This is a genomic window from Plantibacter sp. MPB07, assembly GCF_046619465.1.
Taxonomy (GTDB): Bacteria; Actinomycetota; Actinomycetes; order Actinomycetales; family Microbacteriaceae; genus Plantibacter; species Plantibacter auratus.
Genome location: NZ_CP177043.1, coordinates 285,559 through 397,789 on the forward strand (window position 1 = coordinate 285,559; position 112,231 = coordinate 397,789).

Genomic DNA, 112,231 nt, shown 5'->3' on the forward strand with positions numbered 1-112,231 from the left:
GTCGGCCACGGTCTCCGTCCAGAGCGGGGCCTCGACGCCGAGGATGTCCGGCTCACCGACGCCTTCGACGATCTCGGTCGGCTCCCAGACGGCGGAGCGTTCGACACTCGTGGGCCCGTCCGCCCACGTGAGGCCGGCCGTCGCGACGTCGGGGTACTGCATGTCGAGGTAGGCGGAGTCCGCCGGAGACATGATGACCTGCCCGCCCTGATCCACGAACGAGCGCAGCTTGTCGGCGTGACCGTCCTCGGGGGAGACATAGTTCCAGTACTGGCCGATGGTGCCGGGGGCGAGGTCGCGTGACGCGCCGAACTCGTGCCAGGCGATGGCGGTCTTCCCGGTCGCGGCGACCAACTCGGACACCCGACGGGCGAAGTAGAGGAAGTCCGCCTCAGTGGTGGCGAGCGCTTCATCGCCGCCCAGGTGGAGATAGGGGCCCGGGGTCATCGTGGCGAGCTGGGTGAACACGTCCTCGAGGAACGTGTAGGTGGATTCGGCATGGATGTCGAGGCTCGAGAAGCCGACCTCGGTGCCGGTGTAGGGCTCGCGGGCGACGCCGTCCGGGTTGAGCTCCGGATACGCCGCGAGGACCGCGTTCGTGTGTCCGGGGACGTCGATCTCGGGGACGATCGTGACGCGGCGATCGGCGGCGTACTCGATGATCGCCCGGTAGTCGTCGGCGCTGTACGAGCCGCCCGTGCCACCACCGACCGCGGTCGCCGCACCGATCCCGGTGAGCTCCGGCCACCCGACGATCTCGAGGCGCCACCCCTGGTCGTCGGTGAGATGCAGATGCAGGTGGTTGAGCTTGAGTGCGGCGATCTGGTCGATGAACCGCTGCACCTGTGTGACCGTGAAGAAGTGCCTCGCGACGTCGAGCATCGCTCCGCGGTAGGCGAAGCGCGGAGCGTCGTCGATGACGGTCGCGGAGACGATCCAGTCCTGTGCGACGGCCGTCGGTGCCCAGTTGGTCGGCGGGAGGAGCTGCCTGAACGTCTGCGTGCCGTGGTGGACCCCGTCGGCGTCCCTGCCGACGATCTCGACGCCGGAGGCCGCGGCGGTCAATCGGTAGGCCCCGGTCGTCGTCGACAGGCGGGGGTCGATCGACAGCGTGATGTCCGTGCCCGCGGAGTCCACGGTCTGCTCCATGCCGGTGGTCTCGACCGGGAGGGCGAACCCCGTCGAGGTGCGCAGGGCGTCGGCGAGGATCCGAGCCGAGGTCGCCACCGACGGGTCGGTACGGATCACCGACTCCGTCGTCAACCGGAACGGGGGAGCGGAGGTGTCCGTGGTCTGCGAGACGGGGCGGGGCAGCAGGCTCATGCGCGGTTCCTTCGGCGTCGGCGACGCGGGATCGTGGGGGCTGGAACGGGTTTGTTCGGAGGGTGAACAAGCGTCGGGCCATCCTGACACACCGGCCCCCACCGCTGCCCGACCTCTCCACAGGACGGTGCGCGTCAGGCGTCCCGTTGCTATGCTGCTAGCAGTCGCAACTGGCGTATAGACGGAGTTCCGCTCCGCCTCAGATGGTTCACCATCGGGGAGCGACCCTGCACCTTGAAGACAAGGGCGGATTCGGCCGCACGCCTGGGCCGAAACGGCACATCACCGACATCCGTTCTGTCACAAAAGGGAGCCAGTCTTGTCCGACACCTTCAACGCGCCACTCTCCGAGGTCGATCCCGAGATCGCAGCGGTCCTCGAGCAGGAGCTCGGTCGCCAGCGCAACACCCTCGAGATGATCGCGAGCGAGAACTTCGTGCCCGTCTCCGTCCTGCAGTCGCAGGGCAGTGTCCTCACCAACAAGTACGCCGAGGGCTACCCGGGTCGTCGCTACTACGGCGGCTGCGAGTTCGTCGACATCGCCGAGTCCCTCGCGATCGAGCGGGCCAAGAGCCTCTTCGGTGCCGAGTACGCGAACGTCCAGCCGCACTCGGGCGCCACGGCCAACGCCGCGGTCCTCTCGGCGATCGCCACCCCCGGCGACACCATCCTCGGTCTCGAGCTCGCCCACGGTGGTCACCTCACCCACGGCATGAAGCTCAACTTCTCCGGCAAGCTCTACAACGCCGTCTCCTACGGCGTCGACCCCGAGACCTTCCTCGTCGACATGGACGTCGTCCGCGACAAGGCGCTCGAGCACAAGCCGCAGGTCATCATCGCCGGTTGGTCCGCCTACCCGCGCCAGCTCGACTTCGCCGCGTTCCGCGCGATCGCCGACGAGGTCGGCGCGAAGCTCTGGGTCGACATGGCGCACTTCGCCGGCCTGGTCGCCGCAGGTGTCCACCCGTCGCCCGTGCCGTTCGCCGACGTCGTGTCCTCCACCGTGCACAAGACGATCGGCGGCCCGCGCTCCGGCTTCATCGTGAGCCGCGACATGGAACTCGCCAAGAAGCTCAACTCGAACGTGTTCCCCGGCCAGCAGGGCGGGCCGCTCATGCACGTCATCGCAGCCAAGGCGACGGCGTTCAAGCTCGCAGCCACGGCGGAGTTCAAGGACCGCCAGGAGCGCACGCTCCGCGGTGCCAAGCTCCTCGCCGAGGCGCTCACCTCCGAGGCGTCGAAGGCCGCCGGCATCGACGTCCTCACCGGCGGCACCGACGTGCACCTCGTGCTCGCCGACCTCCGCACCTCCGAGCTCGACGGCCAGCAGGCCGAAGACCTCCTCCACGAGGTCGGCATCACGGTCAACCGCAACTCGGTGCCGTTCGACCCGCGCCCGCCGATGGTCACCTCCGGTCTGCGGATCGGTACGCCGGCACTCGCGACGCGTGGCTTCGGCGACACCGAGTTCGCCGAGGTCGCCGACATCATCGCTCTCGCGCTGCGCAACGGTGCCGAGGCCGGAGCCCTCCGAGAGCGCGTCACGGCGCTCGCCGAGCGCTTCCCGCTCTACCCCGGCCTCCAGCAGTAGGACGCGGGCGCATGACCGCACAGATCCTCGACGGTAAGGCCACGGCCGCCGCCATCAAGTCCGAACTCGCGATCGAGGTGGCCGCGCTCAAGGAGCGCGGCATCTCGGTCGGGCTGGGCACCGTCCTCGTCGGGTCCGACCCGGGTTCGCAGTGGTACGTCGCCGGGAAGCACCGCGACTGTGCCGAGGTCGGCATGGAGTCGATCCGACGCGACCTGCCCGAGACGGTCTCGCAGGAGGAGCTCGAGGCCGTCCTCGACGAGCTCAACGCCGACGAGAGCTGCACCGGCTACATCGTGCAGCTGCCGCTGCCGAAGCACATCGACACCGACGCGATCCTCGAGCGCATCGATCCCGAGAAGGACGCCGACGGGCTCCACCCGACCAACCTCGGTCGTCTCGTGCTCAACGTGAACCGTCCGATCCACACGCCGCTGCCGTGCACGCCGAAGGGCGTCATCGAGCTGGTGGAACGTCACGGGATCAGCTGGGCGGGCAAGCACGTCGTCGTCGTGGGCCGCGGGGTCACCGTCGGTCGCGCGATCGGCCCGCTGCTCACCCGTCGCGAATACAACGCGACGGTCACGCTGACGCACACCGGGACGGTCGGACTCGACGACATCCTCCGCACCGCCGACGTGATCGTCGCCGCGGCAGGCGTCCCCGGGATCGTCACGCGCGATGCCGTGAAGCCGGGCGTCATCGTCCTCGACGTCGGTGTGAGCCGCGAGACCGACCCCGAGACCGGCAAGTCCCGGGTCGTCGGCGACGTCGCCCCTGACGTGGCCGAGGTCGCCTCGTGGATCAGTCCGAACCCCGGTGGTGTCGGCCCCATGACCCGCGTCGGTCTCCTCGCCAACGTCGTCCGCATGGCCACCCCCTAACCCAGCCCGCGAACTGTCACTCGACGCTAGTCCGAGCGGCCGGCACTAGCCGGAAGTGACAGTTCGCGAGCCAGGGCGGTGAGGATGGGCGACGGGTCCGTCAGGTGTGAGCGGTTCACCCGGATGACCCGCCAGCCCGCTGCCATGACTCGGTCGAGGCGATCGATGTCGTGGAAGATCTGCCGTTCATCCGTGAAGTGGGTGCCGCCGTCGTATTCGACGAGGACCCGCTGTTCGGGATACACCAGGTCGCCCAAGGCCAGAAACCGTCCGTGGGCGTCTGAGATGACCTCGTTGACGAGCGGTTCCGGAAGGCCCGCGCGGACGATCAGCAAGCGCAAGGCGGTCTCCATCGGCGAATCCGTCCGAGGCCGCATCATCGAGAACGCGAGCCGCAGCCGTTTCGCGCCGCGACGGCCGTTCATCCGTGCCAGCCCGCGGACGATCTGCTGCTCCGAGGCCAGTGGTCGCTTGCGGCGGAGCAGCACGTCGCCGGCGATCACCAGGTCGTCCAAGGGGAGCCGGGTTCCGAGCTGACACCAGGCGTCGACGGCGGTCAGTACCGGCAGTCCTTCGACGGCGACGACCTCCCAGTGGTCCCCGTCGAGTTGATGCCCGCGCACGCCCGCTCCTCGAGGCGCGCGTGCCGGCGCGATGGAGGCGACATCGAGTGGTGCCTCGTGTTCCCAGGTGGGCACGGGGAGGCCGTGCAGGGCCGCCGCGCTCACGTGGCTGAAGAACTGCCCGTCGTGCAGGAGCGGGGCATAGGCGTGACAGCGTCCGGCGATGTCCGTGGGCTGGTCGAGCGGTGCCCGGACGCCTCGGTGCGGCGTGGCGAGGTCGCCCGCTCGTAGCCGCGATCGAGGCACGCCGAGTTCGTCGGCGTCGGCCATGGAGAACGGCTGCTTGCTGAGTTCGAGGGGGAGGGGACGTCGGCGGACCATCCCACCACGGTGCCGACTGCGGCGCTTCGGCGTCGGAAGTTCTCCACACCCTGCCCGCGAACTGTCACTCGACGCTAGTCCGAGCGGCCGGGACTAGCCGGAAGTGACAGTTCGCGGGCAGGGGAGGGGAAGGTCAGGATTCTCGGGTGGCGCCGGCGGCCGGGCGGACGGGGAAGATGGTCGGGGCGGTGAAGGACGCCTCGGCGAAGGCCGCCGTGACCGCCTCGGCCACGGACGATGCCAGGGCGACGGGGACCAGGGCGATCGCCGCACCCCCGAAGCCACCACCGGTCATGCGCGAACCGATCGCACCCGCGGCCATCGACGTCTCGACGGCCAGGTCGAGTTCCGGAACCGAGATCTCGAAATCGTCCCGCATCGACGCGTGGGAGGCCACGAGCAGCTCGCCGATCGACGTCGGCCCGTGCTCGCGCAGGGTCCGGACGGTGTCGAGGACACGCTGGTTCTCCGTCACGACGTGACGGACGCGGCGGAAGGTCTCGTCGTCGAGCAGCTCACGAGCGCGCTCGAGGTCGCCGACCGTGACGTCGCGGAGCGAGTCGGCGCCGAGCGCTGCGGCACCCGCCTCGCAGGACGCCCGACGTGCGGCGTACCCGCCGGAGACGTGGGCGTGCTCGACGCGCGTGTCGATGACGAGCAGCTCGAGGTCGTGCTCCTCGAAGCCGAGCGGGATGACGTCGGTCTCGAGCGAGCGGCAGTCGAGGAAGACGCCGCAGTCACGTTGGCCGAGGAGCGACGCCGACTGGTCCATGATGCCGGTCGGCGCACCGACCGCTCGGTTCTCGGCGAGCTGGCAGATCTTCGCGAGCGTCCGGCGGTCGTGGTCGAGGTGCCAGATCTCGGTGAGTGCGACGGCGACCGAGGCTTCGATGGCCGCTGAGGAGGAGAGGCCTGCCCCGACCGGGACGTCGGAGTGGATGTAGATGTCGACCCCGGGCACCTCCTGCAAGGGTGCCCCGAACTGGCCGAGCGCCCACGCGACGCCGAGCGGGTAGGCGGACCAGCCGTGCAAGGCGTCGGGATCGAGCGCGCGCACTGAGACCTCGACGATCTCGGGTGAGAAGCTGCTCGACACGCGGATGCGGTCGTCGTCGCGACGCCGGACGGCTGCGACGGTGCGGCGGTCGATCGCCATCGGGAACACGAAGCCGTCGTTGTAGTCGGTGTGCTCGCCGATGATGTTCACGCGGCCCGGCGCGGTCCAGAGGCCGTGCGGCTCGCTGCCGAAGGCGTTCTCGAATCCGCTCGTGGCGGTGCGCTGCAGGTCGGTCATACGGGGTTCTCCTCGTCGGCTGCGGCGATCGCGGCGCGCAGGGCGGTGGCGGTGGTCTCCGGTGGGACGTCGCCGATCCAGGCGCCCATGGCGGCCTCGGAGCCGGCCAGGTACTTCAGTCGATCGGCTCCACGACGCGGGGAGGTGAGCTGCAGGTGGAGTCGGAGCTCGTCGCGGTGGACTCGGGTCGGGGCCTGGTGCCAGGCGGCGATGTACGGGGTCGGGGTGTCGTACAGGGCGTCGACGCCGCGCAGCAGCCGCAGGTAGAGGAGGGCGAGTTCGTCCCGTTCCTCGAGCGAGGTCGCGGCGAAGTCGGGCACGTGGCGGTGGGGGAGCAGGTGCACCTCGATTGGCCAGCGCGCCGCGAACGGGACGAACGCCGTCCAGTGCTCGCCGGCGAGGACGACGCGCTCGTCCGCCTGCTCCGCGGCGAGGATGTCGGCGAAGAGCCCGGGACCGTAGGCCTCGTTCGCGGCGATGAGCCGCTGCGTGCGCGGGGTCACGTAGGGGTAGGAGTAGATCTGTCCGTGCGGGTGGTGGAGCGTGACGCCGATCTGCTCCCCGCGGTTCTCGAAGGGGAACACCTGCTGGATCGAGTCGATCTGCGACAGCGCGTGCGTCCGGCGGGCCCACGCCTCGATCACCGTACGCGCCCGGGTGCGGGACAGCGAACCGAAGGAGCCGGTGCTCGACGGGCTGAAGCTCACGACCTCGCAGCGGCCGACCGAAGTGCGCGTCCGGCCGATCCCGATCGTCTCGAGGTCGGCGAGATCGACCGGTGCGTTCTCGTCTTCCAGGAGCGGCCCGAAGGACGGCGACTTGTTCTCGAAGACCGCGACGTCGTACTGGTCGGGGATCTCGGAGGGGTTCGAGGGACTCGCGGGTGCGAGCGGGTCGAGGTTCGCCGGGGGCAGCATCACCCGGTTCTGGCGTGCGGCGGCGATCGAGATCCACTCACCCGTCAGCGGGTCCTGGCGCATGGACGCGGTCGGCGGTCGTGGGGCGAGTTCGCGTGCGTCGGGCAGTCGCTCCGCGGGCAACGTCGAGTCGACGTCATCGAAGTAGATGAGTTCGCGACCGTCGGCGAGGCGCTGGGTCGAGCTCGCGATCGCCGGGTCGATGACGAAAGTGTCGTCGAGTGGGGGCATGGGGATCCTCAGAACGGGTTGTCGAAAGGAAACGTACAACGTTTCGCCTTGAAAAGTATAGGCAAGTCAGCGAAGATTCAAGCATGTCCGACGACGAGCCGATGCTGTTGCCCGCCCCGCTGCGACGCGACCGCATCCGCGAGCTCCTCGATGAGCGCGGCTTCGTGCGCGTGGCCGACATCTCCGACGACTTCGGCGTCTCCCGGGTGACCGCCCGGACGGACCTCGACACCCTCGTCGACCAGGGCGACGCCGTCCGCGTGCACGGAGGTGCGATGCCCGTGCAGGGACGCGGCGCCGTGGAGTCGCCGATCGAACTCGCGACCGCGACCTCGGCGCACGCGAAGCAGCGGATCGGTGAGGCCGCGGCCGCGATGGTGCGCTCCGGTCAGAGCGTGATCGTCGACGTCGGCAGCACCGGCCTCGCCCTCGCCCGCGCGCTCAAGGCTCGCCGCGACCTCGCCGACGTGGTGGTCGTCACGAACGGCTTGACCATCGCGCTCGAACTCGAGTCGGAGATCCCGAGGTTCTCGGTGATCGTCACGGGTGGGTCGCTTCGACCACTCCAGCATTCGCTCGTCGATCCGCTCGCCGGGTCGCTGCTCAGCCAGGTCCATGCCGATCTCGCGTTCATCGGGTGCAACGGTGTCGACGCCGGCCATGGCGTGACCAACGTCAACCTGCCCGAGGCCGAGGTGAAGGCCAGGATGGTTCGCGCCGCCGAGCGGGTGGTCGTGGTCGCCGACGCCTCGAAGCTCGGGGTGCGGCAGCTCGGCCGGATCGCCGGGCTGGAGGCCTTCGACGCCCTCCTGACCGACGACGGGGCCGCGCCCGAGACCATCGCGCTCCTCCGAGAAGCGGGACTTGCGGTGACGCTCGTCCCACTCGGCGACTGACCTCGCGCCGCGTCCTGCCGTCCCGCGCGGCGTCCCGGCACTCGCGCGCCGACGGCCCGATGCGGCAGCATGGTCGCATGAGTGATCGAGCGCATCCTGCCGTGTCAATCGTCGAGCAGACGCTGCGTGATCGTGGGGCTCAGGGCGAGGTCACCTGGCTCGACGATGCTGCTCGAACGGCAGCGCTCGCAGCGGAGGCCTTGGGGATCGAGGTCGGGGCGATCGCGAACTCCCTCGTGTTCACGCTCGACGGCGAGCCGACGCTGATCCTCACGAGCGGCGCCCACCGTGTCGACACCGCCTGGGTCGGCGAGCGGCTCGGTGGACGGCTGAAGCGTGCTGACGCCGAGGTCGTCAAGGCGGCGACGGGACAGGTGATCGGTGGCGTCGCGCCCGTCGGTCACCCGGAACCGATCCGCACCTACGTGGACGAGGCGCTCGCCGCCTACCCTGAGGTCTGGGCCGCAGCCGGCCATGCGCACACGGTGTTCCCGACGACCTTCGAGGAGCTCGTGCGGGTGACCGGCGGGCAGGTCATCGCGGTGGAGCCGCCGAAGGATCCTGCGGGGTCGTCGGCAGCTGCGTCGGTGTAGCCACCGGAGCAGCCATGGCGGCCGGCGGCATCCCCTGCTGCTTCGTCACCCGGCTCGGCGGCAGCGGAGCCGTCGCGGTCACGCTATTCTTGCGCCCCCACCAGGTGCTCACGACGGCTGCGGCCACGCAGAGCGCCATCGGGATGAGCATGAACGGTCCGCCGGCGCCCTCGCCTCGCTCGAAGACCTGGTCGGTCTGCGACATCAGGGCCGTGGGCACGAGGAGCAGGACGTTGTTCGTCGCATGGATGAGCACCGGAGCCTCGAGGCCACCGGTCCCGCGTGCGGCGAAGGACATCGAGGCGCCGAACACGAAGTAGTAGGCGATGAGCCAGGGATCGCCGGCGAAGTGCACCGAGGCGAAGACCGCGCCGGAGACCACCGTGCCGACGAGGAACGCCGTCATCGGTCGACTGAACCAGGATCCGACGGAACGCTGGATGAGGCCGCGCGCACCGTACTCCTCGCCGGCCGACTGCAGCGGCGTCGTGAGGATCACGACGGCGAGCATCGCGATCATGGTGCCGTCGACCACGATGGGATCGAGCGGGGAGAGCAGGACGGAGGCGCCGACGTACACGATCCACACCGGGACGATGATGAGCGCGAGACGCCCGAACCAGCGCCAGCGGAAGCGACCCTCCACCGAGGACAGCCACCGCGGCCGGACGCCGAAGAGCGCCCACTGGATGAGCATCGACACCGGGATGAGCGCGGCGAGCGACAGGTTGTTCGCGAGCATCGTCACCGGCGTCAGCGTCATGAGGCCGTTCGCGACGTCGTCGAGTGTGTAGGCCCCGGTGGCCACGTCCACGATGAGCGCGATGCCGCCGAGAACGATCGAGAGGATCAGGAACCCGACGACGAGGAGGAGGAGTGCGAGGGCGCCGCGCCACCAGGCCGGTGCGGCGCGGAGGGCGTGGTCGTAGGTCGCGAGCTGCCGCTGGGGCACGGCTGGATCGACGGGCGTCGAGGCTGGCGTCGAGGGTGATGGCGATGGCGAAGGCGTCTGCGGGTGCTGTCCAGGATTCGTCATGCTGCCAGGGTAGGCAACCGTCGCGACAGGACGCGTCCCCCGAGCGATGGACGACGAGCGACGGATAGCCCGCGATCGTCCTGGTCCCGAACGCTCGACGGTGGGAGACTGGCCGGTATGGCCGGACACCGCATCTTCACGACGAGCTTCGCCAGCGTGTACCCGCTCTACGTCGCGAAGGCGGAGCGGAAGGGCCACACGAAGGACGAGGTGGACCAGGTCATCACCTGGCTCACGGGCTACGACGACGCCGCGATCGAACGGGTGCTCGCCGACGATACCGACTTCGAGACCTTCTTCGCCGAAGCGCCGGCGATGCACCCCAACGCGTCGCTCATCACGGGGCTCATCTGCGGCATCCGCGTCGAGGAGATCGAGGATCCCCTGATGCAGCGCATCCGTCAGCTCGACAAGCTCGTGGACGAGGTCGCGAAGGGGAAGAAGATGACGTCGATCCTCCGCACCTCCGCCTGACGGCCGAACGCGAGCCCCTCCGATGACGCAGACGGCCGCCGCGCGAGTGCGCGACGGCCGTGTGCTCGGGACCCGCTTGGATCAGTGCGCGAGCACCGGTTCCGCGGACGCCTCCGGGGCGTGGTGCAGGGCGAGCCCCTGGTTGCGTCGGCGGAACAGCAGTGCCGCCGTCACGGCGCCGACCGCGAAGAACCCGGCGCCCCAGAAATAGGCGGTCTGGTAGCTCTGGATCGCAGCCTGCGCCAGCACCTCGGGGGTGGGCGGCGCGTTGTCGGTCACGTAGGCCGTGGCGGCGCTCGCCGCGAGGGTGTTGAGCAGCGCCACACCGATCGACCCGCCGACTTGCTGGCTCGTGTTGACCGTCGCCGACGCGACCCCGGCGAACGCCCGGTCGACACCGAGCGTCGCGGTCTGCATCGAGGCGGGCATGATCGATCCCATCGCGAAGCCGAGCACCATGAGCGCGGGCATGACGTTGCCGACATAGGAGCTGTCGAGGTCGAGTCGGGTGAGGAGGAGCATGCCGATCGCACCGAGCGTCATGCCGAACGGCACCATGACCTTCGGCCCGAAGCGGGGGACGAGGAGGTTGGTCCCCAGCTGCGCGGCGAGCACGAGCATCGCGATCATCGGGAGGAAGGCGAAGCCCGTCTGCTGTGGTGAGTACCCGAGCGAGGCCTGCAGGTAGTAGGTGACGAAGAGGAAGATGCCGAACATCCCGGCTCCGGCGATCATGACCGAGATGAACGCGGCACCGCGGTTGCGGTCGAGGATGATCGACAACGGGAGGAGCGGGTGCGCGGCCCGGCGCTGCCAGAGGACGAACACGACGAGGAGCACGGCTGCGGCGGTGAGGAAGGCCCAGCTGAGCGGCGAGTCCCACCCGTCGGTTTCGGCATTGGCGAAGCCGTAGACGAGGCTGAACAACGCACCCGAGACGAGGACGGTGCCCGGAACGTCGAGCTTGGGGCGGGGGCCGGTCGTCTTCGGGGTGGTGATGAAGAGGACCGCCCCGACGATGGCGATCACGGCGATCACGACGTTGATGTACAGGTTCCAGCGCCAGTCGAACTGCTCGGTGAGGAATCCGCCGAGGAGGAGACCGACCGCGCCACCTGCGCCGGCGATCGCACCGAAGACGCCGAACGCGCGGGCGCGCTCCTTCGGGATCGTGAAGGTGGTCGTGAGCATCGCGAGCGCGGTCGGTGCGAGGAGGGCGGCGAAGACGCCCTGGAGTGCCCGCGCGGCGACGAGGGTGCCGAACGAGTCCGCTGCGCCTCCGAGGGCCGAGGCGATCGCGAACCCGACGAGCCCGATGATGAAGGCCCGCTTCCGGCCCATGAGGTCGGACAGGCGTCCGCCGAGCAGCAGCAGGCTGCCGAAGGCGAGGGAGTAGGCGGTGACGATCCACTGGCGATCGCCGTCGGAGAACCCGAGGTCGGCCTGTGCGGCGGGCATCGCGATGTTCACGACGGTGGCGTCGAGCACGACCATGAGTTGCGCGAGGCCGACGGTGACGAGCGTCCACCAGCGGCGTGAGGAGACTGCCGGGGTTCCGGCGGCGAGATTCGAAGTCATGCTGAGGACTCTATACGGAACTGAGCAGTTTCGGAACCGAATAGTTCCAGAACGTTCGAGTTCCTGAACTATGCTGTTCCCGGAGACGAAAGGGAGGTGAGCCGCGATGACGCAGCTCGAGACCCCACCCGCAGCGCCGAAGCTCGGCCGGAAGCGCGACCACACGCGGGACGCTGAGATTCTCGACGCCGCGCTCGACGTCCTCGCCGACACGGGCTACGCCGGGATGACGGTCGACATGGTCGCCGCGCGGGCGAAGGCCGGCAAGGCGACGCTCTACCGCCGATGGGCGTCGAAGTCCGAACTCGTGATCGACGCGGTCGCCTGCATGAAGCAGATCGATCCCGACTTCTCGAAGCTGCCCGACACCGGCTCACTCCGCGGCGACCTCGTCGCGATGATCAAGGCGCCATCCATCGCCGAGGGCGAGCGCAAGATGCGCGTGTTCGCCGGCGTGATGTCGATGATCTCGGATGCGCCCGAGCTCACCGAGTCCATCCACGCGGCGATCGTGGAGCCGCGCATGGCGGTCAACCGCTTCCTGTTGCAGCGCGCGATCGACCGCGGTGAGATCCGCGCGGACGCCGATGTGGAGACCCTTGCGCTGATCAGCCAGGCGATGGTGAGCTATCGCGTGCTCATGCTGCGGGAGCCGGTGACGCGTGACTTCCTCGTGTCGGTGATCGACGGCGTCATCATCCCGGCCGTCCGGAAGTAGCTCGATGACCGACGGATCCGCCCGATCTCGAACCGGGCTGCTCGATCACGCGGCGCCGGCCCACCTCGGGACGCCCGACGCCGCACTGCGCTTCTCCGGCTTCCGTGAGCCGGGCGGACGCCACCTCATCGTCGATGGCGCGCAGGCGTTCGAGTTGAGCTTCCCGTGCGGAAGCTGCGCGCTGCTGTTCCGTCGTCTGGACGAGGGTGCTCGGGCGCTCGCCGCAGACGCACTGCACGATCATCTGGACGAGGGCGTGCCCGCGATCGACGATCCTTCGTTGCTCGACCTCGTGTCGACGTTCCTGCCCGAGGGGACCTACCTGCCGCTCCTGCTGTCCATCGAGCCCGTCCTCGTCGCGCCGGGTGACGATCACGACTACTTCTCGCGGGAGCAGGTCGCGCACCGCGGGATCGACCCCACGCTCGGGGCGCCGGAGGACCCGGCGACCGGCTATTACCGCGGCCCGACCCGGACGACCGGCGAGCACGAGACCCTCTTCGAGTTCCTGGTGCCGATGGTGCCGCCCGGTTGGAACGACCGCGAGCGCGTGGCCTCGTATGAGGAGCGGCTTCGCACCGGGGGAGCGGCGACCGTGCTCGCGGTCTCCGTGCTGGACCGGACACAGCCGTTCGACAGCGCCGACGCCCACGCGGGTCTCGTGCACTTCGTGCTCGACGGCCACCACAAGCTCGAAGCAGCCGCGCGTCTCGGGGTCGCGATCACGGTCCTGTCGTTCGTCTCGATCGACGCGAGCCTCGCGGACGAGGCGACGGTGACCGGCTTCCCGGAGCTGCTCGCGCGCTGATCACTTCGGGCGTGTGACCGGGTGGATCACGCAGCGCTGGATCCCCCGATCCCTGCGTGACCCACCGGTCGAGGCGGTGAGCGTCGCAAACCCCCGTCGCGACGACACAGTCCACTGAGGCGTGGACTGCGGCGGCATCACCTCCATCAGTGTGTCACGAATAAGTCGTTCGTACCAGTTATTGAAAAAAGGTCTGCTGTGCGAGCTCCGAGCCCTAGGCTGAGGCCCCGACCGGCCACGGTCGACGGATACGGCGCCGGTAGATCGGAGTCGGAACACAGGCTGCGCGAGGAGGTCAGGATGCCGGGGACGCGACGAACGCCCACCCAGGAGCGCGGACAGGTGACGCAGGACGCGATCGTCGAGGGTGCCGCGACCGTCTTCGACCGCATCGGCTACGGGAACGCCAGTCTGTCGATGATCGCGCAGGCGTCCGGGATCTCGCAGGGCTCCATGTACTTCCACTTCAAATCGAAGGAACAGATCGCCCTCGCGGTCATCCACGAGCAGCACGACCGGTCGATGCCGCTCATGGCACGGGTGTCGGAGCAGTACGACGGGGTCCTCGAACGGCTCATCCGGGTTTCGCGCGCCATCGTCGACCAACTCGAGAACGACCCGGTGGTCCGGGCCGGGATCAGACTGACGCTCGATGAGGGTTCGCTGAGCCAACCGGCCGGTGCGTTCTACGAGGATTGGATCTCGGGGACGGCCGCTCAGCTCGATGTGGCGCTGCAAGCCGGGGACCTGGTGAGTTCGATGTCGGCGCCGGACCTCGCCCGCACGTTGATCGGGTTCTTCACCGGTGTCCAGCTCACCGCCCAGGCGACGGTCGGGCGCTCGGACATCGCAGCGTCGGTGGACCGCATGTGGCGTCTCGCGATCGACGCCATCGTCCCCGAGCCGCGGCGGTCAGCGGCGACGCGGGTCCGGGAGGACGCCTTCGGCGCTGCGGGCGATATGCGCCCGACACGACCTGCCGCGTCGATGTAGCAATCCACGCTGGGCGATGGGCGCGCGACGACGGTGCATCCCGACGTGACGCGTTCGCTACCGCGTCTGTGGTGGGCCCGGTGGGGCTCGAACCCACGACCCGCGGATTAAAAGTCCGATGCTCTGCCAACTGAGCTACAGGCCCATACGGGCTCTACTCTACGAGATTTCGACGGCACCCGTTGACGCGCGGGTCGGGGCCACAGGGGAGGATCGCCCGCCGGGGCGAGTACCGTTGTCGGGTGCGCGAAGCGCGTCGCAGGGAGGAGCAGGCATGACCGAGGGATTCCATCGTCCGACGAAGCTTCCGCCGTCGATGCTCGAAGCGATCCAGGGCGGTCTCGACCCGGAAGCCGTCTCGAGGATCACCCATGAGACGGCCGTCGCACTCCTCACCCGGGTGCGGGCGGATCCGGATCCTGCCGTGGTCGATCGCCTCGTGACGTACACGGACGAGCACGGGATCGACGCGATCGCTGAACTCTGGTCGCACGCCAGCCCGCGGAGTCTCCCAGGGGCGCTCTGGCGGATCTACCTACTGCGCCTGCTCATCAGGCAGGACCCGGTGGGCACGAGCTTCAGCTTCCAGCGGGGCACCGAGCTCATCACCACCGTCGACCCCGTGATCGCCGGCGCGGCCGAGCCGACCGGGCCGGAGGAGATCATCGTCCTCGCCGACCAGATCCTCCGTGGGCTGTACACCGGCGACTTCGCGATCGCCCTCGAGCGGGCGGCGTCCTTCTGCCGGATCAACGCGGTCGGCTGCACCTCCCTCGCGAACGACCGGGACGCGCTCGACCCCGCAGACGCCGCGAGACTCACCACGAAGGCCGCACGGTTCAGCACCATCGCCGAGGAGCTCGCCGGCTGCGCCCGACTGTGGCGCACCGACTCCCTGGACTGATCCAGGCGCCTTGGTCAAGGCCTTCGGCCTGGGAATGCCCACAGGTGATCCCTTGCTACACTGTTCTAGCCGGGCCGCAGTAACCCCGGGCTCCAAAAATCGCCGCTTCGAGCGGCCTTGCGCCGAGAGGCGTTCCTGCGGCCTGGCACTTACTTTGTGCGGAGGTCTTCAGCCGCCTGCCGCCCGTTCCGTGATGACACCGGAACTGGGGTGTCGAATCGCGTCGATTCCTCCAATCGGATCCCGGGTCGGCACCGAACTCCGTGTATGACCGCCGCACTGTACACGCAGACCCGACCTCGGGTGGGCGTCGCGCAAACGGCCGGTGTCCGTGAGAAGCTAAGACTTGTGACCACGGGACCGGAAGCCGACGCTGCACCGCAGGTGTCTTTGGCGAACGTGCTCGACGCGCTGCTCATCCGCGTGGCTGGCGGCGACCAGGTCGCGTTCAGCGAGCTGTACGACCACATCGCGCCGCGGGTCCTCGGACTCGTCAAGCGTGTGCTCGTCGACCACGCGCAGTCCGAAGAGGTCACCCAGGAGGTGTTCCTCGAGGTCTGGCAGAACGCCCAGAAGTTCGAGGCGGGCAAGGGCACGGCCACGACCTGGGTGCTCACCATGGCCCACCGTCGTGCGATCGACCGCGTGCGCGCCTCACAGGCCGGACGCGACCGCGATCTCAAGATCGGCATCCGCGACTTCGATGAGCGTGTCGACAACGTGCAGGAGACGGTCGAGATCCGGATCGAGCACGAGCGCGTCAAGCGGGCCTTCGTCCGGTTGAGCGAGCTGCAACGCGAAGCTGTTTCTCTCGCCTACTACGGCGGCTACAGTCACAGCGAGATCTCGAACCTGCTCGGCGTGCCGATCGGTACGGTGAAGACCAGGTTGCGAGACGGAATGATCAGACTTCGAGACGAGTTGGGGGTGCGTACATGACCGAGCGAGACGATGCAACAGACCTGGCAGCCGGAAACGCGCTGCACACCCTGACCCCGCGCGAGCAGGAGCGGTTCGACCGCCTGCGCGCCGAACACGAGTCCGTCCGCGAGGAAGCGGCGGAATTCGAGGAGACCGTCGCCATGCTCGACCTCGCAGCACCTCCCGTGCAGCCGTCGGCAGCGCTCAAGAACTCGCTCATGGCTGCGATCCAGAACCTGCCGCAGCTGCCCGCTGACGCCCCCGTCGAGGCTCCTGTCGCCGAGGTGCGGGCGCTTCCGACCGCGGTCCCAGAGGTCGACGAGACGCCGGTGTCGACACCGACCGCCACGCCGGTCCCCGCAGCAGCGACCACCCCGGTGGCCGGTGCGGCTGAGCGCAAGGCCGCCTCACGGTGGCGTCGCAGCGCCGTCGGCATGGTGGTCGGCGCCGCAGCAGCGGTCGGCCTCATCTTCGGTGGTGTCGGACTCGCGAACACCTTCGGTGGCGGATCCCTCACGCAGACGGTCGCGCTCGCGGAGATCAACGCGGCGTCCGACGTCCAGCGCGCGAAGGTGTCCATGGACGATGCGACGGCGACCCTCGTCTGGTCGGGCGAGCTCGGCAAGTCAGCTCTGCTCGTCGACGGACTCGGCTCCCTGCCGTCAGACAAGGTCTACGAACTCTGGTACATCGGCGAGGGAGGCCCGGTCTCGGCCGGCACCTTCTCCGCAGCGAACGGCACCACCTGGCGGGTCCTCGACGGCGCCATGAGCGCGGGCGACAAGGTCGGCGTGACGGTTGAGCCGCAGGGTGGCTCCAAGCAGCCCACCACCGACCCGATCATGGTCATCGAGACGGCGTAGTCCGTTCCCTCCGGCCCGAGAGGGTGTGTCGGCAGGCCCTTCGCCTCGACAGACTCGCGGAGCCGCTGCAGACGACGACAGCCCCGCCCGGGATTCCCGGGCGGGGCTGTCGTGATGCCGGCGTCAGATCAACCGAAGCGACCAGAGACGTAGTCCTCGGTCGCCTGGACGGACGGCTTCGAGAACATCGTCGTGGTGTCGTCGTACTCGATGAGCTTGCCCGGCTTGCCGGTTCCCGCGATGTTGAAGAACGCGGTCTTGTCGCTGACGCGGCTCGCCTGCTGCATGTTGTGCGTCACGATCACGATCGTGTACTCCTGCTTGAGTTCCTCGATGAGGTCTTCGATGGCGAGCGTGGAGATCGGGTCGAGGGCCGAGCACGGCTCGTCCATCAGCACGACGTCGGGGGAGACGGCGATGGCGCGGGCGATGCAGAGACGCTGCTGCTGACCACCGGAGAGACCGGAGCCCGGCTTGTCGAGGCGGTCCTTCACCTCGTTCCAGAGGTTGGCGCCCTGAAGCGAGCGCTCGACGAGCGCGTCCTGGTCGGACTTCGACATCTTGCGGTTGTTGAGCTTGACGCCCGCGAGGACGTTCTCCTTGATGCTCATCGTCGGGAACGGGTTCGGGCGCTGGAAGACCATGCCGACCTGACGACGGACGAGGACCGGGTCGACACCCGGGCCGTAGAGGTTGTTGCCGTCGATCAGGACCTCGCCCTCGACTCGTGCGCCGGGGATGACCTCGTGCATGCGGTTCAGGGTGCGGAGGAAGGTGGACTTGCCGCAGCCGGAGGGGCCGATGAAGGCGGTGACCGTGCGGGGCTGGATCTGGAGGGAGACGCCCTCGACAGCCATGAAGCTGCCGTAGAAGACGTTGAGGTCGTTGACTTCGATGCTCTTGGACACGGGGTTCCTTTGCTCGCGGCCTAGCGGCCGAACTTGGGGGCGAAGATCTTGGCGATGAGTCGGGCGATGAGGTTCAGCGCCATGACGATGAGGATGAGGACGAGTGCGCCGGTCCAGGCGCGGTCCACGTAGGCGGCCCCGTCGGTGCCCTGGTTCGCGTACTGGGTGTACACGAAGACGGGGAGGGTCATCATCGGGCCGTCGAACAGGTTGTAGTTCATGCTCTGGGTGAAGCCGGCGATGATCAGGAGGGGCGCGGTCTCACCGATGACGCGGGCGACGGCGAGCGTCACGCCGGTGATGATGCCGGCGATCGAGGTGGGGAGGACGATCTTCAGGATGGTCAGCCACTTCGGCACACCGAGCGCGTAGGAGGCCTCACGCAGCTCGTTCGGCACGAGCTTCAGCATCTCCTCGCTGGAGCGGACCACGACGGGGATCATGAGCAGCGACAGCGCGATGGCGCCGCCGATGCCGAGCCGGACGCCCGGGCCGAAGAAGATCGCCAGCAGGGCGAAGGCGAACAGTCCGGCGACGATGGACGGGATACCGGTCATCACGTCGACGAGGAAGGTGATGCCCTGGGAGAGCTTGCCGCGACCGTACTCGACGAGGTAGATCGCCGTCAGGATCCCGATCGGGATGGAGATGACCGACGTGGCCAGCGTGATGAGCAGCGTGCCGGTGATGGCGTGCAGTGCTCCACCGCCCTCACCGACGACGTTCCGCATCGACAGGGAGAAGAACTCGATGTCGAAGCGGGCGGCGCCGGCCGAGATCACCGTGATGGCGACCGAGACGAGCGGCAGGAGGGCGACGACGAAGGCCGCGGTCACCAGGGTGGTGAGCAGACGGTCCTTGGCCTTCCGGCGTCCCTCCACCATGAGTGACGAGACGTACACCGTCACCGCGTAGAGCGCGGCGCCGAGCACGACGGCTCCGGGGACGTTGTAGCTCTTGTCGGCCGTCGACTGCTGCAACAGCAGGAAGATGACACCGCTGACGATGAGGCTGCCCGCGAGGATCGTGAGCGGCGCGAACTTCGGCAGCTTGCCCGCGGTGAGCGAGTTGGAGAACGGCGTGGCGATGGACGCCTGGCGGCGGTCGGTCGTGGCGGTCATCAGTTCGCTCCCGAGAATTCTTTACGACGGTTGACGATGAGTCTGGCGATGAAGTTCACCACGAAGGTGATGATGAACAGGATCAGGCCGGTGGCGATGAGCTTGTTCACGTCGATGCCGAAGGACTCGGGGAAGTTCAGGGCGATGTTCGCCGCGATGGTGTTCGGGTTGCTCGAGGTGAGCAGGAAGAACGAGTAGACGGCGGCGGGGGAGAGCACGAGCGCGACGGCCATCGTCTCACCGAGGGCGCGTCCGAGGCCGAGCATGGAGGCGGACACGATGCCTGGGCGTCCGAACGGCAGGACCGCCATCTGGATCATCTCCCAGCGCGTGGCGCCGAGCGCGAGTGCGGCCTCCTCGTGGAGCTTCGGGGTCTGGAGGAAGATCTCCCGGGAGATGGCCGTGATGATCGGGATGATCATGACCGCGAGCACGAGGGCGACGGTGAGGATCGTGCGACCGGTGCCGGACACCGTGCCGCCGAAGAGCGGGATCCAGCCGAGGTTCTCGGACAGCCAGGCGAAGAAGGGCTGGACGAACGGCGCGAGGACGAGCGCACCCCAGAGGCCGTAGACGACCGACGGCACGGCGGCCAGGAGGTCGATGACGTAGCCGAGGGCGACCGCGAGTCGGCGCGGCGCGTAGTGGGTGATGAAGAGGGCGATCCCGAGCGAGAGCGGCACGGCGATCGCGAGGGCGAGGATGGCCGCCCAGATGGTGCCGAAGACGAACGGGCCGACGTAGGCCCAGAAGCTCGTCGGAGCACCGGTGAACGACGAGGAGTCGGCCGTGAGGGCCGGGAACGCCTGGACGATGAGGAAGATCGCGACCGCCGCCAGGATGACGAGGATGAGTGATCCGGAGACGACGGAGAGCGTCGAGAAGACGCGGTCGCCGACTCGTTGCTTGGCTTTGGGTCTCGCAGCTAGGGCCTCGACAGCCATGGGTTCCCGTTCTCTCGATGCGATGGTGGTGCCCCTCGACAGACTCGGGGAGCGGGTACTGCGGGTGCTGGTGACGCAGGTCGAGCGTGCCGGGCAGGACCCGGCACGCTCGACCGTTGGATTACTTGATGGACGCGATCGCGTCCTGGACCTTCTTGGCGAGGTCTGCGGAGAGCGGCGCAGCACCGGCCGACTTCGCCGCCTCTTCCTGGCCGGCGTCGCTGGCGATGTAGCCGGCGTAGGCCTTGACGAGGTCGGCGACCTTCGGGTCGGCGTACTCCTGGCAGGCGATGAGGTAGCTCACGAGGACGATCGGGTAGTGGGTCGCGTCCGTGGTCTCGCGGTCGAGCTTGATCGCGATGTCGTTCGCCTCGCGGCCTTCGACGAGCGGCGAGCCCTCGACGACGGCGGCAGCACCCTCGGCGCTGTACTCGACGAACTCCTCGCCGACCTTGATCTTCGCGACACCGAGATCGCCGGCCTTCGACGCGTCGGCGTAGCCGATGGTGCCGGTGCCACCCTTGACGGTGTCGACGACGCCGGAGGTGCCCTTGGCACCCTCACCCGACTGGAACGGGAAGGTGTCGGCCGGCTCAGCGGTCCAGACGTCCGGAGCGTTCTTGTTCAGGTAGTCGGCGAAGTTCTTCGTCGTTCCCGAGTCGTCCGAGCGGTGGACGGCGGTGATGGGGGTCGAGGGGAGCTTGGCCTCGGGGTTCAGCGCGACGATCGCCGGGTCGTCCCAGCTGGTGATCTGACCGGCGAAGATCTTCGCGATGGTCGCTGCGTCGAGGTTGAGCTCGTCGACGCCCTCGACGTTGAAGATGACCGCGATCGGGGAGATGTAGACCGGGAGGTCGATCGCCTTGGTGTCGGCTGCACATGCGGCGAAGGTGCTCGAGAGCTCTTCGTCGGAGAGGGCCGAGTCCGAACCGGCGAACTGCACGCCGCCGGCGATGAACGCCTTGCGGCCGGCGCCGGAGCCGTCGGGGGAGTAGTTGATGGTGACGTCCGGGTTCGACGTCTGGAAGGCGGCGACCCAGGCTTCCTGGGCGCTGCCCTGCGACGATGCGCCGCTACCGGCCAGGCTGCCCTTGAGGTCGCTGGCGGCTGCGCTCGTGGCGGTGGCGCCGCCTTCGTTGGCCGCACAGGAGGTCAGTGCGACGGCTGCGACTGCTGCTACGACCGCGACGCGGCCGAAACGTGAGAACTTCACAGGGATGTCCATTCATTGGTGTGGGTGCGAGCCGGTGCTGGCTCGTCAGTGACGCTAACCACGTGGCATGACGAGCATCCCCCGTGATGGTAAACAACGGGTGAACGGATATCGACGGCTTCATGGCGGCCGACGTGGCGATGCCGCGAATGCGCGACGAACGCCCCCTGTTCAGGGGGTTCGCGCGGATGAGTCAGACGCGGGGTTCGTGCGTCTCGATGGCGATGATGCCGGAGCTCGGGTTGGTCCGGGAGAGGTGCACGATGGAGAACGCCCCGGTCTCGAGTGCGGCGGCGCTCCCGAGGTAGGAGCCTCGGGTGGACCCGGTGGCGAGCGCGATCTCGTGCAGGATCTCGGGGAGGACCGGTCCGTGGCTGCAGAGGATGGCCGTCTTGAGCGCCCTGACGCGGCGGCCGACGACCCGGCGGACATCCGATTCGCCCCGCTCGTAGGCGTCCTGGCTGATGAGCTCGGAGCGTTTCGGCTCGATGCCCGCGGCCGCGGCGATCGGGCTGACGGTGCTGACGCAGCGCACGGCCGTGCTCGTCACGATCTTGCGAGGACCGAAGGCGAGCAGGGTCGGGACGTTCCCCGCGGCCTGCTTGACACCGCGTGGCGCGAGCGGCCTGGTCGCGTCCTCGCCAGGCCATTCTGAGGGCGACGTGGCCTTCCCGTGACGCATCGCGATGAGGGCGAAGGTCGCTGTGACGCCTTCGTCGACCAGCGCGGCGAAGGCGTCGAGGATCTCCACGTCGCGCTCGTAGCTGAGGTAGCTCCGTGCCCGCTTGATGGTGACCCACTCCAGGGCGGCGACCTCGCCGTTCGGGATGAACGTGCTCTCGCGGACGGCCTGGTCGGTGACCTCGGCCGACCAGTAGTGGACGATCTTCTCGCGTCCGCTCGACAAGGGGTACGTGGAGACACCGAGCGGCACACCGAGGTGGACGCTCAGGCCGGTCTCCTCCTTGATCTCCCGCACGGCCGTCTGTGCGAGGGTCTCTCCGGGATCGACCTTGCCCTTGGGGATGGTGACGTCGCCGTAGACCGTCCGGTGGATGACGAGGAGGTGGACCTTGCCGTCGATGAGACGCCAGCACACGGCACCGGCTGCATAGATTGCCGTCGTCGTCATAGTCACTGCCTCGTCGTGTCGTGGTGCTCGGGTGGGTCGCGGTGCGAAGTCGTCAGCGACGGTTCCTCGGCCGGCGGCGCGCCGCGGTCTCGAGCATGAGGGAGTCTTGCAGATCCGTGAGCGGTCGTCCGTCAGCGTCGACCGCGTGGCGCGTCCAGACGCCGTCGGCGTCGAGCCACCAGGACGACGTCTGCTCGTCGAGAGCCTGCTCGAACATCGCGGCGGTCGCCTCGAGGTGCTTCGGGTCGGTGAGCCTGACGAGCGCCTCGACGCGGCGGTCGAGGTTGCGGTGCATCATGTCGGCGCTGCCGATGAACACGTGCGGGTCGCCGTCGTTGTGGAACGAGAAGATGCGCGAGTGCTCGAGGTACCGCCCGAGAATGGAGCGCACGCGGATCGTCTCGCTCATCCCCGGCTGGCCTGGCTTCAGCGCGCAGATCCCGCGAACCCACAGGTCGACCGGGACCCCCGCCTGGCTGGCCCGGTAGAGCGCGTCGATGATCGACTCGTCCACCATCGAGTTGACCTTGATGCGGATCCCGGAGGGCTTGCCCTCCTCGGCGTTCGTGCGCTCCTGCTCGATGTGCTTGAGGAGGCCCTTGCGCAGGTGGCGCGGCGCGACCAGGAGTCGCTTGAACTTCTTCTCGATCGCGTACCCGGACAGCTCGTTGAAGAGGCGGGTGAGGTCTTTGCCGACCTGGTCGTCGGCCGTGAACAGACCGAGGTCCTCGTAGATGCGGCTCGTCTTCGGGTTGTAGTTACCCGTGCCGATGTGGCTGTAGTGGCGCAGCACGCCGCGCTCCTGTCGGACGACGAGCGCGAGCTTGCAGTGCGTCTTCAGTCCGACGAGCCCGTAGACGACGTGGACGCCGGCCTTCTCGAGCTTCCTGGCCCAGGAGATGTTGTTCTGCTCGTCGAACCGGGCCTTGATCTCGACCAGCGCGAGGACCTGCTTGCCGGCCTCGGCCGCGTCGATGAGTGCTTCGACGATGGGGCTGTCGCCCGAGGTCCGGTAGAGGGTCTGCTTGATCGCGAGCACGTGCGGGTCGGCGGCGGCCTGCTCGATGAACGCCTGAACGCTCGTGGCGAAGGACTCGTAGGGGTGGTGGACAAGGACGTCCTCACGGGCGATCGACCGGAAGAGGTCGGGCTTGCCGTTGGGCTCGTCGGGCTGGAACTGAAGCGCCGTGGTCGGGACGCGTTTCGGGTACTGGAGATCCGGGCGGTCGATGCCGGCGAGGCTGAAGAGGCCACCGAGGTCGAGCGGCGAGGGTAGGCGGTAGACCTCCTGCTCGGTGATGTCGAGTTCGCGGACGAGGAGTCCGAGGGTGACATCGTCCATGTCGTCGGTGATCTCGAGCCGGATGGGCGGCCCGAACCGGCGGCGCAGCAGCTCCTTCTCGAGGGCCTGGATGAGGTTCTCGGTCTCGTCCTCCTCGATCACCATGTCCTCGTTGCGCGTGACGCGGAAGACGTGGTGGTCGACGATCTCCATGCCGGGGAAGAGGTGGCCGAGGTGGTTGGCGATGACCTCCTCGAGGGCGATGTAGCGCACGCTGGGAGCGGTGTCCAGTGACGCGGAACGGCGCTCCGCCGGACCGACGCGGACGAAGCGCGGCATCATCTGCGGGACCTTGAGCCGGGCGAACTCCTCGCGCCCGGTGCGGGTGTTCCGCACTCGGACCGCGAGGTTCAACGAGAGGCCGGAGATGTAGGGGAACGGGTGGGCCGGGTCGACTGCGAGCGGCATGAGCACCGGGAAGACCTGGTTGCTGAAGTACTCGCTGAGGTACTCGCGGTCGGCTGCGTCGAGTGAGCCCCAGGTGACGACCGTGACGCCGCGTTCGGCGAGGTCGGGACGGACGAGGTCGTGCCAGGCGCGGGCGTGCCGTTCCTGCAGGACGTGCGCCTGCTGGGAGATCTCGGACAGGACGTCGGCCGGAGCGTTGCCGACGTTCGTCGGGACAGCCAGGCCAGTGAGGATGCGGCGCTTCAGGCCGGCGACCCGCACCATGAAGAACTCGTCGAGGTTCGAGGCGAAGATCGCGAGGAAGTTGGCGCGTTCGAGGACGGGCAGCGCCGGGTCTTCGGCGAGCTCGAGGACACGCTGGTTGAAGGCGAGCCAGCTGAGTTCGCGGTCGAGGTAACGGTGTTCGGGCAGCGCGGGATCGTTCCGCTCGAAGGCGGGGTCGAAGTCCTCTTCGTCTCCATCGAGGCCGACATCGAGCACGGTTGGGTCTGCTGGCATGTCTTCATCATGACACCGTGGCGGGGGTGGTCGCGACGACTGCGGTGAACACTGTGTAAATGCCGCAGCGCCGCGCCGCTGTGGAGGGGATCAGGCGTCGGTTCTCGCGTACTGCACGTCGATCGTGTGGTCGGTGAATCCGAGCGAGCGGTACAGCGACACCGCAGGGAGGTTGTCGGCTTCGACGTAGAGCGTGACCGCCTCGACGCGTCGATCCCGCAGGCGGGCGAGGCCGGCCTCCATCAGGAGTCGCCCGAGCCCTCGGCCACTTGCCGCAGGGTGCACGCCGACCGCGTAGACCTCGCCGACCGTGTCCTCGACCTTCAACCAGATGAATCCGAGGAGGTCGCCGTCGGAGCCTCGTGCGAGCAGGAAGTCGTCGGCGTCGAACCAGGACTCGGCTTCCCGGGCGCGGAGATCGTCGAGGGTCATGCGTCCCTGCTCGGGGTGGTCGGCGAAGGCGAGCGCGTTGACCTCGAGCCACTCCTCCTCGTCGACTCCCGGCCGGAACGTGCCGACCGTGACATCCGCGTGCCCAGTGGTGGCCGGTCGTGCGCGGCTCGGCGGCGCCTTGGTCAGGCGGAGCTGCAGCAGCGTCCTGACCGGCGAGAAGCCGAACTCCTGTGCGAGCACCCGGGAGGCGGGGTGGTCGCCGTGTGCCCAGATGCGCACCTGCGGAGGACAGTTGGCGAGGACGCCGCGCAGTGCGGCGCGACCGTAGCCGTGACCCCGCCACTCGGGCTCGACGACGAACTCGAGTTCGCCATGGCCGAGGATGGCCGCGCCCACGACGGCGAAGTCGTCGGGGTCGACCGGCGGGTCCTGTGGTTCGACGGCGAGGATCAGTGTTCGGGCGCCGGACGCGGCGTCGATGAGCGACTGGTCGCTGAACGGCGGCTGGCCGTCGACGAGCGACGCCGTGCGCACGACGCGCTCGAGCGCACCCCTGGTGCGGGCGTCGTCGACGTTACGAACCGACAGCGTCAGCCGGGGCATGATCGTCCTCGTAGACGTTGAAGCGGTAGCCGACGTTGCGCACGGTGCCGATGAGCTGCTCGAGGTCGCCGAGCTTGGCGCGCAACCGGCGGACGTGGACGTCGACGGTTCGCGTGCCACCGAAGTAGTCGTAGCCCCACACCTCGCTCAGCAGCTGCTCGCGCGTGAACACGCGGGAGGGGTGGGTCGCGAAGAAGCGGAGCAGCTCGAACTCCTTGAAGGTGAGGTCCAGCGGCTTGCCGTGGACCTTCGCGGAGTAACTGGCCTCGTCGATGACGACGCCCGACGCCTGGATCTTGCTCGCCGAGTGCTCCTGGGAGGCGCGGCCGATCGCGAGCCGGATCCGAGCGTCGACCTCGGCCGGTCCGGCGGATTCGAGGATGACGTCGTTCACGCCCCAGTCGGCGCTGACGGCGGTGAGGCCACCCTCGGTCAGGATGAGGAGGAGTGGGACCGACAGCCCGGACGCACCGAGGATCTTGCAGAGCGACTTGGCGCTCGCGAGGTCCTGGCGGGCGTCGACGAGCACGAGGTCCGAACTCGGAGCGTTCACGAGTTGTGCGGGGTCGGCTGGGATCTGCCGGGTGCGGTGGCTCAGGAGCCCGAGGGATGGGAGGACCTCGGTGCCGACCATGGAGGTCAAGACCAAAATTTGCGCCACGCGCATCCTCCCGACTGAGTTTGGAACCATATTAGGCGAACGACCGCACCCCACGCCGCACCGGGCGCCCGCTGGTGGTCCGATGGCGTCCGCTCTGTGACAATGGGTCCGTGAGCGAAACCACTCTCTCCCCCCGGCTGCGCTGGATCAGTGTCGTCTCCATCTGGGCGCTCGCGCTCGTCGGCGTCGTCGTGTCCGGCTTGCTCTGGAGCCCGGGGGAGACCTTCTTCGGGCTGTCGGCCACGCTCGGCCTCTGCACCCTGGCCGCGTTCTCGGCACAGCTGTTGACGCGACAGAAGGTGGGATTCGTCGATCGGATGTCGACGAGCGTCACCGGCGCCGTCCTCATCCTCGCCATCGGCGGTGCCGTGTATGGCCTCATCGCCCTGGCCTCGGGGTAGACTCTCCCCATGCTGCTCGCTCTCGAAATCTTCTTCATCGGCTTGCTCGTCCTCGCCAGCCTCGCCATCGCGTTCACCGCGGTGGTCGTGCTGAAGAACCTGTACCGCGGTCAGCGCTAGTCCGGGTCCCTCGATGATCGAGATCCCGAGCGGCCTGCCGAGCGAACTGGTCCCGCTGTCGTGGCTCATCGGCGTCTGGGAGGGCACCGGCGTCATCGACTACCAGGTCGGCGACGAGACCGTGACCCGCGAGTTCGGCCAGCGCGTGAGCTTCAGCCACGACGGCCTGCCGTACTTGAACTACAACTCCTACACCTGGCTCCTGCCCGAGCAGCCCCCGCGCGACGCCGAGGGGGCCTCGTCCACGGACGAGGACGCCCTGTCGGACGACACCGCTGCGGGCGTCGCGCCTGAGGGAGCCTCGGCGGACGAGTCCGGTGTGCCCGAGCCGCTCGTCACCGAGACGGGCTACTGGCGCCTCGAACGCCCGCTGATCGAGGGCGACCCAGGCCCGGGCATGCTCCCAGGGCAGGGCCCCCGCCCGTTCGGCACCGCACAAGCGGTCGAGACCCTGCGCACGTCGACCGGCGCCTTCCCCCTGCAGGTCTCGATCGTCCACCCGAACGGTGTGAGCGAGCTCTACCTCGGCCAGATCGACGGCCCGCGGATCGACCTCGCGACCGATGCCGTCGTCCGGACCGCGGGAGCCAAGGAGTACGCCGCCGCGACCCGCCTCTACGGCCTCGTCGAGAACCACCTGCTCTGGGCCTGGGACATCGCCGCCCTGGGTCAGGACCTCCGGACGCACGCCTCGGCGCGCCTGGCCAAAGCCGACTGACGTGACCATTCCCAACGGAGCGGTCACACCGGACCCGATTCCGGGTTCGCCCTTCCTCACGCTGCCGGGTGCGGTCGAACAGGCGGATGCCGTCGACCACGGCGTCCCCTCCCATTACGGCAGCCCGAACATCGAACAGCGCCTCATCGCCAACGGTAAGGCGATCGTCGACCTGTCGAACCGTGGCATCGTGACGGTCACCGGCCCCGATCGGCTGAGCTGGCTCAACTCCATCACGAGCCAGGAGCTGCGCTCGCTGTCGGCCGGCGCTTCGACGGAGACACTCTTCCTCGACCAGAGCGGCCGGATCGAGCACGCGGTCAAGCTGCTCGACGACGGCACGACCACGTGGCTCGTCACCGAAGCCGACGATGCTGCGCCACTCCACGCCTGGCTCGACCGGATGCGGTTCATGCTGCGCGTCGAGGTGGCCGTCGCGACCGAGCAGTACGCCGTGATCGGTGCGGCGGCGGGTCTCGCGGTCGACGCTGCAGAGCCGAACGGCATGCCGCTCGTCTGGCACGATCCGTGGTCCGAGGTCGCGGTCGGCGGGCATCAGTACGCGACGGGCGAGCACCCGGGTGCAGCGTGGACATGGACCGAGACGATCGTCGCGCGCGAGCAGCTCGAGTCGCTCGTGCAGCAGGTCCGTGCGGGGACGTTCTCCGCCGCGGGTTCGCTGGCCGCCGAGGCCCTGCGGATCGCCGCCTGGCGCCCGCGGTTGCAGTCCGAGGTCGACGAGCGGAGCATCCCGCACGAGCTCGACTGGCTGCGCTCGGCCGTCCACTTGAACAAGGGCTGCTATCGCGGTCAGGAGACGGTCGCCAAGGTGCACAACCTCGGGCATCCGCCGCGTCGCCTCGTCATGCTCCTCCTCGACGGCTCCGATGCGGTCCTGCCGCCGGCCGGTTCGAACGTGGTGCTCGTCGGCGTCGGCGACGACGCGACCCGGAAACCCGTCGGACGCATCACCTCGAGCGGGATCCATCACGAGTTGGGCCCGGTGGCCTTGGCGATCGTCAAGCGCTCCGCGGATCCGGCGGCCGTGCTGACGGTGGAAGCCGACGGCATCGATGTCGCGGCATCGCAGGAGATCGTCGTGCCGGCGGATGCCGGGGCCACGGCGAACGTGCCGCGGCTGCCGCGACTCGGCGCCGTCCGGCGCTGACCTCGGTGGGGAAGGACGACGCCTCGGACCCGGGCGTACGGGTCGACCGATGGACCGCTGCGGTGCGTCGCCGCATCGCGCTCGGCGACGCCTGGCATCGTCTCGTCGGATCCGTGCCGGCGGTGCTGCAGGTCAGCGCCACGGCGATCGGCGCGTACGCGTTCGCCCACTACGTGCTCGGGCACGCCGTGCCACTCCTCGCCTTGACGGTGACGATCTCGAGTCTCGGGTTCGTTCGCGACGCCCGTCCGATCCGGGTCCTCGAGACGGCCGTGGGGATGAGCGTCGGGATCGCGCTGGCCGAGATCCTGCTCCTCGGCTTCGGGCAGGGGACGTGGCAGCTCGCGGTCGCGCTCGTGCTCACGCTGCTCGTCGCCCGGTTCCTGTCGCCGGCGGCATCGTTCGCGATCGCGGCGGCGGTGCAGTCCGTCCTCGTCATGCTCCTGCCCGTGCCCGACGGCGGCCCGTTCGTGCGCACCCTCGACGGTCTGATCGGCGGGGTCTTCGCCTTGCTCGCGACCGCGCTCATCCCGCGCGACCCACGCCGGAGCGCTCGCCGGGACGGCCAGCGGCTCATCGACGAACACGTCCGGACCCTCGCCTCGCTCGTCGCCGCCCTCCGTCTCGGCGACCTCGAGGAGGCTGACCGCGCGCTCGCACGGGCGAGGGCCACCCAGCCGGCCCTGGACGCGTGGCGCGGAACCCTCGACTCAGGGCTCGCCATCGCGCGCATCTCGCCGTTCCTCCGCAAGGCGGTGTTCGACCTCGAACGGCAGCGGACCATGCTCGACGGCATGGACCTCGCGACCCGCAACCTCCGGGTGATCGCCCGGCGCATCGACTACGTGTCGCGCGACGCCACGAGCCGCCCCGAGCTCGCGGACCTGCTCGCGCGCACCTCCGTCGCGCTCGGCATCCTGTCGCAGTCGATCGGCGACATCGCCCAGCAGCCGGTCGCGAGGCAGTCTCTGCTGGAGATCGCGAAGCACCTCGAGCCGGTCGCCGTCCTCCCCGACGCCTCGGTCTCCGAGCAGGCGCTCGTGCTCGTGCTCCGGCCGTACCTCGTCGACCTGCTCACGGCGACGGGGCTGCCGACGCAGGCGGCGCAGGCGGCGCTACCCTCGCTCTGACGGCAGCCTTCCCCGACACTCAGTCCGTCGAGGAGGGATTCGGGGCGACAGCCGACCACGGCAGTGTCAGCTCACCGAGGCGCCAGCGGCTGCGGCCGGCCAGCACCGGCCACCCGCTGTCCCGGAGCGTCCGGACGGTCGCCAACCAGCGCTGGACCGGGCTGTAGACCGCCAGGGGCGCATGCATCCGCCAGGCGCGGTCGAGGTCCGTCATGAGCGCATGGACACGCTCGCCCGGCACGTTGTGATGGATCAGCGCCTTCGGCAGCCGTTCGGCCACGATGGACGGCAGCTCGAGGTCGGCGAGCCGCAGACTGACGGAGAACGACTCAGCACGCCCCTGGTCGTCGACCGCGATCCAGCTGGACACCCGTCCGATCTCGTCGCACGTCCCCTCGACGAGCACACCGCCGGGTTGCAGCCGCGACGCCATGAGACGCCAGGCCGCCGTGACCTCGGCTTCGTCGTACTGCCGGAGCACGTTGAACGCCCGGATCACCGTGGGACGGTCGTCGCCGGTCGGCACCTCGAACCCTCCGCGTGCGAAGGAGACCGCAGCCGTCGGCGTGAACCGGGTCGTGCCCGCGCGCACCTGCTGCAGCTGCGCGTCGGCGGTGCGGACGCGCCCCGGCTCGATCTCGAATCCGATGACCCGTACGTCGGGCCGGACGGCGAGTAGTCGGTCGTGCAGTTCCAACGCCGTGACGCCGCTCGCGCCGTAGCCGAGGTCCACCACCAGCGGGTTCGTCGTCCGTCTGAGTGAGGGGTGGGTCGCGATCCAGCGGTCCACCCGCCGGAGCCGGTTCGTACCCGTCGTCCCGCGGGTGATCGATCCGACGGGCATGGACCCATTCTCCCGCACGGAGCGGGGTCATCGTCCACCTTGCGGTCATGCGCCGTCGGTATGCTGGGGACATGCCTGAGACTTACACCCTCGTCCTGCTGCGCCACGGCAACAGCGACTGGAATCAGAAGAACCTGTTCACCGGTTGGGTCGACGTCCGACTCAGCGAACTCGGCGTCACGGAGGCCAAGCGTGCGGGCGAGCTGCTCGCCGACTCCGGCATCACCCCGGACGTGCTGTACACCTCGGTGCTCTCCCGCGCGATCCAGACGGCGAACCTCGCCCTCGAGACCGCCGACCGCATGTGGATCCCGGTCAAGCGCAGCTGGCGCCTCAACGAGCGTCACTACGGCGCGCTGCAGGGCAAGGACAAGGCGCAGACGCTCGCCGAGTACGGCCCGGAGCAGTTCCAGACCTGGCGTCGTTCCTTCGACGTGCCGCCGCCGCCGATCGACGACGACAACGAGTGGTCGCAGGCCGATGACCCCCGGTATGTCGGGATCGACGGAGAACTGCCCCGCACCGAGTGCCTGAAGGACGTCATCGACCGGATGTTGCCCTACTGGGAGTCCGACATCACGGTCGACCTGGCCGCCGGCAAGACCGTCCTCGTGACGGCGCACGGCAACTCGCTCCGCGCACTCGTGAAGCACCTCGACGACATCTCGGATGACGAGATCGCCGAGCTGAACATCCCCACCGGCATCCCGCTCGTCTACGAGCTCGACGCGGACTTCCGTCCGGTCGCCCCGGCCCGGTACCTCGATCCCGAGGCCGCAGCAGCAGGCGCCGCCGCCGTCGCGGCGCAGGGGAAGAAGTAGCGGAAACCCCACCAAACCACCACCCCGGTCGGGAGCGCGGCGTGGCGACATCGTCGCCGAAAGTGCTCCTGGCCGGGGTTTTCCATATCGAAAAAAAGGGGTTGAACCGCTTCGGGGTTGGGCGTACAGTGACTGCACTGTAACCCGATTGGGGGGATACGCATGGAGCAGTCGACCGACGGCACCCGTTTCCCCCTGTGGCGCGCTCTGACGCTCGGTGGCTTCGCCGCCGCGGCGTTCACGGCGGTGGCCCTCTTCGGGTCCCCGTCCTCCGCGCATGCCGACGACGGCGCCACCGATCCGTCGCTCCTGGGCGCGGTGACCGAGGTCGTCGGCTCGCTCGAACAGCCCGTCAATGCTGTCGCCGACGTCGTCGACGTCGTCGACACCACCGTGCTCGAACCGGTGGTCGACGTCGTCGACGAGACCGTCGCGGCGGTACCGGTGGTGAACGACGTGGTCGAGGAGACCGTCGGCGCGGCACCGGTCGCCGCGATCGTCGATCCGGTCGTGCAAACGGTCGACCAGACGTTGACCGGCGTCGCCGATGTCGTCGCCGCGGTCCCGGTCCCCAGTACGCCGATCATCGATCCGGTCGTCCCAGCGCTCCCGCAGGGCCCGGCAGCGGACGTGTCGGCCACTGACTCGACCGCCGGCGGCGCGATCCTTCCGACCACGGTCCTCGGACCGCCGTCCGTCCAGCAGGGCGACCGGACGACCGTGTCGGGCGGCCAGGATCGCGAAGACACGTCGTCCACCGCGGCCGAGCCCGCCGTCGTCGTCGGATCGTCCAGCCTCCCCGCCACCCCTGCGAACCTTCCGCTGCTGCCGGACGCCGACGGCCGCTGGGCCGTCACGCCGAGCGGCTCCGGGTCCTCCGGCTCGGGTGGTGCCGTCGGTGGCGCCGCGGCGGCCGAACAGTCGATCTCCGTCATCCTCCCTGCGCCCGGCGACGACCGGCGCGGACCTGCGCGAGACGAAGACCTCCCGGCGTCACCCACGTTCCCCTCCGATACCTCTCCTGACTGACCCCGGACCGCTCTGCCGTTCGCGGCGGAGACCCGCCCCCTGGGCGGTTCAACGGTCCGAAGCCTCCCGACCACGGGAGCACATCAGTCACTCTGCAAGGAGCAGGAATCATGAATTCGTATGTCAAGAAAGGCCTCTACTGTGGCCTGTTCGTCGCGGGACTCACGTTCCTCGGCGCTACGGCGGCCAACGCCGACACGTCTGGGGACGACAGCATCCTCGGCGGAACCCTCGTCGACGTGGTCCTCGAGGCCCCCGTCGAGATCGTCGACACCGCGGTGAGCGTCGTCGGCGATTCAACGGCGACGTCCGCACCCGAGGCGGTACCGGCGCCTGAGCCGGCACCAGCACCGGAGCCGGCACCAGCACCGGAGCCGGCACCTGCGCCGGAGCCCGCACCGGTACCCGAGCCCGCGCCGGCCGCCACCACCGGTGGTGACGACAGTGTCGCGGGTGGGAATCAGATCCAGTTGCCCGTCTCCATCCCGGTGACGGTCGAGGACAACGCGATCTCGATCATCGGCGATGCCGAGCAGTCGGGTTCGACGTCCGGACCGGTGGCGGGGGAGTCCGCCTCGCCGGTCACCGACGAGGCGACGACGTCCGGTGACGACAGTGTCGCCGGTGGCAACCAGGTGTCACCGGTCGTGACCGTTCCGGTCACGGTCGGTGGGAACGCCATCTCGCTGTTCGGTGATTCGAGCAGCGAGCAGGCGGGTGCGCCTGCCACGTCGGGTGGTGCGGCTGTCCCGGTGGCGCCGTCGACGACGACCGGTGACGACAGTGTCGCCGGTGGCAACCAGGTGTCGCCGGTGGTGACCGTTCCGGTCACGGTCGGAGGGAACGCCATCTCGCTGTTCGGCGATTCGAGTAGCGAGGAGGCGGGTGCGCCTGCCACGTCGGGTGGTGCGGCTGTTCCGGCGGCGCCGTCGACCACGACCGGTGACGACAGTGTCGCCGGTGGCAACCAGGTCCTCGGCGACGTCGGGCTCCCGATCTCGGTGGTGGGCAACGCCGTCAGCGTGATCGGCGACTCCGAGTCGACGGGCACCTCGGCCTCCGCTCCGGCATCGTCCGGCGGCGCCACGTCGACCACGGATGGTGACGACAGCCTCGGCGGTGGGAACCAGATCGACCTCGGCCTGAAGCTGCCGGTCACGATCGGCGGCAACGCGATCTCCGTGATCGGGGACAGCGAGACCGGTGGTCCCGGGACGACCGATCCCACCACCCCGGTCGACCCGACGGACCCCACGGACCCGACCGACCCGACGGACCCCACCACCCCGGTGACCCCCGTCGTGCCGACGGTCCCCGCCACGGTGATCACCACCGCGACGGCGGCGTCCTCGACCGGCTCGAACACGACGGCCTCGGCCGCGCGTTCAGCTGAGCCGACGCTCGCCGACACCGGCAGCGCCGCGGGTCAGCTCCTGCCGCTCGCCGGTCTCGCCACGGTCCTCGGCCTCCTGCTCCTGGCAGGCGGCGCGATCACCCGTCGTCGGATGAGCTAGTCCCACGAACAGACGAGCGGTGCCGACCCGGTCTCGGGTCGACACCGCTCGTCGGGGTGTCCGGGATCAGCTGGTCAGTGGTGCACCGGCGTGGTCGCCTCGGGGATCCAGTCGCCCGTCGCGAGGTACTGGACCTTCTTGGCGATGGAGACGGCGTGGTCGGCGAAGCGCTCGTGGTACCGCGAGGCCAGGGTGGCGTCGACGGTCGCGACGGGCTCACCCTTCCAGGTGTCGCCGAGGACCTTCTCGAAGACGCTGGCGTGCAGCTCGTCGACGTCGTCGTCGTCGTTGCGGATCTCGTCGGCGATGCGCGGGTCCTGGGTGCGCAGCAGCTCCGTCAGCTTGCGAGCGATCGAGACGTCGAGTCGCCCCATCTCGGCGAAGGTGGTCCGCAGGCCCTTGGGCACGGCCTTGTCGGGGAAGCGGTACCGCGACAGCTGGGCGATGTGCTCGGCCATGTCACCCATCCGCTCGAGCGACGCGCTGATGCGCAGCGCGCTCACGACGATGCGGAGGTCGCGCGCGACCGGCTGCTGGCGGGCGAGGATGTCGATGGCGAGCTCGTCGAGTTCGATCGCGAGCTGGTCGATGCGGTTGTCGTTGGCGATGACCTCTTCAGCGACCGCGACGTCCGAGTTGCCGAAGGACTGCGTCGCCTTCTCGATGGAGATCGTGACGAGTTCGGCGATCTCGACCAGGCGATCCTGGACCTCTCGCAGTGACTGCTGGAATACCTCGCGCATGGCTCTGGGTGCCGTCCTTCCGTGACCTGGCGGTGGGCAGGCAGATGCCCGCTCCGCCGATGATGCCGAACCAAGGTTAACAGTTGGGGCACCAAGCGTGAACAGTCGTCGAAGTGGCGGGGTATTCGCGAGTTCGGCGTTCGGCGGACTGAGTAACGTAGTACCCATGGACACCATGTGGTTGGTGCTGATCGCCCTGGCACTCGGCCTCATCGTCGGGGGCGGTTTCGTCGCCCTCATCACCCTCGCCCTCAGACGGGGCGAGCGCGCTGCGACGGTCGTCAACCCGGTCGTGCCCGACGGGGTCGACCAGGTGCTCGAGGCCCTCGACAGCGCGGGCATCGTCGTCGATCCGTCCAACAACGTGCTGAAGGCCTCTCCTGGGGCCTTTGCGCTCGGGCTGGTGCGCGACCGCGTGCTCGACAACCAGGAGTTCATCGACCTCGCGCTCGAGGTCCGCCGCACCGGCGAGGCCGTCACGAGCGACCTGGAACTCGCACTCGGGCGCTTCGGTGAGGCAACCCGGCACCTGCGCGTGCGGGCGGCGCCGCTCGGGTCGCGGTTCATCCTGCTGCTCGCCGAGGACCACACGGAGGCGCGTCGACTCGACGAGGTCCGCCGGGACTTCATCGCGAACATCAGCCACGAGTTGAAGACGCCGATCGGCGCCATCGGGCTCCTCTCGGAAGCACTCGACACGGCGGCGGACGACCCGGAACGGGTGAAGCGGTTCGCCAGCCGGCTCTCGACCGAGTCGCAGCGACTCACCCGGATGACGGCGGAGATCATCGACCTCTCGCGGTTGCAGGCGGCCGACGCCCTCCATCAGCCGGAACTCGTCCGCCTCGATCGGGTCATCGCCGCGGCGGTGGACCAGAACCGCGTGCCGGCCGAGGCGACCGGGGTGGGGCTCTCCCTCAAAGGCGGCAAGAACCTCGAGGTGTACGGTGACGAGGCCATGCTCGTCGTCGCCGTGCACAACCTCATCTCGAACGCCATCCACTACTCGCCCACCGGCGCACACGTGGGTGTCGGCGTCCGGGCGGTCGACGACGTCGTCGAGATCGCCGTCACCGATCAGGGCGTCGGGATCGCCGAAGAGGACCGCGACCGGGTCTTCGAACGGTTCTTCCGCGTCGACCAGGCGCGTTCCCGCCACACGGGCGGCACCGGCCTCGGCCTCAGCATCGTCAAGCACACCGTCCAGAACCACGGCGGCGAAGTGAAGGTCTGGTCGCAGCTGGGCCGTGGCTCGACGTTCACCATCCGCCTTCCCAGAGCAACGACCCCGCCGGAGGACCTCTCCACCGGCACGGCAAGGAGTACCCCGTGACCCGCATCCTGCTCGTCGAAGACGAAGCGTCCCTGAGCGAACCATTGAGCTACCTGCTCGAACGGGAGGGGTACGAGGTCGAGGTGGCGGAGGACGGCCCCTCGGCGGTCCAGGCCTTCACGGCTCGCGGCGCGGACCTCGTGTTGCTCGACCTCATGCTCCCCGGCATCCCCGGGACGGAGGTCTGCCGTCAGATCAGCGCGGTCTCGAACACGCCGATCATCATGCTGACCGCGAAGGACTCCGAGGTCGACATCGTCGTCGGGCTCGAGCTGGGCGCCGACGACTACGTCACGAAGCCCTACTCGACCCGCGAGCTGCTCGCGCGGATCAGGGCGGTGCTGCGACGCCGTGTCGAGGCGGACCAGGCGCAGGAGGAGGTGCTGCTCGAGGCCGGCACGGTCCGGATGGACACCGAACGTCATGTCGTCGAGGTCAACGGGGCGCCGATCCCGATGCCGCTCAAGGAGTACGAGCTGCTCGAGCTGCTCCTGCGGAACGCCGGACGGGTCCTCACCCGTGGTCAGCTGATCGACCGGGTGTGGGGGAGCGACTACTACGGCGACACCAAGACGCTCGACGTCCACATCAAGCGCATCCGTTCCCGGATCGAGGCGAACCCCTCCGAACCCGTGATGCTCGTCACCGTGCGTGGGCTCGGCTACCGCTTCGAGGCCTGACGCAGGTCCAATACGGACACGAACGCCCCGCAACTCTGAAGAGGTGCGGGGCATTCGGTCGTGTTGGGCGACGGAGCGTTATTCGGTCGGCTCCGTGGTGGGCGTCGCGAGCGGCGTCGGCGTCTCGGTGGGCTCATCCGTCGGCAGCGGCGTCGGGACGAGCGTGGAGTACTCGAGCAGCTGGCCGGTGAGGACCGGCACGCTCGCCGTGGCGCCCGTCTCGTCGCCGTACTGGAAGAAGACGTCCAGGACGGCTCCGGGCTGCGTGCCGAGGGACTCGATGCGCAGCGGGTCGTTGGCTCCCGAGCCGTCGAACGTCGTCAGGCCGGGCTCCGCGAGGACCTGGAACTGCTCGTCCTTGCCCTCGATCTCGATCAGCACCGTGTGGGCGCGGTCGTCGCGGTTCGCGACGCTGAAGACGAGGTTGCCGGTCTCGCCGTCGTCGGACACGACGATGGCGTTGCGGACGGCCACCGAGCCGACGGTGACACCGACGCCGTCCGAGGCGTCGTACTGCTTCAGGGTCGCCTGCGGCGCGATGAGGTTGCAACCGCTCATGCCGAGTGCGACAGCACCCGCGACGACGATGGAAGCGATGAGACGCGCCTTCACAGAACCCTCCAAGATGTGGTGGCCCCGGGCGCAGACGAGTGACAGGTGTCCCGGGATCCGGATTCGAGTCTAGCCCACGGCTGCGAAGGGGTGTGGCCGGGTCGTCGACCCGTGATCGGCCGGTGCGCCACCCGGTCCGCGGGGCACCCGGTACCCGGCTCTGACCAGGGGTCCCGTGGTATTCTGGGAGACGCTGAAGGGACCGAGACCCATGATCTTCGAAGTTGGCGAGACCGTCGTCTACCCGCACCATGGCGCCGCGACCATCACCGAGGTGAAGACCCGGATCATCAAGGGCGAGGAGAAGCTCTACCTCAAGCTCCGCGTCACCCAGGGCGACCTCATGATCGAGGTCCCGGCCGAGAACGTCGACCTGGTCGGGGTGCGCGACGTCATCGGACGCGAGGGTGTCGACCGCGTGTTCGACGTGCTCCGTGCGCCGTTCACCGAGGAGCCGACGAACTGGTCCCGCCGCTACAAGGCGAACCTCGAGAAGCTGGCCTCGGGCGATGTCATCAAGGTCTCCGAGGTGGTCCGCGACCTGTGGCGTCGCGACCAGGACCGAGGCCTCTCAGCGGGAGAGAAGCGGATGCTCGCGAAGGCCCGCCAGATCCTGGTCTCCGAACTGGCGTTGGCGGAGCAGACCGACGAGGAGCAGGCGTCGTCCGTCCTCGACGAGGTCCTCGCCTCCTGAGCCGACCGTCCGTTCGGGCGGGGCGCCCGAGAAGTAGGCTCGTGGCATGACTGCGATCGACGAACCGGGTGCCGTTGCCGACCCATCCCTGGACGGCCCGGCTGTCGGCGTGATCGTCGTGGCGGCGGGCAGTGGGACGCGCCTCGGTGCCGGCATCCCGAAGGCGTTCGTGTCGCTCGCCGGCAGCACCGTGCTCGAACACGCGCTCGCCCCGGTCTTCCGCCTGCGGGACGCGGTCCAGGTCGTCGTCGTGGTCCCAGCGGATCGCGTCGGTGAGGCGGAGACGATCGGTCGTCGTGCGGCGGGGAAGGCGGCCGACCACCTCCGCGTCGTCGTCGGAGGCGACACGAGACAGTCCTCCGTCCTCGCCGGACTCGCCGCCCTGTGGCCGGGAGTCCGCACGGTGCTCGTCCACGACGCCGCACGAGCACTCACCCCGACCGAACAGTTCGAACGGGTGATCGACGCCGCCGCGCGAACGGGGTGGGGGGTCGTGCCGGGGCTCCCGGTGACCGACACGATCAAGCGCGTCGACGCGAGCGACCTCGTCGAGCAGAACGTTGATCGGGCCGCCCTCAGAGCCGTCCAGACACCGCAGGCGTTCCCGTGTGATGCCCTCATCGCGGCCTTCCGCGTCGCCGAGGACCGCCTCGCGGCGGCCACCGACGATGCGGCGCTCTACGCGGACGCCGGACATCCCGTCCTCACGGTCGCGGGATCGGAGGCGGCGTTCAAGATCACGACCCCGTGGGACGCCCAGCGTGCTGAGCGACTCCTGGCGGACCGAGGCCGAGAGCGCGAGGTGGGCGCACGGCCGACCTCCTCGATCAGGACCGGCATCGGCGTCGACGTCCACGCCTTCGCCGACGACGGCGAGCTGAGCCTCGCGGGCCTCAGCTGGCCGGGGGAACGGCCGCTGGCCGGACACAGCGACGGGGATGCGGTCGCCCATGCCATCGTCGACGCCCTGCTGTCCGCTGCCGGCCTCGGCGACATCGGCTCCATGTTCGGCACCGATGACCCCCGCTTCGCCGGGGCGAGCGGCGAGGTCTTCCTGCGGGCAGCTGTCGAACGGCTGCACGCCGCGGGCTTCGTCGTCGTCAACGTCGCGGTTCAGCTCGTCGGCAACCGCCCGCGGTTCGCGCCACGTCGGACGGAGGCGGAGGGCGTGTTGAGCGCGCTCGTCCACGGGCCGGTCAGCATCGCGGCGACGACCACGGATGCGCTCGGGTTCACCGGCCGTGGCGAGGGTGTCACAGCCATCGCCACCGCCCTCATCGAGCGCCGCTGACGGGTCGACCCTCAGGCGGCGGACGTGCCCTCGTCGACCGACGCACTGAGCCCGAGGAACCGGCCGTATTCGCCAGCGGCTCGTCGGAACCCCGCCTGCACCCGCTGCGACAGTGGTTGGAACGGCGTCGGGGTGACGACGACGCCGGTCGCGCTCGTCCGTCGGCGCCAGGTGCCGACGACGCGTCCGTCGACGGCGATCATCGGGAGGAAGATGCCGTTCGCGCCGGGCACGATGCGGTCTGCGAACGCCGCCGGGAGCGTCAACTCGCGGTCGCGGTAGCCGAGGAGCAGCTCGTCGAATCCGGGAAGCGCGAGTACCCGCGGTGGTCGTGGAGCAGCTGACGGCTCGATGCTCTCGGCCGTCGACCAGCGGGTGACCCCGTCGCTCGAATCGGAGACCAGCCGTCCGGCGGCCACGTCGACGCCGCGTTTCGCCTGTGCGACGGTGAGCTTCGACCACCAGGTGAGGTCGGCGATCGTCGACGGGCCGTGGCCGGTGAGATACCGGACGACGAACTCGCCGAGCGCCTCGTCCGCCTCGAGCACCCGCGGTGCACGGATCCACTCCTCAGTCAGGACGAGTGCCTGCTGTCTTCCTGCTGGAGGTCCCCAGCAGACCACGCCCGACATCGCGAGTTCCATGATGAGGTGGGAGCCCCGTTGTCCGTCGATCGGGATCCCGGCATCGGTGTGGGCCGTCAACAGCTCATCCCTCGTCACGCGCCGATGCCCGCTGAGCAGTCCCTCGGTGAGCGCACGGGAGCGCGAGAAGGTCTCGGCGTCGAGCTCGAGCTGACGGTGTCTGGCCGCGATCGTCGAGCGGACTCGCGGGACACCGAGTCCGAGCAGCCACCCGAGGTCCTCGGCGGCGACGAGATGCAGGGTGCCGCGCATCGGCCAGGACCGGACGATCGACCCGTCCTCGAGCGCTGCGAGCACCTCGTCCATCGTCGTCCCGCTCGACCTCACGCCGACCGCCCACAGCGACGAAGCGAGGTCTTGGGCCTGGACCGCGAGCAGCCGCGAGACGACACCCGTGGGGGAGCGGTGATCGGCTCCGGCGAGGAGCTGTGCCGCGAGTCGCGCGCGGAGAACCTGCTGGTCGTCGCGTCCCGTGGTCATGGGACCATCATGCCCGGACGACGGCGGCTAGTCTGGTCTCGTGGCCCTCCGACTCTACGATTCGAAAACGCAGTCCCTCCGGGACTTCGTGCCGCTCCGCGAAGCCGAGGCGGGGCTGTACGTCTGCGGACCGACCGTGCAGTCCTCCCCGCACATCGGACACCTCCGCAGCGCGCTCGTCTACGACCAGTTGCGACGCTGGCTGACGGCGTCCGGGGTCCGCGTCACGCTCGTCCGCAACGTCACCGACATCGACGACAAGATCCTCGCGAACGCCGCCTCCGGCGTCGAGGGCGGGTTCGCCCAGCCCGGTGAGGAGTGGTGGGCGCTCGCCTACCGGTACGAACTCGAGTTCACGGCCGCCTACCGTGCCCTGGGCATCCTGCCCCCGAGCTACGAACCACGCGCGACGGCGAGCATCCCGGAGATGCAGGAGCTCATCGAGCGGCTCATCGACGCCGGGCACGCGTACCCGGCTCCCGACGACTCCGGTGACGTCTACTTCGACACCGCCTCATGGAGCCGCTACGGCGAGCTCACCCGGCAGACCGCCGAGCACATGGAGGCCGCGACCGACGCCGACCCTCGCGGCAAACGCGATCCCCGCGACTTCGCGCTCTGGAAGGGCACCAAGCCTGGGGAGCCGCGCTCGGCAAGTTGGATGTCTCCGTGGGGCGAGGGACGGCCCGGCTGGCACATCGAGTGCTCGGCGATGTCGACCAAGTACCTCGGCGAGGAGTTCGACATCCACGGCGGCGGACTCGACCTCCGCTTCCCCCACCACGAGAACGAGCTCGCCCAATCGAGCGCAGCCGGCGACCCCTTCGCCCGGTACTGGTTGCACAACGGGCTGGTCGCCGTCACGGGCGGGCAGAAGATGTCGAAGTCCCTCGGCAACTCCGTCTACGCAGCCGACCTCCTGGCAGCAGCCCGGCCGCTCGTGGTCCGGTACTACCTCGGTGCAGCGCAGTACCGATCGACGCTCGAGTTCCATCCGGGCGCACTCGCCGAGGCCGAAGCCGCACTCGGACGCATCGAGGGCTTCCTCGATCGTGCCGCCCGCGCCGACCTGCTCACCGAGACGACCACGGCCGCCAGTCGAGCGACGCTCCCGGCCGCCTTCGTCGAGGCGATGGACGACGACCTGAACATCCCTCGCGCGCTCGCCGTGTTGCATGACGCCGTGCGCGTCGGCAACGCCGCCCTCGATGGCGGCGACGACCTGGCGACAGCCCGCGAGCGTGCGGTCGCCGTCCTCGACATGACCCGGGTGCTCGGCATCGACCCGACCGACCCTTCGTGGTCGTCGGGCACCGACCCCGTCACTCACCGATCCCTGTCCGCACTCGTCGAGCGTCTGCTCGTCGATCGCGCGGACGCCAGGGTCGCCAAGGACTTCGCAGCGGCCGACCGGATCCGCGACGAACTCACAGCGGCTGGGATCACCATCGAAGACACCCCGTCCGGAGCACATTGGAGTATCAGTGGCAAGTAAGCCTTCCCGCCCGACCGGGCCGAAGAAAGCGAAGAAGGGTCCCACCAAGGGCACCGGCGGCCTCGGCCGCAAGGCGCTCGAGGGTCGTGGACCGACCCCCAAGGCCGAGGACCGCGCCTGGCACCCGGCCGGCAAGCGGAAGGCCGCGCAGGAGCGCTACGCGGCCTCCGGCGGCACCGGCAAGCCAAGGCAGGCGGCCGGCCAGAACGGACGCCCGTCCACGAACGGCCGGACCAAGCAGAAGTCGAGCGACGAGTCCGAGGTCGTCACCGGCCGCAACTCCGTCCTCGAAGCGCTCCGCGCGAAGATCCCAGCCACCACGCTGTACGTCGCGACCCGCATCGAGATGGACGACCGGGTGAAAGAGGCGCTCAGCATCGCCACCCGACGCGGGATCCCGGTGCTCGAGGTCATGCGTCCGGAGCTCGACCGCATGGCCGGGTTCGACGGCGTGCACCAGGGCCTCGCCATCAAGGTGCCGCCCTACGAGTACGCGCACCCCATGGAGTTGCTCGACCAGGTCATCGCCCGTGGCGAGAACCCGCTGTTCATCGCCCTCGACGGCATCACCGACCCCCGGAACCTGGGTGCGATCATCCGATCGACCGCAGCCTTCGGTGGTCACGGCGTGATCCTGCCGCAGCGCCGGAGCGTGGGCCTCACCGCCTCCGCGTGGAAGACCTCGGCAGGAGCGGCGGCTCGGACGCCGGTCGCGATGGCCGCCAACCTCACCCAGACGCTCAAAGCGTTCAAGGAGCGCGGCGTCTTCGTGATCGGGCTCGACGGCGACGGCGACGTCTCCCTTCCCGGGCTCGAACTCGCCGACCAGCCGATCCTCGTGGTCGTCGGCAGCGAGGGCAAGGGTCTGTCCCGCCTCGTCACCGAGACCTGCGACGCGGTCGTGTCGATCCCGATCTCGGCCTCGACCGAATCGCTCAACGCCGGGATCGCGGCCAGCGTGACGCTGTACGAGATCGCGCGTCGCCGGAACGCCGAGTAGGCGACCGGCGCTCGCGCCGCACGAACGAGGACAGGCCCTCGGAACGGATCTCCGTTCCGAGGGCCTGTCTGTCATCAGTCGAGGAGACGGACGTGGTCAGACGAGGTCTCGCCAGTCGACCGGTCCGGTCATGGCGGCGGGGATGCTGATCGCCTCGGTCGGCGGCACGATCATGGTCGCCTCGTCGCGGCGGTGCCGCAGGACGGTGTTCACGTAGGAACCGACGGCTTCCGCCAGCGGGATGTCGCGACCCTCGTTCTGCGCGAGGAACCAGCGGTGCTCCAGGAGTTGGTGGAAGATCTCGGCGGGCTCGAGCTTGCCGCGGAGTTCGCGCGGGATCGCCTTCACCACCGGCTCGAACACGCGGATGAGCCACTCGTGCGCCGCCATCTCCTCGTCGAACCCGTCCTTCCCGAACGAGGCCGAGTAGGCGTCGAGATCGTTGAGCAGGCGCCTCGCCTGGTTCTCGCCCGCGTCGAGGCCGGTGAGCCGCAGGAGGCGGCGCTGGTGATGCCCGGCGTCGACGACCTTCGGCTGGATCCGCACGGTCGAGCCCTCGTCGGTCGTCTTGATCGCGAGTTCCTCGATGTCGAAGCCGAGTTCGTTCAGACGGTGGACGCGCTCGGTGATGCGCCAGCGCTCGGACGCGTCGAAGGACTCGGAGCCCGTGAGCTCCTTCCAGAGGGACCGGTACGCGGCGACGATGCCGTTGCTCACGGTGACGGGGTCGAGTTCGGCGTCGGCGCGTCCGCCGGCCTCGAGATCGAGGAGCTCGCCGGCGATGTTCACCCGGGCGATCTCGAGGTCGTTCTCACGCTGCCCGTTCGACAGCCCGCCCTCGTAGAGCTTGCCCGTCTCGGCGTCGACGAGGTAGGCGGCGAAAGCTCCCGCGTCACGCCGGAAGAGCGTGTTCGACAGCGACACGTCACCCCAGAAGAAGCCGACGATGTGGAGGCGGACGAGGAGGACGGCGAGCGCGTCGACGAGGCGGGTCGCGGTGTCGGGCCGGAGGGTGCCCTGGAAGAGCGCACGGTAGGGGAGTGAGAACTTCAGGTGCCGCGTCACGAGCACGCTCGGCAGCTCACGGCCCTTGCGATCGCTCCGGTTCGTGATGACCGCGAGCGGGTCGACGCAGGGGATGTCGAGCCGCTGCAGGGTGCGCAGCATGTCGTACTCGCCCTTCGCCATCTCCGCGGTCGTCTCCTTGACGGCGATGACGTAGCCGGACAGGTTCGCGAACCGGACCAGGTGGCGCGAGATGCCCTTCGGGAGCGAGGCGATGGCCTCATTCGGCCAGTTCTCGAGGGGGAGCTCCCAGGGGAGATCGAGCAGCGCCGGGTCGACGGTGGCAGCGGTGATGTTCAATGCGCCGGACATGGTGCGGAGCGCTCCTCGGGGATCGTCGTACTGAGACTGGACAAGCGAAAACGACGATGGCCGAGCGATCGGAGACCGACCGCTCGACCATCGTCGGCGGGAAACTAGATCGAGGAGGACACGACCGGCTTGTTGCCCAGACGCTCACCCGATGCCGAGTCGAACGCGTGCACGTGGTGCGGCGTCGGCGCGAGGAACACCGTGTCGCCGATGTGCGCGTGGTTGCGACCGTCGACGCGGGCGACGATGTCGGTGCGCTTGCCGGAGACGTCGGTGTGGCCGTAGAGGTAGCCGTCGGCGCCGAGCTCCTCGACGAGGTCGACGGTCACCTCGATGCCGGAGCCCGAGTTGCTGGACACGGTGATGTCCTCGGGGCGCACGCCGACCGTGACGTTCTTCGACGGAGCGGCGTCGGTGATCTCGCGCTCGACCGGGATGATGAATCCGCCGAGCTTGATGCCGCCGTCGGCGATCTCGCCCTCGAAGAGGTTCATGGCCGGGCTGCCGATGAAGCCGGCGACGAAGACGTTGTTCGGCTTCTCGTAGAGGTCGCGCGGGGTGCCGACCTGCTGCAGGATGCCGTCCTTGAGGACCGCGATGCGGTCGCCCATGGTGAGCGCCTCGGTCTGGTCGTGGGTGACGTAGACGGTGGTGACGCCGAGACGACGCTGCAGCGACGCGATCTGGGTGCGGGTCTGGACGCGGAGCTTGGCGTCGAGGTTCGACAGCGGCTCGTCCATGAGGAAGACCTGGGGCTGACGGACGATGGCTCGACCCATCGCGACGCGCTGACGCTGACCACCGGAGAGCGCCTTCGGCTTGCGGGTCAGGTAGTCCTCGAGGTCGAGGAGCTTGGCGGCTTCGAGCACGCGGGTGGCACGCTCTTCCTTGCCGACACCGGCGATCTTGAGCGCGAAGCCCATGTTCTCGGCGACGGTCATGTGCGGGTAGAGCGCGTAGTTCTGGAACACCATCGCGATGTCGCGGTCCTTCGGCGGCACGTCGGTGACGTCGCGGTCGCCGATGAAGATGTGGCCGTCGTTGACCTCTTCGAGACCGGCGAGCATGCGGAGGGAGGTGGACTTGCCGCAGCCGGACGGGCCGACGAGGACGAGGAATTCGCCGTCGGCGACCTCGAGGTTCAGCTTGTCGACCGCGGGGCGGGTGCCACCCGGGTAGAAACGGGTTGCGTTGTCGAACGTCACAGACGCCATGGTTGTTCTCCTTCACCGGCAGGTACGTGCCGGACGATCCGTTGTGAATGGACGCGAACCCGTCATCGATGGCCGGTTCGCCGTTCCAGTATGCCACGACCACCTGTGAATGGAAGGTCCAGCGGCCAGTGGATCTCTCGGTGGACGCACAGCCGGCTCCCGGCCTGGTTTGGGCCTCTCCCAGGCGGCAGGTCTACGATTACTCTGTTTGGCGCTGCCTCGTCTCCGCAGCGCGAGCCCCCCGAAACGAGGATCAATGTCTGGCGCTGGATCGCAGAACCGACCGACCAAGAACGAACGACGCGACGCGGCACGCGAGAAGGCGCGGGTGCTGCGCGAGCAGCAGAAGCGCCGCGACCGCCGCAACCGGGTGCTGCTCCAGGGCGGCATCGTGCTCGGTGCGCTCGCGATCGTGGCGGTGGTGGCGGTCATCATCGTGACGTCGATCAAGCCCGCCGGACCGGTCCCGACCGCGGCCAAGAACGACGGCTTCACCGTCTCCGCCGGGTTGCAGCTGGTCGGGGCCCCGGCCGGTGCGTCCACACCGACGCCGAGCGCGACCGATCCGGCCGCCCCCGCGGAGCCCGCTCCGGCCGAGACGCCGGCAGCCTCCGAGACCCCGGCCGCCGACGGCGTCGAGATCGCCGTCTACCAGGACTTCCTCTGCCCCTACTGCGGTCAGTTCGAGACCACGAACGCCGAGCAGGTCAAGGGTTGGCTCGAGGCCGGCGCCGCGACCTACACGGTCCACCCCCTCGCAACGCTGAGCAACCTCTCGCTCGGGACGCAGTACTCGCTGCGCGCCTCGAACGCGGCGGCCTGTGTCGCGGAGTACTCGCCGAACGACTTCTTCTCCTTCAACACCGCACTGTTCGAGAACCAGCCCAAGGAGAACACCGAGGGCCTGACCGACGCCGAGCTGAAGTCGATCGCCAAGGGCGTCATCTCCGGCGGCGAGAAGAAGATCAACGCCTGCATCGACGACGGCACCTACAAGTCGTGGGTGAAGGACTCGACCGACCGTGCGCGCAGCGGCCCGCTGCCCGGCACCGACGTCGCCAAGGTCGAGGGGACGCCGACCATCCTGGTGAACGGCAAGCAGTACACCGGTTCGCTCACCGACGCCGAGCAGTTCGCGGCCTTCGTCCTCGCCGTCTCGAGCGAGAGCTACTCCACCGGCACGCCGACGCCGGGAGCCAGCGAGTCGCCCATGACCAACGGCTGATCCGCCGTCATCGTAGGATGGATGGGACTGGGGCCAGCCCCTGTCGGCCGACGTGGCGCAATTGGTAGCGCAACGCTCTTGTAAAGCGTAGGTTACGGGTTCAAGTCCCGTCGTCGGCTCCAGCCGAGAACCGCCCGCTCAGCCTCGCTGAGTGGGCGGTTCCTCATTGGAAGGAACCCTCCCGTGACCCGTGTCCCAGCGCCGCTCGCGCTCCTCATCGCCGTCGTCAGCGGTGCCTTCATCGCGGTGCAGGCCCGGTTGAACGGCGAGCTCGGCGCGCGACTCGGCGATGGGTTCACCGCAGCTGCGATCTCGTTCGGCGGCGGCTTGATCATCCTCACCGTCGGACTGGCGCTGTCCCGTACCGGTCGTCGCGGTCTCTCCACGGTGGCCGGTGCCGTCCGACGCAGGGAGATGCCCTGGTGGACGGTGCTCGGTGGGTGTGCCGGCGCGTTCCTCGTGCTCTCGCAGGGGCTCACCGCCGCCACGCTCGGCGTCGCCCTCTTCACGGTCGCGGTCGTCGCCGGCCAGACCGCGAGCGGACTCGTGCTCGACCGGATCGGCTTCGGCCCGGGAGGCGTCGTCGGGTTCAGCGTCCAGCGCGTCCTCGGGGCGGTCGTCGCCCTCATCGCAGTCGGCGTCGCGGTCTCGGGCGAGCTCGGCGGGAGCATCCCACTCGGCCTGCTCGTCCTGCCGCTGCTCGCCGGGATCGGGATCGGCTGGCAGCAGGCGGTCAACGGCCGCGTGAAGATGCGGGCACAGAGCACGCTCGCCGCCACGTTCATCAACTTCGTCGTGGGGACGGTCGTGCTGGTCATCGCCGCCGCGCTGCACGCGGTCATCGTCGCGCCGCCCGGACCGCTCCCGGGGGAGTGGTGGCTCTACCTCGGCGGCCCGATCGGATGCGTGTTCATCGCCGTGGCGGCGTTCCTCGTGCAGCACACGGGCGTGCTCATCCTCGGGCTCGGCACGGTGGCCGGTCAGACCCTGAGTGCGCTCGCCCTCGACGTGCTCCTGCCCACCGACGACGGCGGCGTGCATGTCGCGACCGTCGTCGGGACACTCCTCGCGTTCGCCGCCGTGGCGATCGCATCGGCGCGGTTCAGGCGTCGTCCCACGGCATCGTCGTCCGCCGACTGAGTCGAGCCGTCGAGCCGTCGGATGCCGTGAGCGACTCCGTCCTCAGGGCATGGAGCTGAGGTGCGCCTTCGCGTTGATCGTCTTGCGGCGCCCTGTGCGAGCGTTACCCGGCTTCCCTCCGACGTACAGCCAGCCGAGGAGATCCTCGCCCTTCTTCAGGCCGTGTGCCTTCCGGACTGCTTTGGCGCGAGTCGCGCCGCCGGTGCGCCAGAACACGCCCCAACCGGCGTCGTCGAGCAGGAGACTGACCATGTGGGCCACTCCGGCCGCGACCGCCTCCTGCTCCCAGGCGGGCACCTTCGACTTCTTCACGCTCACGACGACGGCGAGCAACAGGGGCGCGCGGAGCGGCTTCGTCGAGGGCTTCGAGTCACCCTCCGCCTTCGCGAGCGCCCGGCCGAGCTTCACCCGGTCGTCGCCGCGGAGGGTGATGACCCGCCACGGACGCAGGGCGCTGTGGTCGGCCACCCGACCAGCCGCCGCGAGGACCTCGAGGAGTTCCGCGTCACTCGGAGCGACGTCGGTGACCTTGGACCACGAACGCCGCCCGGCGACGGCGGCGAGGACGGGGCGCTCGACCGGTTCGGTCACTCCGTCGGCTCGGTGGTGTCGGCCGCGGCGAAGTTGAGCGCGATCGAGTTCATGCAGTAGCGGTCGCCGGTGGGCGTGCCGAAGCCGTCGTCGAACACGTGGCCGAGGTGCGAGCCGCAGTTGGCGCACCGGACCTCGGTGCGCACCATGCCGAGGGTGCGGTCCTCGATGAGCTGCACCGCCTCGGGGTTCACGGACTCGTAGAAGCTCGGCCATCCGCAGCCGGAATCGAACTTGGTACCGCTCTTGAAGAGTTCGGCGTTGCAGGCGGCACAGGTGTAGAGGCCCGCGCGCGACTCGTCGAGGAGCTCACCGGTCCAGGCCCGCTCGGTCGCCGCTCCGCGGAGGACCTGATACTGCTCCGGCGTGAGTTCCTCGCGCCACTGCTCATCGGTCTTCGACACGTCGTACGTCATGCTGCTCCATTCGTCTCGGTCATCCTACGTGCGGGGCTGCCTCGTGCATGCGGCTCCCGACGTATTCCATAACACTGCACCGAGCCTGATCCTTCCCGGTGAACGTCGGCCCTCGCCGGGGTGGATGCGGCTCGGCGGCCATCGGCTGAATAGACTTGGACGGCGGCGGACCGGAGCATGACTCCACGGTCGCCGCATCGGCACCGATCGGCAGGAGATGAGCATGCAGCCAGCGTCGCGCACGCCTGCCGATGACGACGCGTCGACGCCGACGGGAGGCCTCGACCAGCGCGAGCTCGAGATCCTCGAGTTCGAGTCCCACTGGATGCAGCACGTCGGGGCCAAGGAGGCCGCCATCCGCGACCGCTTCGCCCTGTCCCCGGCCCGGTACTATCAACTGCTCGGCGCGCTCATCGACTCGCCGTCCGCCCTCGCCCACGACCCCATGCTGATCAAGCGGCTGCAGCGCACCCGCGACGCCCGACTCTCGGCGCGAGGAGCCTCGGCTCCCCGCACCGACGGCTGAGCAGCTCTCGGAGACCACACCATGGCTGAATCCTTCCCGCCCGACCGCTTCGACGAGGTCCCCGACCTCAAGCGCGTCGGCGCGCACCGTGCCCCTGCTCCCAAGGGACGCGGCTGGATCGCCTTCCTCGTCGCCGTCGTCGCCACGCTCGTCCTCGTGGGGGTCGGCATCTTCGCCCTCTTCGGGCTGAACGACCGGATCGACTTCTTCGGCGGCTCGCAGAGCCCGAGCGCCACACCAACGCCGACCCCCACCCCGACCGAGGTGGCCCCCGTCGTCGACCCCGCGGCCAGCATCCTCGTCCTGAACGGCACACCCACCGCCGGCCTGGCCGCATCGGCGGCGGCAGCGATCACGGCCGCCGGCTTCACGCAGCAGATCCCGACGAGCGACGCCAGCACGGAGGACGTCACGGCGAGCGGCGTCTACTACCAGGATCCGTCGCAGGAGGGCGTCGCCCGCGCCATCGCGAACGCGCTCGGCGGCATCCCGATCCAGATCACGGACACGTACGCGATCCCCGTCGAGGAGGGCGAGGCACCGGTCCTCCGCATCGTCGTCGTGGTCGGCGCGGACTACCAGCCAGCCGCCTGAGCGCAGCTGGAGCAGGTCGATCGAGCAGGTCGCAGGCACGCCGTGTTTCCGGAGTGTTTCCTCCATGTTGAGTTGTCGTATCACTCGGCCCCGTTTGTCGATTTGAGGGTGAATCCGCGCGGTGCTCCGGATTAGTATCTGGAACTGGCCGCTCATCCCGTCCCGTCTCGACTCGCCCCCGGGTCCGCTTCGGCGCAGGGTGGTCACCGGGGTCCCGATCCCGGATGGCAGGTCCGGGTTCGGCAACAGTCGATGCCTGCGAGCACGCAGCAATGGGAGTATGAAATGGCGAACGGAACCGTCAAGTGGTTCAACGCTGAGAAGGGCTTCGGCTTCATCACGGTCGACGACGGCGGACAGGATGTCTTCGTCCACTACTCGGCGATCGACATGAGCGGCTACAAGTCCTTGGAAGAGGGCCAGGCGGTCGTCTTCGAGGTCGGCACTGGAGCAAAGGGGCCTCAGGCCGAGGGTGTGCGCCTGGCGTAGCCGCTGATCAGGTACGCGATTCCTGCGACGCCGTCCACTTCGGTGGGCGGCGTCGTTCGTCGTTCCGGGGCTGTTTCCGGGAGTTCGCTCAGGGCGGCGGTGCTCACTTGCACTCCCACCCCCTGAGTGCCAGAATCGACTTAGCACTCGTACTCATTGAGTGCTAACAACGTTCATGACGTCCGGGAGGGACGAAAAACACACATGGCTAAGATCATTGCTTTCGACGAGGAGGCCCGTCGCGGCCTCGAGCGTGGACTGAACATTCTTGCTGACACGGTCAAGGTCACCCTTGGGCCGCGCGGTCGCAACGTTGTCCTCGAGAAGAAGTGGGGCGCCCCCACGATCACCAACGACGGCGTGTCCATCGCCAAGGAGATCGAACTCGACGACCCGTACGAGAAGATCGGCGCGGAGCTCGTCAAGGAGGTCGCCAAGAAGACCGATGACGTCGCCGGCGACGGCACCACCACGGCGACCGTGCTGGCACAGGCGCTCGTCCGCGAGGGCCTCCGCAACGTCGCCGCAGGCGCCGACCCCATCAGCCTCAAGCGCGGCATCGAGAAGGCCGTCGAGGCCGTCACGGTCGAGCTCATCGCCAACGCCAAGGAGGTGGAGACCAAGGAGGAGATCGCTGCGACCGCTTCCATCTCCGCCGGCGACACCACCATCGGTGAGATCATCGCCGAGGCGATCGACAAGGTCGGCAAGGAGGGCGTCGTCACCGTCGAGGAGTCGAACACCTTCGGCACCGAGCTCGAGCTCACCGAGGGCATGCGCTTCGACAAGGGCTACCTGTCGCAGTACTTCGTGACCGACCCCGACCGCCAGGAAGCGGTGTTCGAGGACCCCTACATCCTCATCGCCAACCAGAAGATCTCCGCGATCAAGGACCTCCTGCCGATCGTCGACCAGGTCATCCAGTCGGGCAAGCAGCTCCTCATCATCGCTGAGGACGTCGACGGCGAAGCTCTCGCGACGCTCGTCGTCAACAAGATCCGTGGCATCTTCAAGTCCGTCGCCGTCAAGGCTCCGGGCTTCGGCGACCGCCGCAAGGCTCAGCTGCAGGACATCGCCATCCTCACCGGTGGCCAGGTCATCTCCGAGGAGGTCGGCCTCAAGCTCGAGACCGTCACCCTCGACCTGCTCGGCCGTGCGCGCAAGGTCGTCATCACCAAGGATGAGACCACCATCGTCGAGGGTGCCGGCGACGCCGACGCCATCGCCGGTCGTGTCTCGCAGATCCGCAAGGAGATCGACAACACCGACAGCGACTACGACCGCGAGAAGCTCCAGGAGCGTCTTGCCAAGCTCGCGGGCGGTGTTGCGGTCATCAAGGCCGGTGCAGCGACCGAGGTCGAGCTCAAGGAGCGCAAGCACCGCATCGAGGACGCCGTTCGCAACGCCAAGGCTGCCGTCGAAGAGGGCATCGTCGCCGGGGGTGGCGTCGCCCTGATCCAGGCCGGCAAGACCGCGTTCGAGAAGCTCGAGCTCGTCGGCGACGAGGCGACCGGTGCGAACATCGTCAAGGTCGCCATCGACGCTCCGCTCAAGCAGATCGCGCTCAACGCAGGCCTCGAGCCTGGCGTCGTCGCCGACAAGGTCCGCAACCTGCCCGTCGGACACGGCCTCAACGCCGCGACCGGTGAGTACGTCGACATGCTCGCTGCCGGCATCAACGACCCGGTGAAGGTCACGCGCTCCGCGCTGCTCAACGCAGCGTCGATCGCCGGTCTGTTCCTTACCACCGAGGCCGTGGTCGCCGACAAGCCGGAGAAGAACCCGGCTCCGGCCGGCGACCCGACCGGTGGCATGGACTTCTAAGTCCGACAGCAACACCTGCGCAGGGCGTCTCCTTCGGGAGGCGCCCTGCGTCGTTTCCACCAGACGCATCGGGGACAACCCTCGATCTGTATGCCTGTTTCCGCATGGGTCCGACAGTCGTTGTAGAGACGTGACCGGAACGGCATATCGGCCCGCGCGCCAGTTCCTATGATCGAGCTATGAGACGTATCGGGGGAGCGGCGATCGCTGCAGTATTGGTTCTGGCGCTGGCTGCGTGCACGCCGAGTGAAGCGGCTCCGACCGCATCACCGACGGCGTCGTCATCGCCGACGCCCTCCGCGACGGCTAAGCCGACTGCGCCGGTGAGCTCATACGGTTTCGGGTGCGAGAATCTCGTCCCCCAGGACGTGGTGGCGACCGCGCTCGCCCCCACGGCGACCCTGGAGCCCGCTTTCGCTGACCCGTCCAGTGCGAACCCGCTGCTGTGGGCGGCGACCTCGCTCGGGGGCATGCACTGCACGTGGAGCAATGGTGAGCCGAGAGACCTGGCGGAGGGTGGGACGCCGGTCGGCACGGAACGGTGGGCCGAGTTGACCATCCTGCCCGGTTCGCACGCCGACTGGGACTTCTACTACGAACGCTGGGCGAACGGCGAATCAGGGCCGTGGCCGGACTCCACCAAGCTGTCCTGCTTCACCCAGAACGGAGCTGTGCCCGGCGTCTGCAGCATCAACTTCCTGGTCGGCGACAGCTGGGTCGACCTGATCATGTATGGCCCGGCCGACGATGCCGCAGCGTCGGACGAGGATGCCGTCGCCGCAGTCACACCCTTCATCGAGGCGATCCGCTCGGCGCTCGAACCGGTCGGCACGGCGCCACGGTACGCCTGGGGCGGGACGACGCCGGGGGCGAACGCGCTGCCGACGGAGTGCGAGGCGTTCGTGCCTGCGGCGGCGATGAGTGAGGCCTTCGGCCAGGAGCTCACCTACAACTCGGCACCGAAGAAGCGACTGTGGAACCGAGGCGTCGCCGCCGAGGACTTCGGAGCGCCGGACTGCATCTTCTCCCTCCCCGACAGTGACTCGTCGCGAGGCGTCCTGCGAGCGCTCCCGGGCGGACGCTGGGCGTACGAGCAGCTGGTCGAGACCCGCATGAGCGCGGGAGCGGACATCGAGTTCCTGACGATCGACGGGCTCGGAGTCCGGGACGCCTTCATCGAGTGCAAGACGAGCCCGTGGTCCACGTGCAGCGTGCAGATGGCGGTCGCCGGGCACTGGTTGGAAGTCGAGGCGAACAACGTGAGTTCCCTCGACGAGACCTACGACGTCGACGAGCTGCGTCAGCAGGCTCTCGCCTACGCAGCACTCGCCGCCGCCGGTATCGCCGCGCTTCCCTGATTCCCGCACCCCGCGCGGGAGGTCCCGCCACCGGGCATCCCGGTGGCGGGACCTCCCGCGCGCGGATCAGCCGCTGAACATACTCGCGTTCGCCCGCTCGATCTCGGCGTACTGGGTACCCGCGACGGCGAGCGCCCGGCTGATCTCGCCGAGGTTCTCCTCGACCTGACGCTGGGTGCCCCTCCAACGCTCGACGACACCGTGGAACGCGGCGGCCGCAGCGCCGGTCCATTGGCCGTCGAGTGCCGCCAGCTGCGTGTGCAGGCGGGCGACCTCGTTCTGGATCTGCTCGATCGTGACGCGTGCTGCCGTGGAGGCGCGCTCGACCGCGTCGCTGTCGACCTGGAAAGTGGCCATCGGGAACTCCGTTCGTCCGGGCGATGCCTGTCATCGCCGCTACCGAGACGGTAGGTGCTCGCCACCGGCCGGAACCGGCGAGGAGGGTTTCGTGCGCGCACTCCGAAGCAGGCCGGAGCCTGTGGAGGAGGGTCGAGCCAGCCCGCCGGCGGGTCAGGCCGGAGGGCCCGCGATGACGATGGGGCTCGTGGCCGCCGACGGGGCGAGCGGCAGGATGACGCGGAACGTCGCGCCGCCGCCGGGGGTCTCGGTCACGTCGACCGTGCCACCGTGCGCCGCGACGATGGAGGCGACGATGGCCAGTCCGAGGCCGCTGCCGCCCGTCTCGCGCGTTCGCGAGCTGTCGGCACGCCAGAAACGCTGGAAGATCTTCTCGCGGATCTGTGGCGGGATGCCCTCGCCGTGGTCGACGATGGCGATGCTGGCGGTCCCTGCGCGGGCGTCCGTGCCGACCGCGAGCTCGATCGGGCTGTCGGCGGGCGTGAAGCGCAGGGCGTTTCCGATGAGGTTCGTGACGACCTGCCGGATCTTGTTCTCCTCGCCGAGGACGATCGGTGGCACGGCCAGGGTCAGCGGTTCGGCGATGGGCTTCGTGTCGGGCGTGGTGGCGTCGCCGGAGGGCTTCGGCCGACGCCGGAAGCGGTTGAACGTCGCGCCGAAGATCGGCCCGGTCGAGCCCGTCTGTGCGGGTGTGTCGGTAGCAGTAGGGGATTCGCCCGTCGTCTCGGAGGCATCGTCGTCGACGGCTCGCGCCATGCGTTCGTCGCGGACCACCTGGACCGTGCGCCCGGGGGCCTGGGCGGTGGTGTCGAGCGCGGCGTCGCGCGCGATCGGGAGCAGGTCGACGGGCGCGACGTTCAGTGGTCGCGTCTCATCGAGGCGGGCGAGCTGGAGGAGGTCCTCGACGAGCGCACCCATGCGGATGGCCTCCTTCTCGATGCGCTCCATGGCCTGTGCCACGTCCTGCGGCGTCTGGAGAGCACCCATCCGGTAGAGCTCGGCGTAGCCGCGCACGGAGACGAGCGGGGTGCGGAGCTCGTGGCTCGCATCCCCGACGAAGTTCCGCATCTGCTCGATGGTCTTCCCGCGGTCCGAGTACGCGCGGTCGATGCGAGCCAGCATCGTGTTGAGTGATCGGCTGAGTCGCCCCACCTCGGTGTTCGGTGTCGAGCCGGCGAGTCGCTGGCTGAAGTCGCCGTCGGCGAACGCGGCCGCTGTCCGTTCCACCTGGCGGAGCGGTTCGAACGTGCCGGTCACCAGCCACCGGGTGAGGAGTGCTCCGACCACGATGATGAGCACGCCGAGGACGAAGAAGATCGTGAGGTAGGTCGCGATGGTGTTGTCGGTGCCCTGCATCGAGATGGCGACCCATGCCGCTCCCGTGCGGAACCCGTCGAGGGTGACCGGGACGGAGACCGCGTGGTACACGATCGTGCCGCTCGCGTTGGTGGTCGTGTAGATCTGGGTCCCGCTCGCGGCGACGTCGTTCGCGCTGAGGTGCGCCGGGTGTTCGGGAGCGATGCTCTCGTCCCACCCGGACGAGGCGCGGAGTTCGCCGTTCGTGTCGTACACGGCGACGAACAGCGTCGAGGGGGCGTCGAGCTGGAGTTGTCCGTCCTCGGAGATCTCACCGACGATCTTGCCCTTGGCGGCAGTGACCAGACTGTCGTTCGCCTGCTGGGTGAGGACCTCTTTGAGGAGCGGGGTCGTCCCCATGCCCGCGACGAGCAGGCCGAAGGCGAGGACGAGCACCGTCACCCCGGTGATCTTCGTCCGGAGTGAGACGCTGCTCCACCAGGTGGACAGGGAATCGGCCATCGGGTGGGGGCTACGCCTTTCCGGCCTTGAGCATGTAGCCGAATCCGCGCTTGGTCTGGATGAGCGGCTCGCTGGAGAACTGGTCGAGCTTCCTGCGCAGGTAGGAGATGTAGCTCTCGACGATGCCGGCGTCGCCGTTGAAGTCGTACTCCCAGACGTGGTCGAGGATCTGGGCCTTCGACAGGACACGGTTCGGGTTGAGCATGAGGTAGCGGAGTAGCTTGAACTCGGTCGGGCTGAGGTCGATCGGGGTGTCGCCGACGAGGACCTCGTGGGTGTCCTGGTCCATCGTCAGCTCGCCGGTGCGGATCACCGCATCCTCGTCGGCCTGCATGGTCCGGCGAAGGATGGCCTTGATGCGTGCCACGATCTCATCGAGGCTGAACGGCTTGGTGACGTAGTCGTCGCCGCCGACCGTGAGGCCCGTGATCTTGTCCTCGGTGTCGTCCTTCGCGGTGAGGAAGAGGATGGGCGCCGTGTAGCCGGCGCTGCGCAGACGCTTGGTGACGCCGAAGCCGTTCATGTCCGGCAGCATCACGTCGAGGATGATGAGGTCGGGCTCCTCCTCGAGGACCGCTGAGATGGCGGCTGCGCCGTTGCCCACGGCACGGACGGCGAAGCCGGCGAATCGCAGGCTCGTGGTGAGGAGGTCGCGGATGTTCGGTTCGTCGTCGACGATAAGGATGCGGGGTCCGGTCATGACACCATTATCTGCACGTTTCTTGAGACTTTTCTGAGAGCGTGGTTCACGCGGTCTGCAGGGCGTGGGCGTCGAGGATCGTGTAGCTGTAGCCCTGTTCGGCGAGGAAGCGTTGGCGGTTCTGCGCGAACTCCTGATCGACCGTGTCGCGCGACACCAGCGTGTAGAAGCTCGCGGTGAGTCCCGTGGACTTCGGGCGCAACAGGCGGCCGAGACGCTGCGCCTCCTCCTGTCGTGAACCGAACGATCCCGACACCTGGATGGCGACGGTCGCTTCGGGCAGGTCGACCGAGAAGTTCGCGACCTTCGAGACGACGAGCACCTGCTCGGTGCCGTCGCGGAAGGCCTGATAGAGCCGTTCGCGCTCGTCGACCGGCGTTGCGCCCGTCAACTGCGGGGCGCCCAGCGTCTCTGCCAGCTCCTCGATCTGATCGAGGTACTGCCCGATGACGAGGATCTGCTCGCCACGGTGCCGTTCGACGAGCTGCCGGACGACGTCGAGCTTCGCCGGGGCGGTCGCCGCGAGGCGGTATCGCTCGTCGTCGGCGGATGCGGCGTAGGTGAGTCGGTCCGCCTGGGGCAGGTCGACGCGCACCTCGAAGCACGCGGCGGGGGAGATGAAGCCCTGCGCCTCGATCTCCTTCCACGGGGCGTCGAACCGCTTCGGGCCGATGAGCGAGAAGACGTCGCCCTCGCGGCCGTCCTCCCGGATGAGCGTCGCCGTCAGGCCGAGGCGACGCCGCGCCTGCAGCTCGGCGGTGAGCTTGAAGACGGGTGCCGGGAGCAGGTGCACCTCGTCGTAGACCACGAGGCCCCAGTCCATGGCGTCGAGCAGCGCGAGGTGGGCGTACTCGCCCTTCCGCTTGGCCGTGAGGATCTGGTAGGTCGCGATCGTGACCGGCTTGACCTCCTTCACCTGCCCCGAGTACTCGCCGATCTCCTCGGCGGTGAGGGAGGTGCGCTTCAACAGCTCGTCGCGCCACTGCCGTGCCGACACCGTGTTCGTGACGAGGATCAGGGTGTTGGTGGACGCCGTCGCCATCGCCCCGGCGCCGACCAGGGTCTTGCCCGCACCACAGGGGAGCACCACGACGCCGGAACCGCCGGAGAAGAAGTTGTCGACCGCCTGCTGCTGATAGTCGCGGAGGTGCCAGCCGTCCTCGACCAGGTCGATCTGGTGCGGCGTGCCAGCGGTGTACCCGGCGAGGTCCTCGGCGGGCCAGCCCAGCTTCACGAGTTCCTGCTTGAGCGCACCGCGTGCCCACGGCTCGACGAGGAAGGTGTCCGGCGTCGGGTGCCCGATGAGGAGGGGCGCGATCCGCTTGGCGCCGGCCACCTCGGTCAGGATCGGGAGGTCCGTGGAGCGGAGGACGAGCTCGCCCTCCTCGGAGCGTTCGATCACGAGCCGGCCGTAGCGGTTGACGGTCTCGCGCATGTCGATCGTCACGGACGCGGGGATGGAGAACTTCGAGTACCGCTCCAGCGTCTCGATCATCTGGTCGGCATCGTGCCCGGCGGCCCGTGCGTTCCAGAGTCCGAGACGGGTGATCCGGTAGGTGTGGATGTGCTCCGGCGCGCGTTCGAGCTCGGCGAACACCGAGAGATCGTGGCGGGCGTCCTCGGCGAGCGGGTGGGCGACCTCGAGCAGCACGGTGCGGTCGCTTTGGACGATCAGTGGTCCATCAGACATAACGGTCGAGTCTACCGGCGGATCCGGTGCGCAACCCCCTGAGCGAGCGCTCAGCCGGCGATCCGGACCTCGGTGATCATCGCGAGCGGCAGGGTGCGTTCGACGTCGGCCGACCGGTCCAGACCGCGCAGGCGACCGCCGGCAATGCTCACCGGTTCGATCGTGAACGTGGATCGGCGCTCGCCGTGCTGCAGCTGCACGGTGACCGGCGTGTGGTCGCGGACGGCGATCTCCAGTTGCTTGGCCAACCATGCGCTGCTCGTGTCGCCGCTGTCGTCGGCGCGGAGCCGCGACACCAGATCCGGTTCCGTCGAGGCGGCCGGAGCGGAGAGGTTGGTGCGCATGACCGGCTGCCGGCGGATCCGGAGCGGTGCGCCGCCGTCGTCCTCCGCGACCACCGGGTAGCGCGCGTCGTGGAGCGCCCAGTAGACCGTCGCCGCCTCGATCCGGCTGGTGAGCCGGTGCTCGTCGCTCGGACGGAGACCGAGCGCCACGAGGCTCTGGTCGACCGAGATCGCCGCGATCAGGCCGGCGTCCTCGGAGCGGATGTAGCTGCTGCGTCCAGGGTCGGCCGAGGCGTCGGCCGACGCGCGGATCGTCCCGACGCGGACGAGGCCGAATCGGGAAGCGGCCTCGGACACGAGGTACCGCAGGGGTTGAGGGACGCCCGTCAGGGAGATCGACTCGAGGTACGCGAGCAGGTCCTCGGCCGTGTCTCCGTCGGCGAGGGCCCGGGTGACGCTCGCGGTCGTGATGCGGTACCTCGACGCCTGAGCGCGCCCCTCCGGCTCCGCGAGGGCCCGGAGTCGCACGTCGAGTTCCGCCGTCGGGGGACCGAGCGCGATGACCGTCAGGTCGTCCTGGAGGACGACCTGCGACACCTCGGCGGGGAGCATGGACGCGAGCGTCGAGGCCGCGTCGGCCGCGTGGTCGTCGACGAGGAGTCGTCCGAATCCGCTGGTCGCGCCGTCGACGGTGATCCCGAGCAGCTCGGCGACCGCGTCGACCGCCCGCGCCGGCGCCACGACGGCATCCTCCGCCAACGGGTACCACCAGCTGAGCTCTTCGACCAGGTCGACGGAACCGCGCCGGTACGCCGTCAGGATGCGATCGCGGATCGTGGCCGGGATCGCGTCGCGCCAGGCTGTCGCGAGACGGAGCCAGCGTTCCGCGGTGGCCGACGCCAGCCAGGCCTCGCCGACCTCGCTCAGGCGGATGGCGGAGCCGATCGCGTCCGTGAGCCCGGCAGCCGACGCCACGGACAGGGCGAGCTCGATCTGGTCGGGCGTGCTCGCCGCCGCGGCTGCGAGCCGTTTGAGGTCCGGCATGGACGGGGCTCCACGGCCGAGCAGGCGTGCGGGCTCGCGGTCGAGTTCATGGAGGCTCTCGCCGACGATGCCGACCGCGCCGGCCGCTCGCTCGCTCGCGAGGGCGTCCGTGTCGGGCGAGGGGCGGGTTGCGTGGGACGTCGGCGCCGCCGCCGGAAGTCGGAGTTCTGCTCGGCCTGGTCTGCCGCTCGCCGTCCACTCCTCGAACACCGCGGCCACCGCGCTCACCGGCCTGATCGGACCGGCTCCGTCGTCCAGCACGAGGATGTCCCGCTCCAGCCGCTCCAGGGCGGCATCCACCTCCGACTGCTCGCGTCCGAGCGCGGTCGCGAGCGAGTGGCGCTCGGTCCCGTCCAGCGCGGCGGCGAGCACTGCGAGGGTGTCCCGGTCGAGCAGTGCCATCCGGCGGGCGACGCTCGCATCGTCCAACAGGGCCTCGGCGAAGTCGAAGAAGTCCGCGATGCGGGCTGAGGAGGCCCTGCGGTCGGGCGTCAGCCGGCGGAGCGCGTCGTCCGGGAGCTCCCGGAGGCGGCGCGCGATCGCGAAGGCCTCGCCCATGGTCGTCAGCGCGGCGACTGACCGCGGGACTCGCGGGACCGTCGTACGGCACCCACGATGATGAGCGTGATCAGCATCAGGAAGGCGATCGGGAGTCCGACGAGCGGCAGGATCGTCACGACCGGCCAGAGGCCGACGGCGAAGTCGCCCTGCTCGAGGCCGGTGGCGGTGCCGACCATCACCGCGACGAATGCGGCGATCGACACGGCGACGATCGTCACGACCATGTAGGCCAGGATCCGTTCGGGCCGCGAGATGCTCGGCGTCTGCTCATCAGTCACGCTCCCAGGATAGAGGCACGCGGCTGCTGCACCGAATAGGCTGGGGGCCGAGGACCGATGGTCCTCTCGATCGCGCTTCCTGCGCGATCACCGCACGGCGCTGCATTTTCTGCGCACGACACACAGCGAGGTTCCCATGCCCACCGGCAAGGTCAAGTTCTACGACGAGGAGAAGGGCTTCGGCTTCATCAGCTCCGATGACGGCCAGGAGGTCTTCCTGCACGCTTCCGCACTGCCTGCGGGCACGGCCGGCGTGAAGCCGGGGACGCGGCTCGAGTTCGGCATCGCCGACGGCAAGCGCGGCGCCCAGGCGCTGTCCGTGCGCGTCCTCGAGGCTCCGCCCAGCCTCGTCAAGCTGAAGCGCAAGCCGGCCGACGACATGGCGATCATCGTCGAGGACCTCGTGAAGCTCCTCGACGGCATCGGCGGCGACCTGCGCCGCGGCAAGTACCCGAACAGCAGTCACAGCACGAAGATCGCTGCCGTGCTGCGCAAGGTCGCGGACGAGCTGGATGCCTGACGCCGATCAGGAGACGCCCGTCGAGGATCGCGACGTCCCGGCCGACACGGACACACGAGCCGAGTCGGACGAGCATCGCTCGGACGACGGCGCCGATCGCGAGTCGACCCCGGCACCCGTGCCGGACGAGACCCTGATCGCCGCCGTTGAGCTCGCGCGCGAAGCGCTGCAGGAGATCACGCCCGCGAGCACGGTCGGTGAGCCGGCCGGGCACGTCGTGGTCGATGATCACGTCGTCTCGCTGCTGTTCGCGAACACGATGGCGGGCTACCCCGGATGGTTCTGGACGGTGACGCTCTCGCGGACCGCCGACGACGCTGCGCCGAACGTGCTCGAGACGGAGCTGATGCCCGGCGACGGCGCGTTGCTGGCTCCGCAGTGGGTGCCGTGGTCGGAACGCCTCGCGGACTACCGCGCCGCGCAGGAGGCAGCGGCTGCGGCTGCGGCTGACGACGCGCTCGACGACGCGGACGACACCGACGAGTTCGACGACGACGATGTCGCGCTGTCCGGGGATCCCCGCGACCGCGACCGCGACGGCATCGAACTCGAGTACGACGAGGACGACGTCGATGCGGCGTCGGACGACTCGGATGACGACGACTCGGACGAGGACGAGGACGTCTCGGATGACGACGACTCGGACGAGGACGAGGACTCCGACGAGGACGACGACCGGTTCGAGGACGAGTAGCACTCGCACACCGCGAGATAGACGAACGGGCGGCCGAACCTCGAGAGGGTTCGACCGCCCGTTCGGCGTTCAGCGGGGGAGACGGATCAGAGCGCCCCGACGACGTGTTCGATGCTCGCGATGAGCTGACGGACGTCTGCGGGGTCGATCGCCGTGAAGGTCGCGACGCGCAGCTGGTTGCGGCCGAGCTTGCGGTAGGGCTCGGTGTCGACGATGCCGTTCGCCCGCAGGGTCTTCGCGACCAGCGCGGCGTCGATGGCGTCGTCGAAGTCGATCGTGACGACGACCTGCGAGCGGTGGTCGGGGTTCGTCACGAACGGCGTCGTGTAGGAGGTGCGCTCGGCCCACTCGTACAGGGCGCCGGAGGACTCGGCCGTCCGTGCCGATGCCCAGGCGAGGCCGCCGTTGCCGTTGATCCACGAGATCTGCTCCTCGAGGAGCACGAGCGTCGACAACGCGGGAGTGTTGAGGGTCTGCTCGAGTCGGGAGTTGTCGACCGCGTTCTTCAGGCTCAGGAACTCCGGGATGTAGCGGCCGCTCGCCGCGATCCGTTCGATGCGCTCGATCGCCGCGGGGGAGCAGAGCGCGAACCACAGGCCGCCGTCGGATGCGAAGTTCTTCTGCGGTGCGAAGTAGTAGACGTCCGCCTGGCTCGCGTCGAAGTCCACACCACCCGCGGCGCTCGTCGCGTCGATCACCGTGAGGGCGCCGGTGTCGCCGGACACGCGTCGCACCGGGGCCATGACGCCGGTCGAGGTCTCGTTGTGCGGCCAGGCGTACACGTCGACGCCCTCGACCACCTCGGGATCGATGCGGGATCCACCCGGCACCTCACGGACGTCCGGAGCGGTGAGCCACGGGGCACCCGCCGCCTTGGCGAACTTGCCGCCGAACTCGCCGAAGACGAGGTGCTGGCTGCGCTGCTCGATGAGGCCGAAGGCGGCCGCGTCCCAGAACGCGGTCGAGCCGCCGTTGCCGACGATGATCTCGTAGCCCTCGGGGGCGCGGAACAAGTCGGCCAGGCCGGCGCGCACGCGGCCGACGAGCTGCTTGACGGGAGCCTGACGGTGGGAGGTGCCGAGGAGGGACAGGCCGGCCTCGGAGAGCGCTGCGATCTGCTCAGGTCGGATCTTGGAGGGGCCGCAGCCGAATCGACCATCGGCGGGCAGAAGGGACGTGGGAATCGTGATCTCCGGCATACGGCGATTCTAGAGGCGGGGGCCTCATGACGTCGTGCCACGGTGCCCGGATGCGTCCACGCGGGGCGGAGTGGCTTGGCGCGGGAACGTCGCCGCCGCGCACTAGGCTTACTGGGAACGTGCAATCGGGCAGGGAGGGCGTCGATGACCGATTTGATTGACACCACAGAGATGTATCTCCGCACCATTCTGGAGCTCGAGGAGGAGAACATCATCCCGCTTCGTGCGCGGATCTCCGAGCGCCTCGGGCACTCCGGACCGACGGTCTCGCAGACGGTCGGTCGGATGGAGCGCGACGGACTCGTCGTCGTGTCGGGCGACCGGCACCTCGAGCTCACCGAACCGGGCCGACGCAAGGCGGTCCACGTCATGCGGAAGCACCGCCTGGCTGAGCGCCTCCTGAGCGACGTCATCGGGCTCGAGTGGGAGTTCGTCCACGAGGAAGCCTGTCGCTGGGAACACGTCATGAGTGAGCAGGTCGAGCGCAAGCTGCTCGACATGCTCAACCACCCCACCGAGTCGCCGTACGGCACCCCGATCCCCGGACTCGACGAGTTCGGCGACAGCCCCGCAGTCGCCTTCTCGCAAGGCGTCATCAACATCGTCGGCCTCGTCGAAGGACGCTCCGAGCCGGTCACGGCGACGGTCCGACGTCTCGGCGAACCGGCGCAGGTCGACCCCGAACTCCTCCTGCAGCTGAAGCAGGCCGGCGTCATGCCGGGTCGCTCGGGAACCTTCGCGGCAGCGGGCGGCTACGTGCTCGTCACCATCGACGGTGTCGAGGGCGGCCTCGAGCTGCCCAACGAGCTCGCGACGCACATCTTCGTGGAGACCCCTGCCGCGTGAGCATGAGACGTGTATGAGGATTCCCTCATGTGCCCGTTTTCCCGTGATCGAAACGTGACTTTCTGAGGGGTAACCCGTAGGCTGTCACTCGTCCTGAAGGCCATGATCTGGCCCCAGGAAGACGACCGAGGCACCCCCTAGCCCGTCCCTCGGCCACACGAACCGACATCAATCGTCGGATGGGGCTGCGCCATGCCGATCGCCACACCGCGATCGTCGTCGCTCATGCGGGGTGCCGGAGGAATCCACTTGACTGCAGCTGGCGAGAGCGGCCCCGAACAGGCCGAGACGACCCCGAACGTCCCCCTCACCCGGAAGCAGCTCCGACTCCAGGAGCAGGCCGCGAAGCAGGCGGAGCCGACCACCCCGTCCCAGTCGGCAACCGACGACGCGCTCGTCGCCGACGTCGCTCCGGACGCACCCGTCGAGCACCCCGAGATCATCCTCGACGATGCCGTGGTCGAGGAGGCCGACGCCGCCGTCACGACCGGCGAGGTCCGTCTCGACGAGCGGCCGCTGACGAAGCCCGCCGCGCCGGAGCCGACGACCCCGCAATCCTTCACCGTGACGTCCGCCACCGAGACCTCGTTCGCGACCGTCGCTCCGCTCCGCACCGGCGCGGACCGCGTCGCCCGCAGCAAGCCCCCGGTCAAGCCGACCGCGTCGACGGTCGCCGTGCGCAAGCCGAAGCCGTCCGGAGCCCGACCCGGATCCGTCCGCGGCGTCGCCACCATGGCCTTCCTCGTGCCGGCACTGGTCGCCACCGTCGCCCTCCCGGCGTATGCGGCGAGCAGCAGCGCGCAGACCACCTACGGGACGTCCGCCTCGGAGCAGTTGAAGACCTCCGGCGCCCAGAGCGTCGTCGCTTCCGACAAGGTGGCCGACGCACCGATCTCTCGCGATCTCTACAGTGCGACGACGCCGGACGAGCTCGCCGAGCGCCAGCGGCAGCTCGACGCCGCTGCAGCTGCCAGCAACGCCACCTACTCGATCACCGTCGGCGCACGCCAGGCCGGCGACGACTACCCCTGGTTCGACCAGGCGACCGACGACGAGGGCGGCGGGCTGTCACCACTGCGCTACTACTACCGTGAGTGCGTGGACTTCGTCGCCTGGCGACTCAACCGCGACGCGGGCACGCCGAGCGGGAACTGGGCCTTCACCTGGGGCAACGGCCTGCCGCCGAGCAGTGCCTACGGCTGGGCGGACTCGTGGCAGTACAACAAGGGGACCAACGCCATCGCCGGCTCCGTCGCCTGGTTCAACTACAACCACGTCGCCTACGTGCAGTCGGTCAACGCCGACGGGACGGTCACCCTGGAGGAATACAATTGGGGGTCCGCGCGTCACAGCTACAACACGCGCACCATCGCCGCCAGTGCCGTGGCGCTCTACCTCTACCCGCCGGGCGTCGGCTGATCCGACCCGCTCGACCTGGATCGCGTCCCTCCGTCGGAGGGGCGCGATTCGTCGTCGATGCGTGTTGACCGTTCGCGACCATGCGGTGTCCTTCGGCCAAAGCCGAGGTGGCGCGGAGGGGAATTCTCCTGCAACGTGCGGAAATCCGGTCGGTGTGGGTTAATCTGGTGCTCTGCAACTCGGAGAGGTTCAGGAGCTGATGCACGCTATACGTCGCCACGTGGTCGCGAATGGTCGCGGCCTCTACGTGCTGCGGCATTCCAGCCAAGCGTGCCGCGGCTCTGCCGTGGGTCAAGAGGGTGCTGTCGTCATGACAGTGCCCTTTTTTGTTCCCCGGAGACGACTCGATCCGGCGCGTCACGGACGCTGCAGGTGGTGATCGTCGACCGGTCGCGGCAGCCGTCGTGGCCCTTCGGAAGGGAACGTGCATGCGCACACTGGTGTTGAACGCGGGCTACGAGCCGCTCGCGATCGTCTCGTTCAAGCGGGCCCTCGTGCTCGTGATGCATCACAAGGCGACCGTCGTCGAGATCGACTCCTCGCATCCCGTGGTGGCGACGAGCGGATCGTTCGATCGGCCGTCGGTCATCCTGCTCACCAGATACGTCCGGATCCCGAACGCCCGCCGGGTGCCCGTGACCCGCCGCGGGGTGCTGCGCCGTGACGGCCACCGCTGCGCCTACTGCGGGAAGGCGGCGACGACGATCGACCACGTGCAGCCGCGCTCGCGCGGGGGTGTGGACAGCTGGGAGAACCTCGTGGCCTGCTGTCTGCGCTGCAACAACGTGAAGGGCGACCGCACGCCGATGGAGATGAACTGGAGCCTCCGGGTCTCACCGGGGACGCCGCACGGCTCGCAGTGGATGGTGCGGGGCGTCGAGCGCTCGGAGCCCGACTGGGAGCAGTACCTGGCGCCCGCCGCCTGAGCGACCGGCTAAACTCGACGGGTCAGCCTCTGTAGCTCAATGGAAGAGCAGTTCCGTCCTAAGGAAAGGGTTGGGGGTTCGAGTCCCTCCAGGGGCACTGTCGGAGGTACGGTCGTGCAGGCGAGCACGGCTTCGCCTGTCGGGTAGGGCTGCGAGCACGCCGTAGGCTCGAAGCATGACGCACGACCTCCACCGCCAACTCGAACGCGACGCCATCACCCTTCGTCAGCTGCGGTCGGCCGTGGTCGTCGCGGATGCTCGGACGCTCGGTGCCGCGGCGAACCTGCTCGGGGTCGCACAGCCGAGTCTCGCGCAGCAGCTGCGGCGGCTCGAGGCCGCGCTCGGGGTCGAGCTGTTCAGCGTCCTGGGGGAGGAGTACCGCCCGACGCGTGAGGGGCAGCGCTTCCTGTTGAAGGTCCGCACCTTCATCGATGTCGTCGCCGACATGGATCCCGCGTCACCGGCTCGGCACATCCGGGTCGGCCGTCCGCCGACGACGTGGGACGCGGTCGTCTCCGAGGCCGGTCGCCGCATCGACGTCCCGGCGGTCGCCGTCGCGATCGAACCGGTCGAGCAGCTGCACCTCGTCACCACCGGTCGTCTCGACGCCACCATCGTGCGTCTGCCGATGGAGCTGCCGGACGAGCTCGCCGCAGAGGAGATCGCTGCGCTGCCGCTCGGCGTCGTCATGCGCGCCGCGCACCCGCTGTCGGCGAAGGACGTCATCGAGTGGTCCGATCTCGCCGACCAGGAGCTGCTCCGTCCCGAGCCCGGCAAGGACCCGGCGTACTCGGCCTGGTTGGCCGGCGCGCTCGCGGCGCGCGGCTGGTACCCGCGCTCGCTGACGATCGACGCGGGGAACGACACCCTGTTCCTCGACGCCCTGCGCTTCGGTGAGCGACTCGTCGCCCTCCGTCCGGTAGCTGCGATGCGGGAGGACGACGGCCTGTGCTGGCGACCGTTCGCCGACGCACCTGAGCTCCGCGAACGGTTCGCCCTGGTCACCCGACGCGAGTGAGTCCGCTCGGTCGCGGTCGGTGATGACACCCTCGATGCGCCCTTTTGCGACCCGACCGGGATCTTCTCGCGATCAAGTCGGTCGACTTGTTCCGAATTTCTGCCGCGTTCGACACCGTCTTCTCAGCTCGGAGTGGGTACGCTTATCCCTGAATCGGGGGATGACAGAAGCAGGAAACGCACATGCCCGAACGACGACCACAGCAGCAACGAGGTCATGAACGACGCCAGACCGTCGTCGAAGGTGCCGCCCGCATGTTCGACCGGGTCGGCTACGGACAGGCGAGCCTGTCGGACATCGCCCGCGAGGCGGGGACGACGCAGGGCTCGCTCTACTTCTACTTCCCCTCGAAAGAGGAACTGGCGATCGCCGTCATCAACGAGCAGAGCACGCGCTCGATCGCTGCGTTGACCGCGCCGACCACCGCGCCCTCGCCGTTCGGTGGGCTGGTCCAGGCCTCCCGCCTCATCACCGAGCAGCTGCTCACCGACCCCATCACCCGCGCCGGCCTGCGGCTGTCCCTCGAGCAGGGCGTCATCCAGGCTCCGACGACCGCGTTCCACGAGCAGTGGATCGCGAGCGTCGAGGAGCGGGTGCAGGCCTCGATCGAGCTCGGTGAGCTGCAGTCTCCGCTCGAGCCGGCGGAACTGGCGAGGTCCTTCGTCGCGTTCTTCACCGGGACGCAGCTCATCTCGAACCTGCTGGCCGGCCGGACCGACCTCCTCAACGCGGTCGACACCATGTGGCGGATCCTCATCGCGGCGGTCATCGTCGCGGACCGCCAGGCCGAGGTGCTCGCCGTCCTCGACGCAGCCTTCGACGCGCAGGACGCCTGAGCGGTCGGGTGCACGTTAGGGGGTAGCCCTGACGCATGCGCCGTGAGGTCACCCTAAACTGAATCGGGTGATTAACTCACTTTGCTGATCGTCGTGCGACGACGGATGGATCACGGTGTGCGGGGGCATTCCGCGTTCCATCGGCGAAGAGTTGGTTCACGTGCCGGGCTGGGCGATGTCGTGGGGGGATCGCCCAGCCGACGGCGTGTGGACGCCTCAGCGGCCGATGGCTGGCGGTGCGTACCGGTGCTCTGGACGCCCGGTGGTCCCGTACCGCAGCTGCGTCGTCAAGAGACCTCGAGCGGCCAGCGCGGAGAGATACCGTTGCGCCGTCGCGCGTGAGACGCCGACCAGCTCGGCCACCTCGGCGGCCGAGCGCTCTCCGTCCGCCTCCGATACCGCTTCGAGGACTGCTGTCTCCGTCGCGGACCTCGACCGGGTCGTCGCCCCGGCGTCGCCGGAGTGCAGGATGCGCAGGGCGCGCTCGATCCTCTCCTGGTCGGCGTTCACCGCCTCGTCGAGGACGTTGCGGAAGCGGGCGTAGGCGGCGAGCCGGTCCTGGAGCACCTGGGGCGCGAACGGCTTCACCAGATACCCGAGGGCTCCCGCACGAAGCGCTCGGCGCACGGACGCACCGTCCGACGCTGCGGAGACGACGATGGTGTCGATCGGGAGGTCCACGAGGAGCTCGAGCCCGTTCCGATCGGGAAGGTAGCCGTCGAGGAGCACGAGGTCGGGTGGATCGGCGGCGATGGTCCGTGCGGCCTCGGCAGCAGACCCGACAGGACTGAGCGCACGGAACCCGTCGACCTCGTCGACGATCCGGCAGTGTAGGCGGGCGACGTGGAAGTCGTCGTCGACGACCAGCACGGTGAGATCGGCCGCCATCATCCGTCTCCCGCCATGGACGGCGCCGGTACGACCGTCCCGGGGAGCCGCGCGCAGAAGACCGCTCCGTGTTCGCCGCGGACGCCGGGAGACGCCAACCAGACGTCCCCGCCTCGACGACGGGCGATGTCTCGTGAGAGGGGCAGACCGAACCCGTGGCCGTGGACGTCGTCCAGATCGCCGTGGTCGCTGGTCGGGGAGGCGGGTGGAGCGTCGTCCTGGCCGGTCGCCACGACGCCGTCGCCCGAGTCCATCACGGAGCAGTGCAGCTCGGTGCCGTGGTCGAGGACCTCGACCTCCACCCAGGCCGGTCGGACCCGGCCCGCGACGGCCGCGTTCACCGCATTGTCGAGAAGGTTGCCGAGGACGGTGGTCACGTCCTCAGGATCGCACAGGGAGCCGGTGACGAGGGTCTCGGAGCCGATGGTCACGAGCACCCCGCGTTCCGCAGCTTCGACGCCCTTCGCGCCGAGGAAGGCCTGGAGGTAGGGCTCGGTGAGTCGGTCCGCGTGTTGCACCGGGTACTTCAGCGGTCCATGGTCGAGCACGTTGGCGAGATAGTCGCGGGCCTCGGCGTCCTGCCCGGTCTCGAGGAGTCCGGAGATCGCGTGCAACCGGTTCGCGAACTCGTGCCGCTGCGCGCGGAGGGCGGTCGTCATCGTCGCGACCGCGTCGAGCCGCCGGGTGAGCGCCTCGACGTCGGTACGGTCGCGGACGACGACCACCCGCCCGAGGTCGACGCCGTCCCGGGACACGGGCCGGACGTCGACGAACAGGACGCGGGACCCGACGACGAGCTGGGCCGAGGTCGGCGATGCGGCGTCGTCCACGACGAGGTCCACCAGTGGATCGGGCAGGTCGAGGTCGTCGAACCGGCGCCCGACGACCGACCCGATGTCGAGGAGCCTGGCCGCCTGATCGGTGCACACCGTCACGACGCCGTCCGGCGAGACACCGAGGACGCCTTCGCCGACCCCGCCGAGGACGGCAGCCTGGTTCTGCACGAGCGCGGCGAGTTCCTCCGGTCCGAGGCCGAGGGTCAGCCGCCGCAGCCGACGCCGGATGAGCATCGAAGCGACCAGGCCGATCGTCAGCGCGAGGAGCGCTGCGCCCGCGACCAGCATGGTCTCGCCCACGACGTCGGCGAACACGCGCTGCGGGGCGAACCCGACGCTGATCTCGCCGACGACCTCGCCGGCGCCGGACGAGACCACGGCCCCACCGGTGTCGGAGGACTCGGCGGCGAAGACGGGCACCTTGGCGCGCGCGGACGGGCCGAGGGTGCCGGTCTCCCACGAGACCGACTCCGTACCGGCCAAGGCCGCTTCCGCGCTGGTGCTCACCCGGAGCCCGAGCTGGTCGGGGTCGGGGTGCGCCAGACGGATCCCGCGCTCGTCGGTGATGACCACGAAGAGCGCCCCGGTCCGTGCGCCGACCTCACGGCCGAACTCCTGCAGGGGGCCGGCCCGGAGGCCGGCCGCCGTCGGCGTCCCCGGGGTACGTGCCTCGAGCGTCACGGCGGTGCGGACGTCGGGATCGCTCGCGACACTCTGGGCGATCGCGAGGGCGGTGGACTGGGCCTCCTGCACGAGGCGCTCGCTGCTCATCCAGGCGAACACGCCCGTGCACACGGCGACGACCGCGATGACGACGACCAGCTGCAGCACGAGCACCTGCGCCGCGAAGCTGGAGCGCCCGCCCCGTCGTCGACCTGGCCGCTCCGCTTCGTCGCCGATCATGGCTCCGATCGTACGTCGCCGGGGCGATGGGCGGCGTCGACCGCGTGATGAGCAGAATGCGCAGAAGGCCGTGTAACCCGCAGATCCGAGCCGAATGCCCACAAGCGAGACAGCTCCGTGCCGCTCCCGTACGGTTCCGGGAACGCCCGCCGCGCTCGGTCCATCGCCCGTGTCGCCGCGCGGCGTCCCGTCGTGCACACCGCGGTGCACGCAGACGAAGGAGTCGACATGCTGGTCATTCTCGGATTCGCGATGATCCTCACCTTCATGGTGCTGATCATGACGAAGCGCCTCACCCCGATGGTGGCGCTCATCATCGTCCCCACGGTCTTCGGGCTGTTCGCCGGCGCCGGACTCGGGCTCGGCGACATGGTCATCGAGGCGATCGGCAGCCTCGCTCCGACCGCCGCCCTGTTGATGTTCGCGATCATGTACTTCGGGATCATGATCGACGTCGGGCTCTTCGACCCGCTCGTCCGGTTCATCGTCCGTGCGCTGGGCAATGACCCGGCGAAGATCGTCGTCGGTACGGCGCTCCTGGCGGGCGCGGTGTCACTCGACGGCGACGGGTCGACGACCTTCATCGTGACGACCGCCGCGATGCTGCCGATCTACCTACGGCTCGGCATGAACCCGGTCGTCCTCACCTGCGTCGCCGGGCTCGCGAACGGCACGCTCAACATCGTCCCGTGGGGTGGGCCGACCGTCCGAGCCGCCTCGGCCCTGGGCGTCTCGCCGACCGAGATCTTCGTCCCGATGCTGCCGTCGCTCGCCGCCGGCCTCGTCCTCGTGTTCGCCTTCGCCTGGTTCCTGGGACTGGGGGAGCGCAAGCGCCTCGCGGGCGTCGACCTCCTCGGCGACGGCGCCTCCGGCGTCGCCGCACCGGGTTCGGGTTCCGGGCCCGCCGACCACCCGCTCACCGGCGGCATGTCGACGACCTTCTCGACCAGTGCCCGTGGGCGCCTCGCGACCCTCGTCCGCCCTGACGACACGGCCATGGCCGACACGATGCTCGACCCCGAGCGCGACACCCTGCGCCCGCGACTCATCTGGGTCAACCTCGTGCTCACGGTCGCGGTGATGACGCTGCTCGTGCTCGACCTCGTGCCGTTGCCCTACGTGTTCATGGTCGGCACCGCCATCGCCCTCCTGGTGAACTTCCCGCGGCTCGCGCAGCAGTCCAAGGAGATCGTCGCCCACGCCCCGAGCATCGTCGGCGTCGTCTCGATGGTGCTCGCGGCCGGTGTGCTGATCGGCGTCCTCAACGGGACCGGCATGGTCACCGCGATGGCCGATTGGATCGTCGACATCATCCCGACGGAGCTCGGTCCGTTCCTCGCGGTCATCACCGGGGTGCTCAGCATCCCGATGACGTTCTTCATGAGCAACGACGCGTTCTACTTCGGCATCCTGCCGGTGCTGGCCGAGAGCGCCTCGACCTTCGGCATCGAGCCGGTCGAGATGGCGCGGGCGTCGATCACCGGTCAGCCGGTCCACCTGCAGAGCCCGCTCGTGCCGGCCATCCTCCTGCTCGTCTCGCTCGCCAGCGTGAACCTCGGCGACCACCACAAGAAGGTCCTGTGGCGCGCCGCGATCGTCTCGCTCGTGATGCTCGTCGTCGGCGTGCTCGTGGGCACCATCCCGTTCGGCTGACACCGGCGGGCGCCGAGGCTCAACGCGTGGTCGTCCAGTCGAGGTTGACGATGTCGCCGATGTAGATGTCGAGTCCGAAGCCGGGGATCGACGGGTTCATGCGGAGCAACTGCTGCTGCGGCAGGTCGAAGCGCTGCGCGATGTCGAAGAACACGTCGCCGGCGACCACCGTGTAACTGATCGGATTGCCATCGGCGTCCGAGACGACCGGGCCGAGCGCACCGTCCCTCGGCCCGAGGTCGAACGCGGGGCCCTCCGGAATCGGTTCCGCCGGTTCCGCCGGCGCGTTCGGCACGATCGGCGCCGGTTCAGGAGGCAGCGCGTCGCGCGCGGTCGAGGTGGGCACCGGGGCGACCGAGGGCGACGGGTCCGGCTGCTGGGTGACGACGACCGTCACCGGAGGCGGGGCCGGCTCCGAGACGCAGCCGCTGAGGGCGAGGAGACCGACGACGCCGATCGCGAGGGTCCGGGCGTGCGACAGCGCACGTCGACGTCGGCTCGATTCCTTCGGCCCCACAACGCATCCCCCCAGGATGGACCGGGCCCTCAGCGCGGTCGGCGGGGCTCGGTCGAACCCTCAGCCTACGGCGAGGCGCCGCGAGTCCGAGCAGGGCTAACCCCGAAATCCCGAGCGCCGGAGGCCCTCCAGTAGGCTGCTGGAACGCGCATCGAAGGAGAGCCATGACGGAGCAGGACATCGACCGGACCGGAACGGGAACCCCAACGGCAGGCCCGTCCACCGGCTTGCGATGGGGCATCCTCGGCCCCGCCGGCGTCGCGAAGAGCTTCACCGCCGACCTCCGACGGCACGGCTTCGACGTCCGGGCCGTCGCCTCGCGATCCGCCGAGACCGCAGCCGCGTTCGCCGCCGAGTTCGACATCCCGAACGTCCACGTGGGGTACGAGGCACTCGCCGCCGACCCCGAGGTCGACGTGATCTACATCGCGACCCCGCACCCGTTCCACGCTGAGCAGGCGGTGCTGGCGCTCGACGCCGGGAAGCATGTCCTCATCGAGAAGCCCTTCACCCTCAACGCCGCCGAGGCGCAGGCAGTCGTGGCGCTCGCCGCGGAGCGCGGTCTGGTCGTCCTCGAGGCGATGTGGACCCGGTTCCTCCCGCACATGGTCCGGCTCCGCGAGCTGCTTGCCGACGGCGTCATCGGGCAGCCGCGCAGCCTCGTCGCCGATCACACTCAGCTGCTCTCGGACGACCCGGAGCACCGCATGAACAACCTCGAGCTGGGCGGCGGCGCGCTGCTCGACCTCGGCGTGTACCCGGTCTCCTTCGCGTCGTCCGTCTTCGGGACCCCGACGACGATCCAGGCCACGGCCGCGCTCCGCGACACGGGGGCGGACATGCAGGTCGCGACCCTCTTCGGCTACGCGGACGGCCAGGTGGCGAACACCCTGTCGGCGAGCAACACCGTCGGCCCGAACCGCGCGGCCATCGTCGGGACCGACGGCTGGATCGAGTTCGACCGCGTCTGGTACACGGCGACGACCTTCCGAGTGTTCGGCACCGACGGCGAGGTCGTCGAGACCTACCGTTCCGAGGTGGACGGCCGCGGCATGCACTTCCAGGCGTGGGAGCTCGAACGGCTCGCCTCCGAGGGCCGGCTCTCCGGCGACATCATGCCGCTCGCCGAGACGGTCGCGATCATGGAGACCCTCGACGAGGTCAGGCGTCAGATCGGCGTCCGGTACCCGGGCGAGTGACCCGAGGCACCTGAACGCGCGGGTCGAGACCGCTCCGCCGTGCCCGAGCGCCCTCGTGCAACTCGATGGCGTCACTGTAGTGCCCGATCAGCGCGCTGCTGACGCTCTTCCAGCTGCGCGGCAGGACGCCTGCCCGAGCCGCGGCACCGAACGCCGCCCGCTTCACCTCGTCGCCCACGAGGTCCTGGACGAACCCGCGCAGCTGGTCGAGCCTGCCGGGTTCGTAGAGCCACCCGGTGCGGCTGGAGTCCACGAGGTCGACCGGCCCACCTCGACCGGTCGCGACGACGGGTACGCCAGAGGCCATCGCCTCCTGGATGGTCTGGCAGAAGGTCTCCGACTCGCCGGGGTGGACGAACACGTCCAGTCCCGCCATCGCGACCGCCAGCTCCTCGCCGCCCAGGAATCCGGTGAAGACCGCGTTCGGCAGCCGCTGTTCGAGTGAGGCACGCAGTGGCCCCTCGCCGACGATGACGAGCTTGACGCCCGGAAGCCGACCGAGCACCGCGAGGTCCTCGACCTGCTTCTCGGCCGCGAGCCGACCGACGTAGCCCACGATCCGTTCGCCGCCGGGAGCGACGGAACGACGCCAGGCTTCGCTGCGCCGCTCCGGGGAGAACCGCACGGCGTCGACGCCGCGCACCCACAGGCGGACCCGCGGGATGGCGTGCGCCTCCAGCTGAGCGATCGACTGCCGTGACGGCGCAAGCGTGAGCGTCGACCGGCCGTGGAGGCGCTCGACGTGCTGCCACAGCAACGCTTCGGCGACCGGGAACCCGTACCGTCCGGCGTAGGCCGGGATGTCGGTCTGGTACACGGCGACGGTCGGGACGCCCAAGCGCTCGGCGGCCTGGACACCGCGCCAGCCGAGGACGAACGGCGAGGCCAGGTGCACCACGTCGGGGCGGAAGCCGCGGAGGAGCTCGGTGATCCGGCCGACTCCGCCGGCGGCGACCCGCACGTTCCGGTAGCGGGGGAGCGGGATCGACGGGACGCCGTCCACCCGGAAGCCCTCGTGGAGCCGTGGCGTCAAGGCTCCGGCGCCGGGGGCGATGACGAGCACCTCGTCCCCTCGGTCCGCGAAGTGCTCCATGATGCGGAGCAGGGAGTGGGTGACGCCGTTCATCTGCGGCAGGAACGACTCGGTCACGATTGCGATCCTCACACCCATGATGCTCCGCGTCGTACGGGTCGCAGCGGTGCCCGGCGGGCGACGTGTCGGTGACCATCGGGTGACATCGCGGTGCCGCACGATGAGGCGCAGCCTGCTTTACTTATCGCATGAGTGCTGGTGGATTCGGAAGCGGCGGCGGGATCGCGTCGGAGCGGATCGAATCCTTCTCGTACACCCCGGCGCGGCGGCTGCGGCCGAACGCGAAGGTCCTGCCGGAGCACGCCCGTGGTCACAACCGGGCGCTCGTCCTCCAGACCCTCTTCGCCAGCGGTGCCATGAGTCGGGCCGACATCGCCCGCGCCACCGGCCTGACCCGGGTGAGCATCTCCGACCTCGTCGCCTCGCTCATCGCGGACAACCTCATCGTCGAGGTCGGCCTCCGCGAGACCTCTCGCCCGGGCAAGCCCGCCACGCTCATCGACATCAACCGCGACGAGTTCCAGATCGTCGGCCTCGACCTCTCCGACACCGAGGTGTTCAGAGGTGCTGTGCTGACCCTCGACGGCGAGGTCGTGACGATGCTCGAGGTACCGCTCGACGGCGCCACGGGGACGGACGCGATCGCGAAGGCCGTCGCGCTCGCCGCAGACCTCGTCGAGGAGGCGACGGTCGAGGTGCTGGGCATCGGGGTCGGTTCGCCCGGCGTCGTTGACATGACCGGCACGGTCCGCAGCGCCCCGAACCTCGGCTGGACCGACGTCGACCTCCAGGGGGCGATCGAGCAGGTCGCCCAGGTGCCGGTCCTCGTCGCGAACGACGCCAACGCCGCGGTGCTCGCGGAGTACAGCTTCGGCGGGGCGGACGGCGACCTCATGCTCGTGAGCGTCGGGAACGGCGTCGGGGCAGGGCTGCTCGTGGGCGGCCATCCGCTCTTCGGGAGCCGGTTCGCCGCCGGTGAGATCGGCCACGTGGTCGTCGGCACCGACGGCGGGCCGCTGTGCGCCTGCGGGAAGCGGGGGTGTCTCGAGGCCTGGCTGGCCGTGCCGCACCTGCGCGAGCTCCTCGCGGCGGCCGAGGCGAGCGATCTTCCCGCCGCGGAGGTCGAGCAGCGTCGCGAGGAGATCCTGCGCGCGGCAGGGGAGCGCCTCGGTGTCTCGCTCGCCGCGATCGTCGGTGCGCTGAACCTGTCGGAGATCGTGGTGAGCGGCCCGGAGGAGTTGCTCGCCGGCGTGCTCCTCGACGCGGCGATCGAGACCGTGCGGGCGCGCACGATGACCGAGTTCCACGGCGGCGTGCAGATCCGGATGAGCGAGCAGGGCGCCGACATCGTCCTGCGCGGCACCGCGGTGATGGTGCTCTCCGGCCTCCTCGGCGTCTCCTGACCCTCGGACGACGCGCGCGTCGCACATTTCCTCGGCGGACTCGGCGAAAAACCGCACCGCTTCCCGGTGTTTCCACTACCGGGCACGTATGGTGCAAGTGTGTGGCGGCTAGAGAAGAGACGGGATGACGGCGACGTGACGTCCGGAGTCGAACGGGAAGCAGCGGAGGCGCAACTCCGCGAGGGTCCCGTGGCGGCATCGGCAGGCGTGGTCGACACGGCGCTGCACGCCTGGCGTCAGCAGCTCAGCACGGTCGGCGGCCCATCGCCGCTGCTCCACTTCGTGGACGCCCCGACGACCCGGGTGGAGCTCAGCTCGACGCATCCCGGTGGTCTGCCGCAGTTCATCTCGGGCAAATCGACGCTGCTGTCGAACCTCATCCGCGACGAGATCGCGCTCCGCGGTGCGAAGCGCGCCGCCGACCGCATCACGACGAAGGGCATCGAGCTCTCCACCGTCCGTGGCATCGACGCCGTCCACCTCGCCGTCGGCCTCGCCCAGTGGACGCATCAGGGTGAGGACTTCAGCGCGCCGGTCCTGCTCCGGCCGCTGGCCATCCGCCGGTACGGTCGCGACTACGAGGTCAAGCTGCGCGGCGCCACGACCGCGAACCCGGAGCTCGTCCGCGCCCTCCGCGAGCAGTTCGGCATCGTCCTCGATCCCGACGAGTTCGTCGCGCTGAGTGAATCGGGCGGGGTCTTCAAGCCGCAGCCCGTCATCGACCGCCTCCGCTCGCTCGCCGCCGGGCTCGAGTGGTTCACCGTCCAGCCGCGTCTGCTCGTCTCCTCGTTCGCCGCCGTCGGTCACTCCCTGCTCGACGACGCTGCCAAGCTCGACCACCCGATCCTCGACGCCGTCGCCGGCGACGACGGTGCGGTCGGCCTCGTGCGCAGCAGCTTCACGCCCGTCGACGCGCCGGGCCAGGACGACCGCCCGCCGTCGACCGACACCCTCCTGCTCGACGCGGACGTCGAGCAGGAGAACGTCATCGCGCAGATCGGTGCCGGCAACTCGCTCGTCGTCACGACGCTTCCGGGCACGGGCGGCACGCAGACCATCGTGAACGCGATCGGCGTGCTCGCGTCGCAGCACAAGCGCGTCCTCGTCGTCAGCCCCCGCCGCTCCACGCTCGAGGGCATCCGCCACCGCCTGACCAAGGTCGGTCTGCCCGGTCTGTGCGCGTCGCCGTCGACCCTCCGCCGCGACCTCATCCAGGCGATCACGCGCAACGAGCGCGCGATCCCGCCGCAGGTCGGCGAGGTCGACGACGCACTCGTCCGGCTGCGTCGGGTCCTCATCGACTACCGCACCTCGCTGCAGGCGAAGGACCCGGACCTGCGGGTCTCGGTCATCGAAGCGCTCGAAGCACTCTCGAAGCTCTCCAAGCTGCCGCACCCTCCGGGAACCCTGGTCCGGCTCGACCGCCAGACGCTCGTCGGGCTCGCCGCAGGCCGCTCCCGCGCCGCGGAGGCGCTCGAAGGCGCGGCCGCCCTCGGCGAGTTCCGCTACGGTCCGGGCGACTCGCCCTGGTACGGCGCGTCGTTCGACACGACCGCGGAAGCCCAGGAGACCCATGACCTCGCCAAGCGCCTGCACCGTAAGGACCTGCCGCAGCTCCTGGAGCGCGCGTACGGCCTCATCGGGCAGACGCAGATGCGGCCGTTCGAGTCCATCGACGAGCTGGGCATCTACCTGCGACTCCTCGCGGACGTCCGGGAGACGCTCGACCGCTTCCAGCCCGACGTCTTCGACCGGTCGCTCGCCGACCTGATCGTCGCGACGAGCCCGCGGAAGGACTCCGCCGCGATGTCGTCGGCGAGCCGCCGGCGACTCAAGGCCCTGGCCAAGGAGTACCTGCGGCCCGGCGCACACGTGCCCGACATGAACGCCGCCCTCCGTCGGATCCAGCAGCAGCGCACCCTGTGGCAGCGCTACGTGACGACCGGCGCGCCGCCCGAGGTGCCGCTCGGCATCGCGGACGTCGAGCAGGCGTACCAGACGGTCGCCGCGAAGCTCGAGCTGGTCGACCAGCCGCTCGGTATCGCCGACACTCCCGACCGCCTCGGACGCCTCGCGATCCCGAGTCTCGTCCGCACGATCTCCGAGCTCGCCGCCGAGTCCGAGGTCCTCCACAACCTCCAGGAGCGCACCGCGATCCTCGCCGGCCTGCGCGAGCAGGGTCTCGGCGAGCTCATCATCGACCTCTCACAGCGACACGTGCCGCGGACGCGCCTCGCCGACGAGCTCGAGCTCGCTTGGTGGCAGTCGATGCTCGAACTCGTGCTCACCGAGGACCGCGGTCTGCTCGGCGCGAACACGAGCGTCGTCGAACGTCTCGAGTCCGACTTCCGGCTGGTGGACGAGGCGCACGCCTCCGCCTCCGGGCAGCTCCTCGCCTCGCTGCTGGCCGACACCTGGAAGATCGGTCTCGTCGACCACGCCACCGAGGGCATGGCGCTCCGTTCGCTCCTCAAGCGCGATCGACCGCTCCGAGCGGCCGAGCTCGAGCAGGCGGCCCCCACGTTGTCCCGTGTCCTCGCGCCGGTCTGGCTCGTCTCGCCGTACGAGGTGCCGCGCATCCCCGAGAGCGCGTCCTTCGACGCCGTCTTCCTCGTCGACGCTGGGGCGACGCTCCTCGCCGAGAACGTGGACGCCATCCGTCGTGCGCGTCAGGTCGTCGCCTTCGGTGACCCCGTCACGCAGAGTCCGTCGCCCTTCGAGATCCGTCTGACGGATCAGGAGGCGACCCCCGAGCAGCACGCCGACATCGCCGAACTGCACCGTGAGTCGGCGCTCGAACAGCTGAGCTCCGTCCTGCCGACCCTCATGCTCACGCGCTCCTACCGCGCGGGAGGCGAAGACCTCGCAGAACTCGTCAACGAGCGGTTCTACGGTGGCCAGATCGACTCCCTGCCGTGGGCGGGTTCGTTCCTGGGCCACGGCAGCCTGAGCCTCGATTACGTGCCCGGCGGGCTCGGCATGCCCGACCCGGTCACCGGAGCGGTGGAGAGTGTCGACGTCGAGGTCGAACGAGTGGTGGAACTCGTCCTCGAGCACGCCTCGAACCGTCCGAAGGAATCCCTGATGGTCGTGACCGCGAGCGACAAGCACGCGGTCCGGGTCCAGCAGGCGGTCCTCGCAGCGTTCTCCCGTCGGGCTGACCTCTCCGACTTCCTCCTCCGCGAGCGGGCGGAACCGTTCACCGTGCTGACGCTCGAGCAGTCCGTGGCCGAGAGCCGCGACCGCGTCATCTTCTCGATCGGGTACGGCCTGACGCCGCACGGGCGGGTCCTGTCCGACTTCGGCGCGCTGGGTCAGCCCGGCGGCGACCGGCTGCTCGCGGTCGGTATGACGCGCGCGCGGCGGTCCATGGTGATCGTCTCGTGCGTCCGCCCCGAGGACCTCGACCAGAACCGGATCCAGCACGGCATCCTCGCGCTCGCACGCATCCTCACGGACACGTCGCGCCGCGCCTCCGAGGATCAGGCGACGCACGAGGCCGAGCCGATGCTCGTCGACCTCGCGACGCGCCTCGAGACGCTCGGGATGCGGGTCGACATGGGCTACCGCGGCAAGCTCGCCCTGGTCGCCTCGTGGGGTGGCCGAGCCGTGGTCGTCGAGTGCGACGAGGAACTGGGTGACGCGAGCCTCCGTGAATCGCTGCGGCTCCGCCCCGACGTCCTGCGCCGCCTCGGCTGGCACTACGTCCGCGTGCACAGCTTCGACCTCTTCGCCGATGCCGAGGCGGTCGCGCAGCGTGTGGCCGGTGTGCTCGGGCTCAACACGACCGAGCACCTCGACACCGCGCCGATCGCCGTGCAGGTCCCGCGCCACTGATGGTCGGACACTGATCATGCAGGACGATCAGGAGCCACGGATCGTCCGCCCCCGAGGATCGAGGCGGGCGATCCGCCCCGGTGCTCCCGGAACGGATCCCGCGCCGCAGCTGCCGGCCGATCCCGTCAAGGCGGCGGAGGACACCGACGCCGCCTGGGGCGGCACCGCCAAACCCGCCGGCGGCGGTGGCAACGACGACGAGCTGCAACGCAACGTCCCGCCCCACTGGTGAGCGGGACGGGACGTCGGTGCTGCTGGACGAGCCGGACTAGCGGCCGTCGGTCGTGTCGTCGCGTGCGGGCGGCAGCGGAGCGCTCGTGCCCGTCTTCAGCACGTCGCGGATCTCGGTGAGGAGCGACAGCTCGCTCGGTGCTGCCGGCTCATCGGCGACGGTCGGCTTCGTCGTGATGCGCTTGAAGTGGTTCATCGGCAGCACGATGACGAAGTAGACGACGGCGGCGACGAGCACGAACTGGATCGCCGCGCCGAGGAACGCACCGAACTGCAGATCGGCCGTCTTCCCATCGAGGGTCGGGATCGAGACGACGAAGGCTTCCTTCAAGCTCTCCGCCTTGAAGAGTGCCCCGAGCAGCGGGTTGAAGATGTTCTCGACGAGCGAGTTGACGATGGCGGTGAACGCGGCCCCGATCACGACGGCCACGGCCAGGTCGATCACGTTGCCGCGGAGGATGAACTCCTTGAAGCCTTTGAGCATGGGGTCTCCCTGAGGATCGGGATGGGCAGGACCCTGGCTACGCTACCGGCTCAGGACGCGGCGCTCCCGGCGGAGGCCGGTGTGGCGCTGGAGCCGGAGCCTGAGCTGGAGGAGCCACCCGAGGAGGAGGATCCGCCCTTGGGGTCCGAGGAGGACGAGCTCGACGACCCCTCCGAGGACTTCGAGGAGGCAGGGATGGAGCTCGAGCCCTTGCCGGCACCGGCGCGGGAGTCCGTGCGGTAGAAGCCGGAGCCGTTGAACGTGACACCGACCGCGCTGAACAGCTTGCGCAGCTTGCCGGAGCACGCCGGGCACTCGGTGAGGGAGTCGTCGGTGAAGGACTGCTGGACGTCGAAGGCGTTGCCGCACTCAGTGCAGCGGTAGGCGTAGGTGGGCACGGGGTCTCCTGGGATGTGGTGGGTCGGCGCGCTCAGCGGCGCGGTCTGACCTGGTCGAAGTCGAGGATGCGGCTCGGGGTCACGGCACCGCCGACGGGTTCGTCGTGGATCTCGCTCGGGACCTCGTCGAGGATCTCGGTGTCGTACAGCACGGCGTAGACGGGCGGGCAGCGCTCCATCGAGCCGAGCGTCTTGTCGAAGTACCCGCGACCCCAGCCCATGCGCATGCCGTGGGCGTCGACGGCGGCCGCGGGGACGAGGATGAGGTCGACGTCGTTGATCGCGATGGGACCGAGGGTGGTACCCACGACCTCGGGGGTGCCGGCGAAGCCCACCGTCTCGATGCCTTCCTCGCCGATCGTCCAGTCGAGGAGCCCGTCGGTGCGGGTGATGGGGAACAGGATGCGGATGCCCGCCTCCTGCGCCCACTGGAGGAAGGGACGGGTGTCGGGCTCGCTCGGGGAGGAGAGGTAGCAGGCGATGGAGGTCGCGCCGAAGCGGGAGACGAGGGCTCGGAGGTTGTCCGTCAGGCCGGTGGTCGACCGCTCCTTCTCCAGGGAGGTGAGCAGCTCCCGCCGCTCACGGAGCTCGGCGCGCAGCGCTCGTTTCTCGTGTTCGGCGGGGCTCGTCATGCGACCCATTCTAAACGGCTCGTCGTCGCGCCCGGCTCGTTGCCCGACCTCATAGCCGACATCCGTCGCCTCGTCCAGGGGTTCAGGGGATTTCACCCTCGATCGAGGGGGTATTCGGCGACTTCCCCGGCTCCACACGATAGGTTTTCCCTCATGACCACTCGTGTTACCAAAGCAGTCATCCCCGCAGCAGGTCTCGGCACCCGGTTCCTTCCGGCGACGAAGGCCCTGCCGAAGGAGATGCTCCCCGTCGTCGACAAGCCGGCCATCCAGTACGTCGTCGAGGAGGCCGTCAGCGCCGGGCTCGCCGATGTGCTCATGATCATCGGCCGCAACAAGAACGCCCTCGCCAACCACTTCGACCGCGTGACCGAGCTCGAGCTCAACCTCGCGAAGAAGGGCGACACCCAGCGCCTCGAGAAGGTCAACGAGTCGAGTGAGCTCGCCGACATCCACTTCCTGCGCCAGGGAGACCCGAAGGGCCTCGGCCACGCCGTCCTGCGGGCCAAGCGCCACGTCGGCCACGAGCCCTTCGCCGTGCTCCTCGGCGACGACCTCATCGACGCCCGCGACGTCCTCCTCGAGCGCATGCTCGACGAGCAGGACAACCGCAACGCGACGATCATCGCTCTCATGGAGGTCGACCCCGATTCGATCCACATGTACGGTGCAGCAGCCGTCGAGGCCACCGACGACCCCGACGTCGTCCGGGTGACCGGGCTCGTCGAGAAGCCCGCGAAGGAGGACGCCCCGTCCAACCTCGCCATCATCGGCCGCTACGTACTGAAGCCCGAGGTGTTCGAGATCCTCGAGCGCACCGAGCCGGGCAAGGGTGGCGAGATCCAGCTGACCGACGCGCTCCAGGAGATGGCCGCCGACGTCGAAGGCACGGGCGGCGTCTACGGCGTCATCTTCCGCGGCCGTCGTTACGACACGGGCGACCGCCTCGACTACATCAAGGCGATCGTGCAGCTCGCCGTCGACCGCGAGGACCTCGGTCCCGAGCTGCGTCCGTGGCTCAAGGGCTTCGCCGGGAACCTGGACTGAGTCCACCCGACGACACACGACGCGCCCCGGGTCCGCAGCTGCGGATCTCGGGGCGCGGTCGTGTCGATGCATCGGTGAGCGCTCCACTAGGCTCACCACAGAACGCGAGAGGGGTGGCACGGTGGCGCAGGTCGTACCCGTTCTGAGCAGTGGGCGAGTGAGCATCCGGCCGATCAAGGTCCGTGACGCGAGGCCGCTCGAGCGCGAGCTCGCGGAGAACCGAGCCTGGTTGCGCCGCTGGGAGGCGACGAGCCCCTACGGCCCGGTCCCGGCCGACAGCCGTGCGGCGATCCGGTCGCTGCAGAACCACGCACGCTCGGGCGCAGGCCTCCCGTTCGTCATCGAGGTCGACGGGGAGTTCGCCGGCCAGCTCAACGTCTCCGGCATCACCTACGGATCGCTGGCCTCGGCGTCGATCGGCTACTGGGTCTCCCAGCGGTTCGCGGGTCTCGGCGCCACACCGATCGCGACCGCCCTGGCCACCGATCACTGCTTCACCGCCCTGCAGCTCCATCGTCTGGAGATCTGCATCCGGCCCGAGAACGCTCCGAGCCTGCGGGTCGTCGAGAAGCTCGGGTTCCGGTACGAGGGACTGCGGCGCCGCTTCATCCACATCGACGGCGACTGGCGCGATCACTTCTGTTTCGGCCTCGTCCGCGAAGAAGTCCCGGGCGGCGTCCTGAACCGGTGGTTGGACGGCCAGGTCCCGAAGGACGCGTGCGTGATCCCCGAGGCCGACCGTCTCGCGGCCGCGTCGCCGTTCCCCACCCGCTGACCCGGTAGCCGTTTTCCCCCTCTATCCGGGGACACACCCGACGACTGCCCGTCTCCGGTCGTTGCACCCGCTACGGTCAGGGACATGGACGGCGGATTCCTGAGCGGTGGGGTGATCATTCTGGTCGCAGCGATGCTGTGGCTGGTGTACCTGGTGCCGTCGTGGGTGCGTGACAGTCAGTTCTCCGCCAGCGAGCGCAACGCGATCCGGCTGCAGCAGACGCTCCGTGTGCTCGCCGAGACGGCTGAGGTCCCGGAGGCCGTCCGGCTCGAGGCGACGTCGCGTGAGGTCGCCGCGCAGCGCAAGCTCCTCAAGCAGCTCGAGGCCAGGACGAAGGCGACGGCCGAGGCCGCGGCGCGCGTCGAACTCGCCGAAGCCGACCGGATCCGCCGCGAGGAGGAGGCCAGGGCCGTGCAGGCCGAAGCCGCCGCCCGTGCCGCGGAGGATGCTCGTCGTGCGGCCGCTGCTGCAGCCCGTGCCGTGCAGCGCAACGCCCGAGCGGCGAAGCTCGCGCGAAGCCGCCGTCGCTCCAGACTGCTCGCGACCACCGTGTTGGTCGCCTCCATCATCGGGTTCTGCTCCGGCGTGACCGCGTTCCTCGCGGGTGGCGGTCTCGTCCTCGGTATCTCGTCCACGGTCGTCGGTCTGCTCGCTCTCTCCGCGCTCTCCCGGATGTCGCGCATCGCCCACCGTGCCGTCGCGCCGGTACCGGCGGTCGCAGTCACGACCAGGCGTGTCGAGTCGGCGCTCTTCGAGTACAACGAGCCCGTCAAGGCGGCGTCGCAGGCGCAGACGTGGACCCCAACGTCCATCCCGAAGCCGCTCCACCTCTCCGAGGGCTCGTCGGCTGCCGCTGAGCTGGCGAAGGCCGACGCCTACGATCGCCTGCGCCAGGCGGCCATGCAGGAGGCCATCGCCTCCCGCGCCGAACGTCTCGCGCCGGTCGTACCGACGATCGTCCGTCGTCCGGAGCCCGTCGCCGCTCCGCAGCCCGAGCGCGTCGAACCGCAGCCGGCCCCGAGCCGTTTCGCCTCGATGGGTGTCATCGACGAGGGCGAGATCGCTGCCGGCGGCTCCACCCTGCTGCAGCGTCGCCGCGCCGCGGGCTGAGTCCCGACCGCGCCCGTCCGGTCGTTCGTGAACCGGTCACCGGCGACGGATAGACTCGTCGAGGGGGTTCGTCGCTCGGTTCTCGTCGACGCCCTGGAACGCGAAAGGTGACCATGGGCGTGTGGCGGAAGAGCCGGCGGAAGCCGATGAAGCCCTACGTCGCGCCCCCTGAGGTGGCTCCGCCGCCGGTCGAGCACGCGGTCGAGGAAGGCCTCCTCATCGCGCGGTCCTGGACCGTGGTCGAGGTCACGAACTGGATCATCGAGCGCGCACTCCGCGACGGCGCGTCCTACGACGCCGAGGCGACGCAGGCGGCTGTCCGGCGTGAGCTGGGGCGCATGGCCGACGAGCAGGAGGAGTACGCCGACCTCGCACGGGAGGCGCGCCAGACGGCGTTCCAGCGGCGGGGGAGTGCTCGTCATCAGCACGACTACCGTGCTGGCGACCTGAGTGCCCTGTCCCGTCGCCGCGAGGTGTATTCGGGGCTCGCCGCCGAACTCCGACGGGTGAGCAAGGACGAGGAGTTCGTCGCGGCGATCGCGGAATCCGCTCGTGAGCGTGCGTGGGGTGACCTGGAGCGCGCCATCCAGGCGAAGCTCGACCGGGTCCTCGACGAGCCGGTCGTCGACGAGCACTATCGGCGTGCCCGGAGCCAGCGGCTCCGCTGGTTCCGCGATCTCGACCTCGCTGCCCTCATCGCCGCCAATCCGAAGGACGGCAGCATGCCGGTCGACGACGGCCCGAACCCCTACGAGGACTAGCGCGGCCGGTTCGAAACGGCTCGCCGGTTCTGCTAGCCTGGACGAGTAGTTGGGCCCATGGCGCAGTCCGGTAGCGCACCTCGTTCGCATCGAGGGGGTCAGGGGTTCGAATCCCCTTGGGTCCACCAGCTGCAACGACAACCCCGCACCTCACGGTGCGGGGTTGTCGCGTTTCCGGGCGTCGGCGGCGCCCGCGTCCTGTACGGTCAGGGGCACGGCGCCGCTTGGGTTCCCGTGAACGGGACGAGCAGTCATGCCAGCAGCATCCGAACCGACCGTGCAGCGCGACGCCGTCCTCGGGGTGATCGGTACCTCGCTGAAACCCGACGAACGACGCGTGCCGATCCACCCGGCGCACTTCGAGCGCATCCCGGAGGAGTTCCGGTCTCGGATCGTCGTGGAGCACGGCTACGGTGCCCGGTTCGGCGTCTCCGACGAGGAGATCGCGCCCTACGTCCGCTCGTTCGCGACGCGCGCCGAGGTCATCGCGCAGGCGGACGTCGTCCTCCTGCCGAAACCGCAGCTCGAGGACGTCCAGGAGCTCCGGGACGGGCAGACGCTCTGGGGCTGGCCGCACTGCGTCCAGGACGCCGCGCTGACGCAGCTCGCGATCGACAAACGACTCACGCTGATCGCCTTCGAGGCGATGAACCATTGGGCCGCCGACGGCAGTTTCGGGTTGCACGTCTTCCACAAGAACAACGAGCTCGCCGGCTACAGCTCGGTGATCCACGCGTTGGAACTCTGCGGCTCCACCGGCAGCTACGGCCGTCGCCTGACCGCCGTGGTCATCGGGTTCGGCGCGACCGCCCGAGGTGCCGTGACCGCGCTCAACGCCCATGGGATCCACGACGTGCGCGTGCTCACCAACCGCCGGGTCGCGGCGGTCGCGGCGCCCATCCATTCCGCCCGCATGATCCAGTTCGACCACGACGACGGCCCGTACCTCAGCGAGGTCATCACCGACGAGGGCCGCGTCGCGCTCGCACCCTTCCTGGCCGAGAGCGACATCGTCGTCAACTGCACGCTGCAGGACCCCAACGCACCACTGCTCTACCTCCGTGAGGACGATCTCGGCGCGTTCCGGCCCGGGAGCCTCATCGTGGACGTCTCCTGCGACGAGGGCATGGCCTTCGAATGGGCGCGCACGACCGGGTTCGACGACCCGATGTTCACCGTCGGGCGCGGGGAGATCAACTACTACGCGGTCGACCACAGTCCGTCGCTCCTGTGGAACTCGTCGAGCTGGGAGAACAGCGAGGCGTTGCTGCCGTTCTTGCCCACCGTCCTGGCCGGACCGGCCGCCTGGGCCGACAGCCTGACCGTCCAGCGGGCCGTCGAGATCCAGGACGGCGTCATCCTCAACCCCGCGGTCACCGAGTTCCAGCACCGGTCGGCCGAGTACCCGCACGAGATCCTGCCGGGCTGATCGGTTCTCGGCCGACCGTTCAAGCAGTGGGGCCGCGGCGGGCCTCTCGGTGTACCGCTGACGGAGGCACCTCGCCCGGGAGGCCTCTCGTGGGCACTTCGACAGGCTCAGTGACCGGGAGAGGTGCACCCGGCTTCACCCCGGTCCCCGAGCAGCCCCCTCCGGTCCCCGAGCAACCCTCTCCGGTCCCTGAGCGGCCCCCTCCGGTCCCTGAGCCTGTCGAAGGGCATTCGTAGGCACTTCGACAAGCTCAGTGACCGGAAGAGGTGCACCCGTACTGAATCGGAACGATGAGGCCTGTTCGTGGGCACTTCGACAAGCTCAGTGACCGGGAAACGTCTGTCCGCACCGCTGCGGTCCCGGAGCTGTGCCGCCCTTCGACGGGCTCAGTGACCGGAAGAGGTTCGCCCGCCATGTGTCGGTCCCTGAGCCTGTCGAAGGGCAGCCCGGGCCGTGCCACCTCGGTGAACGGGGAGGTTCGCTCGGTTCACGTGGGACGCGCCAGCCACGTGAACTCGGCCTGAGAGGTTCGTGGCAGGCCGCGCAAGCGGTCGAGCACGGCAGGCACCCGCCCCTACGCTGGACGCTTGCCCCGTACGGCATCGGTCGGCGGAGGAACACACAGTGCACGACCGGCTCGAGGAGGCATGGATGTTCGTTTGGCAGAGCTGGTGGGGTGTCGCCGCAGCAGCCGGGATAGCGCTGATCGCAGCGCTCGTCGTCATCGTGATCGTGTCGGTCTCCTTCCGGATGGCGGCGCGGCGGAGCGACTGGCCGGGTGCGCTCGCCGGGAGTGCCAGGCACCCCTTTCGGGCCCTCGTGATCCTGGTCGCCGTGTGGCCGGCGGTGGCGGCGACGCTTCCCGATGAGGCCGCCCGTGGGTTCATCGACCAGGCCTTCCGGATCGCCGTCATCGCCGCAGCGACGTGGCTGGTCGCCGCGCTGCTCGCTTTCGTCATCGGGCTCGGCCAGGCCCGGTACCGCATCGACGTCCCGAACAACAAGGTCGCCCGCCGCATGCAGACGCAGCTCGCGCTCGTCCGTCGCCTGGCGATCGCGGTCGTCGTCATCGTCGGTGTCGCGTCGATCCTCCTGACGTTCCCCGGCGTCCAGGGCGTCGGGGCGAGCGTGCTGGCCTCCGCCGGTGTCGTGAGCATCGTCGCCGGCCTCGCGGCGCAGTCCGTCCTCGGGAACGTGTTCGCCGGGATCCAGCTCGCCTTCAGCGATGCGATCCGGGTCGACGACGTCGTCATCGTCGAGGGGGAGTGGGGCCGGATCGAGGAGATCACCCTCACCTACGTCGTCGTCGGCATCTGGGACGATCGCCGTATGGTGCTCCCGTCCACCTACTTCACCTCCACGCCCTTCCAGAACTGGACGCGGAACACGAGCGAGCTGCTCGGGTCGGTCGAGTTCGACCTCGACTGGTGGGTGAGCCCCGCGGTCATGCGGACCGAGCTGGAGCGCATCCTCGACCGCACCGACCTCTGGGACGGCCGGGCGCAGGTCCTGCAGGTCACGGACGCCGTGGGCGGCTACGTGCGCATCCGCATCCTCGTCACCGCGGTGGACGCACCGACCCTCTTCGACCTCCGGTGCCTCGTGCGCGAGCAGATGGTCGAGTGGATCCTCGCGCAGAACCCGTCGGCGATCCCGCGCAACCGCGTGCAGATGGTCGAGCAGGAGCCTCGTCCGGTGCCGAAGCGCGGCGGGCCGGTCACCGAGCCCGTCGGGCTGTTCAGCGGCAGCGCCGAGGCCGAACAGCGCGCGAGCCTCTTCACGTCCTCGATCACCCTGCCCGACCTGGACGACGAGCCCGAACGCTGACCGTCGCACGACTGGACGCGTGTGCACCGAATCGTTGTCGTTCCGGCGATCCTGTATGCGCTTCCCGTCGCTACCATCAAGGGAACCTCGCCGGGTGACCTGCCGGCGGGCCGTCGGTGTTGCTGCCGACACGAACGGACGGCGCCGGCCCGAACCCCGGCGACGGCATGCGAAGGAGACCGCGCGTGAACGACGACACCCTCTTCCTCACCGATGAGGACACCGCCGTCCCCGGCGAACGCCCGGAGCAGCGTCTCGAACGACGCTCCGCGTCCGTCCTGAAGCACCGACTCCTCGAGCAGGAACGCAAGCAGTTCGAGGAGTCCCTCGCCTCGGCCAAGGCGGACGGCGCCCTCGAACGCGCAGCGGCCCTCATCGTCTCCGCCCGGCGACGATTCCTCATCGGGGCGTCGAAGTCGTTCACCTACGCGTCCCTCCTCGCCGCGGACCTCAGCTACGGCCTCGCGAACGTCACGCTCATCGACGGCACCATCGTGCGTCCCCTCGACGTCCTGAGCGACGTGCGTACGAGCGACGTCATGATCGCCGTGTCGCTACAGCGGTACCGGAAGTACACGATCGACTCCGTCGTCCCGTTCGCCGAGGCGGGAGGCAGCCTCGTACTCATCACGGACGCGCCGGACGCCCCGCTGACCCCGTACGCCGACGAGACGATCGTGCTCGGCCGTGCCGAGGACGGCCACCCGAGTTCCTCGATCGGGATCGCGCTCACCCTGCACATCCTCGCCACGCTCACGACGGCCAGCGCCAAGGGCGCCGGCCGTCGGGCGGTGGAGCGGGAGCGCCTCGCCGAGACGCTCGGGGTCTACGTCTCCGACGAGCACTGAGCGCGGACCGGGATCAGCTTCCCGAGCCCTTCCCCTCGCGCACGATCGACAGGGGTTCCGTGATGTCCTCGAGGGACTTCCGCGCGGCGTCGACGCCGAAGATGAGGGCGATCAACCCGCCGAGGACCATCACGCCGGCACCCACGAAGTAGCCCACGGTGAGCGGCCCGCGGTCGGTGCCGTCACCGATCAGGATCCCGTAGAGCAGCGGCGCGACCGAACCCGCGATCTGTCCGATCGCGAAGAAGTAGCCGATCACCTGGCTGCGGAGCTCGAGCGGGAAGATCTCGCTCACGGTCAGGTAGGCGCTTGACGCACCGGCGGAGGCGAAGAAGAACGAGACGCACCAGAAGATCGTCTGGGTCGTCGCGTCGAGCGCACCGGCGTTGAAGAGCACCGCCGAAACCGCCAGGACCGCCCCGGAGACCCCGTAGGTGAGGAAGATCATCTGGCGACGACCCCAGGTGTCGAACAGTCTGCCGAGGAGGAGCGGGCCGAGCAGGTTGCCGATCGCGAAGGGGAAGAAGTAGTACTGCGTCGACGAGGGGCTCGTGCCGTAGAAGTTCTGCAGCACGAGCGCGTAGGTGAAGAAGATCGCGTTGTACAGGAATGACTGGGTGATCATCATCGCGAGGCCGACGAAGGTGCGCTTCGGGTACTTCGAGAAGAGGACGCCGAAGATGGTCCGGATCGGGATGTGGCCCTGGGCCTGGACCGTGAGCGCCTTCGACTCGTCGACCGGGTCGATCGTCCCGCCCTGCTTGCGGACGGTGGCCTCGATGTCGTCGACCGTGGCCTCCGCCTCCTGTTCCCGACCGTGCGTCATGAGCCACCGCGGACTCTCGGGGATGTGGCGGCGCAGGAAGATGATGGCGAGACCGAGGACCGGCCCGATGAAGAACCCGATGCGCCAGCCGACGTCCTCGGCGAAGTAGTCGGTGTTCAGCAGGAACAGGTTCGCCGCCGATCCGAGGGCGGCGCCACCCCAGTAGGTGCCGTTGATGGCGATGTCGACGTGCCCGCGGTACTTCGACGGGATGAGCTCGTCGATGGCCGAGTTGATCGCCGCGTACTCGCCGCCGATGCCCATGCCGGCGAAGAACCGGAAGATGGCGAGGAACCAGAACGTGGGGGACAGGCCGGCGATGCCGCTCGCGACGAGGTAGATCGCGAGGGTCAGGATGAAGAGCTTCTTGCGGCCGAGGCGGTCCGCCATGCGGCCGAAGACGAGAGCGCCCGTCACCTGGCCGAGGAGGTAGATCGTCCCGAGGAGGCCGACCTCCGCCGCCGACAGCCCCAGCGACTTCTGGAACCCGGCGGAGGCGACGATCTGGATCTCGAGGCCGTCCAGCACCCACGAGAAGCCGAGACCGACGACGATCATCCAGTGGAACCGGGTCCACGGCAATCGGTCCATCCTGGCGGGGACGAGGCTCCGGACCGGGGCAGGCTGCCCGGAGGTCGACGTGTTCGACATGGAATGACTCCTTCCACGGCCGTCCCGTCGACGGTCGATCCGGGAGATGACGCTACTCCCGCGGCGGGCATCGGACGTCGCTGATCGGTGCCCCTTGACTTCGTCCTGGCGGAGGAGCACCCTACGCCCGGCACCCCGTGCGATGGCGCCCGGTGGCGCGGAATGGTCGTACGCTCGAAGCGCGACGAGATCGCGGACGGCTGCCGAGGGCCGTCGAGGAGGAGGCGGCATGCACCTGGTCGAGGACAGCACCGAGACGGACATCACGCGGGTCTTCCAGGACCGGATCACCTCCGGCGTCGCCCCGGGATCGTACGTCGCCGTGTTCGACCGCGAGCGGGTCCGGTTCGAGCAGGGGTTCGGCGGGGTCGCCGTGGGTGGTCCGGTGCCCGACGCCGACACGCTGTTCCGCATCGCCTCCTGCACGAAGAGTTTCACCGCGGCCGTGCTCCTCATCCTCCGCGACGCCGGCCGCCTCGACCTGGACGCGCCAGTGGACGGGTTCGTGCCGGAGTTCGCGCCGGTGCTCCCTGACGGGATCGCCGTCCGGCCGACCGTGCGGATGCTCCTGACGATGTCGGGTGGGCTCGGAACGGACGATCCCTGGGGTGACCGCCAGGAGTCGATCACCGTGGACGAGTTCCGGCGGCTGCTCGTGCGCGGCGTCCGATGCGTCACGACACCCGGGACGGCGTTCTCCTACTCGAACCTCGGCTACGCGTTGCTCGGGCAGGTCATCGAGCGTGTGACCGGTGGCTCCTACATCGACGCGGTGACCTCGCTCCTGCTGGAGCCGCTCGGACTCGGCGCCGTGTTCGAGCGACCCGAGGGTGACGGGGCGGTCACGGCGACCGGTCATCGTGTCCGCCGCGAACGGGCCGTCGATGAAGACGGCCGATTCGTCGAGGTCCCGTTCTCCGGCCCCGGGGTCTTCTCCTCGATCGGCGGACTCTTCGCCTCGGCCTCCACCCTGATCGGATGGGTGCGCTGGCTCGACGGCGCCTGGACCGGGGACGAGACCGGACCACTGTCGAGCGCCAGCCGCCGCGAGATGCAGCAGCTGCACCGGCTGGCTCCGTCGCGGCCCACCCTCGACGGCGTGCCGCCGAGACTCGCGCTCGGCTACGGCTTCGGCCTCTTCGTCGAGGAGGACGCCGACCTCGGGACGCTCGTCTCGCACTCGGGCGGCTACCCCGGTTACAGCGCCCACATGCGCTGGCACCCGACATCGGGGTTCGGCGTCGTCGCCTTCGAGAACGCCGGCTACGCGGCCGTGGCGAAGCCCGCCGAACAGGCCCTGCGGCTGGCGATCGCGGGCGCCCAGGCTTCCGGTGAGCTGCCGGAACCGGCGATCCGCCCCTGGCCGGAGACGCTTGTGGCGTCGATGACCGCGACCGGGCTGCTGTCGCACTGGGACGACCGCGTCGCCGCCTCGCTGTTCGCCGAGAACGTCGCCCTCGACCGGCCATTGGACGAGCGACGCGAGGCGGTCGACGCCGCTGTCGCCGCCGTCGGTGGCATCGCCGAGGTGGCTTCAGGGCGCGCGACGCCGATCTGCGATTCGCCGGACCACCTGGTCTGGTTCGTCGAGGGGACCGAGGGGCGCCTCCGCCTGGAGGTCCGGATGACACCCGTGCTTCCGCTCCGGGTCCAGACCTTCACGGTGACGGTCGACGACGAGCGGGAGTGAACGCCGAACGCCGGCAGCTGAGGCTCAGCTACCGGCGTTCAGGTGGAACGGTGTGGCTCGGTTCAGCCGATCGAGTCGTCGTCGCCGTTGCCGTTGCGGTTCGTCGGGGAGATGTCCTCCGTCGACTCGACGTACTCGTAGTCGGTCGTCGTCGGGCCGTCGTGGTCGCCGGTGTTCGTCGCTTCGCCGACGGGACGGTAGATGAGCTGGCCTTCGCCGTAGGGCAGGACGAGCTCGCCGTCCTGACCGTCTTCGAGCGGGATGATCTCGCTGTCGAGCGGGCCGCCGGTGAGTTTCGCAAGAGTCTGTGACATGTCGCCAGCCTAGCCCCGACGACTGTCAGAGTGCTGCGATGGTCCAGGACACCCGGTGTGGTGTATTGGGAGCCAGGACGACGAGGTCGGTCCCGGTCGAGAAGGCGTCGGGTGGGCAGGTCATCGGTTCGACGGCGAGCCCCAGTCGGTTCAGCTCCGCGACGGGCTGATCGGCCGTGTGCACCTGGACCCAGGGCAGACCGTCACCCCAGTGCATGGCGACGCCGCTGCCGGATGGCGTCGTCACGCGCACCGTGACCCGGCCGTCGACGTCGCGATCGAGCGCCGTGTACGCGTGGTCGACGAAGGTGTCGCCGATGGCCCTGGGTGACCGGAAGTCGAAGTGCTCCGTCGCCTCCGTGTCGACCGGCTCCAGCGAGACCGGGATGAGCCGGTCCGGCGTGACGGTGAGCACCTCGGCAGCGGGCAGTTCAAGCGTCCAGTCGTCGACACGGCCCTCACCCGCGACGAGGTACGGGTGCGGTCCCGTGCCGTAGGGCGCGTCGACGTCACCGAGGTTCAGCGCCTCGACGTCGGTGCGGAGTCCGTCGTCGTCGAGCGTGTAGGTCGCGGTGACCTGGACACGGAACGGATAGCCCTCCTGTGCCTCGATGACCACGCGGAACGCCGCCGACGCCGCGCTCGACGACACGAGGTCCCACTCCGACCAGGCGGCGAGCCCGTGGAGGGCGTGACCACGAGCGGGTTCCGTGAGTGCGAGCTGGTGGTCGACGCCCGCGAAGGTGTACCGGCCGTCGACGACGCGGTTGGGCCACGGGGCGAGCATGGCGCCACGGAACGCCGGACGGACCTCATCTGCGTCGAACGGGACGACGAGGTCCCGGCCGTCGTGTCGCAGGAACCGCAATGAGGCACCGACCGAGGCGATCGACGCGGTGTACGCACCGTGCTCGAGATCGACACGACGTCCCGAGATCGGACGTCGGTCGACGGAGGCGGACGGGGACACGGCGCTGGTGGATTCGGTCACGGCCCCATTCTGTCGCATCGACGCCGACCGACCCGGCCGACTGGCGGTGCGGGTCGGGCGGTGGGACGCGGCTCAGTCGAGGGAGCGGCCGCGCATGTCCGAGAGGAACAGTGCGGCGACAGCGGCGACGACGAAGAAGGCGGCGAACACGGAGAAGAGCAGGGCCTGTCCTGCGAGGAGGAGCACCGGAACCGACAGCGGGGCGATGATCGAGGCGATGCGGCCGATGCCGGCGGCCCATCCCGCCCCCGTCGCACGGAGCGCTGTCGGATACAGTTCCGGGGTCGTCGCGTACAGGGCGCCCCAGGCGCCGAGGTTGCAGAAGGACAAGCACATCCCGAACACGATGATCGTCGGTTCGGTCGTCGCCGTGCCGAACAGGACCGCCGACACCGCGGAGCCCGCGAGGAAGGTCGCGAGGGTCTGCTTCCGCCCCCAGGCCTCGATCAACCACGCCGAGACGGCGTAGCCCGGGATCTGGGCGAGGGTGATGATCAGGGTGAAACCGAAGGACCGGACGAGGGAGAACCCGGAGGCGACGAGGATCGTCGGGATCCAGATGAACGCACCGTAGTAGGAGAAGTTGACGCAGAACCACACGATCCAGAGCGAACCGGTGTCGCGGCGGTGCGTGGACACCCACAGCCCACGGAGGCGCTCGCCGGCGGAGAGACCGGCGCTCACGGGGGTGTCGGTGGTGGTGTCGCCGGCTGGCTCCGGGTGGGCGACGCCGGCCGAGGCCTCGAACTCGCGGACGACGGTTTCCGCCTCGCGGTGGCGCCCACGCGACTCGAGGAAGCGCACCGACTCCGGCAGTCGCGTCCGCACGATGGCCGCGTAGACCGCGGGCAACGCGCCGATGGCGAGCGCCCAGCGCCACCCGTCGTCGCTCGTCGGCACGACCAGATAGCCGATGAGGGCGGCGGCGATCCACCCGATCGCCCAGAACGCCTCCAGGAACACGATGATCCGCCCGCGGATCCGTGGCGGGGCGAACTCACTCATGAGGGTCGAGGCGACGGGCAGCTCGGCGCCGAGTCCGAGGCCGACGATGAATCGCAGCACGATGAGCACGCCGAGTCCCCAGGCGAGGGCCGACGCGCCAGTCGCGATGCCGAACACGAGCAGGGTGATCGCGAAGACGTGGCGCCGTCCGACCCGGTCGGCGAGCAAGCCCCCGAGCGTCGCACCGATGGCCATGCCGAGGAACCCGGCTGAGGCGATCCAGGAGAGCTCCGTGTTCCCGAGCTGCCACTGCACGGCGAGCTGGGCGAGCACGAAGGACACGAGTCCCACGTCCATGGCGTCGAGGGCCCAGCCGACGCCGGAACCGACGAGCAGTCGCCCGTGTGCCTTGGTGAACGGGAGCGCGTCGAGGCGCTCGCTGCGGGTGCGGGGTGTGGTGGGGGCGGTGGACACGTCACCATTCTGGTGCAGGATGTGCCCACCGGCGCCGGTCCGTCGCAGATAGGCTGACGGCATCGAACTGCAGGCATGCGGCCGGGCAGTTCACCCGCTCCGCCCGCCGTTCCGTCGAAAGGCCACTCCCGTGACCGATGCACCGCCTCCCGACCCGCAGCAGCCTGACGCCCGCCCGCCGCAATGGCCGCCGGGTCAGCAGCCGCAGCACCCCTCCGGCCAGCAGCCGCAGGCGCCGTACGGGCAGGGGCCGCAGCAGCAGAACCCGTACGGCCAGCAGCAGCAGCAGGCGCCGTATGGACAGGGACCGCAGCAGCAGAACCCGCACGGACAGCAGCAGCCGCCGTACGGGCAGGGACCGCAGCAGCAGAACCCGTACCAGCAGAACCCGTATGGCGGGCAGCAGAACCCCTCCGGCGGACAGCCATACCAGCCGTACCAGCCGTACCAGCCGCAGCAGAACCCGTACCAGCAGCAGCCACCGCAAGGCCCTCCCGGGTACGGCCAGCAACCGCCGCCTCCCGGTGCCCCGAAGCGCAAGCGGACGGGGCTCATCATCGCCCTGGCCGTCGGTGTCCCGCTCGTGTTGGCGGCGATCATCACCGTCGTCGCCCTCGTGCTCACGCAGGGGGGCGCACCGGTCGCGGATCCGAGCCCCACCCGCTCGGCCACCCCGACGAAGACCGCTTCTCCGACGCCCACGGAGACGGACTCGACGCCGGAGCCGACGAAGACCTACGTCTCCATCCCGCCCGACCTCGACTTCGCGGCCGGGCAGGACGTCCCCACCGAATGGACGGCCTACCTGACGAACGACCTGGACTCGTCCTGGGCGGCGATCGGTCCGGACCGGAACGGCGTCGAGATCTACCGGAACGCGGCGACCTCCTGCGACGTCGGACTCGGCAACATCGCGCTGACGCCTGACGAGATCGCGGTCGGAGACGACGAGAAGTCGAGCGACGCCTACATGGCGAAGTACGTCGGGGCCGACTACGTCAAAGCGGACGGCACGACGGAACAACTGAACTACAACAGCGGTGGTGGCCTCATCGAGTTCCGGGTCCTGTCGTGGACCCAGCCCTCGGGGGAGCGCACGTACTGGGGCGTCCGGTCGCTCACGAAGATGGGGATCCTCGTCGTCTTCACCTTCACCTGCCGCGATCAGGCGTCGCTCGACCTGCTCGCGAACGACGTCGTGAACCTCATCTCCGTGGAGCTGCTGCCGAAGCGCTGACCGGTCCCGTCGTCAGAACGCGCGGAGGACCGCCTGCGCGACCGTGAAGATCGCGAGGCCGGCGAGCGCGCCGACGATGGTGCCGTTCAAGCGGATAAACTGCAGGTCGCGTCCCACGAGCAGCTCGATCTTCTGGGTCGTCTCCCGGGCGTCCCAACGCTCGACGGTCTCGGTGATGATGCTCGCGATGTCGTGCCGGTAGCGGGTGACGACGTAGGACAGGGCGTCCGCGACGCGGGTGTCGACGCGGGTGGAGAACGCCCGGTCGGTCGACAGTCGCCGGCCGAAGTCCGCGATGGTGCCGGCGATCCGCACGCGGAGGTCGCTGTCGGGGGCGTCGAGTGCCTCGAGGAACGCGCTCTTCGCGGCCGCCCAGGTCTTACCGGCGACCTCCCGGACACGAGGACTGTCGATGACCTCGTGCTTGGCGTTCTCGAAGCGGGTGATGGTCGCGTCGTCGTGCTGCAGTTGCTCCGCGAGCTCGCCGAGGTAGCCGTCGAGGGCATGACGGAGCTGGTGGTCGGGGTCCGCGCGGACGGCCTGGACGAAGGACACGGCCTCCCGGTAGAGCTTGTCGTCCACCAGCCGGTCGACGAAGGACGGCACCCAGGTCGGCAGACGGCTCGAGACCAGGCGTTCGAACGCCTTCGGATTCGTGCTCAGCCATTCACCCGTGCGGTCGAGGAGGAGGTCGACCGCGTCGTGGTGCGCGCCGACGCCGACGATGTGCTCGACCCAACGGCCGATGTTCGGGGCCCACTGCGGGTCGATGAGGTGTTTGGACGCCAACGCCTCGATGACTTCGCGGACGTCGTCGTCGGACAGCGTCTCCAGCAGACCCCGCACCGCGATGGACCCCTCGGCGGTGACCCGCTCGGCGTTCGCGGGCTCGGACAACCATCCGCCGAGCTTCTCCGAGACGGAGACGGACGCGAGCTTCTGCCGCACGACCTCCTCGGAGAGGAAGTTGGTCTCCACGAACTCGCCGAGGCTGACGCCGATCTCGTCCTTGCGCTTCGGGATGATCGCCGTGTGGGGGATCGGGATGCCGAGCGGGTGCCGGAAGAGGGCGGTGACGGCGAACCAGTCCGCGAGCGCCCCGACCATGCCGCCTTCCGCAGCGGCCCTGACGTACGCCAACCACGGGTAGCGTCCCTCGAGTGCGAACGCGACGGCGAAGATGACCGCCATGACGAGGAGCAGTCCGGTGGCCAGGCGCTTCATCGAGCGCAGGGCTCGCGCGCGGTCCGCGTCGGCAGCGGTGAGTTCGAGTGTGGGGGAGCTCGTCATCCGCCCATCCTAGGCTCGTCGCCCGTGTCCTCCGGTCCGATGGAGCAGGAGGACACCGTACCCCCTGGTGGTACCCTGAGCCGGTGATCGAAGACATCAAGAAGCGGGCCCTGCACCGGACGAAGATCCTCGAGGGCCAGATGCGTGGCCTCGAGAAGATGATCGAGAACGAGGACTACTGCATGGACATCATCACGCAGTCGCTCGCCATCCAGAAGTCGCTGGGGTCCCTCAACAAGCTGCTCGTCGAGAACCACCTGCTGACGCACGTCACGCAGATGTTCGAGGAGGGCGGGGACAGCAAGGACGCCGCGGTCGGCGAGCTCCTGCGGATCTTCGAGCTCAGCAACAACCGCGGCTGAGCCGGGCCGTCAGGCCGGCCCGAGCCGTCGCACGGGCCCGAGCAGAGCCGTCACGCGGGCCCGAGCCAGGCGTTCGCGACCGTTGCGTGGGCGGACTCGTCGTCGGAGGGATGGAACATCCCGGCGAGGACGTCGCGATACAGCCGGCCCAATTCGCTCGCGGCGAAGTAGCTGCCGCCGCCGGCGACCCGGATCGCCTGATCGACGACCTCGCGGGCGGTCTCCGTCGCGCGGACCTTGAGCCCGACGAGTTTCGGGAACCAGAGCGCGCCATGGTCGACCCCGTCGTCGAGGTCCCGGGCGATGCCGGCGAGCTGTGGCAGCATGCCGTCGTACGCGATGGCGGCCGAGGCTATCCGACGGCGGATGTCGGGGTCCGCCGCGTAGCTCGCACCTCCGGCCTTCTTCGACGTCTTCCGGTGGGCGGTCTCGACCGCGAGTCGGAGGGCGCGTTCGCCGATGCCCGTGTACACGGCGGCGATGAGGGTCTCGAAGCAGGCGAAGATCCCGAAGACGATGGGGTCCGGGTTGGGCCCCGGGTCGAGGCGTCGGACGATGTGCTCCGCCGTCGACTCGGCCCCCTGGAGCAGGGTCGTCCTGCTCTGGCTGGCGCGCATCCCGACGGTGTCCCAGTCGTCGAGGATCTCGAACCCGCCGCGTGAGCGATCGATGAAGCCGTAGACGACCTTCGGACCGTCGGCCGAGGTCGTGTCGAGCCCGGTCGTCCCCAGCCAGGTCCACGCGGGCGACAGCGAGGTGAAGATCTTCCGGCCGTGGAACCGATAGGAACCGTCGGGGCCCGGACGGGCTTCGGTGTCGGATCCGAAGAGCACGAGGTCGTTGCCCGCTTCGCTGACCCCGAACGCGTAGAGCTCGTCCCCGGCAGCTCCCTCGAGGACGAAGCGGAGCGAGTCGTCTCCTCGGGCGTGGAGCAGTCGCGCGACCCCCGTCCACACGAGATGCATGTTGATCGCGAGAGCGGTCGCCGGGGCGGCGGTCGCGAGCCGGGACTGGAGCAGCGTGACCTCGCTCAGGCCGAGGCCGAGGCCGCCGAACTCCCCGGGGACGAACGCCCGGAGATAGCCGCACGCTCGCAGCTCGGCGAGGTCCTCGTCGAAGAAGGCGTTCTCGCGGTCCGCCACGGCGGCACGTTCGCGGATGCGCTCGACGAGCCCGTCACTGAGGATCGAGGCGGGGTCGAACGATCGATCGGACGGGTGGTGCTGCGCTTGAGCGGTCACCGGTCCATTGTCGCATCGGGCCCGGCCGAGGTGGCAGGTGTCTGCGAGCGGCGAGCAGCGCGCCGACGGCCCGACCTGACGAGGAGCACCACGACCGCGGCGACGACTGCGAGGGGGAGCAGCCACGGCACCAGGACGCCGACCACGACGACCAGTCCCGAGGCGGCGGCGACGAGCGCGTTCCACCCGGCGACCACGCCGCCCCAGAAGTCGGTGGGCACACCCGGCGCGACCACGCCTGGGGCCACGAAGCTCACGAACACGGAGGAGAAGTCGACCTGATCGGCGAGCGCGTCGCGCTGGGCGACGAGCCCGTCCAGTTCCGCCTGCCGCTGGGACAGGCTGGTCTCGGCGGCGAGGAGGTCGGCCGTCGTGGTCGAAGCCGCCATGAGTCCGAGCAGTCGGTCGACCGAGGCCTGGAGGGCGGTGACCCGCGCGTCGAGGTCGGCGGCCTGTGCCGTGACGTCCACCGCGGACACGGAGAGGTTGTTCACCGTGCCGAGCGCCTGCAGCTGCGCGAGCACGTCGTCGAAGTCGTCGGCGGGGATGCGGACCATCAGGGTCGCCTGCGCGGCCTGGTCGGAGGTGCCCGGAGTCTCGTCGCGGCTGTCGACGCGCCCGCCCGCGTCGGTGACGATCCGGGTGGCGTCCGTCGCGGTGCTGATCGGGTCGTCAGCGGTGACGGTGAGTGAACCGGTCGTGACCACCTGCTGTTGCGTGAGGTCGGGGGAGGCGGCGCCGTCGACGCCGACCTGCGCGTCGCCGGCGACCTGGCCGGGCGCGGGCATCGCAGCTCGCGAGTCGCTGCCGGCCTCGGTGCTCGATCCGGCCGAGCAGCCCGAGAGGACGAGCCCGACGAGGACGGCGGAGACGAACACGGTGGTGGTGCGGGTCACTGCGGAGCGCTTCATGGCATCACCCTAGGGAGCCGCCGCACCGCGGAGGTGCAGGGACCCTGGGAAGCGGGTCACGATCAGGTCTCGCGACGCGCATCGCCCGAGGGAGCCGCTGCACCGCGGAGGTGCAGGGACCGTGGGAAGCGGGTCGTGATCAGGTCTCGCGACGCGATCGCTGTTCGAGTTGCAGCTCGGCCCAATCGCCGATGGCCTTCGTGGTCTCCGCCGGGCGGTCCCGGTGCACGTTGTGACCGGCGCCCTGGACGATCGTCAGGCTGACCTGGCGGTTGGCGAGGACCTCGGCGGCGAGCGCGCCGCGGAAGAGGCTGTACACCTCAGGGTCGGAGGCGATCACGAAGGTCGGGTTGCGCAGAGCGGCCGCCGCGGGGCGGACGTCCCACGGATGGTTCTGTTCGCTCGTCTGCTCGATCGCCCACCGGCTCGCCTCGGACACCGCCTGGACCTTGATGTCCACGTCGAGCGGGTGCCACTCGGGGTTCTTCGCGCGGACGGATGCGATCGTGTTGTCGGCGAAGGCGGCCTCCTGGCTGGCCCGGATGATCTCGGCGTCGTGGTCGTCGAGCGCGATGGCGGGGTCGAGCAGCACGACCGCCGCCGCCCATCGGGGATCGGCTGCGGCGGCGACCGCCGTGGCGGCGCCTCCGAGCGAGTGTCCGACGACGAGGTCCCACGCGGCGTGCCCGACGCCGGGCACGGGGGTCGGCCTGGTGGCCAGCAGATCGGCGGCGTAGGCCTCGACCCGGTAGTCCAACGCACGAGGGGCGACGCCGTGGCCGCGGAGGTCGACCGCCTCCACGAGCCAACCGCGATCGGCCAGGGCTGCGCAGATGCGCCAGGTGCTCGGACCGTTGCTGCCGAGTCCGTGGACCACGAGCGCCCGAGCCGGCGCGTCGTGGCGACCCCAGCGGTGACGTGGGAGCTCCACGGGCGTGATCGTGCGGGCGGCGAGGCTGGATGCGGTGTCGACGACGGGCTCGGTCATGCGTTCAGCCTACGGTCTCGCGTCAGTCGAGCCGGTCCGGGTCGGTGCCGGTGCGCTCGCCGTTCTCGAGCGCCGAGATGGCGGCCAGGTCGTCGGCGTCGAGGGTGAAGTCGAACACGGCGAAGTTCTCCGAGATCCGCGCCGGTGTGGCCGACTTGGGGATGACGATGTTGCCGAGCTGCAGGTGCCAGCGCAGCACGACCTGCGCGACCGTGCGCCCGTGCTTCTGTGCGATGGCCCCGAGGTCGGAGGTGGCGTCGGATCCGTCCGCGGCGGGCGTGAAGAAGCGGCCGCGGGCGAGTGGTGACCAGGCCTCGGTCGCGATGCCGTGTGCCGCGTTGACGGCGTGCAACTCCCGCTGGGGGAGGAACGGGTGGAGTTCGACCTGGTTGACGGCCGGGGTGACCTCCGCCGACTCCAGGAGCCGTTCGAGATGGCTGCGGTGGAAGTTCGAGACGCCGATGGAGCGGGTTCGTCCCTCGGCCCGCAACCGCTCGAGCGCGCGCCAGGTCTCGCGGTACCGGTCCTGGCGCGGGGCCGGCCAGTGGATGAGGTACAGGTCGACGTGGTCGAGGCCGAGGAGGTCGAGGCTCGTGTCGAACGCGCGCAGCGTCTCCTCGTACCCCTGATCGGTGTTCCAGACCTTCGTCGTGACGAAGAGCTCGTCGCGGGGGATGCCCGACTCGCGGATCGCGACGCCGGTGCCGCGCTCGTTGCCGTACAGCGAGGCGGTGTCGATGTGGCGGTACCCGACCTCCAGCGCCGTCTGCACGATCTCGGTGCTGGCCAGGTCCGGGACCTTGTAGACGCCGAAGCCGAGCTGGGGGATCGTGTGCCCGTCGTTGAGGAGGACGGTCGGGGTGCTGTCTGCCATGGCACCAGTATCCTCGACAGGGCCACCGTCACCGTCGAAAGGGAGCCCATGCCGCAACTCATGATCGTCACCGGGAGCGTCCGTCCCGAGCGGGTGGGCGGTGCCGTCGCCGACTGGGTCGAGGGTGTGGCCGAGGCGGACGAGCGGTTCACCGTCGATGCGGTCGATCTCCGGGAGCTGGCGTTGCCGTTCATGGACGAGCCCGCGCACCCGCGGAAGCGCGCCTACGTCCACCCGCACACGATCGCCTGGAGCGAGCGGGTCGATCGGACGGACGCCTTCGTGTTCGTGACGCCCGAGTACAACTACAGCTACGCGCCCGCCCTCAAGAACGCGCTCGACTACCTCATGCACGAGTGGGCGCGGAAGCCGGTCGGGATCGTCAGCTACGGCGGGCTGTCGGGCGGAACCCGCGGTGTCGTCGCGCTTCGACCTGTCCTGCAGGCACTCGGCCTCGTCAGTACCGGTGCGAACGTGGAGATCCCGTACGTCTCACGGCAGATCGCCGACGGGGTGTTGACGCCCAACGACCGCCAGACGACGATGCTCCCGATGCTGCTGGGCGAACTGGCCGCACTCGACGGGGCCCTCGCGCCGCTGCGCGCCGCCGACTGAAGCAGGGCGGCTCAGGACGGGTGGGTGTTGATCGGCTCGGTGTCGGGGATGGGGCTCGCATCGCGGCCGCGCAGGTCGGGGTGCCACCGGTGACCGATCCACGGGATGACGAAGCCGAACAGCGCGAACACGCCGGCGACCCAGAACGCGCCGACCGCTCCGGAGCCGTCGATGAGGAAGCCGGCCGCCGCCGACCCCATCGCGGCACCGATGAGCTGGCCGGTGCCGACCCAGCCGTAGGCCTCGGCCGTGTCGCTGAACTTCACGCTCGCCGAGACGATGGCGAACAGCACGGCGAGGGCCGGAGCGATGCCGATGCCGGCGACGAAGAGGGTGACCGACAGCCACCAGGCGTTGAGGAAGAGGCTCGCGATCGCGAGTCCGGCGAAGACGATGAAGATGCGTCGCGCCAGGGCGTACGGGCCGATCGGGGTGTGTCCGAGCGCGAGACCGCCGGCCAGGGAGCCGACGGAGAAGATCGCGAGGACGATGCCCGCCTCGAGGCCGTCGTGCCCGAAGGTCGCCACGACGCCCGCCTCGACCGCCGAGCACGCACCGATGAGGAGGAAGCCGACGACCGTGGCGAGGAGCACGGGAGGACGCTTGAGGACCTGGCCGAGCTTGCGACGACTCTTGGGGATGCGGACGCGCCCGACCTCCGGTGAGGAGATGAACCACAGACAGCCGACGACCATGATGACCGCGGCGAGTGCGATGCCCCAGACCGTGCCGACCTGAGTGGACACGAACGTCGTGACGACGGGGCCGAGCACCCAGATGATCTCCTGTGCCGAGGCGTCGAGGGAGAACAGCGGGGTCAGCTGCTGGGAGGTGACGAGTTTCGGGTAGATGGTGCGGACGGCCGGCTGCACCGGGGGTGTGCTCAGGCCGGCGACGAGACCGACGGCCATGTAGGCCGGGACCGACATCGGGACGACGGCGATGGTCGTGACGGAGGCGGCGCAGACGGCCAGGGTGAGCAGGAGGACCTTGCGGATACCCCAGACGCCCATCCACCGGCTGGTGAGGGGACCGGCGATGGCCTGGCCGATGCTCGTCGCGGCGAGGACCAGACCGGCCGCACCGTACGAGCCGGTGACCTGCTCGATGTGGAGGAGGAAGGCGAGCGAGAGCATGCCGAACGGGAACCGCGCGGTGAGCTGTGCGGCGATGATCCGTGCCACGCCGGGGGTTCGAAGGAGGTCACGATAGCTGCTCACAAGGAGACCAGTCTAGGGACCGGTACCGACGCGCGCGACACGCCCACGACACGCCCAAGCGCACATCCGATGTCGGTGGTGCGGACGAGAATTTCACCTGTGGATAGATATCCCTCAACCGGGGGAGAAAAGGGCGTGATTCCGGGATTTTCGCGTCGCCCGCGAGCGTTGCACCCAGTGGAGAACCGGTGGATAACTCGCCCGAAACGGTGGAGAACCCGGTGGAAAACTACAGGGCTGTAACTACTAGCCCTTGTGGTCGACCTGAAGGTCCCCATCTATATGTAGTATTGGAACCCCGGCGCAGGACGCCGCGGGAATCACCAGATTTTTGAGGGGAAGGCACGAAGAACCATGGCAATCACGGTCTACACGAAGCCCAGTTGCGTGCAGTGCACGGCGACCTACCGCGCACTCGACAACAAGGGCATCGAGTACAACATCCTGGACCTCTCGGTCGACGAGAACGCGCTCGAGCAGGTCAAGGCCCTCGGCTACCTGCAGGCACCGGTCGTCATCACCGAGGAAGACCACTGGTCGGGCTTCCGTCCCGACAAGATCGAAGAGCTCGCCGCACGTCTGGCTTGAGCCCACGGTCGCAGGCGTCATCATGAGCCGGCTCCAGCAGCACCGCACCATCCGACCGTCCGGACGTCGACGAGGAGGCCACCCGTGCAACCACGGCTGATCTACTTCTCCAGCATTTCCGGCAACACGCATCGCTTCATGCAGAAGCTCGACCTGCCCTCGTTGCAGATCCCGCTGTATGCGAAAGACGAAGCCGTGCACGCCACGGCACCCTACGTCCTCGTGACCCCCACCTACGGCGGGGGCAACGGCGACGGAGCGGTGCCCAAACAGGTGATCCGGTTCCTCAACGTTGAGGCCAACCGCTCCCTGATCCGCGGGGTCATCGCCGCCGGCAACACGAACTTCGGTGAAGCCTACGGGCTCGCCGGCGACGTGATCGCCAGCAAATGCAAGGTCCCGCACCTGTACCGCTTCGAACTCTTCGGAACCCAGGACGATGTCACCACCGTCCACAATGGATTGGAATCATTTTGGCAGCAGCGCCAGTTTCAGTGATCGACGCACCGTCGACGAGCCAGATGGACTACCACTCGCTCAACGCGATGCTCAACCTCTACGGCCCGAACGGCGAGATCCAGTTCGACAAGGACCGTGAGGCCGCGCGGGAGTACTTCCTCCAGCACGTCAACCAGAACACCGTCTTCTTCCACTCGCTGAAGGAACGGCTCGACTACCTCGTCGAGAAGGAGTACTACGAGCAGGCAGTGCTCGACAAGTACTCGTTCGACTTCATCCAGGAGCTCAACGACCTGGCCTACTCGAAGAAGTTCCGCTTCCAGACCTTCCTCGGCGCGTTCAAGTACTACACCTCGTACACGCTGAAGACCTTCGACGGCAAGCGGTACCTCGAGCGCTTCGAGGACCGCGTCGTCATGACCGCCCTCGGTCTCGCCGACGGCGACCAGCAGCTCGCGGTCGCGCTCGTCGAGGAGATCATCGCGGGTCGGTTCCAGCCGGCGACGCCCACCTTCCTCAACTCGGGCAAGGCCCAGCGAGGCGAGCTCGTCTCCTGCTTCCTCCTCCGCATCGAGGACAACATGGAGTCGATCGCCCGTGGCATCAACTCCGCGCTCCAGCTCTCGAAGCGTGGCGGCGGCGTGGCGCTCTCGCTGTCGAACATCCGTGAGTCCGGTGCACCGATCAAGCAGATCGAGAACCAGTCGAGCGGCATCATCCCCGTGATGAAGCTCCTCGAGGACTCCTTCAGCTACGCGAACCAGCTCGGTGCTCGTCAGGGCGCCGGCGCGGTGTACCTCAACGCACACCACCCCGACATCCTGCGCTTCCTCGACACCAAGCGTGAGAACGCCGACGAGAAGATCCGGATCAAGACGCTGTCCCTCGGCGTCGTCGTCCCCGACATCACCTTCGACCTCGCGAAGAAGGGCGAGGACATGTACCTGTTCTCCCCGTACGACGTCGAGCGCGTCTACGGTGTGCCCTTCGGCGACATCTCGGTGAGCGAGAAGTACCACGAGATGGTCGACGACTCCCGCATCAAGAAGACGAAGATCAACGCCCGCGAGTTCTTCCAGACCATCGCGGAGATCCAGTTCGAGTCCGGCTACCCGTACATCGTGTTCGAAGACACGGTGAACAAGGCGAACCCCATCAAGGGCCGCATCAACATGTCGAACCTCTGCTCGGAGATCCTCCAGGTCAACACGCCGACCACCTACAACGAGGACCTCTCGTACAAGGAGATCGGCAAGGACATCTCCTGCAACCTCGGCTCGCTGAACATCGCGCTCACGATGGACTCGCCCGACTTCGGTCGCACGGTCGAGACCGCCATCCGCGGCCTCACCTCCGTGTCCGACCAGAGCCACATCTCCTCGGTGCGTTCGATCGAGGACGGCAACGACAAGTCGCACGCCATCGGCCTCGGCCAGATGAACCTCCACGGCTACCTCGCCCGCGAGCGCGTGCACTACGGCAGCCCCGAGGGCATCGACTTCACGAACATCTACTTCTACACGGTGGTGTTCCACGCGCTGCGCGCCTCGAACCTCATCGCCAAGGAGCGCGGGGAGACCTTCGACGGTTTCGCCGACTCGCAGTACGCGTCGGGTGAGTTCTTCGACAAGTACATCGACCAGGTCTGGGAGCCTGAGACGGCTCGTGGCCGCGAGCTCTTCGAGCAGGCCGGCGTGCAGATCCCGACGCAGGCGGACTGGACGGCCCTCAAGGCGTCCATCCAGGAGTACGGCATCTACAACCAGAACCTCCAGGCCGTCCCGCCGACCGGTTCGATCTCCTACATCAACAACTCCACGTCGTCGATCCACCCGATCGCGTCGAAGATCGAGATCCGCAAGGAAGGCAAGCTCGGTCGCGTGTACTACCCGGCTCCGTTCATGACGAACGACAACCTGGAGTACTACGAGGACGCCTACGAGATCGGTGCCGAGAAGATCATCGACACGTACGCCGCCGCGACGCAGCACGTCGACCAGGGTCTGTCGCTGACGCTGTTCTTCAAGGACACCGCCACCACGCGCGACATCAACAAGGCGCAGATCTACGCGTGGAAGAAGGGCATCAAGACCATCTACTACATCCGTCTCCGCCAGCTCGCGCTCGAGGGCACGGAAGTCGACGGCTGCGTCAGCTGCATGCTCTAAGGAGCTTCGCGCTTCGTCATCCGCACTTCGACAGGCTCAGTGACCGGGATTCCGGTCCCGGTCACTGAGCCCGACCCCGGTCCCTGAGCCTGTCGAAGGGCATCAGCATCACCGGTCCGTCGAGGGCCACGAGTATCACCGGTCCGTCGAGGGCCATCAGCATCACCGGTCCCTGAGCCTGTCGAAGGGCCAACCCCACTTCCCGATAGAGGACACCAATTCATGTCAGAGAAGCTCAAGCTGGTCGACCGCGTCCAGGCGATCAACTGGAACAAGATCGAGGACGAGAAGGACGTCGAGGTCTGGAACCGCCTCGTCAACAACTTCTGGCTGCCCGAGAAGATCCCGCTGTCGAACGACGTCCAGTCGTGGAACACCCTGACGCCGCAGGAGCAGCAGCTCACCATGCGCGTGTTCACGGGCCTCACGCTCCTCGACACGATCCAGGGCACCGTCGGCGCCGTCGCCCTCATCCCCGATGCGATCACCCCGCACGAGGAGGCCGTCTACACGAACATCGCGTTCATGGAGTCGGTGCACGCGAAGAGCTACTCCTCGATCTTCTCCACGCTCAGCAGCACGAAGGAGATCGACGAGGCGTTCCGCTGGTCGGTCGAGAACCCGAACCTGCAGAAGAAGGCGTCCATCGTCCTCGACCGCTACCACGGTGACGACCCGCTGAAGCGGAAGGCCGCCTCGACCCTGCTCGAGTCGTTCCTCTTCTACTCGGGCTTCTACCTGCCCATGCACTGGTCGAGCCGCGCGAAGCTCACCAACACGGCCGACATGATCCGCCTGATCATCCGCGATGAGGCCGTGCACGGGTACTACATCGGCTACAAGTTCCAGAAGGGACTCGAGAAGCTGACGCAGGCCGAGCGCGACGACGTCAAGGACTACACGTTCTCGCTGCTCTACGAGCTCTACGACAACGAGGTGCAGTACACGCAGGACCTCTACGACGAGGTCGGCCTCACCGAGGACGTGAAGAAGTTCCTGCACTACAACGCCAACAAAGCGCTCATGAACCTCGGCTACGAGGCCATGTTCCCGAAGACGGTCACGGACGTGAACCCGGCGATCCTGTCGGCGCTCTCCCCGAACGCCGACGAGAACCACGACTTCTTCTCGGGCTCCGGCTCCTCCTACGTGATCGGCAAGGCCGTGGTCACGGAAGACGAGGACTGGGACTTCTAGTCACCGCGCAGTCGCTGCGCTGAACGCCTGAGGGCCGGATGGAATCCACGATTCCATCCGGCCCTCAGGCGTTGCGCGTATAGCGGCGTCAGCCGCCGAGGCCACCGAAGCCAGCCAGGAAGAAGTAGAAGAACGCCGTCGCGCCCTGGACGACCGGGAGGAAGAGCGCCGCGATCGCAGTGACCACGATCGTGAGGATGACGACGAGTGAGACGAGACTCACGACACCGTTGCGTCCGGCGCTCGGCGTCTCGACGGATTCGGCGACGAGCAGCTCGTCCATGGTCGCTTCGGTCGTCAGCATCGTTCTCCCTGTGGCTCTGGTGTCCTCGACCCTACCTGGCGATCCGCCGTGCGCCGCTGACTCGCCCGCGGATGTTCGAATCCGACGCGGAAACGCGCAGATTCGGGCGACTCAGCGACGGCTGGTGGTCAGCGGCGGGTGGACCAGAGGGCCCAGGCGATGAGCACGGGCTGGAAGAAGAGCCGGGTGAACCGCCGGCTGTCGGTGTCGAGACCGAAGGCGTCGCGGCGGTTGAGCCACTGGGAGAGGTTGCCCGGGAAGATCGCGGTGAAGAAGGCCGCGGCGAGGTTGCCGACGGCCGTCCGCTTCACGCCTGAGGCGAGTGCCGCACCAAGGGCGATCTCGACGACGCCCGAGGCGAGCACGGTGGTGTCCTCGTCGATCGGGACCCATTCCGGCACCTGCGCCTGGAAGTCCTTCCGAGCGAAGGTCAGGTGGCTGATGCCGGCGAACACGAGTGCGCCTCCGAGCAGCAGACGTGCGGCGGTGCGGGCTTTCGATCCAGCCATGAGGGTCCTCTCGACGATGGTGATGTCACCACGCTATCCGGAGATCGGTGGACCGACGGCGGGTTGGAGTGCACAGATGTCCAGCAGCAGGCCGCTCAGCCGTCGATCTGCGAGTTCGCGTCGAGACGGTGCCAGGTGCGGTTGTGGTAGACGAGCGGTGCGCCGTCGAAGCTGGGGCTGAACGTCGGGGCGGCGGGAGCGGGCGCCTCGGCAGCAGGCTCGGCCCGGACCGGCTCCTCGGCCGCTCGCGGCTGCGAGACGCTCGACTCCAGTGCGTGCACCGCGATGACCGTCGAGGTGCCCGCCTCCATGCGGTTCACGATGCGTCCGCGGATCCAGACGCCGTTGCCCGTGAAGTACGGCTCGCCCGTCGGCAGGCGGTCCCAGATGGAGGTGTCGGCGAAACGGTCGATCCCACTCGTCGCGCAGAGCTTCGCGATGTGCAGCTGCTCGGAACCCAGGAGGTGGACGACGACGGTGTCGGACGCGGTGATGGTCGGCGCGCTCGAGGACAGCGACGACACGGAGAAGACGAGGAGCGGCGGTTCCGCACTGACGGAGAAGACCGAGGTGGCGGTGAGTCCCACCGGCCCGCTGCCGTCGTCCGCGGTGATGACCGAGACGCCGGCCGGGTGCTGACGGAAGGCCGCTTTGAAGTCGTCGGGGGACAGGGAGGCGAAACCGGGGGCGGCCTCGCCACCGTCGACGGGGGACGGCAAGGTGGTCACGGAGGCGGCTGCCGGGTGGACTGAGCTCACGGGGGATCCTTCGAACGGCTGTGGACGACTGCTGCAACGCCGATTCGGTGGACGCTGCACAGGCTACGTTTCGCTCATCCGGCCGGAGCTGCAACTCTGTTACCCGGTGTGACGGCGACCGAGTGGTCGGGCGTGGGTCGCGTCGACCTCGCGTGCGTACGCTGGACGCATGCCCATCCTCATCGCCCCGGACGACCTCGCCGCTCTGATCGCCTCCGAGACGCCGGTGCGCGTCCTGGACGTGCGGTGGCGACTCGACGCACCGGACGGACGGCCCGCCTACCTCGAGGGTCACCTGCCCGGCGCGGTGTACGTCGACCTCGACCACGAGCTGGCTGACCACGTACCGACCGGAGAACCGGCCGTCCGAGGCCGTCACCCCCTGCCCGATCGCGAGGCGCTCCAGGCGTCCGCGCGATCGTGGGGCGTCGACGAGGGCGACGTGGTCGTGGTCTACGACGATCTCAAGAGCCTGTCGGCAGCACGAGCCTGGTGGGTGCTGCGGAACGCCGGCATCGCGGACGTCCGCATCCTCGACGGCGCGTTCCGGGCGTGGACGGACGCCGGACTGCCCGTGGAGCGCGGCGAGGTCGTCCCGGAACCCGGGACGGTCACGTTGACGACGGGTGTCCTGCCAACCATCGACATCGACACCGCCGCGACGTGGGCGGGCGAGGGACGGGTGCTGCTCGACGCGCGTGCGGGCGAACGGTACCGGGGCGAGGTCGAACCGATCGACCCTCGGGCCGGTCACATCCCCGGAGCGCTCAGCACACCGACGACCGCCAACGTCGGCGCAGACGGCCGATTCCTGTCGCCTGAGACTCTCCGCGAGCAGTTCCTCGCCGCGAGCGTGCCTGAGGACGCGACGGTCGCGACCTACTGCGGCAGCGGGGTGACCGCGGCGCACAACGCGGTCGCGCTCACCCTGGCCGGCTTCGAACCGGTGCTGTACCCGGGGTCATGGAGCGAGTGGGCGAACCACCCGGAGCGTCCGGTGGCGACGGGTTCCGAGGCCTGAATCGCTGACCCCGGTCATCGAGCCTGTCGAGATGCGCCCTTCGACAGGCTCAGGGACCGGGGCCCTTCGACAAGCTCAGGGACCGGGGATCGCTAGCCCGCGAGGACCTTCTGCAGGCGCTGCAACGACACCGACTCGGCCGTGCCCAGCTGCTGGGCGAACAGGCTGATCCGGAGCTCCTCGAGCATCCACCGGGCCTTCACGAGGTGCTCCGGAGCCTCGGCGGGCAGTGGGATCGTGCCGCCGGCGGCCTCGAACCGCGCCGACGCCGTCTGCGCCTCCGTCATCCACACCCGGTCGCGGTTCGGGTTGTCCGTCAGTCGCTCGGCGCGGTAACGGATGCCGGCGAGGTAGCGGGGCAGATGTTCGAGTCGTGCTGAGCCCGTCCGGGAGACGAAGCCCGGGAAGACCAGTCCGTCGAGCTGGCTCCGCATGTCGGTGAGCGCCGCGAGCAGCGTCATGCTCGTCGCCGCCTTCATGGCCTTCTCCGTGTCGCGCGCGGCCTGCAGGATGCGGGCGACGATGGCGACCGTCTGGAACATCCGGTCCATGACCGAGGCGGACACGCGGTCGCGCAGCGTTTCGTACTGCAGTCGGGAGAACACCTGTCCGTCGGGCACCACACGGAACAGGACATCGTCGATGCAGGCGGCGAGGCAGTCCTCGAACAACGCCGGCGTCGACCGGTAGGGGCTCGTCGCGAGCGCGAGCTTCTCGTTGGCCTTGAGGTGCTGCTGCACATACGCCGTCGGGGACGGGATCGCGAGCAGGAGGAGGCGGCGCACCCCCGCGGGCATGGCGCGGGCCTGGTCGGCCTCCGTGCTCATGATCCGGATCGACACGCTCGTGCCGTCGTCGACGATCGCGGGGTAGCC

Annotated in this window: 109 protein-coding genes, 4 tRNA genes and 1 riboswitch (2 of these 114 running past the window's edge); of the genes, 62 read left to right on the forward strand and 51 right to left on the reverse strand. The window is 69.1% G+C overall.

Annotated features, from left to right (window positions below; all coding sequences use genetic code 11):
* On the reverse strand, positions 1–1,323 hold the 5' portion of the coding sequence (locus ACLIME_RS01345; protein ID WP_411558032.1) for a family 20 glycosylhydrolase. Its footprint begins 180 nt before the window's first position; the window shows 1,323 of its 1,503 coding nt (coding positions 1–1,323); the start codon lies at positions 1,321–1,323; the stop codon falls past the left edge of the window.
* 158 nt (positions 1,324–1,481) lie between these two features.
* A riboswitch (ZMP/ZTP riboswitch) is annotated at positions 1,482–1,600 on the forward strand.
* A gap of 42 nt (positions 1,601–1,642) precedes the next feature.
* Here ACLIME_RS01345 and glyA point away from each other — a divergent pair.
* A complete protein-coding gene (glyA, locus tag ACLIME_RS01350; RefSeq protein ID WP_192004707.1) occupies positions 1,643–2,914 on the forward strand; it encodes a serine hydroxymethyltransferase in 1,272 nt (423 codons plus the stop codon).
* An 11-nt stretch (positions 2,915–2,925) separates the two neighbouring features.
* Positions 2,926–3,798: a bifunctional methylenetetrahydrofolate dehydrogenase/methenyltetrahydrofolate cyclohydrolase gene (locus tag ACLIME_RS01355; RefSeq protein WP_071259424.1), complete on the forward strand. Its 873-nt coding sequence runs from the start codon at positions 2,926–2,928 to the stop codon at positions 3,796–3,798.
* Between the two features lie 26 nt (positions 3,799–3,824).
* Here ACLIME_RS01355 and ACLIME_RS01360 read toward each other — a convergent pair whose 3' ends face one another.
* The 3 genes from ACLIME_RS01360 to galT form a co-directional block, all read right to left on the reverse strand.
* Positions 3,825–4,742 carry a hypothetical protein gene (locus ACLIME_RS01360; RefSeq protein ID WP_411558033.1) on the reverse strand — a complete coding sequence of 306 codons (918 nt, stop codon included), beginning with the start codon at positions 4,740–4,742 and terminating at the stop codon, positions 3,825–3,827.
* A 133-nt stretch (positions 4,743–4,875) separates the two neighbouring features.
* A complete protein-coding gene (galK, locus tag ACLIME_RS01365; RefSeq protein WP_411558034.1) occupies positions 4,876–6,036 on the reverse strand; it encodes a galactokinase in 1,161 nt (386 codons plus the stop codon).
* Positions 6,033–7,184: a galactose-1-phosphate uridylyltransferase gene (galT, locus tag ACLIME_RS01370; RefSeq protein ID WP_411558035.1), complete on the reverse strand. Its 1,152-nt coding sequence runs from the start codon at positions 7,182–7,184 to the stop codon at positions 6,033–6,035. The genes galK and galT overlap by 4 nt, the downstream gene beginning before the upstream one ends.
* Before the next feature lie 83 nt (positions 7,185–7,267).
* On the opposite strand from galT, the gene ACLIME_RS01375 reads away from it, so the two are divergent.
* Positions 7,268–8,080, forward strand: a complete 813-nt coding sequence (locus tag ACLIME_RS01375; protein WP_411558036.1) for a DeoR/GlpR family DNA-binding transcription regulator — start codon at positions 7,268–7,270, stop codon at positions 8,078–8,080.
* Between the two features lie 77 nt (positions 8,081–8,157).
* A complete protein-coding gene (locus ACLIME_RS01380) occupies positions 8,158–8,673 on the forward strand; it encodes a YbaK/EbsC family protein (RefSeq protein ID WP_159878041.1) in 516 nt (171 codons plus the stop codon).
* Here ACLIME_RS01380 and ACLIME_RS01385 read toward each other — a convergent pair.
* On the reverse strand, positions 8,615–9,625 hold the full coding sequence (locus ACLIME_RS01385; protein ID WP_411558037.1) for a lysostaphin resistance A-like protein: 1,011 nt from the start codon (positions 9,623–9,625) through the stop codon (positions 8,615–8,617). The two genes, ACLIME_RS01380 and ACLIME_RS01385, sit on opposite strands and share 59 nt — an antisense overlap.
* 201 nt (positions 9,626–9,826) lie before the next feature.
* Here ACLIME_RS01385 and ACLIME_RS01390 point away from each other — a divergent pair, with 201 nt between their 5' ends.
* Entirely contained in the window at positions 9,827–10,183 is a 357-nt protein-coding gene (locus tag ACLIME_RS01390; protein WP_124768872.1) for a DUF2200 domain-containing protein, read from the forward strand.
* 81 nt (positions 10,184–10,264) lie between these two features.
* Here the strand turns inward: ACLIME_RS01390 and ACLIME_RS01395 are convergent, their stop codons facing one another.
* On the reverse strand, positions 10,265–11,761 hold the full coding sequence (locus ACLIME_RS01395; RefSeq protein ID WP_411558038.1) for an MFS transporter: 1,497 nt from the start codon (positions 11,759–11,761) through the stop codon (positions 10,265–10,267).
* 106 nt (positions 11,762–11,867) lie between these two features.
* Here ACLIME_RS01395 and ACLIME_RS01400 point away from each other — a divergent pair, with 106 nt between their 5' ends.
* The 3 genes from ACLIME_RS01400 to ACLIME_RS01410 all read left to right on the forward strand — a co-directional run bounded on the left by ACLIME_RS01400 (position 11,868) and on the right by ACLIME_RS01410 (position 14,280).
* Positions 11,868–12,479: a TetR/AcrR family transcriptional regulator gene (locus tag ACLIME_RS01400; protein WP_079705324.1), complete on the forward strand. Its 612-nt coding sequence runs from the start codon at positions 11,868–11,870 to the stop codon at positions 12,477–12,479.
* 4 nt (positions 12,480–12,483) lie between these two features.
* Positions 12,484–13,287 (forward strand): hypothetical protein, encoded by an 804-nt coding sequence (locus ACLIME_RS01405; protein ID WP_411558039.1) that lies wholly within the window; start codon positions 12,484–12,486, stop codon positions 13,285–13,287.
* Positions 13,288–13,587: 300 nt separating this feature from the next.
* Entirely contained in the window at positions 13,588–14,280 is a 693-nt protein-coding gene (locus tag ACLIME_RS01410; RefSeq protein WP_411558040.1) for a ScbR family autoregulator-binding transcription factor, read from the forward strand.
* Between the two features lie 69 nt (positions 14,281–14,349).
* On the opposite strand, the gene ACLIME_RS01415 is transcribed toward ACLIME_RS01410, so the two are convergent.
* Positions 14,350–14,425 (reverse strand) — tRNA-Lys (locus tag ACLIME_RS01415).
* Positions 14,426–14,554: 129 nt separating this feature from the next.
* Here ACLIME_RS01415 and ACLIME_RS01420 point away from each other — a divergent pair.
* The 3 genes from ACLIME_RS01420 (at position 14,555) to ACLIME_RS01430 (ending at position 16,968) form a co-directional block, all read left to right on the forward strand.
* Positions 14,555–15,184 carry a DNA-directed RNA polymerase subunit beta gene (locus tag ACLIME_RS01420; protein WP_079705340.1) on the forward strand — a complete coding sequence of 210 codons (630 nt, stop codon included), beginning with the start codon at positions 14,555–14,557 and terminating at the stop codon, positions 15,182–15,184.
* A 267-nt stretch (positions 15,185–15,451) separates the two neighbouring features.
* Positions 15,452–16,123, forward strand: a complete 672-nt coding sequence (sigK, locus tag ACLIME_RS01425; protein WP_079705341.1) for an ECF RNA polymerase sigma factor SigK — start codon at positions 15,452–15,454, stop codon at positions 16,121–16,123.
* Positions 16,120–16,968 carry an anti-sigma factor domain-containing protein gene (locus tag ACLIME_RS01430; protein WP_124768877.1) on the forward strand — a complete coding sequence of 283 codons (849 nt, stop codon included), beginning with the start codon at positions 16,120–16,122 and terminating at the stop codon, positions 16,966–16,968. Before sigK ends, ACLIME_RS01430 begins: the two co-directional genes overlap by 4 nt.
* A 128-nt stretch (positions 16,969–17,096) precedes the next feature.
* On the opposite strand, the gene pstB is transcribed toward ACLIME_RS01430, so the two are convergent.
* The 8 genes from pstB to ACLIME_RS01470 form a co-directional block, all read right to left on the reverse strand.
* A complete protein-coding gene (gene pstB, locus ACLIME_RS01435; protein WP_056007815.1) occupies positions 17,097–17,876 on the reverse strand; it encodes a phosphate ABC transporter ATP-binding protein PstB in 780 nt (259 codons plus the stop codon).
* Between the two features lie 20 nt (positions 17,877–17,896).
* Positions 17,897–18,997, reverse strand: a complete 1,101-nt coding sequence (gene pstA / locus ACLIME_RS01440; protein WP_086474391.1) for a phosphate ABC transporter permease PstA — start codon at positions 18,995–18,997, stop codon at positions 17,897–17,899.
* Positions 18,997–19,941: a phosphate ABC transporter permease subunit PstC gene (pstC, locus tag ACLIME_RS01445; protein ID WP_079705344.1), complete on the reverse strand. Its 945-nt coding sequence runs from the start codon at positions 19,939–19,941 to the stop codon at positions 18,997–18,999. The genes pstA and pstC overlap by 1 nt, the downstream gene beginning before the upstream one ends.
* 121 nt (positions 19,942–20,062) lie before the next feature.
* Positions 20,063–21,154, reverse strand: coding sequence for a phosphate ABC transporter substrate-binding protein PstS (gene pstS / locus ACLIME_RS01450; protein ID WP_079706246.1), 1,092 nt, complete (start codon positions 21,152–21,154; stop codon positions 20,063–20,065).
* 193 nt (positions 21,155–21,347) lie between these two features.
* A complete protein-coding gene (locus ACLIME_RS01455) occupies positions 21,348–22,286 on the reverse strand; it encodes an NUDIX hydrolase (RefSeq protein ID WP_079705345.1) in 939 nt (312 codons plus the stop codon).
* Positions 22,287–22,338: 52 nt separating this feature from the next.
* A complete protein-coding gene (locus ACLIME_RS01460) occupies positions 22,339–24,534 on the reverse strand; it encodes an RNA degradosome polyphosphate kinase (protein ID WP_411558041.1) in 2,196 nt (731 codons plus the stop codon).
* 90 nt (positions 24,535–24,624) lie between these two features.
* The gene (gene mshD, locus ACLIME_RS01465) at positions 24,625–25,530 is read right to left on the reverse strand and encodes a mycothiol synthase (protein ID WP_411558042.1); all 906 of its coding nucleotides are present in this window, start codon (positions 25,528–25,530) and stop codon (positions 24,625–24,627) included.
* The gene (locus tag ACLIME_RS01470) at positions 25,502–26,191 is read right to left on the reverse strand and encodes a DNA-binding response regulator (protein ID WP_175116223.1); all 690 of its coding nucleotides are present in this window, start codon (positions 26,189–26,191) and stop codon (positions 25,502–25,504) included. Before ACLIME_RS01470 ends, mshD begins: the two co-directional genes overlap by 29 nt.
* A gap of 110 nt (positions 26,192–26,301) precedes the next feature.
* On the opposite strand from ACLIME_RS01470, the gene ACLIME_RS01475 reads away from it, so the two are divergent.
* From ACLIME_RS01475 to ACLIME_RS01490, 4 genes are all read left to right on the forward strand, one after another.
* Positions 26,302–26,592: a hypothetical protein gene (locus ACLIME_RS01475; protein ID WP_064296602.1), complete on the forward strand. Its 291-nt coding sequence runs from the start codon at positions 26,302–26,304 to the stop codon at positions 26,590–26,592.
* 133 nt (positions 26,593–26,725) lie between these two features.
* A complete protein-coding gene (locus ACLIME_RS01480; RefSeq protein WP_411558043.1) occupies positions 26,726–27,430 on the forward strand; it encodes an FABP family protein in 705 nt (234 codons plus the stop codon).
* Position 27,431: 1 nt separating this feature from the next.
* Positions 27,432–28,598 (forward strand): YgfZ/GcvT domain-containing protein, encoded by a 1,167-nt coding sequence (locus tag ACLIME_RS01485; protein ID WP_411558044.1) that lies wholly within the window; start codon positions 27,432–27,434, stop codon positions 28,596–28,598.
* 5 nt (positions 28,599–28,603) lie between these two features.
* Positions 28,604–29,728, forward strand: a complete 1,125-nt coding sequence (locus tag ACLIME_RS01490) for an FUSC family protein (protein ID WP_124768882.1) — start codon at positions 28,604–28,606, stop codon at positions 29,726–29,728.
* Positions 29,729–29,747: 19 nt separating this feature from the next.
* Here ACLIME_RS01490 and ACLIME_RS01495 read toward each other — a convergent pair whose 3' ends face one another.
* Positions 29,748–30,572, reverse strand: coding sequence for a class I SAM-dependent methyltransferase (locus ACLIME_RS01495; protein ID WP_411558045.1), 825 nt, complete (start codon positions 30,570–30,572; stop codon positions 29,748–29,750).
* Between the two features lie 71 nt (positions 30,573–30,643).
* On the opposite strand from ACLIME_RS01495, the gene ACLIME_RS01500 reads away from it, so the two are divergent.
* From ACLIME_RS01500 to ACLIME_RS01510, 3 genes are all read left to right on the forward strand, one after another.
* Positions 30,644–31,393 (forward strand): phosphoglyceromutase, encoded by a 750-nt coding sequence (locus tag ACLIME_RS01500; protein ID WP_079705352.1) that lies wholly within the window; start codon positions 30,644–30,646, stop codon positions 31,391–31,393.
* 162 nt (positions 31,394–31,555) lie between these two features.
* Complete coding sequence (locus ACLIME_RS01505; RefSeq protein WP_411558046.1) at positions 31,556–32,422, forward strand: hypothetical protein; 867 nt, start codon at positions 31,556–31,558, stop codon at positions 32,420–32,422.
* A gap of 110 nt (positions 32,423–32,532) precedes the next feature.
* On the forward strand, positions 32,533–33,936 hold the full coding sequence (locus ACLIME_RS01510; RefSeq protein WP_411558047.1) for a chaplin family protein: 1,404 nt from the start codon (positions 32,533–32,535) through the stop codon (positions 33,934–33,936).
* Positions 33,937–34,010: 74 nt separating this feature from the next.
* On the opposite strand, the gene phoU is transcribed toward ACLIME_RS01510, so the two are convergent.
* A complete protein-coding gene (gene phoU / locus ACLIME_RS01515) occupies positions 34,011–34,679 on the reverse strand; it encodes a phosphate signaling complex protein PhoU (RefSeq protein WP_064296372.1) in 669 nt (222 codons plus the stop codon).
* A 166-nt stretch (positions 34,680–34,845) separates the two neighbouring features.
* Here phoU and ACLIME_RS01520 point away from each other — a divergent pair, with 166 nt between their 5' ends.
* Both ACLIME_RS01520 and ACLIME_RS01525 read left to right on the forward strand, forming a co-directional pair.
* Positions 34,846–36,012: a sensor histidine kinase gene (locus ACLIME_RS01520; RefSeq protein ID WP_079705355.1), complete on the forward strand. Its 1,167-nt coding sequence runs from the start codon at positions 34,846–34,848 to the stop codon at positions 36,010–36,012.
* Positions 36,009–36,692, forward strand: coding sequence for a response regulator (locus tag ACLIME_RS01525; RefSeq protein WP_411558048.1), 684 nt, complete (start codon positions 36,009–36,011; stop codon positions 36,690–36,692). Before ACLIME_RS01520 ends, ACLIME_RS01525 begins: the two co-directional genes overlap by 4 nt.
* A gap of 78 nt (positions 36,693–36,770) precedes the next feature.
* Here ACLIME_RS01525 and ACLIME_RS01530 read toward each other — a convergent pair whose 3' ends face one another.
* The gene (locus ACLIME_RS01530; protein WP_194602081.1) at positions 36,771–37,304 is read right to left on the reverse strand and encodes a hypothetical protein; all 534 of its coding nucleotides are present in this window, start codon (positions 37,302–37,304) and stop codon (positions 36,771–36,773) included.
* Positions 37,305–37,515: 211 nt separating this feature from the next.
* Between ACLIME_RS01530 and ACLIME_RS01535 the strand changes: the two genes are divergently transcribed.
* Together ACLIME_RS01535 and ispD are read left to right on the forward strand one after the other, a co-directional pair.
* The gene (locus tag ACLIME_RS01535) at positions 37,516–37,998 is read left to right on the forward strand and encodes a CarD family transcriptional regulator (RefSeq protein ID WP_064296368.1); all 483 of its coding nucleotides are present in this window, start codon (positions 37,516–37,518) and stop codon (positions 37,996–37,998) included.
* 46 nt (positions 37,999–38,044) lie between these two features.
* Positions 38,045–39,289, forward strand: a complete 1,245-nt coding sequence (ispD, locus tag ACLIME_RS01540) for a 2-C-methyl-D-erythritol 4-phosphate cytidylyltransferase (RefSeq protein WP_411558049.1) — start codon at positions 38,045–38,047, stop codon at positions 39,287–39,289.
* Between the two features lie 11 nt (positions 39,290–39,300).
* Here ispD and ACLIME_RS01545 read toward each other — a convergent pair whose 3' ends face one another.
* Positions 39,301–40,413 (reverse strand): winged helix DNA-binding domain-containing protein, encoded by a 1,113-nt coding sequence (locus ACLIME_RS01545; RefSeq protein ID WP_411558050.1) that lies wholly within the window; start codon positions 40,411–40,413, stop codon positions 39,301–39,303.
* 40 nt (positions 40,414–40,453) lie between these two features.
* On the opposite strand from ACLIME_RS01545, the gene cysS reads away from it, so the two are divergent.
* Positions 40,454–41,908 (forward strand): cysteine--tRNA ligase, encoded by a 1,455-nt coding sequence (gene cysS, locus ACLIME_RS01550; protein WP_274499569.1) that lies wholly within the window; start codon positions 40,454–40,456, stop codon positions 41,906–41,908.
* Entirely contained in the window at positions 41,898–42,908 is a 1,011-nt protein-coding gene (rlmB, locus tag ACLIME_RS01555) for a 23S rRNA (guanosine(2251)-2'-O)-methyltransferase RlmB (RefSeq protein WP_064296364.1), read from the forward strand. The genes cysS and rlmB overlap by 11 nt, the downstream gene beginning before the upstream one ends.
* Positions 42,909–43,004: 96 nt before the next feature.
* On the opposite strand, the gene ACLIME_RS01560 is transcribed toward rlmB, so the two are convergent.
* On the reverse strand, positions 43,005–44,285 hold the full coding sequence (locus ACLIME_RS01560; RefSeq protein ID WP_064296363.1) for a DUF4032 domain-containing protein: 1,281 nt from the start codon (positions 44,283–44,285) through the stop codon (positions 43,005–43,007).
* A 104-nt stretch (positions 44,286–44,389) separates the two neighbouring features.
* Entirely contained in the window at positions 44,390–45,499 is a 1,110-nt protein-coding gene (locus ACLIME_RS01565; RefSeq protein ID WP_079705359.1) for an ABC transporter ATP-binding protein, read from the reverse strand.
* A gap of 256 nt (positions 45,500–45,755) precedes the next feature.
* Between ACLIME_RS01565 and ACLIME_RS01570 the strand changes: the two genes are divergently transcribed.
* The 3 genes from ACLIME_RS01570 (at position 45,756) to ACLIME_RS01580 (ending at position 47,864) form a co-directional block, all read left to right on the forward strand.
* Positions 45,756–46,724, forward strand: coding sequence for a DsbA family protein (locus tag ACLIME_RS01570; RefSeq protein ID WP_411558051.1), 969 nt, complete (start codon positions 45,756–45,758; stop codon positions 46,722–46,724).
* 46 nt (positions 46,725–46,770) lie between these two features.
* Positions 46,771–46,846: transfer RNA gene (locus ACLIME_RS01575), tRNA-Thr, on the forward strand.
* 61 nt (positions 46,847–46,907) lie between these two features.
* Positions 46,908–47,864, forward strand: a complete 957-nt coding sequence (locus ACLIME_RS01580) for a DMT family transporter (RefSeq protein ID WP_124768889.1) — start codon at positions 46,908–46,910, stop codon at positions 47,862–47,864.
* Positions 47,865–47,906: 42 nt separating this feature from the next.
* On the opposite strand, the gene ACLIME_RS01585 is transcribed toward ACLIME_RS01580, so the two are convergent.
* Together ACLIME_RS01585 and msrB are read right to left on the reverse strand one after the other, a co-directional pair.
* Positions 47,907–48,455, reverse strand: coding sequence for a nitroreductase family protein (locus ACLIME_RS01585; RefSeq protein ID WP_079705362.1), 549 nt, complete (start codon positions 48,453–48,455; stop codon positions 47,907–47,909).
* Positions 48,452–48,871, reverse strand: coding sequence for a peptide-methionine (R)-S-oxide reductase MsrB (gene msrB, locus ACLIME_RS01590; protein WP_079705364.1), 420 nt, complete (start codon positions 48,869–48,871; stop codon positions 48,452–48,454). The genes ACLIME_RS01585 and msrB overlap by 4 nt, the downstream gene beginning before the upstream one ends.
* A gap of 217 nt (positions 48,872–49,088) precedes the next feature.
* Here msrB and ACLIME_RS01595 point away from each other — a divergent pair, with 217 nt between their 5' ends.
* The 5 genes from ACLIME_RS01595 to ACLIME_RS01615 all read left to right on the forward strand — a co-directional run bounded on the left by ACLIME_RS01595 (position 49,089) and on the right by ACLIME_RS01615 (position 53,662).
* Positions 49,089–49,397 (forward strand): DUF3263 domain-containing protein, encoded by a 309-nt coding sequence (locus ACLIME_RS01595; RefSeq protein ID WP_079705365.1) that lies wholly within the window; start codon positions 49,089–49,091, stop codon positions 49,395–49,397.
* A 21-nt stretch (positions 49,398–49,418) separates the two neighbouring features.
* Positions 49,419–49,991, forward strand: a complete 573-nt coding sequence (locus tag ACLIME_RS01600; RefSeq protein WP_411558052.1) for a LytR C-terminal domain-containing protein — start codon at positions 49,419–49,421, stop codon at positions 49,989–49,991.
* A gap of 285 nt (positions 49,992–50,276) precedes the next feature.
* On the forward strand, positions 50,277–50,480 hold the full coding sequence (locus ACLIME_RS01605) for a cold-shock protein (protein WP_079705369.1): 204 nt from the start codon (positions 50,277–50,279) through the stop codon (positions 50,478–50,480).
* Between the two features lie 204 nt (positions 50,481–50,684).
* Positions 50,685–52,304 (forward strand): chaperonin GroEL, encoded by a 1,620-nt coding sequence (gene groL / locus ACLIME_RS01610; RefSeq protein WP_064296567.1) that lies wholly within the window; start codon positions 50,685–50,687, stop codon positions 52,302–52,304.
* Between the two features lie 323 nt (positions 52,305–52,627).
* Positions 52,628–53,662 (forward strand): hypothetical protein, encoded by a 1,035-nt coding sequence (locus ACLIME_RS01615; RefSeq protein WP_411558053.1) that lies wholly within the window; start codon positions 52,628–52,630, stop codon positions 53,660–53,662.
* Between the two features lie 66 nt (positions 53,663–53,728).
* Here ACLIME_RS01615 and ACLIME_RS01620 read toward each other — a convergent pair whose 3' ends face one another.
* From ACLIME_RS01620 to ACLIME_RS01645, 6 genes are all read right to left on the reverse strand, one after another.
* The gene (locus tag ACLIME_RS01620; protein WP_064296564.1) at positions 53,729–54,019 is read right to left on the reverse strand and encodes a WXG100 family type VII secretion target; all 291 of its coding nucleotides are present in this window, start codon (positions 54,017–54,019) and stop codon (positions 53,729–53,731) included.
* A 153-nt stretch (positions 54,020–54,172) separates the two neighbouring features.
* Positions 54,173–55,837 carry an ATP-binding protein gene (locus tag ACLIME_RS01625; RefSeq protein ID WP_411558054.1) on the reverse strand — a complete coding sequence of 555 codons (1,665 nt, stop codon included), beginning with the start codon at positions 55,835–55,837 and terminating at the stop codon, positions 54,173–54,175.
* A 10-nt stretch (positions 55,838–55,847) separates the two neighbouring features.
* A complete protein-coding gene (locus ACLIME_RS01630; protein ID WP_056007716.1) occupies positions 55,848–56,537 on the reverse strand; it encodes a response regulator transcription factor in 690 nt (229 codons plus the stop codon).
* 46 nt (positions 56,538–56,583) lie between these two features.
* Positions 56,584–58,227 (reverse strand): DNA repair helicase XPB, encoded by a 1,644-nt coding sequence (locus tag ACLIME_RS01635; RefSeq protein WP_085510338.1) that lies wholly within the window; start codon positions 58,225–58,227, stop codon positions 56,584–56,586.
* A gap of 50 nt (positions 58,228–58,277) precedes the next feature.
* The gene (locus ACLIME_RS01640; protein WP_411558055.1) at positions 58,278–60,113 is read right to left on the reverse strand and encodes a helicase-associated domain-containing protein; all 1,836 of its coding nucleotides are present in this window, start codon (positions 60,111–60,113) and stop codon (positions 58,278–58,280) included.
* Between the two features lie 5 nt (positions 60,114–60,118).
* Positions 60,119–60,394 (reverse strand): multidrug ABC transporter ATPase, encoded by a 276-nt coding sequence (locus tag ACLIME_RS01645; RefSeq protein ID WP_411558056.1) that lies wholly within the window; start codon positions 60,392–60,394, stop codon positions 60,119–60,121.
* Positions 60,395–60,530: 136 nt separating this feature from the next.
* Here ACLIME_RS01645 and ACLIME_RS01650 point away from each other — a divergent pair, with 136 nt between their 5' ends.
* Together ACLIME_RS01650 and ACLIME_RS01655 are read left to right on the forward strand one after the other, a co-directional pair.
* Positions 60,531–60,914 (forward strand): cold-shock protein, encoded by a 384-nt coding sequence (locus ACLIME_RS01650; protein WP_079705376.1) that lies wholly within the window; start codon positions 60,531–60,533, stop codon positions 60,912–60,914.
* Positions 60,907–61,608 carry a DUF3027 domain-containing protein gene (locus ACLIME_RS01655; protein WP_411558057.1) on the forward strand — a complete coding sequence of 234 codons (702 nt, stop codon included), beginning with the start codon at positions 60,907–60,909 and terminating at the stop codon, positions 61,606–61,608. The genes ACLIME_RS01650 and ACLIME_RS01655 overlap by 8 nt, the downstream gene beginning before the upstream one ends.
* Positions 61,609–61,694: 86 nt before the next feature.
* On the opposite strand, the gene serC is transcribed toward ACLIME_RS01655, so the two are convergent.
* Complete coding sequence (gene serC, locus ACLIME_RS01660) at positions 61,695–62,807, reverse strand: phosphoserine transaminase (protein WP_124768898.1); 1,113 nt, start codon at positions 62,805–62,807, stop codon at positions 61,695–61,697.
* Positions 62,808–62,951: 144 nt separating this feature from the next.
* On the opposite strand from serC, the gene ACLIME_RS01665 reads away from it, so the two are divergent.
* The 6 genes from ACLIME_RS01665 to ACLIME_RS01690 all read left to right on the forward strand — a co-directional run bounded on the left by ACLIME_RS01665 (position 62,952) and on the right by ACLIME_RS01690 (position 67,852).
* On the forward strand, positions 62,952–63,653 hold the full coding sequence (locus ACLIME_RS01665; RefSeq protein WP_079705381.1) for a metal-dependent transcriptional regulator: 702 nt from the start codon (positions 62,952–62,954) through the stop codon (positions 63,651–63,653).
* A gap of 249 nt (positions 63,654–63,902) precedes the next feature.
* Positions 63,903–65,072, forward strand: coding sequence for a CHAP domain-containing protein (locus ACLIME_RS01670; RefSeq protein ID WP_167374525.1), 1,170 nt, complete (start codon positions 63,903–63,905; stop codon positions 65,070–65,072).
* A gap of 428 nt (positions 65,073–65,500) precedes the next feature.
* Positions 65,501–65,998 (forward strand): HNH endonuclease, encoded by a 498-nt coding sequence (locus tag ACLIME_RS01675; protein WP_079001921.1) that lies wholly within the window; start codon positions 65,501–65,503, stop codon positions 65,996–65,998.
* Between the two features lie 25 nt (positions 65,999–66,023).
* Positions 66,024–66,095: transfer RNA gene (locus ACLIME_RS01680), tRNA-Arg, on the forward strand.
* Positions 66,096–66,173: 78 nt separating this feature from the next.
* Complete coding sequence (locus ACLIME_RS01685) at positions 66,174–67,016, forward strand: LysR family transcriptional regulator (RefSeq protein WP_079705383.1); 843 nt, start codon at positions 66,174–66,176, stop codon at positions 67,014–67,016.
* A gap of 182 nt (positions 67,017–67,198) precedes the next feature.
* Positions 67,199–67,852 (forward strand): ScbR family autoregulator-binding transcription factor, encoded by a 654-nt coding sequence (locus ACLIME_RS01690; RefSeq protein WP_079705384.1) that lies wholly within the window; start codon positions 67,199–67,201, stop codon positions 67,850–67,852.
* A 216-nt stretch (positions 67,853–68,068) separates the two neighbouring features.
* Here the strand turns inward: ACLIME_RS01690 and ACLIME_RS01695 are convergent, their stop codons facing one another.
* Complete coding sequence (locus ACLIME_RS01695) at positions 68,069–68,740, reverse strand: response regulator (protein ID WP_411558058.1); 672 nt, start codon at positions 68,738–68,740, stop codon at positions 68,069–68,071.
* Entirely contained in the window at positions 68,740–70,479 is a 1,740-nt protein-coding gene (locus ACLIME_RS01700; RefSeq protein ID WP_411558059.1) for an ATP-binding protein, read from the reverse strand. Before ACLIME_RS01700 ends, ACLIME_RS01695 begins: the two co-directional genes overlap by 1 nt.
* A gap of 228 nt (positions 70,480–70,707) precedes the next feature.
* Between ACLIME_RS01700 and ACLIME_RS01705 the strand changes: the two genes are divergently transcribed.
* On the forward strand, positions 70,708–72,132 hold the full coding sequence (locus ACLIME_RS01705; RefSeq protein ID WP_124768902.1) for a CitMHS family transporter: 1,425 nt from the start codon (positions 70,708–70,710) through the stop codon (positions 72,130–72,132).
* A 19-nt stretch (positions 72,133–72,151) separates the two neighbouring features.
* Here the strand turns inward: ACLIME_RS01705 and ACLIME_RS01710 are convergent, their stop codons facing one another.
* A complete protein-coding gene (locus ACLIME_RS01710) occupies positions 72,152–72,649 on the reverse strand; it encodes a LysM peptidoglycan-binding domain-containing protein (protein WP_411558060.1) in 498 nt (165 codons plus the stop codon).
* Positions 72,650–72,813: 164 nt separating this feature from the next.
* Between ACLIME_RS01710 and ACLIME_RS01715 the strand changes: the two genes are divergently transcribed.
* Positions 72,814–73,848 carry a Gfo/Idh/MocA family protein gene (locus ACLIME_RS01715; protein WP_124768904.1) on the forward strand — a complete coding sequence of 345 codons (1,035 nt, stop codon included), beginning with the start codon at positions 72,814–72,816 and terminating at the stop codon, positions 73,846–73,848.
* Here the strand turns inward: ACLIME_RS01715 and ACLIME_RS01720 are convergent.
* On the reverse strand, positions 73,811–75,013 hold the full coding sequence (locus ACLIME_RS01720; protein WP_411558061.1) for a glycosyltransferase family 4 protein: 1,203 nt from the start codon (positions 75,011–75,013) through the stop codon (positions 73,811–73,813). The genes ACLIME_RS01715 and ACLIME_RS01720 overlap by 38 nt on opposite strands.
* A gap of 116 nt (positions 75,014–75,129) precedes the next feature.
* On the opposite strand from ACLIME_RS01720, the gene ACLIME_RS01725 reads away from it, so the two are divergent.
* The 3 genes from ACLIME_RS01725 to ACLIME_RS01735 all read left to right on the forward strand — a co-directional run bounded on the left by ACLIME_RS01725 (position 75,130) and on the right by ACLIME_RS01735 (position 80,413).
* Entirely contained in the window at positions 75,130–76,344 is a 1,215-nt protein-coding gene (locus ACLIME_RS01725; protein WP_124768906.1) for an ROK family transcriptional regulator, read from the forward strand.
* 99 nt (positions 76,345–76,443) lie between these two features.
* Positions 76,444–80,181, forward strand: a complete 3,738-nt coding sequence (locus ACLIME_RS01730) for an AAA family ATPase (protein ID WP_411558062.1) — start codon at positions 76,444–76,446, stop codon at positions 80,179–80,181.
* 16 nt (positions 80,182–80,197) lie between these two features.
* Positions 80,198–80,413 carry a hypothetical protein gene (locus ACLIME_RS01735; RefSeq protein WP_079705393.1) on the forward strand — a complete coding sequence of 72 codons (216 nt, stop codon included), beginning with the start codon at positions 80,198–80,200 and terminating at the stop codon, positions 80,411–80,413.
* 36 nt (positions 80,414–80,449) lie between these two features.
* Here ACLIME_RS01735 and mscL read toward each other — a convergent pair whose 3' ends face one another.
* From mscL to ACLIME_RS01750, 3 genes are read right to left on the reverse strand one after another with little or no spacing between them, the layout of a single operon-like run.
* Positions 80,450–80,896, reverse strand: coding sequence for a large conductance mechanosensitive channel protein MscL (gene mscL, locus ACLIME_RS01740; RefSeq protein ID WP_175116206.1), 447 nt, complete (start codon positions 80,894–80,896; stop codon positions 80,450–80,452).
* A gap of 50 nt (positions 80,897–80,946) precedes the next feature.
* Complete coding sequence (locus ACLIME_RS01745; RefSeq protein ID WP_079705395.1) at positions 80,947–81,294, reverse strand: FmdB family zinc ribbon protein; 348 nt, start codon at positions 81,292–81,294, stop codon at positions 80,947–80,949.
* Positions 81,295–81,326: 32 nt separating this feature from the next.
* Complete coding sequence (locus ACLIME_RS01750; protein ID WP_085511023.1) at positions 81,327–81,926, reverse strand: 5-formyltetrahydrofolate cyclo-ligase; 600 nt, start codon at positions 81,924–81,926, stop codon at positions 81,327–81,329.
* 153 nt (positions 81,927–82,079) lie between these two features.
* Here ACLIME_RS01750 and galU point away from each other — a divergent pair, with 153 nt between their 5' ends.
* From galU to ACLIME_RS01790, 8 genes are all read left to right on the forward strand, one after another.
* Positions 82,080–82,973 (forward strand): UTP--glucose-1-phosphate uridylyltransferase GalU, encoded by an 894-nt coding sequence (galU, locus tag ACLIME_RS01755; RefSeq protein WP_079705396.1) that lies wholly within the window; start codon positions 82,080–82,082, stop codon positions 82,971–82,973.
* 121 nt (positions 82,974–83,094) lie between these two features.
* Entirely contained in the window at positions 83,095–83,748 is a 654-nt protein-coding gene (locus tag ACLIME_RS01760; RefSeq protein WP_086474356.1) for a GNAT family N-acetyltransferase, read from the forward strand.
* 84 nt (positions 83,749–83,832) lie between these two features.
* Positions 83,833–84,858 (forward strand): hypothetical protein, encoded by a 1,026-nt coding sequence (locus ACLIME_RS01765; RefSeq protein WP_121289799.1) that lies wholly within the window; start codon positions 83,833–83,835, stop codon positions 84,856–84,858.
* A gap of 107 nt (positions 84,859–84,965) precedes the next feature.
* Positions 84,966–85,619, forward strand: coding sequence for a hypothetical protein (locus ACLIME_RS01770; protein ID WP_137242059.1), 654 nt, complete (start codon positions 84,966–84,968; stop codon positions 85,617–85,619).
* A gap of 51 nt (positions 85,620–85,670) precedes the next feature.
* Positions 85,671–85,747: transfer RNA gene (locus tag ACLIME_RS01775), tRNA-Ala, on the forward strand.
* A gap of 125 nt (positions 85,748–85,872) precedes the next feature.
* Positions 85,873–87,048 carry a N(5)-(carboxyethyl)ornithine synthase gene (locus ACLIME_RS01780; RefSeq protein ID WP_411558063.1) on the forward strand — a complete coding sequence of 392 codons (1,176 nt, stop codon included), beginning with the start codon at positions 85,873–85,875 and terminating at the stop codon, positions 87,046–87,048.
* A gap of 651 nt (positions 87,049–87,699) precedes the next feature.
* Entirely contained in the window at positions 87,700–88,875 is a 1,176-nt protein-coding gene (locus tag ACLIME_RS01785) for a mechanosensitive ion channel family protein (protein WP_411558064.1), read from the forward strand.
* A gap of 185 nt (positions 88,876–89,060) precedes the next feature.
* Positions 89,061–89,723 (forward strand): MurR/RpiR family transcriptional regulator, encoded by a 663-nt coding sequence (locus ACLIME_RS01790; protein WP_206428227.1) that lies wholly within the window; start codon positions 89,061–89,063, stop codon positions 89,721–89,723.
* Positions 89,724–89,736: 13 nt separating this feature from the next.
* Here the strand turns inward: ACLIME_RS01790 and ACLIME_RS01795 are convergent, their stop codons facing one another.
* Complete coding sequence (locus ACLIME_RS01795; RefSeq protein WP_411558065.1) at positions 89,737–91,200, reverse strand: MFS transporter; 1,464 nt, start codon at positions 91,198–91,200, stop codon at positions 89,737–89,739.
* Positions 91,201–91,429: 229 nt separating this feature from the next.
* On the opposite strand from ACLIME_RS01795, the gene ACLIME_RS01800 reads away from it, so the two are divergent.
* Entirely contained in the window at positions 91,430–92,890 is a 1,461-nt protein-coding gene (locus ACLIME_RS01800) for a serine hydrolase domain-containing protein (protein WP_411558066.1), read from the forward strand.
* 62 nt (positions 92,891–92,952) lie between these two features.
* Here ACLIME_RS01800 and ACLIME_RS01805 read toward each other — a convergent pair whose 3' ends face one another.
* The 3 genes from ACLIME_RS01805 to ACLIME_RS01815 all read right to left on the reverse strand — a co-directional run bounded on the left by ACLIME_RS01805 (position 92,953) and on the right by ACLIME_RS01815 (position 95,614).
* Complete coding sequence (locus ACLIME_RS01805; protein ID WP_079001938.1) at positions 92,953–93,204, reverse strand: response regulator; 252 nt, start codon at positions 93,202–93,204, stop codon at positions 92,953–92,955.
* 25 nt (positions 93,205–93,229) lie between these two features.
* Positions 93,230–94,195, reverse strand: a complete 966-nt coding sequence (locus ACLIME_RS01810) for an aldose 1-epimerase family protein (RefSeq protein ID WP_411558067.1) — start codon at positions 94,193–94,195, stop codon at positions 93,230–93,232.
* A gap of 72 nt (positions 94,196–94,267) precedes the next feature.
* Positions 94,268–95,614 (reverse strand): MFS transporter, encoded by a 1,347-nt coding sequence (locus tag ACLIME_RS01815; RefSeq protein WP_411558068.1) that lies wholly within the window; start codon positions 95,612–95,614, stop codon positions 94,268–94,270.
* Positions 95,615–95,744: 130 nt separating this feature from the next.
* Between ACLIME_RS01815 and ACLIME_RS01820 the strand changes: the two genes are divergently transcribed.
* Complete coding sequence (locus ACLIME_RS01820; protein ID WP_411558069.1) at positions 95,745–96,851, forward strand: hypothetical protein; 1,107 nt, start codon at positions 95,745–95,747, stop codon at positions 96,849–96,851.
* A 12-nt stretch (positions 96,852–96,863) separates the two neighbouring features.
* Here ACLIME_RS01820 and ACLIME_RS01825 read toward each other — a convergent pair whose 3' ends face one another.
* On the reverse strand, positions 96,864–98,141 hold the full coding sequence (locus ACLIME_RS01825; protein WP_159878106.1) for a DUF445 domain-containing protein: 1,278 nt from the start codon (positions 98,139–98,141) through the stop codon (positions 96,864–96,866).
* An 83-nt stretch (positions 98,142–98,224) separates the two neighbouring features.
* Here ACLIME_RS01825 and ACLIME_RS01830 point away from each other — a divergent pair, with 83 nt between their 5' ends.
* Positions 98,225–98,503, forward strand: a complete 279-nt coding sequence (locus ACLIME_RS01830) for a metal-sensitive transcriptional regulator (RefSeq protein WP_064296530.1) — start codon at positions 98,225–98,227, stop codon at positions 98,501–98,503.
* A 50-nt stretch (positions 98,504–98,553) separates the two neighbouring features.
* Here the strand turns inward: ACLIME_RS01830 and ACLIME_RS01835 are convergent, their stop codons facing one another.
* The 4 genes from ACLIME_RS01835 to ACLIME_RS01850 form a co-directional block, all read right to left on the reverse strand.
* Positions 98,554–99,744 carry an acyl-CoA dehydrogenase family protein gene (locus ACLIME_RS01835; RefSeq protein WP_274499593.1) on the reverse strand — a complete coding sequence of 397 codons (1,191 nt, stop codon included), beginning with the start codon at positions 99,742–99,744 and terminating at the stop codon, positions 98,554–98,556.
* Positions 99,741–100,655 carry a DUF4349 domain-containing protein gene (locus tag ACLIME_RS01840; RefSeq protein ID WP_124768922.1) on the reverse strand — a complete coding sequence of 305 codons (915 nt, stop codon included), beginning with the start codon at positions 100,653–100,655 and terminating at the stop codon, positions 99,741–99,743. The genes ACLIME_RS01835 and ACLIME_RS01840 overlap by 4 nt, the downstream gene beginning before the upstream one ends.
* Before the next feature lie 139 nt (positions 100,656–100,794).
* Positions 100,795–101,643, reverse strand: coding sequence for an alpha/beta fold hydrolase (locus tag ACLIME_RS01845; RefSeq protein WP_411558070.1), 849 nt, complete (start codon positions 101,641–101,643; stop codon positions 100,795–100,797).
* A gap of 22 nt (positions 101,644–101,665) precedes the next feature.
* Positions 101,666–102,517 (reverse strand): aldo/keto reductase, encoded by an 852-nt coding sequence (locus tag ACLIME_RS01850; RefSeq protein WP_411558071.1) that lies wholly within the window; start codon positions 102,515–102,517, stop codon positions 101,666–101,668.
* A gap of 48 nt (positions 102,518–102,565) precedes the next feature.
* Between ACLIME_RS01850 and ACLIME_RS01855 the strand changes: the two genes are divergently transcribed.
* The gene (locus tag ACLIME_RS01855; RefSeq protein WP_411558072.1) at positions 102,566–103,132 is read left to right on the forward strand and encodes an NADPH-dependent FMN reductase; all 567 of its coding nucleotides are present in this window, start codon (positions 102,566–102,568) and stop codon (positions 103,130–103,132) included.
* Between the two features lie 11 nt (positions 103,133–103,143).
* On the opposite strand, the gene ACLIME_RS01860 is transcribed toward ACLIME_RS01855, so the two are convergent.
* Positions 103,144–104,352 (reverse strand): MFS transporter, encoded by a 1,209-nt coding sequence (locus ACLIME_RS01860; RefSeq protein WP_411558073.1) that lies wholly within the window; start codon positions 104,350–104,352, stop codon positions 103,144–103,146.
* A 354-nt stretch (positions 104,353–104,706) separates the two neighbouring features.
* On the opposite strand from ACLIME_RS01860, the gene nrdH reads away from it, so the two are divergent.
* The 4 genes from nrdH to nrdF all read left to right on the forward strand — a co-directional run bounded on the left by nrdH (position 104,707) and on the right by nrdF (position 108,764).
* Entirely contained in the window at positions 104,707–104,940 is a 234-nt protein-coding gene (nrdH, locus tag ACLIME_RS01865) for a glutaredoxin-like protein NrdH (protein ID WP_056007615.1), read from the forward strand.
* A 138-nt stretch (positions 104,941–105,078) separates the two neighbouring features.
* A complete protein-coding gene (gene nrdI / locus ACLIME_RS01870) occupies positions 105,079–105,438 on the forward strand; it encodes a class Ib ribonucleoside-diphosphate reductase assembly flavoprotein NrdI (protein WP_056011404.1) in 360 nt (119 codons plus the stop codon).
* A 23-nt stretch (positions 105,439–105,461) separates the two neighbouring features.
* Positions 105,462–107,567, forward strand: coding sequence for a class 1b ribonucleoside-diphosphate reductase subunit alpha (gene nrdE, locus ACLIME_RS01875; RefSeq protein WP_079706251.1), 2,106 nt, complete (start codon positions 105,462–105,464; stop codon positions 107,565–107,567).
* 222 nt (positions 107,568–107,789) lie between these two features.
* Positions 107,790–108,764: a class 1b ribonucleoside-diphosphate reductase subunit beta gene (gene nrdF, locus ACLIME_RS01880; RefSeq protein ID WP_056007612.1), complete on the forward strand. Its 975-nt coding sequence runs from the start codon at positions 107,790–107,792 to the stop codon at positions 108,762–108,764.
* 88 nt (positions 108,765–108,852) lie between these two features.
* Here the strand turns inward: nrdF and ACLIME_RS01885 are convergent, their stop codons facing one another.
* The 3 genes from ACLIME_RS01885 to ACLIME_RS01895 form a co-directional block, all read right to left on the reverse strand.
* Entirely contained in the window at positions 108,853–109,068 is a 216-nt protein-coding gene (locus ACLIME_RS01885) for a hypothetical protein (protein ID WP_191940724.1), read from the reverse strand.
* 128 nt (positions 109,069–109,196) lie between these two features.
* Complete coding sequence (locus ACLIME_RS01890) at positions 109,197–109,577, reverse strand: DoxX family membrane protein (protein ID WP_079705419.1); 381 nt, start codon at positions 109,575–109,577, stop codon at positions 109,197–109,199.
* A 95-nt stretch (positions 109,578–109,672) separates the two neighbouring features.
* Positions 109,673–110,305: a flavin reductase family protein gene (locus ACLIME_RS01895; protein WP_411558768.1), complete on the reverse strand. Its 633-nt coding sequence runs from the start codon at positions 110,303–110,305 to the stop codon at positions 109,673–109,675.
* Positions 110,306–110,504: 199 nt separating this feature from the next.
* Between ACLIME_RS01895 and ACLIME_RS01900 the strand changes: the two genes are divergently transcribed.
* Positions 110,505–111,356 (forward strand): sulfurtransferase, encoded by an 852-nt coding sequence (locus tag ACLIME_RS01900; RefSeq protein WP_411558074.1) that lies wholly within the window; start codon positions 110,505–110,507, stop codon positions 111,354–111,356.
* Positions 111,357–111,448: 92 nt separating this feature from the next.
* Here ACLIME_RS01900 and hrpA read toward each other — a convergent pair whose 3' ends face one another.
* Positions 111,449–112,231, reverse strand: partial view of an ATP-dependent RNA helicase HrpA gene (gene hrpA, locus ACLIME_RS01905; protein ID WP_411558075.1) — the end only. 3,093 nt of this gene lie beyond the right edge of the window; the window shows 783 of its 3,876 coding nt (coding positions 3,094–3,876); its start codon lies off the right edge, out of view; it ends in the stop codon at positions 111,449–111,451.

Excerpts from the sequence above, each read along its gene's own strand:
- ACLIME_RS01355 (WP_071259424.1), top strand. The coding sequence starts at position 2,926 with ATGACCGCACAGATCCTCGACGGTAAGGCCACGGCCGCCGCCATCAAG.
- ACLIME_RS01360 (WP_411558033.1), bottom strand. The coding sequence starts at position 4,742 with ATGGTCCGCCGACGTCCCCTCCCCCTCGAACTCAGCAAGCAGCCGTTC.
- galK (WP_411558034.1), bottom strand. The coding sequence starts at position 6,036 with ATGACCGACCTGCAGCGCACCGCCACGAGCGGATTCGAGAACGCCTTC.
- galT (WP_411558035.1), bottom strand. The coding sequence starts at position 7,184 with ATGCCCCCACTCGACGACACTTTCGTCATCGACCCGGCGATCGCGAGC.
- ACLIME_RS01375 (WP_411558036.1), top strand. The coding sequence starts at position 7,268 with ATGTCCGACGACGAGCCGATGCTGTTGCCCGCCCCGCTGCGACGCGAC.
- ACLIME_RS01380 (WP_159878041.1), top strand. The coding sequence starts at position 8,158 with ATGAGTGATCGAGCGCATCCTGCCGTGTCAATCGTCGAGCAGACGCTG.
- ACLIME_RS01390 (WP_124768872.1), top strand. The coding sequence starts at position 9,827 with ATGGCCGGACACCGCATCTTCACGACGAGCTTCGCCAGCGTGTACCCG.
- ACLIME_RS01395 (WP_411558038.1), bottom strand. The coding sequence starts at position 11,761 with ATGACTTCGAATCTCGCCGCCGGAACCCCGGCAGTCTCCTCACGCCGC.
- ACLIME_RS01400 (WP_079705324.1), top strand. The coding sequence starts at position 11,868 with ATGACGCAGCTCGAGACCCCACCCGCAGCGCCGAAGCTCGGCCGGAAG.
- ACLIME_RS01405 (WP_411558039.1), top strand. The coding sequence starts at position 12,484 with ATGACCGACGGATCCGCCCGATCTCGAACCGGGCTGCTCGATCACGCG.
- ACLIME_RS01410 (WP_411558040.1), top strand. The coding sequence starts at position 13,588 with ATGCCGGGGACGCGACGAACGCCCACCCAGGAGCGCGGACAGGTGACG.
- ACLIME_RS01420 (WP_079705340.1), top strand. The coding sequence starts at position 14,555 with ATGACCGAGGGATTCCATCGTCCGACGAAGCTTCCGCCGTCGATGCTC.
- sigK (WP_079705341.1), top strand. The coding sequence starts at position 15,452 with ATGACCGCCGCACTGTACACGCAGACCCGACCTCGGGTGGGCGTCGCG.
- ACLIME_RS01430 (WP_124768877.1), top strand. The coding sequence starts at position 16,120 with ATGACCGAGCGAGACGATGCAACAGACCTGGCAGCCGGAAACGCGCTG.
- pstA (WP_086474391.1), bottom strand. The coding sequence starts at position 18,997 with ATGACCGCCACGACCGACCGCCGCCAGGCGTCCATCGCCACGCCGTTC.
- pstC (WP_079705344.1), bottom strand. The coding sequence starts at position 19,941 with ATGGCTGTCGAGGCCCTAGCTGCGAGACCCAAAGCCAAGCAACGAGTC.
- ACLIME_RS01455 (WP_079705345.1), bottom strand. The coding sequence starts at position 22,286 with ATGACGACGACGGCAATCTATGCAGCCGGTGCCGTGTGCTGGCGTCTC.
- ACLIME_RS01460 (WP_411558041.1), bottom strand. The coding sequence starts at position 24,534 with ATGCCAGCAGACCCAACCGTGCTCGATGTCGGCCTCGATGGAGACGAA.
- mshD (WP_411558042.1), bottom strand. The coding sequence starts at position 25,530 with ATGCCCCGGCTGACGCTGTCGGTTCGTAACGTCGACGACGCCCGCACC.
- ACLIME_RS01480 (WP_411558043.1), top strand. The coding sequence starts at position 26,726 with ATGATCGAGATCCCGAGCGGCCTGCCGAGCGAACTGGTCCCGCTGTCG.
- ACLIME_RS01495 (WP_411558045.1), bottom strand. The coding sequence starts at position 30,572 with ATGCCCGTCGGATCGATCACCCGCGGGACGACGGGTACGAACCGGCTC.
- ACLIME_RS01500 (WP_079705352.1), top strand. The coding sequence starts at position 30,644 with ATGCCTGAGACTTACACCCTCGTCCTGCTGCGCCACGGCAACAGCGAC.
- ACLIME_RS01505 (WP_411558046.1), top strand. The coding sequence starts at position 31,556 with ATGGAGCAGTCGACCGACGGCACCCGTTTCCCCCTGTGGCGCGCTCTG.
- ACLIME_RS01510 (WP_411558047.1), top strand. The coding sequence starts at position 32,533 with ATGAATTCGTATGTCAAGAAAGGCCTCTACTGTGGCCTGTTCGTCGCG.
- phoU (WP_064296372.1), bottom strand. The coding sequence starts at position 34,679 with ATGCGCGAGGTATTCCAGCAGTCACTGCGAGAGGTCCAGGATCGCCTG.
- ACLIME_RS01520 (WP_079705355.1), top strand. The coding sequence starts at position 34,846 with ATGGACACCATGTGGTTGGTGCTGATCGCCCTGGCACTCGGCCTCATC.
- ACLIME_RS01535 (WP_064296368.1), top strand. The coding sequence starts at position 37,516 with ATGATCTTCGAAGTTGGCGAGACCGTCGTCTACCCGCACCATGGCGCC.
- ispD (WP_411558049.1), top strand. The coding sequence starts at position 38,045 with ATGACTGCGATCGACGAACCGGGTGCCGTTGCCGACCCATCCCTGGAC.
- ACLIME_RS01545 (WP_411558050.1), bottom strand. The coding sequence starts at position 40,413 with ATGACCACGGGACGCGACGACCAGCAGGTTCTCCGCGCGCGACTCGCG.
- ACLIME_RS01560 (WP_064296363.1), bottom strand. The coding sequence starts at position 44,285 with ATGTCCGGCGCATTGAACATCACCGCTGCCACCGTCGACCCGGCGCTG.
- ACLIME_RS01565 (WP_079705359.1), bottom strand. The coding sequence starts at position 45,499 with ATGGCGTCTGTGACGTTCGACAACGCAACCCGTTTCTACCCGGGTGGC.
- ACLIME_RS01570 (WP_411558051.1), top strand. The coding sequence starts at position 45,756 with ATGTCTGGCGCTGGATCGCAGAACCGACCGACCAAGAACGAACGACGC.
- msrB (WP_079705364.1), bottom strand. The coding sequence starts at position 48,871 with ATGACGTACGACGTGTCGAAGACCGATGAGCAGTGGCGCGAGGAACTC.
- ACLIME_RS01595 (WP_079705365.1), top strand. The coding sequence starts at position 49,089 with ATGAGCATGCAGCCAGCGTCGCGCACGCCTGCCGATGACGACGCGTCG.
- ACLIME_RS01600 (WP_411558052.1), top strand. The coding sequence starts at position 49,419 with ATGGCTGAATCCTTCCCGCCCGACCGCTTCGACGAGGTCCCCGACCTC.
- ACLIME_RS01605 (WP_079705369.1), top strand. The coding sequence starts at position 50,277 with ATGGCGAACGGAACCGTCAAGTGGTTCAACGCTGAGAAGGGCTTCGGC.
- groL (WP_064296567.1), top strand. The coding sequence starts at position 50,685 with ATGGCTAAGATCATTGCTTTCGACGAGGAGGCCCGTCGCGGCCTCGAG.
- ACLIME_RS01620 (WP_064296564.1), bottom strand. The coding sequence starts at position 54,019 with ATGGCCACTTTCCAGGTCGACAGCGACGCGGTCGAGCGCGCCTCCACG.
- ACLIME_RS01625 (WP_411558054.1), bottom strand. The coding sequence starts at position 55,837 with ATGGCCGATTCCCTGTCCACCTGGTGGAGCAGCGTCTCACTCCGGACG.
- ACLIME_RS01630 (WP_056007716.1), bottom strand. The coding sequence starts at position 56,537 with ATGACCGGACCCCGCATCCTTATCGTCGACGACGAACCGAACATCCGC.
- ACLIME_RS01635 (WP_085510338.1), bottom strand. The coding sequence starts at position 58,227 with ATGTCTGATGGACCACTGATCGTCCAAAGCGACCGCACCGTGCTGCTC.
- ACLIME_RS01640 (WP_411558055.1), bottom strand. The coding sequence starts at position 60,113 with ATGGGCGAGGCCTTCGCGATCGCGCGCCGCCTCCGGGAGCTCCCGGAC.
- ACLIME_RS01650 (WP_079705376.1), top strand. The coding sequence starts at position 60,531 with ATGCCCACCGGCAAGGTCAAGTTCTACGACGAGGAGAAGGGCTTCGGC.
- ACLIME_RS01655 (WP_411558057.1), top strand. The coding sequence starts at position 60,907 with ATGCCTGACGCCGATCAGGAGACGCCCGTCGAGGATCGCGACGTCCCG.
- serC (WP_124768898.1), bottom strand. The coding sequence starts at position 62,807 with ATGCCGGAGATCACGATTCCCACGTCCCTTCTGCCCGCCGATGGTCGA.
- ACLIME_RS01665 (WP_079705381.1), top strand. The coding sequence starts at position 62,952 with ATGACCGATTTGATTGACACCACAGAGATGTATCTCCGCACCATTCTG.
- ACLIME_RS01675 (WP_079001921.1), top strand. The coding sequence starts at position 65,501 with ATGCGCACACTGGTGTTGAACGCGGGCTACGAGCCGCTCGCGATCGTC.
- ACLIME_RS01685 (WP_079705383.1), top strand. The coding sequence starts at position 66,174 with ATGACGCACGACCTCCACCGCCAACTCGAACGCGACGCCATCACCCTT.
- ACLIME_RS01690 (WP_079705384.1), top strand. The coding sequence starts at position 67,199 with ATGCCCGAACGACGACCACAGCAGCAACGAGGTCATGAACGACGCCAG.
- ACLIME_RS01695 (WP_411558058.1), bottom strand. The coding sequence starts at position 68,740 with ATGGCGGCCGATCTCACCGTGCTGGTCGTCGACGACGACTTCCACGTC.
- ACLIME_RS01700 (WP_411558059.1), bottom strand. The coding sequence starts at position 70,479 with ATGATCGGCGACGAAGCGGAGCGGCCAGGTCGACGACGGGGCGGGCGC.
- ACLIME_RS01705 (WP_124768902.1), top strand. The coding sequence starts at position 70,708 with ATGCTGGTCATTCTCGGATTCGCGATGATCCTCACCTTCATGGTGCTG.
- ACLIME_RS01715 (WP_124768904.1), top strand. The coding sequence starts at position 72,814 with ATGACGGAGCAGGACATCGACCGGACCGGAACGGGAACCCCAACGGCA.
- ACLIME_RS01725 (WP_124768906.1), top strand. The coding sequence starts at position 75,130 with ATGAGTGCTGGTGGATTCGGAAGCGGCGGCGGGATCGCGTCGGAGCGG.
- ACLIME_RS01735 (WP_079705393.1), top strand. The coding sequence starts at position 80,198 with ATGCAGGACGATCAGGAGCCACGGATCGTCCGCCCCCGAGGATCGAGG.
- mscL (WP_175116206.1), bottom strand. The coding sequence starts at position 80,896 with ATGCTCAAAGGCTTCAAGGAGTTCATCCTCCGCGGCAACGTGATCGAC.
- ACLIME_RS01750 (WP_085511023.1), bottom strand. The coding sequence starts at position 81,926 with ATGACGAGCCCCGCCGAACACGAGAAACGAGCGCTGCGCGCCGAGCTC.
- galU (WP_079705396.1), top strand. The coding sequence starts at position 82,080 with ATGACCACTCGTGTTACCAAAGCAGTCATCCCCGCAGCAGGTCTCGGC.
- ACLIME_RS01765 (WP_121289799.1), top strand. The coding sequence starts at position 83,833 with ATGGACGGCGGATTCCTGAGCGGTGGGGTGATCATTCTGGTCGCAGCG.
- ACLIME_RS01780 (WP_411558063.1), top strand. The coding sequence starts at position 85,873 with ATGCCAGCAGCATCCGAACCGACCGTGCAGCGCGACGCCGTCCTCGGG.
- ACLIME_RS01785 (WP_411558064.1), top strand. The coding sequence starts at position 87,700 with ATGTTCGTTTGGCAGAGCTGGTGGGGTGTCGCCGCAGCAGCCGGGATA.
- ACLIME_RS01795 (WP_411558065.1), bottom strand. The coding sequence starts at position 91,200 with ATGTCGAACACGTCGACCTCCGGGCAGCCTGCCCCGGTCCGGAGCCTC.
- ACLIME_RS01800 (WP_411558066.1), top strand. The coding sequence starts at position 91,430 with ATGCACCTGGTCGAGGACAGCACCGAGACGGACATCACGCGGGTCTTC.
- ACLIME_RS01805 (WP_079001938.1), bottom strand. The coding sequence starts at position 93,204 with ATGTCACAGACTCTTGCGAAACTCACCGGCGGCCCGCTCGACAGCGAG.
- ACLIME_RS01825 (WP_159878106.1), bottom strand. The coding sequence starts at position 98,141 with ATGACGAGCTCCCCCACACTCGAACTCACCGCTGCCGACGCGGACCGC.
- ACLIME_RS01840 (WP_124768922.1), bottom strand. The coding sequence starts at position 100,655 with ATGAAGCGCTCCGCAGTGACCCGCACCACCACCGTGTTCGTCTCCGCC.
- ACLIME_RS01845 (WP_411558070.1), bottom strand. The coding sequence starts at position 101,643 with ATGACCGAGCCCGTCGTCGACACCGCATCCAGCCTCGCCGCCCGCACG.
- ACLIME_RS01850 (WP_411558071.1), bottom strand. The coding sequence starts at position 102,517 with ATGGCAGACAGCACCCCGACCGTCCTCCTCAACGACGGGCACACGATC.
- ACLIME_RS01855 (WP_411558072.1), top strand. The coding sequence starts at position 102,566 with ATGCCGCAACTCATGATCGTCACCGGGAGCGTCCGTCCCGAGCGGGTG.
- nrdH (WP_056007615.1), top strand. The coding sequence starts at position 104,707 with ATGGCAATCACGGTCTACACGAAGCCCAGTTGCGTGCAGTGCACGGCG.
- nrdI (WP_056011404.1), top strand. The coding sequence starts at position 105,079 with ATGCAGAAGCTCGACCTGCCCTCGTTGCAGATCCCGCTGTATGCGAAA.
- nrdE (WP_079706251.1), top strand. The coding sequence starts at position 105,462 with ATGGACTACCACTCGCTCAACGCGATGCTCAACCTCTACGGCCCGAAC.
- nrdF (WP_056007612.1), top strand. The coding sequence starts at position 107,790 with ATGTCAGAGAAGCTCAAGCTGGTCGACCGCGTCCAGGCGATCAACTGG.
- ACLIME_RS01885 (WP_191940724.1), bottom strand. The coding sequence starts at position 109,068 with ATGCTGACGACCGAAGCGACCATGGACGAGCTGCTCGTCGCCGAATCC.
- ACLIME_RS01890 (WP_079705419.1), bottom strand. The coding sequence starts at position 109,577 with ATGGCTGGATCGAAAGCCCGCACCGCCGCACGTCTGCTGCTCGGAGGC.
- ACLIME_RS01900 (WP_411558074.1), top strand. The coding sequence starts at position 110,505 with ATGCCCATCCTCATCGCCCCGGACGACCTCGCCGCTCTGATCGCCTCC.